Origin of the sequence: Streptomyces sp. NPDC004732, assembly GCF_040609235.1 — a bacterium.
Taxonomy (GTDB): domain Bacteria; phylum Actinomycetota; class Actinomycetes; order Streptomycetales; family Streptomycetaceae; genus Streptomyces.
In genome coordinates this window covers 510,696-615,730 of record NZ_JBEXJR010000006.1, presented here as the reverse complement: position 1 = coordinate 615,730, position 105,035 = coordinate 510,696, and the positions used below count along the sequence as shown (strand labels likewise).

General features: G+C 71.5%; 89 protein-coding genes, 1 pseudogene and 1 riboswitch (1 of these 91 only partly in view). Of the genes and pseudogenes, 44 read left to right on the top strand and 46 right to left on the bottom strand.

The features are described from left to right. Nucleotides 1-404: 404 nt before the first annotated feature. Entirely contained in the window at nt 405-854 is a 450-nt protein-coding gene (locus ABZV77_RS21445) for a PTS glucose transporter subunit IIA (protein ID WP_150182667.1), read from the top strand. A 77-nt stretch (nt 855-931) separates the two neighbouring features. Beyond that, nucleotides 932-2,602, top strand: a complete 1,671-nt coding sequence (ptsP, locus tag ABZV77_RS21440; protein WP_356258958.1) for a phosphoenolpyruvate--protein phosphotransferase — start codon at nt 932-934, stop codon at nt 2,600-2,602. Nucleotides 2,603-2,661: 59 nt separating this feature from the next. Here the strand turns inward: ptsP and ABZV77_RS21435 are convergent, their stop codons facing one another. Together ABZV77_RS21435 and ABZV77_RS21430 are read right to left on the bottom strand one after the other, a co-directional pair. After that, a complete protein-coding gene (locus ABZV77_RS21435) occupies nt 2,662-3,555 on the bottom strand; it encodes a hypothetical protein (protein WP_356258956.1) in 894 nt (297 codons plus the stop codon). An 89-nt stretch (nt 3,556-3,644) separates the two neighbouring features. After that, complete coding sequence (locus ABZV77_RS21430) at nt 3,645-5,630, bottom strand: acetoacetate--CoA ligase (RefSeq protein ID WP_356258953.1); 1,986 nt, start codon at nt 5,628-5,630, stop codon at nt 3,645-3,647. A 215-nt stretch (nt 5,631-5,845) separates the two neighbouring features. Here ABZV77_RS21430 and ABZV77_RS21425 point away from each other — a divergent pair, with 215 nt between their 5' ends. Then, on the top strand, nt 5,846-8,209 hold the full coding sequence (locus ABZV77_RS21425) for a glycoside hydrolase family 31 protein (RefSeq protein WP_356258950.1): 2,364 nt from the start codon (nt 5,846-5,848) through the stop codon (nt 8,207-8,209). A gap of 110 nt (nt 8,210-8,319) precedes the next feature. On the opposite strand, the gene ABZV77_RS21420 is transcribed toward ABZV77_RS21425, so the two are convergent. Continuing rightward, entirely contained in the window at nt 8,320-8,850 is a 531-nt protein-coding gene (locus tag ABZV77_RS21420; RefSeq protein ID WP_356258948.1) for an NUDIX domain-containing protein, read from the bottom strand. A 72-nt stretch (nt 8,851-8,922) separates the two neighbouring features. Between ABZV77_RS21420 and ABZV77_RS21415 the strand changes: the two genes are divergently transcribed. The 5 genes from ABZV77_RS21415 (at nt 8,923) to glpK (ending at nt 14,316) form a co-directional block, all read left to right on the top strand. Continuing rightward, nucleotides 8,923-9,729: a M15 family metallopeptidase gene (locus ABZV77_RS21415; protein ID WP_356258945.1), complete on the top strand. Its 807-nt coding sequence runs from the start codon at nt 8,923-8,925 to the stop codon at nt 9,727-9,729. 258 nt (nt 9,730-9,987) lie between these two features. Continuing rightward, nucleotides 9,988-10,413, top strand: coding sequence for a zinc ribbon domain-containing protein (locus ABZV77_RS21410; protein ID WP_356259041.1), 426 nt, complete (start codon nt 9,988-9,990; stop codon nt 10,411-10,413). After that, nucleotides 10,410-11,600 carry a lipid-transfer protein gene (locus ABZV77_RS21405; protein WP_356258942.1) on the top strand — a complete coding sequence of 397 codons (1,191 nt, stop codon included), beginning with the start codon at nt 10,410-10,412 and terminating at the stop codon, nt 11,598-11,600. Before ABZV77_RS21410 ends, ABZV77_RS21405 begins: the two co-directional genes overlap by 4 nt. A 417-nt stretch (nt 11,601-12,017) precedes the next feature. Then, nucleotides 12,018-12,773, top strand: a complete 756-nt coding sequence (locus ABZV77_RS21400) for an MIP/aquaporin family protein (RefSeq protein WP_356258939.1) — start codon at nt 12,018-12,020, stop codon at nt 12,771-12,773. Nucleotides 12,774-12,795: 22 nt separating this feature from the next. Then, nucleotides 12,796-14,316 (top strand): glycerol kinase GlpK, encoded by a 1,521-nt coding sequence (gene glpK, locus ABZV77_RS21395; protein WP_356258936.1) that lies wholly within the window; start codon nt 12,796-12,798, stop codon nt 14,314-14,316. Between the two features lie 71 nt (nt 14,317-14,387). Here glpK and ABZV77_RS21390 read toward each other — a convergent pair whose 3' ends face one another. The 5 genes from ABZV77_RS21390 to ABZV77_RS21370 are packed head-to-tail and all read right to left on the bottom strand — an operon-like array spanning nt 14,388 to nt 22,548. Next, entirely contained in the window at nt 14,388-14,993 is a 606-nt protein-coding gene (locus tag ABZV77_RS21390; RefSeq protein ID WP_356258933.1) for an ATP/GTP-binding protein, read from the bottom strand. Then, nucleotides 14,977-18,657: a hydantoinase B/oxoprolinase family protein gene (locus ABZV77_RS21385; RefSeq protein ID WP_356258931.1), complete on the bottom strand. Its 3,681-nt coding sequence runs from the start codon at nt 18,655-18,657 to the stop codon at nt 14,977-14,979. Before ABZV77_RS21385 ends, ABZV77_RS21390 begins: the two co-directional genes overlap by 17 nt. Before the next feature lie 25 nt (nt 18,658-18,682). Continuing rightward, entirely contained in the window at nt 18,683-19,135 is a 453-nt protein-coding gene (locus ABZV77_RS21380) for a DUF742 domain-containing protein (protein ID WP_356258928.1), read from the bottom strand. Between the two features lie 9 nt (nt 19,136-19,144). Further along, nucleotides 19,145-19,585 carry a roadblock/LC7 domain-containing protein gene (locus tag ABZV77_RS21375; RefSeq protein ID WP_150165449.1) on the bottom strand — a complete coding sequence of 147 codons (441 nt, stop codon included), beginning with the start codon at nt 19,583-19,585 and terminating at the stop codon, nt 19,145-19,147. Beyond that, on the bottom strand, nt 19,582-22,548 hold the full coding sequence (locus ABZV77_RS21370) for a nitrate- and nitrite sensing domain-containing protein (RefSeq protein WP_356258925.1): 2,967 nt from the start codon (nt 22,546-22,548) through the stop codon (nt 19,582-19,584). Before ABZV77_RS21370 ends, ABZV77_RS21375 begins: the two co-directional genes overlap by 4 nt. A gap of 426 nt (nt 22,549-22,974) precedes the next feature. Here ABZV77_RS21370 and ABZV77_RS21365 point away from each other — a divergent pair, with 426 nt between their 5' ends. After that, complete coding sequence (locus tag ABZV77_RS21365) at nt 22,975-23,541, top strand: hypothetical protein (protein WP_356259038.1); 567 nt, start codon at nt 22,975-22,977, stop codon at nt 23,539-23,541. A gap of 66 nt (nt 23,542-23,607) precedes the next feature. On the opposite strand, the gene ABZV77_RS21360 is transcribed toward ABZV77_RS21365, so the two are convergent. Both ABZV77_RS21360 and ABZV77_RS21355 read right to left on the bottom strand, forming a co-directional pair. Then, nucleotides 23,608-24,822: an FAD-dependent oxidoreductase gene (locus tag ABZV77_RS21360; protein WP_356258922.1), complete on the bottom strand. Its 1,215-nt coding sequence runs from the start codon at nt 24,820-24,822 to the stop codon at nt 23,608-23,610. Then, nucleotides 24,819-25,139, bottom strand: a complete 321-nt coding sequence (locus ABZV77_RS21355; RefSeq protein ID WP_356258919.1) for a bifunctional 3-phenylpropionate/cinnamic acid dioxygenase ferredoxin subunit — start codon at nt 25,137-25,139, stop codon at nt 24,819-24,821. The genes ABZV77_RS21360 and ABZV77_RS21355 overlap by 4 nt, the downstream gene beginning before the upstream one ends. Nucleotides 25,140-25,329: 190 nt before the next feature. Here ABZV77_RS21355 and ABZV77_RS21350 point away from each other — a divergent pair, with 190 nt between their 5' ends. The 5 genes from ABZV77_RS21350 (at nt 25,330) to ABZV77_RS21330 (ending at nt 32,333) form a co-directional block, all read left to right on the top strand. Further along, a complete protein-coding gene (locus ABZV77_RS21350) occupies nt 25,330-26,160 on the top strand; it encodes an IclR family transcriptional regulator (protein WP_356258916.1) in 831 nt (276 codons plus the stop codon). Nucleotides 26,161-26,478: 318 nt separating this feature from the next. Next, entirely contained in the window at nt 26,479-27,564 is a 1,086-nt protein-coding gene (locus ABZV77_RS21345) for an S-(hydroxymethyl)mycothiol dehydrogenase (protein WP_356258914.1), read from the top strand. Further along, nucleotides 27,561-30,005, top strand: a complete 2,445-nt coding sequence (locus ABZV77_RS21340) for an FAD-dependent oxidoreductase (RefSeq protein WP_356258911.1) — start codon at nt 27,561-27,563, stop codon at nt 30,003-30,005. The genes ABZV77_RS21345 and ABZV77_RS21340 overlap by 4 nt, the downstream gene beginning before the upstream one ends. Before the next feature lie 31 nt (nt 30,006-30,036). After that, nucleotides 30,037-31,191 carry an N-methyl-L-tryptophan oxidase gene (gene solA, locus ABZV77_RS21335; protein WP_356258910.1) on the top strand — a complete coding sequence of 385 codons (1,155 nt, stop codon included), beginning with the start codon at nt 30,037-30,039 and terminating at the stop codon, nt 31,189-31,191. Between the two features lie 14 nt (nt 31,192-31,205). After that, nucleotides 31,206-32,333: an aromatic ring-hydroxylating dioxygenase subunit alpha gene (locus tag ABZV77_RS21330; protein WP_356258907.1), complete on the top strand. Its 1,128-nt coding sequence runs from the start codon at nt 31,206-31,208 to the stop codon at nt 32,331-32,333. On the opposite strand, the gene ABZV77_RS21325 is transcribed toward ABZV77_RS21330, so the two are convergent. From ABZV77_RS21325 to ABZV77_RS21310, 4 genes are all read right to left on the bottom strand, one after another. After that, nucleotides 32,326-37,032 carry a hypothetical protein gene (locus ABZV77_RS21325; RefSeq protein ID WP_356258905.1) on the bottom strand — a complete coding sequence of 1,569 codons (4,707 nt, stop codon included), beginning with the start codon at nt 37,030-37,032 and terminating at the stop codon, nt 32,326-32,328. The two genes, ABZV77_RS21330 and ABZV77_RS21325, sit on opposite strands and share 8 nt — an antisense overlap. A gap of 60 nt (nt 37,033-37,092) precedes the next feature. Then, nucleotides 37,093-37,986, bottom strand: coding sequence for a hypothetical protein (locus ABZV77_RS21320; protein ID WP_356258903.1), 894 nt, complete (start codon nt 37,984-37,986; stop codon nt 37,093-37,095). Between the two features lie 67 nt (nt 37,987-38,053). Then, complete coding sequence (locus tag ABZV77_RS21315) at nt 38,054-39,580, bottom strand: hypothetical protein (protein ID WP_356258900.1); 1,527 nt, start codon at nt 39,578-39,580, stop codon at nt 38,054-38,056. A 93-nt stretch (nt 39,581-39,673) separates the two neighbouring features. Next, nucleotides 39,674-40,423 carry a GntR family transcriptional regulator gene (locus ABZV77_RS21310; RefSeq protein ID WP_356258897.1) on the bottom strand — a complete coding sequence of 250 codons (750 nt, stop codon included), beginning with the start codon at nt 40,421-40,423 and terminating at the stop codon, nt 39,674-39,676. Between the two features lie 146 nt (nt 40,424-40,569). On the opposite strand from ABZV77_RS21310, the gene ABZV77_RS21305 reads away from it, so the two are divergent. The 5 genes and pseudogenes from ABZV77_RS21305 (at nt 40,570) to ABZV77_RS21285 (ending at nt 44,998) form a co-directional block, all read left to right on the top strand. Further along, entirely contained in the window at nt 40,570-41,874 is a 1,305-nt protein-coding gene (locus ABZV77_RS21305; protein WP_356258895.1) for an MFS transporter, read from the top strand. Nucleotides 41,875-41,912: 38 nt separating this feature from the next. Further along, nucleotides 41,913-42,671, top strand: a pseudogene (locus ABZV77_RS21300) (putative hydro-lyase); the annotation flags it as partial. A 28-nt stretch (nt 42,672-42,699) separates the two neighbouring features. After that, nucleotides 42,700-43,464: a 5-oxoprolinase subunit PxpA gene (locus ABZV77_RS21295; RefSeq protein ID WP_356258893.1), complete on the top strand. Its 765-nt coding sequence runs from the start codon at nt 42,700-42,702 to the stop codon at nt 43,462-43,464. Next, a complete protein-coding gene (locus ABZV77_RS21290; protein WP_356258891.1) occupies nt 43,461-44,132 on the top strand; it encodes an allophanate hydrolase subunit 1 in 672 nt (223 codons plus the stop codon). The genes ABZV77_RS21295 and ABZV77_RS21290 overlap by 4 nt, the downstream gene beginning before the upstream one ends. Continuing rightward, the gene (locus ABZV77_RS21285) at nt 44,129-44,998 is read left to right on the top strand and encodes a biotin-dependent carboxyltransferase family protein (RefSeq protein WP_356258889.1); all 870 of its coding nucleotides are present in this window, start codon (nt 44,129-44,131) and stop codon (nt 44,996-44,998) included. The genes ABZV77_RS21290 and ABZV77_RS21285 overlap by 4 nt, the downstream gene beginning before the upstream one ends. A gap of 29 nt (nt 44,999-45,027) precedes the next feature. Here ABZV77_RS21285 and ABZV77_RS21280 read toward each other — a convergent pair whose 3' ends face one another. Both ABZV77_RS21280 and ABZV77_RS21275 read right to left on the bottom strand, forming a co-directional pair. Further along, on the bottom strand, nt 45,028-46,443 hold the full coding sequence (locus ABZV77_RS21280; RefSeq protein WP_356258887.1) for a HEAT repeat domain-containing protein: 1,416 nt from the start codon (nt 46,441-46,443) through the stop codon (nt 45,028-45,030). A 301-nt stretch (nt 46,444-46,744) separates the two neighbouring features. Then, a complete protein-coding gene (locus tag ABZV77_RS21275; protein ID WP_356258885.1) occupies nt 46,745-47,137 on the bottom strand; it encodes an ankyrin repeat domain-containing protein in 393 nt (130 codons plus the stop codon). A gap of 275 nt (nt 47,138-47,412) precedes the next feature. Here ABZV77_RS21275 and ABZV77_RS21270 point away from each other — a divergent pair, with 275 nt between their 5' ends. Together ABZV77_RS21270 and ABZV77_RS21265 are read left to right on the top strand one after the other, a co-directional pair. After that, nucleotides 47,413-47,607, top strand: coding sequence for a hypothetical protein (locus tag ABZV77_RS21270; RefSeq protein ID WP_055567030.1), 195 nt, complete (start codon nt 47,413-47,415; stop codon nt 47,605-47,607). 37 nt (nt 47,608-47,644) lie between these two features. Then, a complete protein-coding gene (locus tag ABZV77_RS21265; RefSeq protein WP_356258882.1) occupies nt 47,645-49,222 on the top strand; it encodes a hypothetical protein in 1,578 nt (525 codons plus the stop codon). Between the two features lie 64 nt (nt 49,223-49,286). On the opposite strand, the gene ABZV77_RS21260 is transcribed toward ABZV77_RS21265, so the two are convergent. After that, complete coding sequence (locus ABZV77_RS21260; RefSeq protein ID WP_356258879.1) at nt 49,287-50,786, bottom strand: PLP-dependent aminotransferase family protein; 1,500 nt, start codon at nt 50,784-50,786, stop codon at nt 49,287-49,289. Between the two features lie 64 nt (nt 50,787-50,850). On the opposite strand from ABZV77_RS21260, the gene ABZV77_RS21255 reads away from it, so the two are divergent. The 4 genes from ABZV77_RS21255 (at nt 50,851) to ABZV77_RS21240 (ending at nt 54,364) form a co-directional block, all read left to right on the top strand. Further along, the gene (locus ABZV77_RS21255; protein WP_356258877.1) at nt 50,851-51,561 is read left to right on the top strand and encodes a hypothetical protein; all 711 of its coding nucleotides are present in this window, start codon (nt 50,851-50,853) and stop codon (nt 51,559-51,561) included. After that, a complete protein-coding gene (locus ABZV77_RS21250; RefSeq protein WP_356258874.1) occupies nt 51,558-52,325 on the top strand; it encodes a glycerophosphodiester phosphodiesterase in 768 nt (255 codons plus the stop codon). Before ABZV77_RS21255 ends, ABZV77_RS21250 begins: the two co-directional genes overlap by 4 nt. Before the next feature lie 46 nt (nt 52,326-52,371). Further along, nucleotides 52,372-53,733, top strand: coding sequence for an MFS transporter (locus ABZV77_RS21245; protein ID WP_356258873.1), 1,362 nt, complete (start codon nt 52,372-52,374; stop codon nt 53,731-53,733). Between the two features lie 256 nt (nt 53,734-53,989). Beyond that, a complete protein-coding gene (locus ABZV77_RS21240; RefSeq protein ID WP_249591189.1) occupies nt 53,990-54,364 on the top strand; it encodes an RNA polymerase-binding protein RbpA in 375 nt (124 codons plus the stop codon). Between the two features lie 141 nt (nt 54,365-54,505). Here ABZV77_RS21240 and fxsA read toward each other — a convergent pair whose 3' ends face one another. The 4 genes from fxsA to ABZV77_RS21220 form a co-directional block, all read right to left on the bottom strand. After that, the gene (gene fxsA, locus ABZV77_RS21235; protein ID WP_356258871.1) at nt 54,506-55,084 is read right to left on the bottom strand and encodes an FxsA family membrane protein; all 579 of its coding nucleotides are present in this window, start codon (nt 55,082-55,084) and stop codon (nt 54,506-54,508) included. Between the two features lie 99 nt (nt 55,085-55,183). Beyond that, complete coding sequence (locus tag ABZV77_RS21230; RefSeq protein ID WP_356258867.1) at nt 55,184-55,975, bottom strand: polyprenol monophosphomannose synthase; 792 nt, start codon at nt 55,973-55,975, stop codon at nt 55,184-55,186. A gap of 479 nt (nt 55,976-56,454) precedes the next feature. Continuing rightward, entirely contained in the window at nt 56,455-58,098 is a 1,644-nt protein-coding gene (locus ABZV77_RS21225; protein ID WP_356258864.1) for an amidohydrolase, read from the bottom strand. 42 nt (nt 58,099-58,140) lie between these two features. Further along, the gene (locus tag ABZV77_RS21220; protein WP_030789227.1) at nt 58,141-58,581 is read right to left on the bottom strand and encodes an Lrp/AsnC family transcriptional regulator; all 441 of its coding nucleotides are present in this window, start codon (nt 58,579-58,581) and stop codon (nt 58,141-58,143) included. 206 nt (nt 58,582-58,787) lie between these two features. Here ABZV77_RS21220 and ABZV77_RS21215 point away from each other — a divergent pair, with 206 nt between their 5' ends. Further along, nucleotides 58,788-59,216 (top strand): hypothetical protein, encoded by a 429-nt coding sequence (locus tag ABZV77_RS21215; RefSeq protein ID WP_356258861.1) that lies wholly within the window; start codon nt 58,788-58,790, stop codon nt 59,214-59,216. Nucleotide 59,217: 1 nt separating this feature from the next. Here the strand turns inward: ABZV77_RS21215 and ABZV77_RS21210 are convergent, their stop codons facing one another. Further along, nucleotides 59,218-60,318 (bottom strand): phosphotransferase family protein, encoded by a 1,101-nt coding sequence (locus tag ABZV77_RS21210; RefSeq protein ID WP_356258859.1) that lies wholly within the window; start codon nt 60,316-60,318, stop codon nt 59,218-59,220. 29 nt (nt 60,319-60,347) lie between these two features. Then, complete coding sequence (locus ABZV77_RS21205) at nt 60,348-61,475, bottom strand: hypothetical protein (RefSeq protein WP_356258857.1); 1,128 nt, start codon at nt 61,473-61,475, stop codon at nt 60,348-60,350. A gap of 393 nt (nt 61,476-61,868) precedes the next feature. Between ABZV77_RS21205 and ABZV77_RS21200 the strand changes: the two genes are divergently transcribed. Next, nucleotides 61,869-62,117: a hypothetical protein gene (locus ABZV77_RS21200; RefSeq protein ID WP_356259047.1), complete on the top strand. Its 249-nt coding sequence runs from the start codon at nt 61,869-61,871 to the stop codon at nt 62,115-62,117. On the opposite strand, the gene ABZV77_RS21195 is transcribed toward ABZV77_RS21200, so the two are convergent. Next, entirely contained in the window at nt 62,080-63,252 is a 1,173-nt protein-coding gene (locus ABZV77_RS21195; protein WP_356258854.1) for an acyl-CoA dehydrogenase family protein, read from the bottom strand. The two genes, ABZV77_RS21200 and ABZV77_RS21195, sit on opposite strands and share 38 nt — an antisense overlap. Before the next feature lie 348 nt (nt 63,253-63,600). Here ABZV77_RS21195 and ABZV77_RS21190 point away from each other — a divergent pair, with 348 nt between their 5' ends. Next, nucleotides 63,601-64,845, top strand: a complete 1,245-nt coding sequence (locus ABZV77_RS21190) for a glycoside hydrolase family 18 protein (protein WP_356258852.1) — start codon at nt 63,601-63,603, stop codon at nt 64,843-64,845. 63 nt (nt 64,846-64,908) lie between these two features. Here ABZV77_RS21190 and ABZV77_RS21185 read toward each other — a convergent pair whose 3' ends face one another. Next, nucleotides 64,909-65,532: a TetR/AcrR family transcriptional regulator gene (locus tag ABZV77_RS21185; protein WP_356258849.1), complete on the bottom strand. Its 624-nt coding sequence runs from the start codon at nt 65,530-65,532 to the stop codon at nt 64,909-64,911. A gap of 202 nt (nt 65,533-65,734) precedes the next feature. On the opposite strand from ABZV77_RS21185, the gene ABZV77_RS21180 reads away from it, so the two are divergent. From ABZV77_RS21180 to ABZV77_RS21170, 3 genes are all read left to right on the top strand, one after another. Further along, nucleotides 65,735-66,289 (top strand): DUF6230 family protein, encoded by a 555-nt coding sequence (locus ABZV77_RS21180; protein WP_356259035.1) that lies wholly within the window; start codon nt 65,735-65,737, stop codon nt 66,287-66,289. Between the two features lie 65 nt (nt 66,290-66,354). Next, the gene (locus tag ABZV77_RS21175; protein WP_356259032.1) at nt 66,355-67,275 is read left to right on the top strand and encodes a DUF6114 domain-containing protein; all 921 of its coding nucleotides are present in this window, start codon (nt 66,355-66,357) and stop codon (nt 67,273-67,275) included. Continuing rightward, nucleotides 67,272-68,186, top strand: a complete 915-nt coding sequence (locus ABZV77_RS21170) for a hypothetical protein (protein ID WP_356258844.1) — start codon at nt 67,272-67,274, stop codon at nt 68,184-68,186. The genes ABZV77_RS21175 and ABZV77_RS21170 overlap by 4 nt, the downstream gene beginning before the upstream one ends. Here ABZV77_RS21170 and ABZV77_RS21165 read toward each other — a convergent pair. Continuing rightward, nucleotides 68,164-68,310 carry an SCO1431 family membrane protein gene (locus tag ABZV77_RS21165; protein ID WP_356258842.1) on the bottom strand — a complete coding sequence of 49 codons (147 nt, stop codon included), beginning with the start codon at nt 68,308-68,310 and terminating at the stop codon, nt 68,164-68,166. The two genes, ABZV77_RS21170 and ABZV77_RS21165, sit on opposite strands and share 23 nt — an antisense overlap. A 216-nt stretch (nt 68,311-68,526) precedes the next feature. Between ABZV77_RS21165 and ABZV77_RS21160 the strand changes: the two genes are divergently transcribed. After that, complete coding sequence (locus ABZV77_RS21160) at nt 68,527-70,008, top strand: M1 family metallopeptidase (RefSeq protein ID WP_356258839.1); 1,482 nt, start codon at nt 68,527-68,529, stop codon at nt 70,006-70,008. Nucleotides 70,009-70,232: 224 nt separating this feature from the next. Beyond that, complete coding sequence (locus tag ABZV77_RS21155; RefSeq protein WP_356258837.1) at nt 70,233-70,787, top strand: hypothetical protein; 555 nt, start codon at nt 70,233-70,235, stop codon at nt 70,785-70,787. Nucleotides 70,788-70,794: 7 nt separating this feature from the next. On the opposite strand, the gene ABZV77_RS21150 is transcribed toward ABZV77_RS21155, so the two are convergent. Continuing rightward, nucleotides 70,795-72,147, bottom strand: coding sequence for a peptidase C39 family protein (locus ABZV77_RS21150; protein WP_356258834.1), 1,353 nt, complete (start codon nt 72,145-72,147; stop codon nt 70,795-70,797). Nucleotides 72,148-72,459: 312 nt separating this feature from the next. Between ABZV77_RS21150 and ABZV77_RS21145 the strand changes: the two genes are divergently transcribed. After that, a complete protein-coding gene (locus ABZV77_RS21145; protein ID WP_356258832.1) occupies nt 72,460-73,068 on the top strand; it encodes an AAA family ATPase in 609 nt (202 codons plus the stop codon). A 499-nt stretch (nt 73,069-73,567) separates the two neighbouring features. Beyond that, the gene (locus tag ABZV77_RS21140; RefSeq protein ID WP_356258829.1) at nt 73,568-75,511 is read left to right on the top strand and encodes an AAA family ATPase; all 1,944 of its coding nucleotides are present in this window, start codon (nt 73,568-73,570) and stop codon (nt 75,509-75,511) included. Between the two features lie 21 nt (nt 75,512-75,532). Here the strand turns inward: ABZV77_RS21140 and ABZV77_RS21135 are convergent, their stop codons facing one another. From ABZV77_RS21135 to ribD, 10 genes are all read right to left on the bottom strand, one after another. After that, entirely contained in the window at nt 75,533-76,618 is a 1,086-nt protein-coding gene (locus ABZV77_RS21135; protein WP_356258827.1) for a hemolysin family protein, read from the bottom strand. Continuing rightward, nucleotides 76,615-77,958 carry a hemolysin family protein gene (locus ABZV77_RS21130; protein WP_356258824.1) on the bottom strand — a complete coding sequence of 448 codons (1,344 nt, stop codon included), beginning with the start codon at nt 77,956-77,958 and terminating at the stop codon, nt 76,615-76,617. The genes ABZV77_RS21135 and ABZV77_RS21130 overlap by 4 nt, the downstream gene beginning before the upstream one ends. A 231-nt stretch (nt 77,959-78,189) precedes the next feature. Next, complete coding sequence (locus ABZV77_RS21125; protein ID WP_356258822.1) at nt 78,190-78,648, bottom strand: PH domain-containing protein; 459 nt, start codon at nt 78,646-78,648, stop codon at nt 78,190-78,192. A gap of 32 nt (nt 78,649-78,680) precedes the next feature. Then, entirely contained in the window at nt 78,681-79,529 is an 849-nt protein-coding gene (gene hisG / locus ABZV77_RS21120; protein ID WP_356258819.1) for an ATP phosphoribosyltransferase, read from the bottom strand. Nucleotides 79,530-79,585: 56 nt separating this feature from the next. Then, on the bottom strand, nt 79,586-79,858 hold the full coding sequence (locus ABZV77_RS21115; RefSeq protein ID WP_055564821.1) for a phosphoribosyl-ATP diphosphatase: 273 nt from the start codon (nt 79,856-79,858) through the stop codon (nt 79,586-79,588). 35 nt (nt 79,859-79,893) lie between these two features. Next, nucleotides 79,894-80,379 (bottom strand): 6,7-dimethyl-8-ribityllumazine synthase, encoded by a 486-nt coding sequence (gene ribH, locus ABZV77_RS21110; RefSeq protein WP_055564786.1) that lies wholly within the window; start codon nt 80,377-80,379, stop codon nt 79,894-79,896. Between the two features lie 50 nt (nt 80,380-80,429). Next, entirely contained in the window at nt 80,430-81,728 is a 1,299-nt protein-coding gene (locus ABZV77_RS21105) for a bifunctional 3,4-dihydroxy-2-butanone-4-phosphate synthase/GTP cyclohydrolase II (RefSeq protein WP_356258815.1), read from the bottom strand. After that, a complete protein-coding gene (locus ABZV77_RS21100; protein ID WP_356259030.1) occupies nt 81,725-82,312 on the bottom strand; it encodes a nicotinamide mononucleotide transporter family protein in 588 nt (195 codons plus the stop codon). Before ABZV77_RS21100 ends, ABZV77_RS21105 begins: the two co-directional genes overlap by 4 nt. A 56-nt stretch (nt 82,313-82,368) precedes the next feature. Then, nucleotides 82,369-82,989, bottom strand: a complete 621-nt coding sequence (locus ABZV77_RS21095; RefSeq protein WP_356258812.1) for a riboflavin synthase — start codon at nt 82,987-82,989, stop codon at nt 82,369-82,371. Between the two features lies 1 nt (nt 82,990). Continuing rightward, the gene (gene ribD / locus ABZV77_RS21090; RefSeq protein ID WP_356259027.1) at nt 82,991-84,061 is read right to left on the bottom strand and encodes a bifunctional diaminohydroxyphosphoribosylaminopyrimidine deaminase/5-amino-6-(5-phosphoribosylamino)uracil reductase RibD; all 1,071 of its coding nucleotides are present in this window, start codon (nt 84,059-84,061) and stop codon (nt 82,991-82,993) included. A gap of 213 nt (nt 84,062-84,274) precedes the next feature. Continuing rightward, nucleotides 84,275-84,405, bottom strand: a riboswitch (FMN riboswitch). 291 nt (nt 84,406-84,696) lie between these two features. Between ribD and ABZV77_RS21085 the strand changes: the two genes are divergently transcribed. Genes ABZV77_RS21085 through ABZV77_RS21075 form a run of 3 tightly spaced genes read left to right on the top strand, consistent with a single transcriptional unit; the run spans nt 84,697 to nt 88,736 of the window. Then, on the top strand, nt 84,697-87,033 hold the full coding sequence (locus ABZV77_RS21085; protein WP_356258809.1) for a chitinase C-terminal domain-containing protein: 2,337 nt from the start codon (nt 84,697-84,699) through the stop codon (nt 87,031-87,033). Nucleotides 87,034-87,077: 44 nt separating this feature from the next. After that, complete coding sequence (locus ABZV77_RS21080) at nt 87,078-87,968, top strand: RNA polymerase sigma-70 factor (protein ID WP_356258807.1); 891 nt, start codon at nt 87,078-87,080, stop codon at nt 87,966-87,968. A gap of 18 nt (nt 87,969-87,986) precedes the next feature. After that, nucleotides 87,987-88,736 (top strand): NAD(P)H-binding protein, encoded by a 750-nt coding sequence (locus tag ABZV77_RS21075; protein WP_356258804.1) that lies wholly within the window; start codon nt 87,987-87,989, stop codon nt 88,734-88,736. Between the two features lie 16 nt (nt 88,737-88,752). On the opposite strand, the gene ABZV77_RS21070 is transcribed toward ABZV77_RS21075, so the two are convergent. Further along, nucleotides 88,753-89,928, bottom strand: a complete 1,176-nt coding sequence (locus tag ABZV77_RS21070; RefSeq protein ID WP_356258801.1) for an ROK family transcriptional regulator — start codon at nt 89,926-89,928, stop codon at nt 88,753-88,755. A 97-nt stretch (nt 89,929-90,025) separates the two neighbouring features. Between ABZV77_RS21070 and ABZV77_RS21065 the strand changes: the two genes are divergently transcribed. From ABZV77_RS21065 to ABZV77_RS21045, 5 genes are all read left to right on the top strand, one after another. After that, nucleotides 90,026-91,237, top strand: a complete 1,212-nt coding sequence (locus ABZV77_RS21065; RefSeq protein WP_356258798.1) for an MFS transporter — start codon at nt 90,026-90,028, stop codon at nt 91,235-91,237. Nucleotides 91,238-91,356: 119 nt separating this feature from the next. Beyond that, nucleotides 91,357-92,745, top strand: coding sequence for a solute carrier family 23 protein (locus ABZV77_RS21060; RefSeq protein ID WP_356258796.1), 1,389 nt, complete (start codon nt 91,357-91,359; stop codon nt 92,743-92,745). Between the two features lie 269 nt (nt 92,746-93,014). Then, entirely contained in the window at nt 93,015-94,217 is a 1,203-nt protein-coding gene (locus ABZV77_RS21055) for a Cmx/CmrA family chloramphenicol efflux MFS transporter (protein ID WP_356258793.1), read from the top strand. A 76-nt stretch (nt 94,218-94,293) separates the two neighbouring features. After that, a complete protein-coding gene (locus ABZV77_RS21050; RefSeq protein ID WP_356258790.1) occupies nt 94,294-95,007 on the top strand; it encodes a DUF5995 family protein in 714 nt (237 codons plus the stop codon). A gap of 143 nt (nt 95,008-95,150) precedes the next feature. Further along, nucleotides 95,151-96,080: an LLM class F420-dependent oxidoreductase gene (locus ABZV77_RS21045; RefSeq protein ID WP_356258789.1), complete on the top strand. Its 930-nt coding sequence runs from the start codon at nt 95,151-95,153 to the stop codon at nt 96,078-96,080. Nucleotides 96,081-96,129: 49 nt separating this feature from the next. On the opposite strand, the gene ABZV77_RS21040 is transcribed toward ABZV77_RS21045, so the two are convergent. Together ABZV77_RS21040 and ABZV77_RS21035 are read right to left on the bottom strand one after the other, a co-directional pair. Further along, nucleotides 96,130-97,827, bottom strand: a complete 1,698-nt coding sequence (locus ABZV77_RS21040; protein ID WP_356258786.1) for an NAD(P)/FAD-dependent oxidoreductase — start codon at nt 97,825-97,827, stop codon at nt 96,130-96,132. 107 nt (nt 97,828-97,934) lie between these two features. Beyond that, on the bottom strand, nt 97,935-98,723 hold the full coding sequence (locus ABZV77_RS21035; protein WP_356259024.1) for a carbon-nitrogen hydrolase family protein: 789 nt from the start codon (nt 98,721-98,723) through the stop codon (nt 97,935-97,937). Between the two features lie 332 nt (nt 98,724-99,055). Between ABZV77_RS21035 and ABZV77_RS21030 the strand changes: the two genes are divergently transcribed. After that, nucleotides 99,056-99,721, top strand: coding sequence for a Repetin (locus ABZV77_RS21030; protein WP_356258784.1), 666 nt, complete (start codon nt 99,056-99,058; stop codon nt 99,719-99,721). Here ABZV77_RS21030 and ABZV77_RS21025 read toward each other — a convergent pair. From ABZV77_RS21025 to ABZV77_RS21000, 6 genes are all read right to left on the bottom strand, one after another. Continuing rightward, nucleotides 99,718-100,173 (bottom strand): Lrp/AsnC family transcriptional regulator, encoded by a 456-nt coding sequence (locus ABZV77_RS21025; protein ID WP_356258781.1) that lies wholly within the window; start codon nt 100,171-100,173, stop codon nt 99,718-99,720. The two genes, ABZV77_RS21030 and ABZV77_RS21025, sit on opposite strands and share 4 nt — an antisense overlap. Nucleotides 100,174-100,183: 10 nt before the next feature. Next, nucleotides 100,184-101,647 carry an amino acid permease gene (locus ABZV77_RS21020; RefSeq protein ID WP_356258778.1) on the bottom strand — a complete coding sequence of 488 codons (1,464 nt, stop codon included), beginning with the start codon at nt 101,645-101,647 and terminating at the stop codon, nt 100,184-100,186. 302 nt (nt 101,648-101,949) lie between these two features. Next, complete coding sequence (locus tag ABZV77_RS21015; protein ID WP_356258776.1) at nt 101,950-103,392, bottom strand: GuaB1 family IMP dehydrogenase-related protein; 1,443 nt, start codon at nt 103,390-103,392, stop codon at nt 101,950-101,952. 174 nt (nt 103,393-103,566) lie between these two features. After that, a complete protein-coding gene (locus ABZV77_RS21010; protein ID WP_356258773.1) occupies nt 103,567-103,962 on the bottom strand; it encodes a barstar family protein in 396 nt (131 codons plus the stop codon). Then, the gene (locus ABZV77_RS21005; RefSeq protein WP_356258771.1) at nt 103,962-104,354 is read right to left on the bottom strand and encodes a ribonuclease domain-containing protein; all 393 of its coding nucleotides are present in this window, start codon (nt 104,352-104,354) and stop codon (nt 103,962-103,964) included. Before ABZV77_RS21005 ends, ABZV77_RS21010 begins: the two co-directional genes overlap by 1 nt. Before the next feature lie 75 nt (nt 104,355-104,429). Continuing rightward, on the bottom strand, nt 104,430-105,035 hold the 3' portion of the coding sequence (locus ABZV77_RS21000; RefSeq protein ID WP_356258768.1) for a sugar-binding domain-containing protein. 447 nt of this gene lie beyond the right edge of the window; only the last 606 of its 1,053 coding nucleotides appear in the window; its start codon lies beyond the right edge, outside the window; it ends in the stop codon at nt 104,430-104,432.

Sequence of the window (105,035 nt, the reverse complement as noted above, 5' to 3'; positions counted from 1 at the left end):
CTATCAGACTCTTTCGTGTCCGACTTCCTCGGTGCCTTTCCGGTTCCCGCTCCGGCCTTTCGGCTTTCGCGTTTCCCTTTCCGGCGGTTCCGACTTTATCAGGTCTCATTCGACTCTCTGACCACGGTCACCGCAGACATGCGGAACCGGACCCAGGGATAGGATCTGACTAGAAGGATGCCGCTGGGACCGGACGCTTACTGCGTCCCACGGCCCCAGGCAGGAGTACGACTGTACATCGGGCCCCGGGCGGGCGCAAATCGTTCGTGCACTGCCTCTACGTCCGCCAACCGGGACCACTCATGCGGAACCGGGACTTCTTATGACTTACCCTTCTGAACAGTGCGTCGTCCAGGACAGGTAGTGACGGCGGCTATGTATCTCCACCCCCTGGGAGGCTTGCCATGACCAGTGTTTCGTCCCCGCTTGCAGGACGTGCCATTGGGCTCTCTGCTGTACCGGATCCCGTGTTCTCAGGCGCCATGGTCGGGCCCGGCACGGCTATCGATCCCGCGCGCGAGCCCTCCGAGGCCGTCTCTCCCGTGGACGGCATCGTCGTCTCCCTCCACCCTCACGCCTTCGTGGTGGTCGACGACCAGGGTCACGGCGTGCTGACGCACCTCGGCATCGACACCGTCCAGCTCAACGGCGAGGGCTTCGAGCTCCTCGTCAACAAGGGTGACACCGTGCAGCGCGGCCAGGCCGTGGTGCGCTGGGACCCGTCGGCCGTCGAGGCCGCCGGAAAGTCGCCGGTGTGCCCCATCGTGGCGCTCGAGGCCACCGCCGAGTCCCTCTCCGACCTCGTCGAGGACGGCGAAGTGAAGGCCGGCGACGCGCTCTTCAGCTGGAAGTGACCTCATCGCCGTCTCTGACGGCACGCAGGACAACCACCGCGGCGGCTGGGCCCGTCGCACAACCGGAGACGGGTGAAATGGAGACAACGCTGCGAGGCGTCGGTGTCAGCCACGGTGTGGCGGTCGGCGAGGTTCGGCACATGGGTACGGCGGTTCTCGAGCCGCCGGCGAAGCAGATTCCCGCGGAGGAGGCCGAGCGCGAACAGGGGCGCGCCCGCCAGGCCGTGGAAGCTGTGGCGGCCGACCTGAATGCGCGCGGCAATCTGGCCGGTGGCGAGGCCCAGGCGGTGCTCGAGGCGCAGGCCATGATCGCTCAGGACCCGGAGCTCATGTCCGACGTCGACCGGCGCATCACCGTCGGCAGCACGGCCGAGCGCGCTGTCTACGACGCGTTCTCCCACTACCGCGAACTGCTCGCCGGTGCCGGTGAGTACATGGCCGGTCGGGTGGCGGACCTCGACGACGTGCGGAACCGCATCGTCGCGCGCCTGCTGGGCGTGCCGATGCCGGGTGTCCCGGACAGCGACGAGCCGTACGTACTGATCGCGCGTGACCTCGCGCCTGCGGACACCGCGCTGCTCGACCCGGCTCTGGTGCTCGGCTTCGTCACCGAGGAGGGCGGGCCCACGAGTCACAGCGCGATTCTGGCGCGTGCGCTCGGAGTGCCGGCCATCGTCGCGCTGCCGGGCGCCGGTGAGCTCGCCGAAGGCACGGTCGTGGCCGTGGACGGCAGCACCGGTGAGATCTTCGTGAACCCGAGCGCGGAGAAGCGGGCGCAGCTCGAGGCCTCCGCCGCCGAGCGCAAGGCCGCGCTGGCCGCGTCGACCGGTCCGGGCGCGACGTCCGACGGGCACAAGGTGCCGCTGCTCGCCAATGTCGGCGGTCCCGCCGACGTACCGGCCGCCGTCGAGGCGGGGGCCGAGGGTGTCGGCCTGTTCCGCACCGAGTTCCTGTTCCTCGACGACAGCAGTAAGGCGCCGTCCGAGGAGAAGCAGGTCGAGGCGTACCGCAAGGTGCTCGAGGCATTCCCCGAGGGCCGTGTCGTCGTGCGTGTGCTGGACGCCGGTGCCGACAAGCCGCTGGACTTCCTGACGCCCGCCGATGAGCCGAACCCGGCGCTCGGTGTGCGCGGGCTGCGGTCGCTGCTCGACCACCCCGAGGTGCTGCGGACGCAGCTGACCGCGCTGGCCAAGGCCGTCGAGGGGCTGCCCGTCTACCTCGAGGTCATGGCGCCGATGGTGGCAGACCGTACGGACGCCAAGGCTTTCGCGGACGCGTGCCGTGAGGCGGGGCTGCAGGCGAAGTTCGGTGCGATGGTCGAGATTCCCTCGGCCGCGCTGCGGGCGCGCTCGATCCTTCAGGAGGTCGAGTTCCTTTCGCTGGGCACCAACGACCTCGCGCAGTACGCCTTCGCCGCCGACCGGCAGGTGGGTGCGGTGTCCCGGCTGCAGGACCCGTGGCAGCCCGCGCTGCTCGACCTGGTCGCGCTGTCCGCCGAGGCGGCGAGCGCGGAGGGCAAGAGCTGTGGCGTGTGTGGCGAGGCGGCTTCCGACCCGCTGCTCGCGTGTGTGCTGACCGGTCTGGGTGTCACCTCTCTTTCGATGGGTGCGGCGTCCATTCCTTACGTGCGCGCGACGCTCGGCAAGTACACGCTGGCCCAGTGCGAGCGTGCCGCGTCTGCGGCGCGTGCCGCGGACAGTGCGGAAGAGGCTCGCAAGGCCGCGCAGGCGGTGCTGTCGGGCGAGTAGCCGACGAGCTTGCTTTTTCGAGGGCCGCCCCACCGTTCGGTGGGGCGGCCCTCGGGCGTTCAGTGCGTGTGTCCCCCAGCGGGGTCCTCCGCTTCGAGGCGGGGTGCCGCGCAGTAGTCGACGCCGGATTCGGGGGCGACGAGCTCGCCGGAGATGGCGTCGGTGCAGTAGGCGTCGAAGACCTCCGCCGCGGTGAGGGGCTGGAGTCGGCCGCCGTTCATGCGCCAGCCGTGGACGCGGTCGCGGGTGCCTTCGGCGCTGGAGCGCAGCACCATGCCAGCTGCTCGGTGGGTGGCGATGCCGACCGCGAGGACCGTGGCGAATTCCAGGGCCTCGGTTTCGTCGAGCTGGGCGCGGCCGTCGGCGTCCACCTCGACGTGGAGTGCGGCGAGGAGGGTTTCGGGGTCGGAGGGAACGCTGCAGACCAGGTGGCGGGTGCCGGGTCGAGTGGTGTCGAGGGCCTGGGTGATGAGTGCGGAGGCCCGGGCGAAGGCGGCTCGGCCGATGTCCTCGCCGCAGGTCGCGCAGGTTCCTGCGCGGGCGAGCACGACCGTCGCGTACTCCCAGGTGGCCCGGCGGACCGCCTCGTCGACGAGGTCGGGGACGAGGTCGGTGAGGGGCTGGCCCTCGTAAGGAACGGTGGGGCCGCCCGATGCCAGCGCGGCAGTGAAGCGGCTGCGGCTGTCCGGGGCGTCCGGGTTCAGTCCGGTCTCCGCGCAGTACTCCTGGAACTCCTCGGGGTCGAAGAGGGCGACGGTGGTGTGCCGGCCCTGGGCGGCGAGGGTTCTGAGGAGGCCTTCGACCTGCTGGAGGTAGGTCTCGTGGTCGTCGAAGGTGAAGGTGCGGTAGCGGCGCATGGCCGCGAAGTCCTCTTCGTCGGCCAATAGGCCGATGGTGCCGACGACTTCGCGGCGCAGTGCGCGTCGCATCGTTTGGTTCCGGGTGTGCGCCATGACTTCCCCCTGCATTCGGTCGATCAATGCTCACTCACAGTAACGAGAGGCACTGACAACGGCCGCTGAGCTGCGGGAAGGCGCGACGGTCAGGAGCGCTTGCGGGCCAGGTCCGCGTAGAAGTCGAGGAGCTCGAGGCGGTCGACGGAGCCCGGATTGACCGCCTTGTCCAGAGGTGTGCCCTGCAGGAGGCGCTTGACCGGGACCTCGATGCGCTTGCCGGTGAGGGTGTGCGGGATGCCGGGGACCTCGATGACCTCGTCGGGGACGTGGCGCGGGGAGAGCTGCTCGCGGATCGTCAGCTTGATCCGGTCGCGGAGGGTGTCGTCGAGGGTGGCGCCTTCGGCGAGGTGGATGAAGAGCGGCATCCAGTAGCCGCCGTCGGGCTGTTCGACGCCGATGACGAGGGACTCGCGGATCTCCGGGAGCCGTTCGACGGCTTCGTAGATGTCGGCCGAGCCCATGCGGACGCCCTGGCGGTTGAGCGTGGAGTCGGAGCGGCCGTGGATGACCACCGAGCCTCGTGAGGTGAGGGTGATCCAGTCGCCGTGCCGCCAGACGCCGGGGTAGGTGTCGAAGTAGCTGTCGTGGTAGCGGACGCCGTCCGGGTCGTTCCAGAAGTGGATGGGCATCGACGGCATGGGGTTCGTGACGACCAGTTCGCCGACCTCGTCGGTCAGCGGCTTGCCGTGCGGGTCCCAGGCCTGCAGGTCCGTGCCCAGGCAGGGTGCCTGGAGCTCCCCGATGTGCACGGGAAGGGTCGGGACCGCTCCGGCGAAGCAGGAGCAGACGTCCGTGCCACCGCTGACCGAGGCCGTCCACAGGCCGCCGGGCGTGTCGGCGAACTCGTCGTGCAGCCAGCGGAAGCCGTCCGGGGGCAGCGGGGAGCCGGTCGTGGCGACGCAGCTGACGCGGGAGAGGTCGAAGTCGCGGGCGGGGTGGACGTCCGCCTTGCGGCAGGCCATGACGTACGCGGCCGACGTACCGAAGAGGGTGGCTCCGGTGCGCTCGGCGATGCGCCACTGGGCGGCGGTGTCGGGATGACCGGGGCTGCCGTCGTACAGGACGATCGTGGTGCCCGTCAGCAGGCCGGAGACGAGGAAGTTCCACATCATCCAGCCGGTCGAGGTGTACCAGAAGAAGCGGTCGTCGGGGCCGAGGTCGCAGTGCAGGCCGAGCTGCTTGAGGTGTTCGACGAGGATGCCGCCCTGGGACTGGACGATCGCCTTGGGCAGGCCGGTGGTGCCGGAGGAGTAGAGCACCCACAGGGGGTGGTCGAAGGGCACGGCTTCGAAGGTGGGGGCGGTGTCCCCCGAGGTGAGGGCCGACCATTCCAGGGCGCCTTCGGGGGCTTCGGTGCCGAGGAGCGGGATGTGGACGACCGCGCGGAGGCTGGGCAGTTCGGAGCGGAGCTCGGCGACGGTGTCGCGGCGGTCGTGCTCCTTGCCTCCGTAGCGGTAGCCGTCGACGGTGAACAGGACGACCGGTTCGACCTGCTGGAAGCGGTCCAGGACGCTGCGGGCGCCGAAGTCGGGGGCGCAGGAGGTCCAGACGGCGCCGACGGCGGCGGTGGCCAGGAGGGCAACGACGGCCTGCGGGACGTTCGGCAGGTAGCCGCTGACGCGGTCCCCGGGGCGTACGCCGAGGTTGCGCAGTTCCGCCGTCAGGGAGCCGACCTGGTTGCGCAGCTCGGCCCAGGTGACGGGCTGCGGCTCGTGGCTCTCGTCGACGTACAGGAGGGCCGGGGTGTCCGCGCGCGCGGGGTCGTCGGCGGCGCGCAGTGCGTGCTCGGCGTAGTTGAGGGTCGCTCCGGGGAACCACTCGGCACCGGGCATGGTGCGGTCGCCCAGTACGCGCGCGTAGGGGGTGGTGAAGCGGACGTCGAACCAATCGGTGACGGCCTTCCAGAACGTCTCCAGCTCGGTCACCGACCAGCGGTGCAGCGCCTCGTAGCCGCCGTCGGCCGGGGCTCCGTAGTGCTCGGCGGCCCAGGCCTGGAACCGGGTGACCTGCGCTTCGGCGATCCTTTCCGGGCTCGGCTGCCAGAGCGGCGCAGGGTTCGCTGAGGACGTCATGGGGCGGCTCCCGGACTGTACGCGTCGTATGCGTGTGGAGTGCGCACGTGCTGGGTGTGCGCGTGAACACGGCTGCAAGGGACGATGCCACGTGATCGACTTCCGCACCAGGGTGTGCCTCACACAGTCAGCCCCGCCGTTATGTGCCGTCGCCCCAGGTGAACGGCCAATGAACGGGGCACACATACGGCCTCTTCGGTGGCAGGGTGAGCAGCATGAACGGTCGTGACCTGGTGCGTTCGGTGAAGGCGGTCGGCATGGTCGGCACGGCGCAGGGGTTGCGCACGGTGCGCTCCTCGTGGCGCCGGTGGCGGGCGGACGCGGCGGCGCTCGAACCTCCGGGAACGGAGCGCGCCCGGGTGCCCGGGGCGGTGACAGCGATGGAGCCGGAGCCGGGTGGCGGTGTGGTGCGGTTCGCCCGTGCTGAGCTGCGGGTGCAGGTGACCGCGGGCGGGGCGGTCTTCCTGGGGTGGGACGGGGCGGCGCCCGAGCCGTCGTACGCGTTGGCGTGCCGCAGCCCCGATCCGGATCCGCGGGCCGTCCTCGAGCCCGACACGGAGGGCGGCTGGCGGGTCGTCTCGGAGCGGGTGACGGTCGTCGTCTCGCGGTTCGGTGCGGTGGAGCTGCGCACGCCGGGCGGAGTGACGCTGCGGCGGGATCTGCCGCCTCGCTGGTGGGAGCGGGCCGACGGCGGCACGGCCCGCTGGGTGCAGCGGTCGGAGGTGCCTGCGGACGCGCGGTTCTTCGGTCTCGGCGGCCGGTCCTCGGGGCCTCGGCTGCGGAACGGGACGTATCGGCTGTGGAACACGGATCCGGGCGGCTCCTTCGGGCCGGGCGACGACCCGCTGTACATCACCATGCCGGTGCAGCTTGTGGTGGCCGATGCCGCCACGCATCTGGTGTTCCACGACAACACGTGGGAGGGCGCGGTCTCGGTCCACGAGGGCGTGGAAGGCGCCGGGTCCGGTCATGACCGGGGTGGTTCGTGCGAGGTGCGGATGAGTGGCGGTCCGCTGCGGTACTGGGCGATGGTCGGCACTCCCGCGCGCGTGCTGCACACCTGGGCGTCGCTCACCGGTCCGCCCGCGCTGCCGCCCTCCTGGGCGCTCGGGCACCATCACGCGCGGTGGGGCTTCGGCAGTGAGCAGGAGGTGCGGCGGATCGTCGCCGGTTATCAGGAGCGCGGGCTGCCGTTGGATGCGGTGCACCTGGACATCGACCACTACGAAGCGCACCAGGTGTTCACCGTCGACCGGGACCGGTTCCCCAAGCTGCCGCAGTTCGCGGACGAGTTGCGCAAGGGCGGGATCCGGCTCGTCTCGATCGTCGACCCCGCGGTGAAGTCCGAGCGGGGTGTCGAGGCGTACGACAGTGGTGTGGCAGCGGATGCCTTCGTGCGGGATGCGACGGGGCGGCCGGTGCGTGGTGTCGTGTGGCCCGGGGAGGCGGTGTTCCCGGATTTCACCGACCCACACGCGCGGGAGTGGTGGGGCACGCTCTACAAGGAGCGTCTCGATCAGGGGTTCTCGGGTTTCTGGCACGACATGAACGAGCCGGTGTCGTTCGCCGCGTTCGGCGAGGCGACGCTGCCGCGGTCGGCGCAGCACTCCCTGGAGGGGCGCGGTGGTGACCATCGGGAGGCCCACAACGTCTACGGCCTGGGGATGGCTCATGCCGGGTACAGGGCGCTGCGTGAACTGCAGCCCGAGGAGCGGCCCTTCTTGTTCTCGCGTTCCGGGTGGGCGGGAATGCAGCGCTACGGAGGGACCTGGTCCGGGGATGTGTCGACGGGGTGGCCGGGGCTGCGGGCGTCGCTGTCGCTGGTGCTGGGGCTCGGGTTGTGCGGGGTGCCGTACTCGGGTCCTGATGTGGGCGGGTTCGACGGCAGTCCGTCGCCGGAGCTGTATCTGCGGTGGTTCCAACTGGGTTCGTATCTGCCGCTGTTCCGTACGCATGCGGCGATCGGGGCGGGTCGTCGTGAGCCGTGGGAGTTCGGCGACGAGGTGCTCGGGCACGCGCGCGAGGTGCTCGTCGAGCGCAGGCGGCTGCTGCCGTACTTCGTGACCCTCGCCCATCTCGCGCGGCGTACGGGTGCCCCCTATGTGCGGCCGTTGTGGTGGGGGAACCCTGAGGACAGGGCCTTGCGGGACTGTGAGGACGCGTTCCTGCTCGGCGATTCGTTGCTGGTGGCGCCGGTTCTGGAGAGCGGTGCGGTGCGGCGGGCGGTGCGGTTGCCTCAGGGGCGCTGGTACGACACGGCGACCGGCAAGTCGTATGAAGGGCCCGCGAAGGTGGTGGTGGACGCTCCGCTGTCGCGCATTCCGGTGTTTGCGCGCGCGGGCACGGTGTTGCCCGTGCGTGGCTGCGACGGAGGCCTGGAGCTGGAGGCGTGGGCGCCCGCCGAGGGGCGTTCGGGTGGTGGCCTCGTGGTGGCCGACGCGGGCGACGGGTGGGCGGAGGCGGAGCTCGAACGGTTCACGTCGCGGTGGAGCGAGGGGCGGGTGGTCGTCGAGCGGGAGGGTGGCGAGGACGGACCCGCACCGGGGCGTCCGGTGCGGGTCCGGGGTGTGGACGGGTGAGGGTCAGCCGCGACCGGGGCCTTGGGGGCCGGAGGCGGCTGCTGGGTGGCCGGGGACTGCTGGCCGGGGGCTGCTGAGAGGCCGGTGACGGGGTCGGGACCGGCCGCGGGTCAGTAGCGGCCCTCGAACCACGCGTGTGCCGCCAGTGTGTGCAGCGGGAAGGCGAGCTCGTCGGGGCGGCGCAGCAGGCCCCAGCCTTCGGTCTCGTCCGTCGGCGCGGACTCCGGCAGGTCCGTGACGGGCCGCTCGGGCAGGACGCCGAAGAGCAGGAGGTGCCCGTCGGACGCGCTCATGGCGTCGGCCAGGCGGACGTCGCGGCTCTCCGCTCCGATGCCGGTCTCTTCCTTCAGCTCTCGCACGACGGCGTCGCGCCAGTCCTCCCGGTCGTCGATGAACCCGCCGGGCAGCGCGATGCCTCCCCGCGCGGGAGCGATGGTTCGGGTCACGACGACCAGGCCGGTGCCCTGGGTGTCGTACACGGGCTGCAGGGCGATCGCCACGGGCAGCGGATTGCGGTAGGCCACCGCGCCGCAGTGGGCGCAGGTGCGGGGCCAGCTCGTGGGCCGGTCCTCGTAGGACGTTCCACAGCTCGAACAGTGGGAGCCTGGAACGGAGTTGGTGGAGTGTGGGGATGCGGACACGCCGCGGACTGTATCCGATCCCTGTCGCGCCGGTCTTTCGCGGGTGGCGGTGATCCTGATAGACGCAGGGGCATGACAGGACTTGTCCCCGCTCTGCGGAATCTCGCCGTCTGTGCCGCCGCTCTGCTTTCCGTGGCCGCCGCCCCCTCCCCCGCGCACGCGCGGGCCGAGCCGAAGGCTCCGAAGGAGTTCGTCGCGCTGCGCGACGTCGACCCGACGATCATTCAGGAGATGCGCTACTTCACGCCGCACAACTTCGTGGGCGAGCCCGTCGACGGCTACAAGAAGCCGATGTGCATCCTCACCGAGCCCGCGGCGAAGGCCCTGCACAAGGCGCAGCGCCAGCTGTTGCGCAAGGGCTACTCCCTGAAGGTGTACGACTGCTACCGGCCGCAGCGGGCCGTCGACCACTTCGTGCGCTGGGCCGAGGATCTCGCCGATGAGCGCATGAAGGCGGAGTTCTATCCCCATGTCGACAAGTCGCGGCTGTTCGAGGACGGTTACATCGCGGAGAAGTCCGGGCACAGCCGGGGCTCCACCGTGGATCTGACGGTGGTCAGGCTGCCCGCCCTGCCGACCAGGCCCTACGTCCCCGGGGAGCCGCTCAAGCCGTGCTTCGGGCCGCGCGGCGAGCGCTTCCCCGACAACTCGGTGGACATGGGGACGGGCTTCGACTGCTTCGACACGCTGTCGCACACGGACGACCCCCGGATCGGCGGGAAGCAGCGCGCCAACCGCGATCTGCTGCGCAACGCGCTCGGCAAGGAGGGGTTCGTCAACCTCCCCGAAGAGTGGTGGCACTACACGTACAAGCCCGAGTCGTTCCCCGACACCTACTTCGACTTCCCCGTCTCGCGGAGGTCGCTGTACGGGAAGTGAGGACGGATGGCACCAGAGGTGCTGCAGGGGGTGTCCGGGACCACCCCCGTCGGCCCCGGACACCCCCTACCGATACTCGGACGCCAAAGAAGGCAGTCCGGTTCACTGCGTCCCCCCGGATTTCACCCCTCCGGCGAAAGTCGGCCACCTCCTGACGGAATCCGGTACCCCCTGACGAAAGGCGGTTGCCCGTGGCACACTTCTGACGTTCCGTCAGATCCAGCGCCTGGAGGAGCCTTGTCGCGCAAGCGCACACCCGTGGTGGCCAACTGGTTCGCCGGGGAGGACGACGACTTCCGCCTTCTGGGCACGCGCTGCTCGGCGTGCGCCTCCGTCTTCTTCCCCCGCGAGGACGGGTTCTGCCGCAACCCCGGCTGTGAGGGCGGGGAGCTGGCCGAGGTGCCGCTGTCGCGGCGCGGACGCGTCTGGTCGTACACCGACGGCCGCTACCGACCACCGCCTCCCTACGCCTCGGACCCGGAACTCCCCTGGGAGCCCTACACGTTGATCGCTGTGGAGCTGGCGGCGGAGCGGATGGTGGTGCTCGGACAGTCGGTTCCCGGGGTCTCCGTGACCGATCTGGAGGTCGGCATGGAGGTGGAGCTCGTCCCCGGGGTGCTGAACGAGGACAGCGGGACGATCTGGACGACATGGCACTGGCGTCCCGTGGGGGTGAGCGCATGAGCGGCGAGGTGGCGGTGCTCGGCGCGGGCATGCACCCCTGGGGCAAATGGGGGCGCGGATTCGTCGAGTACGGAGTGGCGGCGGCGCGCACAGCGCTGGCGGACGCCGGTGTCGAGTGGCGGGACGTGGGGTCCATCGTCGGGGCGGACACGGTGCGCGGCGGCTATCCGGGGTATGTGGCCGGGGCGACGTTCGCCAAGGCCCTCGGCTGGCAGGGCGCGCGCGTGGCGAGCGTGTACGCGGCCTGCGCGTCCGGCGCCCAGGCGATCAACACGGCGCGCACGCAGATCCTCGCGGGCATGGCCGACGTGGTCCTGGTGGTCGGTGCCGACGCGGCGCCCAAAGGGTTCTTCCGACCGGCAGGCGGGGACCGGCCCGACGACCCCGACTGGCTGCGGTTCCGCGCCCTCGGCGCGACCAACCCCGCCTACTTCGGGCTGTACGCGCGCCGCCGGATGGCCGTGCACGGCGACACCCTGGAGGACTTCGCCCAGGTCAAGGTGAAGAACGCCGCGGTGGGCGCGCTCAACGCCAACGCGCGCTACCGCAAGGCCGTCACCGCCGAGGAGGTCGCCGCGTCCGCCGTCGTGGCCGATCCGCTGCGGCTGCTCGACATCTGCGCCACCTCGGACGGGGCCGCGGCCCTGGTGCTCTCCAGCATGGAGTTCGCACGCCGTCGCGGCGCACCGGACCCGGTGCGCATCCGCGCGGTGTCCACGGTCACCCCGACGTATCCGACGACGGTGCTCGACCTGCCGGACATCGCCACGGACTCGGCGGCGGGCGTGGACCCCGCCGACGGGACGTTCCGCGCGTCCATCGCGCGGGCTGCGTACGAAGAAGCGGGCATAGGCCCCGAGGACATATCGCTGGCCGAGGTCTACGACCTGTCGACCGCCCTGGAACTGCAGTGGTACGAGGATCTGGGCCTGTGCGGCGAGGGCGAGGGCGCCAAGCTGCTGCGCGACGGGGTGACGGCGCCGGGCGGACGCGTGCCCGTGAACACCAGTGGGGGCCTCGCTTCCTTCGGGGAGGCCGTGCCCGCTCAGGCAATCGCCCAAGTCTGCGAGGTGACGTGGCAGTTGAGGGGGGCGGCAGGGGCGCGTCAGGTCGATGGGGCGCGTGTGGGGGTCACCGCGAACCAGGGGCTGTTCGGTCACGGCTCCTCGGTCGTCGCGGTGCGCTGAGGCCTCTCGGCGGGCCCATGGGCGGCTCGGCGGGCCCGCGGGGGATCCACGGCCCGGGGGCCCGCCACGGGCGCTGTGGAGGAAGCCCACACGCCGGTTAACCGTTGCCGTCCGCGACCTTGACGCTCCATCACCATCGGTGAACACTTCCGGGTGTCAGTCGGCGTCGCCGCACCTCGGCTCCCCGCGCTCAGAGCGTCCGCGCGCGCTAAGGGTCGGCCCAAATGGCCTGCTCAACGGGTCATCCCCCATCGGCGATCCGACTGTGACGGCACGCTCGCCATGGGCGCCGGGAGAGGCTCGGGAGACCTCTGCCTCCGGCTGCGTCAGCCGGGCGTATCCAGGCGGTAGTCGTGGGAACGCACCCTGCACGGAGGACCGGGGCGGACCGCCCCGGGCGAGGTCCTAGGAGCCGCCATGTACTCGAACGGGGACATCTTCGTCGGTGAGGTCATCGGCACCGCGATTCTGATTCTGCTCGGCGCCGGTGTGTGCGCCGCCGTCACACTCAGCCATTCGAAGGCGAAGGCCTCCGGATGGGTCGTCATCGCCTTCGGATGGGGCTTCGGCGTGCTCGCCGGCGCGTACACCGCGGGCCCGCTCTCCGGTGGCCATCTCAACCCGGCCGTCACGCTCGGCATCGCGATCGACACCGGGAAGTGGGACAAGGTCTGGATCTACGTCCTCGGGCAGATGGTCGGCGCGATGCTGGGCGCCGTCCTCGCCTACCTGGTGTACCTGGCGCAGTTCAACGCCAACGTCACGCGGGGCGCGAAGGGCGACTCGGAGGGCGTGCACGTGCCGACGCCGACGCTCGGCATCTTCTCCACCATCCCGGAGATCCGTAACCCGGTCGCCAACATCATCACCGAGGTCATCGCGACCGTTGCCCTGGTGCTGCCCATCCTGGCCTTCGGGCTCACCAAGGGGCTCGGCGAATCCGGCACGCAGACGCTGATCGTGGCCTTCCTGGTCGTCGGTATCGGCCTCTCCCTCGGTGGCCCCACGGGCTACGCCATCAACCCGGCGCGCGACCTCGGTCCGCGCATCGTGCACACGTTCCTGCCGATCCCCAACAAGGGCACGTCCGACTGGAGCTACGCCTGGGTTCCGGTGGCCGGGCCGCTGATCGGCGGAGCTCTCGCGGGCCTCATCTACAACGCAGCCTTCTGAGTCTTCTCATCAAGGGGTAGCCATGCCGGACAGCTCCGAGAAATTCGTCGCCGCCATCGACCAGGGCACCACGTCGAGCCGCTGCATCATCTTCAACCAGGACGGCGCGATCGTCGCCGTGGACCAGCGCGAGCACCGCCAGATCTTCCCCAAGCCCGGCTGGGTGGAGCACGACGCCACCGAGATCTGGTCCAAAGTGCAGGCGGTGGTCGCGGGGGCGATCGCCAAGGCCGGGCTCCGCGCCGACCAGCTGAGCGCGCTGGGCATCACCAACCAGCGGGAGACCACGGTCCTGTGGGACCGCGCGACCGGCAAGCCCGTGCACAACGCGATCGTCTGGCAGGACACCCGCACCGCGGCGCTCTGCAACGAACTGGGCGGCGCGGACGGCCAGGACCGCTTCCGCGAGCAGACAGGACTGCCCCTGGCGAGCTACTTCTCCGGGCCCAAGGCCGCCTGGCTGCTCGACAACGTGCCGGGGCTCAGGGCCCGCGCCGAGCGGGGCGAAATAGCCTTCGGCACCATCGACTCCTGGCTGATCTGGAACCTCACGGGCGGCACCGACGGCGGCAAGCACGTCACCGACGTCACCAACGCGGGCCGCACCATGCTGATGAACCTGGAGACGCTCCAGTGGGACGCGTCGATCCTGTCGGCGATGAACGTCCCCGAAGCGGTCCTTCCGGAGATCAGGTCGTCGTCCGAGGTGTACGGCACCGCGGTGGGCCAGCTCTCCGGAGTGCCCGTCGCCTCCGCCCTCGGCGACCAGCAGGCGGCCGTCTTCGGACAGGCCTGCTACGACACGGGGACGGCCAAGAACACGTACGGCACGGGCAGCTTCCTGCTGCTCAACACCGGCAACCGGCCCGTCCCCTCGAAGAGCGGACTGCTCACGACGATGGGCTACAAGATCGGCTCCGAGGCGCCCGTGTACTGCCTGGAGGGGTCCATCGCGATCACCGGCGCCCTGGTGCAGTGGTTCCGGGACCAGCTCGGCATCATCCGCAACGCGGATGAGATCGAGACGCTGGCGGCGAGCGTGGACGACAACGGCGGGGCGTACATCGTGCCTGCGTTCTCCGGCCTCTACGCCCCCTACTGGCGTTCCGACGCGCGCGGTGTCGTCACCGGGCTCACCCGGTACGTCACCAAGGCGCACCTCGCACGCGCCGTCCTGGAGGCGACGAGCTGGCAGACACGCGAGGTCGTGGACGCGATGTACCAGGACTCCGGGGTGCGGATCACCACCCTCAAGGTGGACGGCGGCATGACCAAGAACAACCTCCTGATGCAGCATCAGGCGGACGTCCTGGGGGTGCCGGTGATCCGTCCCAAGGTCTCCGAGACCACGTGTCTGGGGGCGGCGTACGCGGCAGGGCTCGCGACCGGCGTGTGGAACGACCTCGACGAGCTCAAGGCGCACTGGCAGCAGGACGTCGAGTGGACGCCGCGCATGGACGCCGACTCCCGGGACCGCGAGTTCCACAACTGGCGCAAGGCTGTGGAGCGGAGCTTCGGCTGGCTCGACGAGGACGGGGGCTGAGCCGAGCGGGACTGCGGTCCGTACCCCAGTCGGCGGGGGTACGGGCCGCGGCTGTGGCCGCGGGGCCCGCGCTACGTAGTGGCGGGTTCCCGTGCCGCCGCAGCCGTTGCCATCGCGTGTTCGACGACGTCGATGAGGACGTCCTTGACCGTCTCGCGGTCACGCGCGTCGCAGAGCACGACGGGCACGTCGTCGTCGAGGTCGAGGGCCTGGCGCACGACGTCGGCAGGGTAACGGGAGGCTCCGTCGAAGCAGTTGACGCCGACGACGAAGGGTATGGAGCGCCGCTCGAAGTAGTCCACGGCGGCGAAGCAGTCCTCCAGGCGCCGGGTGTCGGCGAGGACCACCGCGCCCAGGGCCCCGGTCGCCAGCTCGTCCCAGAGGAACCAGAAGCGGTCCTGTCCCGGCGTGCCGAAGAGGTACAGGACCAGGTCCTCGCGGAGCGTGATCCGGCCGAAGTCCATGGCCACCGTGGTGGTGTTCTTGCCCGCGACGCCGCTCGTGTCGTCGACGGGCCTGCCGACCTCGCTGAGGGTCTCCTCGGTGCGCAGCGGCTTGATCTCGCTGACCGCGCCGACCAGCGTCGTCTTGCCGACACCGAAACCGCCCGCCACGAGGATCTTCAGCGTGACCGGCTCGACGGGGGCCTTGCCGCGCTCACTACGCTTGAAGATCATCGCTCACTTCTCCTGGATCAGTGGTGTCGCGCGGGGCCGGTCCGTATCCGCCGCCGCCGGGGGTTTCGATCACGAGTACGTCGCCGGGGGCCAGGTCGGCCGAGTCACTGCCGCCGAGCTCCACGACGGAACCGTCCGCGCGTTCCACGCGGTTGGCGCCGAGCGTGCCGGGGGCGCCGCCCGCCATGCCGTACGGCGCGACCTTGCGGTGCTGCGACAGGGTGGAGACGGTCATCGGCTCTCGGAACCGGATGCGGCGCACGGCGCCGTCGCCGCCCCGCCACGTCCCGGCCCCGCCACTGCCCTTGCGCACGGCGAACTCCTCCAGGAGGACGGGCAGCCGCCACTCCAGGACCTCGGGGTCGGTGAGCCGGGAGTTGGTCATGTGGGTCTGTACGACGGGCGCCCCGTCGAAGCCGTCGCCCGCTCCGGAGCCCGAGGCCACCGTCTCGTAGTACTGGTGGCGGTCGTTGCCGAACGTGACGTTGTTCATCGTGCCCGAGCCCTCCGCCTGTACGCCCAGGGCTGCGTAGAGCGCACCCGTGATGGCCTGTGAGGTCTCCACGTTCCCTGCGACGACGGCCGCGGGCGGCTCGGGCGCGAGCAGCGAGCCCGGGGGCACGATGATGCGCAGGGGGCGCAGGCAGCCGTCGTTGAGGGGGATGTCGTCGGCGACGAGGGTGCGGAAGACATACAGGACGGCGGCGTTGACCACCGCGAAGGGCGCGTTGAAGTTCGTGGCGAGCTGTGGTGACGTACCGCTGAAGTCGATGGTCGCCGTGCGTTCCGCGCGGTCCACGGTGACACGGACGTGGATCAAGGCGCCCGAGTCCGTTCGATAGGCGAACTCGCCCTCTTCGAGGACGTCGATGACGCGGCGCACGGAGTCTTCGGCGTTGTCCTGGACGTGCTGCATGTACGCCTGGACGACGTCGAGGCCGAAGTCGTCGATCATGCGGTTGACCTCGTCGACGCCCTTCTGGTTGGCGGCGATCTGGGCGCGCAGGTCGGCGAGGTTGGTGTCCGGGTTGCGCGAGGGATACGGAGCGTCGGTGAGCAGGCTCCGGGTCTCGGTCTCGCGGAAACGGCCCTCTTCTACAAGAAGCCAGTTGTCGAAGAGGATGCCCTCCTCGTCGATGGTGCGGCTGTCGGCCGGCATGGATCCGGGGGCGATGCCGCCGATCTCGGCGTGGTGGCCGCGCGAGGCCACGTAGAAGAGGATCCGCTCCCCCGAAGTGCCGTGCTCCCCCGGCCTGTCGAAGACCGGGGTGATGACCGTGACGTCGGGGAGGTGCGTCCCGCCGTGGTACGGGTCGTTGACGGCGTAGGTGTCCCCGGGGCGCATGCCGCTGCCGCGGCGCTCGATGACTTCCTTGACGCTGGTGCCCATCGAGCCCAGGTGCACGGGGATGTGCGGGGCGTTGGCGACGAGGTTGCCTTCGGGGTCGAAGAGCGCGCAGGAGAAGTCGAGTCGCTCCTTGATGTTCACCGACTGGGACGTGGACTCCAGGCGGGCGCCCATCTGTTCGGCGATGGACATGAAGAGGTTGTTGAAGACTTCGAGGAGGACGGGGTCGGCCGCGGTGCCCGCGGTGGAACTCTCCGGTGCCTGGACGCGTTCCATGACCAGGTGCCCTGTGGTCGTCGTCGAAGCCTGCCAGCCGTCGTCCACGACCGTCGTGGCTCCGGCCTCGGTGATGATCGCAGGCCCGGTGACGGCCTTGCCGGGCGGGAGCTGCTCGCGGCGGTGCAGGAGGACGTCACGTCGGCTGCCGCCGGTGTGCAGGCGGACCTGCTGCGGGGTGCCCGGTGTCACCTCGTCCGCCGATGTCGAGAGGTCGGGCGGTTCGGTGACTCCGGTGGCCTCGACGGAGAGGGCCTCCACGACGACGGGCCGGTCCAGGGTGAAGGAGTACGTGGCGCGGTGCCGGTCCTCGAAGTCCCCGGTCATGGTGTCGGGGTCCGTGAGCTCCACGGTCAGGGCGGTGTCCGTGCCGTCGTATCGGAGTTGGGCGCGGCGCGTGACGTGGATGCGGTCGGTCGGCACGTCCTCGGCGAGGAGTTCGTCGCGGGCCGCGCTCTCCAGGTCGTCGGCGGTCTTCAGGACGTGGGGCATCGACGACGCCGACAGGGGCGTCTCCACGGACTGCTCGCGCATCGCAGTGGTGTCGGCGAGTCCGATGCCCAGGGCGGAGAGGACACCGGCCATCGGCGGGACGAGGACGGTGCGGATGCCCAGCGAGTCGGCGACCATGCACGCGTGCTGGCCGCCCGCGCCGCCGAACGTGGTCAGGGCGTACCGCGTGACGTCGTGGCCCTTCTGGACCGAGATGCGCTTGACGGCGCCCGCGATGTTGGCGACCGCGATCCGCAGATAGCCCTCCGCCACCTGTTCGGGCGTGCGGTCGTCGCCCGTCGCCGCCCGGATCTCCTCGGCGAGGGCCGCGAAGCGGTCGCGGACGAGGTCGCCGTCGAGGGGCTGGTCCCCGCCCGGGCCGAACACCGCGGGGAAGTGGTCGGGCTGGATGCGGCCGAGGGCGATGTTGGCGTCGGTGACGGTGAGCGGCCCACCGTTCCGGTAGCTCGCCGGGCCGGGGTCGGCGCCCGCCGAGTCGGGGCCCACGCGGTAGCGGCTGCCGTCGAAGTGGAGCACGGAGCCGCCGCCCGCGGCGACGGTGTGGATGTCGAGCATGGGGGCGCGCAGGCGGACCCCGGCGATCTGGGTGGTGAAGACCCTCTCGTACTCGCCCGCGTAGTGCGACACGTCCGTCGAGGTGCCGCCCATGTCGAAGCCGATGACGCGGTCGAATCCGGCGAGGCCCGACATGCGGGCCATGCCCACGATGCCGCCCGCGGGCCCGGAGAGGATCGCGTCCTTGCCGCGGAACGTTCCCGCCTCCGTGAGGCCGCCGTTCGACTGCATGAACATCAGCCGTACGCCCTGGAGTTCGTCGGCGACGTGCTGCACGTAGCGGCGCAGGACGGGTGACAGATACGCGTCGACGACCGCGGTGTCGCCGCGCGGGACGAGTTTCATGAGGGGGCTGACCTCGCTGGAGAGCGAGACCTGCGGGAAGCCGGTGCGACCGGCGAGTGCACCGATGGCCTGCTCGTGTGCGGGGTACAGGTGGCTGTGCATGCAGACCACCGCCACCGAGCGGATCCCGTCGGCGTACGCCTGCCGCAGCGGCCCCTCAAGCCGGTCCAGGTCGGGTGCGCGCAGGACCTCGCCGTCGGCGGCGACGCGCTCGTCGACCTCGATGACGCGGTCGTAGAGGAGTTCGGGCAGGACGATCTCGCGGGCGAAGATCTGCGGGCGGTTCTGGTAGGCGATGCGGAGGGCGTCGCGGAAGCCGCGGGTGATGACCAGGGCGGTGGGTTCGCCCTTGCGCTCCAGGAGGGCGTTGGTGGCGACGGTGGTACCCATGCGGACGGCCTCCACCTGCGCGGTGGCGGCGCCGTCTCCGGTCGCCGGTCCGGCTGTCGCGGCCCCGTCCGTCGCCGCTCCGTCCAGCAGTTCACGGATCCCCGCGACCGCCGCGTCGCGGTAGCGCGCGGGGTTGTCGGAGAGGAGTTTGTGCGTGCGGAGACTGCCGTCCGGGTGCCTCGCGACGATGTCGGTGAAGGTACCGCCCCTGTCGACCCAGAACTGCCAGCCAGTCACGTTCTCACTCCCGCTTCCGCGCTGTTCAGAGCGCCCGGAGGCCGCTGATCACGTCGCGCAGAATACTCTCGTCCGGCAGCTCGGCGGGGGGCACGGGGCGGGTCACGTGCACCAGTTCGCCGTCCACGAGGTCCCCTATGAGCACGCGGACCACGCCGATGGGCAGGTCGAGCTCGGCCGCCAGCTCGGCGACCGACTGGGGCGTGTCACGGCACAGCTCGACTATGTCCACGTGCTCCGGAGACAGCGTCTGGTCCGCCTCCGGGATGCCGATGGCGTGGGCCTCGGTGAGGACGACCGCGATCAGGTCGAGCCGGTGCTGCCCGTTGCTCGTGGTGCGGCCGCGCGTCATGGCGTACGGACGCACGACCGGGCCTGCGTCGTCGTCGAACCAGCGGGGCGTCTCCTGTGCCCCCGGTAACTTCCGCGTCGTCGTTGCTCTCTGCGTTCTCTGCGTCCCTCGACCGTCGTCGCTCATGACCTCCCACTACCCCCCGGCGGGCAGATCCGTGCGCGGTGCCGTACCCAGATGCACACCCACGCGCTTGACCAGCAGCGTCATTTCGTACGCCACCAGGCCGACGTCGGAGTCCGCGTCCGCGAGGACGGCGAGGCAGCTGCCGTCGCCCGCGGCCGTGACGAAGAGGAAGGCGTCGTCGAGCTCGACCACGGTCTGGCGGACCCGGCCCGCCTCGAAGTGCCGGCCGACCCCCTTGGCGAGGCTGTGGAACCCGGAGGCGACGGCAGCGAGGTGCTCGCTGTCCTCCCTGGTCAGGTTCTTCGACACACCGGTCGGCAGGCCGTCTCCGGAGAGCACCAGTGCCTTGCGGATGCTGGCGACGCGCTGCACCAGGTCGTCGAGGAGCCAGTTCAGCTCACCCCGTCCCCCGGTCGTGGTGGTGCGTGCGTCGGCATTCGGTGCGGTCATCGACCGTCCCCCTCGGATGTCGTTCCTGGTGCTGTGCCGTTCGTGGCGTCGTCGCCCGCGGCGTTTTCGTCGCGGCCGCGCTGCCAGCCCCGCTGGAGCGATGCCATGCGGCTGCGTACCTCTTCGGCGTCGCGCTCCTCCGGCCGGGTCTCGGCGCGCGGGGAGCGGCGTTCGGGTCCGTCCTTCAACTGCGGGGCCAGGTTGGCCTGCCGGACGCGGCGGGGCAGTCCGCCCGCGGTGGTCGTGGTGGTCCGGTCCCTGGGTGCTCGGTCTTCGGTGGTGCGGTCCTGCGCGCCGCGGCGGCCGCGACGCGGGAGGTCGGACGGCGCGTCGTCGACGGCCGTGACGTCGTGGTGCGGAGGCAGCAGGCCGGGCCAGGAGGGCTGCTGCTGCGGGCGCTGCGGGGACGGGAAGTCGTCCTCGGCCGCCGGGGCCAGCGGCCTGCTCTCCGAAGGCCTGTCCTCCGGGAAGCGGTCGTCCTCCTGGAAGGGGTTGCCCTCCTGGAAGCGGCCGTCGTCGGTGAAGCGGCTGTCCTGGGTCCTGCCTCCGGGGAAGCGGCTGTCCTGCGACCTGTCGTCGGGGAACCGGCTGTCCTGGGGTTTGGCATGGGTCACCGGGCGGCCGTTGGAGCGGACCAGCTTCGGGGTCCTGCGGCGCGGCAGCGGAACGGGGCCTCCGGAGTGGGCGTCCTCGGCGAGGGCGTCGTCGGCACCGGTGGGCACGGTGTCCCGGCGGGTCGGCTCCGCGCGGCCCGCCTCGCGGTCGTCGCGGGCCTGCTGGTGCTGTTCCGCGGGCGGGCCCGCCACCCGGCGTCGGGGCCGGAAGATGCCGCCGCGCTCGCTGTCCTCGTCATCGAGAGCGCCGGGGAAGCCGTCGAGGTCGGCCATGCCGACGGGCGCCTCCAGCTCGACGGGGCCATCGAGGACCGAAGCGGGCAGGCCCGGCAGCTGCACGGGCACCTGGGCGAGGGCCGCGGTGCGGTCGACTCCCTGGTCGGCGCCCGCCACGGCCTCCTTGGTCTGCGCGCGGTCGATCCGGAAGCCGGTGCCGTCGGTGTCGGGCACGTCGTCGGTGAGCAGGGACTCGGGCACGAAGACGACGGCGGTCGTGCCGCCGTACGGCGAGGGCTGCAGCGAGACGCGGACACGCTGGCGCTGCGCGAGACGGCTGACCACGAAGAGGCCGAGCCGGTCGGTGTCGGACAGTTCGAACTCGGGGGTCTCCGCAAGGCGCAGGTTGGCGTCCAGGAGGGCGTCGGGGGTCATGCCGAGGCCCCGGTCGTGGATCTCCAGGGTGAAGCCGTTGGCGACGTGCTCACCGAGGACCTGCACGGCGGTGTGCGGCGGCGAGAACACCGTGGCGTTCTCCAGGAGCTCCGCCATGAGGTGCGTGAGGTCGGCGACAGCGGGTCCGGTGACCGCGATGCGGGGCAGGCGGCGCACCTCGATGCGTTCGTAGTCCTCGACCTCGGCGACGGCCGCGCGGACGACGTCCATGAGCTGGACGGGCTTGCGCCACTGTCGCGACGGGGCGGCGCCGGACAGGATCACGAGACCCTCGGCGTGCCGCCGCATGCGGGTGGTCAGGTGGTCGAGGCGGAACAGGTCGGCGAGCTCGTCGGTGTCCTCGGTCCTGCGCTCCATGGTGTCCAGGAGCGTGAGCTGCTTGTGCAGCAGGACCTGGCTGCGGCGGGCGAGGTTGACGAAGACTTCAGAGACGCCGTGGCGCAGGTCGGCCTGTTTGACGGTGGCCTCGACGGCGGCGCGCTGCAGGGTGTTGAGGGCCTGGCCGACCTGGCCGATCTCGTCCTTGCCGTACGTCAGCCGGGGCGCCTCGGTCTCCACGTCGACCTGCTCACCGGCGGCGAGGCGGCGCAGCACGCCGGGCAGCCGGACACCTGACGCCTCGTGGGCGTCGAGGCGCAGGCGGCGCAGGTCCCTGATGAGGCTGCGGCCGATGCGTACGGACATGAAGAGCGACAACAGGAGTGCGAGCAGACCGAGGACACCGGCCGCGATGACCCGGACGATCACACCGACGGCCGCGGGCTCGACGCGGTCCTGGAAGCGGTCGGTCGCCTCGATGTTGCTCTCGGAGAGCTGCTTGAGCACGCGGCCCGCCGCCTCGTCCCAGTGGGCGGAGGTGACCTTGTGCGGGGTGCCTGCCCCGGATTCGATGATGGCCTGCTCGGCCTTGCGCAGCTGGGTGGTCTCGGTGCCGTTCCAGTAGCGCTCGTAGCGGGCGCGGTCGTCCTCGGGGAGCTGCGCGAAGTTCACTTCGAAGAGGAGTCCGCGCTGGGCGCGGAGCTCGGTGGCCTGCCGGATCTCGGCCTTGGTGAGCCGTCCCGCGACGAGCGCCGAACCGATCAGCGCGTCCTCGCGGGAGAGCAGTTCACGCGCGCGGGTGGCGCCGACGAGTGCACGGCCCTGCTGGTCGTACTTCATGTCGTCGAGGCCGGAGAAGCCGTTGAGCGTGGAGAGCAGGTCGAAGTAGGGGTCGATCAGCTTGGTGTACATGTTCAGGGCGCCGATCCGGGTGATCGTGCCCTCTTCGACGCTGCGGCGCAGCGGCTCGATGCTGTCGAAGGCCTCGACGAGCTCGTTGAGCCGCTTGCGCGAATCCCCGCTGAGGCCGTCACGGACGTCCGGGTCCTGGGCGTTGGCACGGATCTTGTCGATCATGTCGTCGGTCGCGGTGCGGCTGCGGCGCAGCGCGCCCGTGGCGTCCGAGGCCCGGGGGTCGGCGAGATAGACGAGGGTCTGGCGGCGCTCCCGTTGGATGACCCGCGCCGTGTCCTCGACCGGATAGGCGAGCTTGTCCACCACGTTGACCGAGTCGACCAGGCTCAGTGCCTGTCGGCCCGTGACCACGGTGGCAAAGGCCCAGATCGCCGTAAGAGAGAGCAGCGGCACGAGCAGCAGCGCCACGATCTTCCGGCGGATGGACTTCCCGCGAAAGCGCATGGCGTCCCCCAGATCGGCCCCCTGCGGCCGTTGCACGGGCCAGGGGCACACATGTGCGTCAACAAACGGCGCGAGCCTACTACTGACTCACGGGCAACTCGAAGGCGCATCCGAACGCTTTTCAGCCGTGACGCGAAAGGGACATCCCTAGTTGTCCCTCCATTACGGGAGATTGCGTCCCAGCATGTGGCGCATGCAAGCAGGAGCCATCCGCCGTTGTACGCACGCCAGTTGGCCTGATCTATTCGCTCCACGGAAGCGGAACGGGAATCTTTCGGATCTCTCGTTCGTCTTTGAATGAGAGAGCCGCGGATCGAGGGATCGAGGGCAGTTCACCGGCCCGCCTCGGGTACGTCACGGGGCAGGCGACATGAAGTGCGGCAAAACGGGCAGCCACTCGTGAGCGGCGGGGGGAGTGACGAGATGATGGGTACGGCAGAGCGCCACAGGGAGTCGGGCAGTGGCGCGGTGGACGGGGGCGCGGCGGCGCGGGAGATCGCTCCGCAGAGGGCTGCCGCACAGAGGCCTGTTCCGCGGAGGCCTGCCCCTCAGGGGCGCGTATCCGTGGAGCGCGAGAGCGTGGAGCGCGAAATGGCTGAGCAACGACCGCCGTTGTGGGTCGAGGAGCCCGCCCGCAGAAGGCGGTTGCCCGATCCGGTGCGCACGGCCGCGGTGCGGGCCGTGATCATAGTGGCGCTGACGCTCGTGCAGGCCATGGTCGCCTTCCTGGCGGCGCTCGCCGGGTCGTGGCTCTCCTTCCCCATGGTGCTCAGCAGCGTGGCCAGCACGGTCGTGGCCACGTGGGGCGTGCTCGACGTGTGGGTGACCCGCCAGGTGTGGAACCAGCGGAACGGCGTGGTGTCGATGCCGAGCAGCACGGCGCGGCGGCTGCGGCGCGAGCGGCGCCGGGCCCGCCGTCAGGCGCGGGCCGCGGCGCGCGGGAAGGACCGCATACAAGGGCGCAGCGGGCCGGGGCAGTTGTCGCACCCCTGAGCGGAACCGACCGTACGGTGCCGATGGGACGGGACGGACGCACCCTCGGGTGGCGCCCTTGGGGTCTCAGACCCCGGCGAGTTCCGCCGCCCGGTCGGCCGCCAGCCCTCTGCGCAGCTTCATGAAGGGACGGGCGCGGTCGACGGCGAGGACCGCCGTGGTCCGTCCGGCGCGCTCATAGACGGCAAGGAGCCCCTCGCCGCGCCCGCCTCCCGCCGGGCTGCCCAGGCCGTCCGGCGAGCCGTCGACGATGCGCACGGTGTCCCCGTCGCCCCGCCGTCCGGCGAACTGGATGCGGGAGCCGTACTGATCGGACCAGAAGTAGGGCAGCGGTCGCAGGGTCTCGATCGTGTGGCCCGCCAGCAAGTTCCGTACGGCTACGCGCGGTTGCTCCGTGGCACTCGTCCAGTGCTCGGCGCGGACCCCGCCCGCTCTGGCGACGTCCCCCACCGCGACGACTTGGGGCAGCGCGGTGACGCAGCCGTCGCCGCACAGCACACCGTCGTCCACGGGTAGGGAGGAGCCCGCGAGCCAGCCCGCGTTGGGTGTCGCCCCGATGCCGACGACGACCACGTCGGCGGGGAGCAGCCGCCCGTCGGACAGTTCGACGGCGGTGACGGAGCCACGGGCCCGAGCGGTCGGTGCGCCACGAAGCCCCGCCACGCCGACGCCCGTCAGGAGCCTGGCCCCGCCGTGTGTGTGCAGTCCCGCGCACACCTCTGCCATCTCGGGGCCGAGTTGGGCCGTGAGCGGCAGCGGTGCCGCCTCGACGACGGTGACGTCATGACCGAGCGCTACGCACGAGGACGCGGTCTCGGCGCCGATGAAGCCGCCGCCGATCACCACGACGCGCCGGGGACCGCGCGTCAGTTCCGCCCGCAGTGCGCGGGCGTCGTCCAGGGTGCGCAGGGTGTGGACTCCGGTGAGCGGGGGCCCGGGGAGCCGTCGGGCCGATGCCCCGGTGGCGATGACGACACCGTCGCCCGCCACGGTGCGGCCGTCGTCGAGGACGACCGTGCGGCCGCGCGCGTCGAGGGACCTGACACGTGTGCCGAGCCTCCACTCGGCGGCGAGTTCCGCCGTCTCCTCCTCGTCGGTGAGGGCGAGTTGACTCTCGTCCGCGGTGCCGTCGAGGAAGCCCTTGGACAAGGGCGGCCGGTCGTAGGGCCGGTGCGGTTCGGCCCCGATGACGACCAGGCGGCCGTCGAATCCCTGGGCGCGCAGCTCCCTGGCCGCGTACAGACCGGCGAGGGAGGCGCCCACCACGATGGCGGTCCTCATGCCGCGGATCCCTTCTCGGTGGCGACGAGCACATGGATGACGCCGTCCTCGACGTACACCTGGTGGGTGCGCACGGGGCGGCGCGCGGGCAGGCACGTGGGACTGCCGGTGCGAAGATCGAATGACGCGGCGTGCAGTGGGCATTCGACCAGACAGCCCTCCAGCCATCCCTCCGACAGGGAAGCATCCTGGTGGCTGCACGTGTCGTCGATGGCGTAGAGCTCGCCGTCGGCGTTGAACACCGCGACGGGCGGTGTGGTGTCAAGGCGGACGGATTCGCCCGCGGGGAGGTCTTCAAGGCGGCATACGGGGATCATGGGCCCCCCTCTTGGAGTCATTCGGCGCGGTCCTGGGCCCTTGGTGGACCAAGACCCTTCGGTAACATGATGTTTCGCATGGCGCACGAGGGAGCGCTATGCGCAACAGAATCCGGGTGGGGCGCCCATCACGTCAAGGGCTTCCCGAAGACGCGGCTTCAACAAGCCGCCAGGTGGTGAGAGTTCAGATATGACGGGCGACCGGAAACAGGCTGATCAGGACAGGGCGCCCAGCGCCGAACCGCGGGAGAGGCCGTCGAAGGGGGCGGCCGGATCCGTCCAGTCCGTGGACCGCGCGGTGAGCGTGCTGGAGATCCTCGCGCGGCACGGCGAGGCCGGGGTCACCGAGATCGCCGATGAGCTGGGCGTCCACAAATCGACGGCCTTCCGGCTGCTCGGCGTGCTCGAGAACCGGGGCCTGGTCGGCCAGGCGAAGGACCGCGGGAAGTACTTCCTGGGCGCGGGCGTACTCCGCCTCGCGGGGGCGGCGGCAGTGCGCATGGACATCTCGCAGGAGGGCGGCCCCGTCTGCCGCGAGCTCGCGGACGAGCTGGGCGAGACGGTCAACATAGCGGTCCTGGACGACGACGCCGCGGTCAACATCATGCAGGCCCGCGGCCCGGCCTCGGTGACGGCGCAGAACTGGCTGGGCCGACGCACCCCGCTGCACGCCACGTCCAGCGGAAAGGTGCTCCTCGCCCATCTGCCGACGACCCTGCGCGAGGGCCTGATGGCCCGCACCCTGCCGCGCCTGACCGAGCACACGGTGACCGGCACGGTGGCGCTGCGCGGGGATCTTGACGCCGTGGTCGATCAGGGATTCGCCGTCGCCGTCGAGGAGTTGGAGGTCGGCCTCGCCGCCGTCGCCGCGCCGGTGCGCGCGCACGACGGCAAGGTGATCGGCGCCCTCAGCGCCTCCGGTCCCGTCTACCGGCTGACCGAGGACCGTCTCACCGAGCTCGCCAAGCGCACCGTCGCCGCCGCCGTCGAGCTCTCCCGGCGGATGGGGTACGGCTTCTGATTCTCGCGCCGGGACACGGCCGCTGAATTTTCCGCGCCCGGCCCGCGCCGCCCCGGTGCGGGCCGGGCGCGGGGCCCCGCGGATTTCCGCGGACGAAGCGTCGCAGCGTACGAACACATGAGGGCGGGGCCGTGAGTTCACGGCTCCGCCCTCCCGCATGTGTGCGCGCCCCCGCGCGCTCCCAGGAACGGCGAAGGCTTGGCTCCGCCCCCTTGACGGCCCCTTGATGGCGTTCTCACTATGTCTCTCATAGCGCAACCGAACGTGCACTACGCAACAACGCAGCCACGCCGTGCGCAACAGCAGAGGAGTCTGGCCGTGCCCCACGAGGTCCGTGCCGTCGTCGCCCAGAAGAAGGGCGCACCCGTAGAGGTGCAGACGATCGTCGTGCCAGATCCCGGCCCCGGAGAGGTTCTCGTCTCCGTACAGGCCTGCGGGGTCTGCCACACGGATCTGCACTACCGGGAGGGCGCGATCAATGACGACTTCCCGTTCCTGCTCGGCCACGAGGCGGCCGGCACCGTGGAGGCGGTCGGCGCCGACGTCGACGGCCTCGTCCCCGGCGACTGCGTCGTGATCGCCTGGCGCGCCCCCTGCGGGGCCTGTCGTTCCTGTCTCCGCGGCCGCCCCTGGTACTGCTTCGACTCGCGCAACGCCGCCCGGCCCATGACCCTCCTGGACGGCACACCGCTGAGCCCCGCCCTCGGCATCGGCGCCTTCGCCGAGAAGACGCTGGTCGCCGCCGGACAGGCCGTGAAGGTCGACCCGGCGGCCCGGCCCGAGGCCGTGGCCCTCATCGGCTGCGGCGTGATGGCGGGGTACGGGGCCGCGGTGAACACCGGCGGGGTGGGCCGCGGCGACACCGTCGCCGTCATCGGCTGCGGCGGCGTCGGGAACGCCGCGGTCGCCGGGGCATCCCTGGCCGGGGCCCGCCGCGTCATCGCCGTCGACATCGACGAGGCCAAGCTGGACGGGGCGACCCGGTTCGGCGCCACGCACACCGTCAACTCCCGCGGCACCGACCCGGTTGCGGCGGTCCGGGAGCTGACCGGCGGCCACGGCGTCGACGTCGCCATCGACGCGGTCGGCACCCCGTCGACGTACAAACAGGCCTTCTACATGCGTGATCACGCGGGCGTGCTGGTCCAGGTCGGGGTGCCCGACCCGGAGATGACGGTCGATCTGCCGCTGATCGACCTCTTCTCCCGCGGCGGCGCCCTCAAGTCGTCCTGGTACGGCGACTGCCTGCCCACCAGGGACTTCCCGATCCTCGTCGACCAGTACCTGACCCGCCGCCTCGACCTGGGCGGGTTCGTCTCCGAGACGATCACGCTCCACCAGGTGGAGGAGGCGTTCACGAGGATGCAGCGCGGCGAGGTGCTGCGATCGGTGGTGGTCCTGTGAGCCCCGACCGGCCCGAAGGGCCCCGCGTGGTCGTGATCGGCGCCGGGATCGTCGGCTGCTCCCTCGCCGACGAGCTGACCGCCCGCGGCTGGACCGACGTCACCGTCCTCGACCAGGGGCCGCTGCCCGCACCCGGCGGCTCCACCTCGCACGCACCAGGCCTGGTCTTCCGGACCGGCCCCTCCAAGACGCTCACCGCGTTCGCCACGTACACCGTGGAGAAGTTCAACGCCCTTGAAGTGGACGGACTCCCCTGCTTCAACCCCGTCGGCGGCCTGGAGCTCGCCACCACGCCCGAGCGCTGGGCCGACCTGCACCGCAAGGCGGGTTTCGCCGCGTCCTGGGGCGTGCGCGCCGAGCTGGTCGGCCCCGCGCGCTGCAAGGAGCTGTGGCCGCTCATCGACGAGACCCAGGTGTACGGAGGGCTGTACACGCCCGAGGACGGCCTGGCCCGCGCCGTGCCCGCCTGCCGCGCGCAGATGGAACGGGCACGCGCGCGTGGAGCACGTTTTCTCGAACGGCACACCGTGACGGGCATCGAGCGGGATGGTGGCCGCGTCACCGCCGTCGTCACCGACCGCGGCACCTTCCCCGCCGACCACGTCGTCTCGGCGGCGGGCTTCTGGGGGCCGGTGATCGGGCGGATGGCGGGTGTCGACATCCCCCTGCTGCCGCTCGCCCACCAGTACGTAAAGACGGCGCCCCTGCCCGAGCTCGCGGGTCTCAACGACCCGCGCACGGAGGCCTCTCGGCCGATCCTGCGCCATCAGGACCGCGACCTGTACTTCCGTGAGCACACCGACCGCATCGGCATCGGCTCGTACGCCCATCGCCCGCTGCCCGTCGACCCGTTCACGGTCCCCGCGTACGACGACGCCGAGGACATGCCGTCCTCGTACCCCTTCACCGAGGAGGACTTCGCGCCCAGCTGGGAGGAGTGCCGACAGCTCCTCCCCGCGCTGAAGGCGGCGGAGATCGCGGAGGGCTTCAACGGCGTCTTCTCCTTCACGCCCGACGGCATGCCCGTGCTCGGCGAGTCCCGCGCGCTGCGGGGCTTCTGGCTGGCCGAGGCCGTCTGGGTGACGCACTCCGCGGGCGTCGCCAAGGCGGTCGCCGAGTGGATGGTCGACGGGCGGCCCGCACTCGACGTGCACGACTGCGAGCTGACCCGCTTCGAGGACGCTCAGCGCTCCCCCGCGTACGTGGCGGAGCGCGGCGCACAGCAGTTCGTCGAGGTCTACGACGTCATCCACCCGCTCCAGCCGATGGACCGGCCACGCCCCCTACGGGTCAGCCCCTTCCACATCCGCCAGCAGGAGCTGGGAGCGGTCTTCCTGGAGGGCGGCGGGTGGGAGCGCCCGCACTGGTACGAGGCCAACGCCCCACTGGCCGAGGGCTTCGAGGGCCAGGGTCGCGACGACTGGGCGGCCCGCCACTGGTCCCCCGTCGCGGCGGCCGAGGCGCGCGCCACTCGCGAGCGGGTCGCCCTCTACGACATGACGCCGCTGCGCCGCCTGGAGGTCACGGGGTCCGGCGCCCTGGCCTTCCTGCAGCGCATGACCTCCAACAACCTGGCCAAGAAGCCGGGTTCGGTCACCTACACGCTCCTCCTCGACGAGGCCGGAGGCATCCGCTCCGATCTGACCGTGGCACGGCTGGCTCCCGACCGGTTCCAGGTGGGCGCCAACTCCCCCGCCGACCTCGACTGGCTGCTCCGCCACGCGCCCGACGACGTCCACCTCAGGGACATCACCTCGGGGACCTGCTGCGTCGGCGTGTGGGGTCCGCTGGCCCGCGCGCTCGTCCAGCCGCTCACCCGCGATGACTTCTCGCACGAGGCGTTCGGCTACTTCAAGGCCAAGGAGACGTACATCGGGCACGTCCCGGTGACCGCGATGCGCCTGTCGTACGTCGGTGAACTGGGCTGGGAGCTGTACACCACCGCCGATCTGGGGCTCCGGCTCTGGGACACGCTGTGGGATGCGGGGCGCGCGCACGGCGTGATCGCGGCCGGGCGGTCCGCCTTCAACAGCCTGCGCCTGGAGAAGGGGTACCGCGCGTGGGGCCACGACATGACCACCGAACACAACCCCTACGAGGCGGGTGTCGGCTTCGCCGTCCGCATGAACAAGGGCGACTTCGTGGGCCGTTCGGCGCTCGAAGGACTCGGGCAGCCCGCACGGAAACTCACCGCCCTGCTCCTCGACGACCCCGCCGCCGTCGTCCTCGGCAAGGAACCCGTGTACGTGGACGGTGTCCCCGCCGGGTACGTCACCAGCGCCTCGTACGGGTACACCCTGGGCCGCTGCGTCGCCTACGCCTGGTTGCCGCCCCAGGAGACGGGCACGGGCGTCCACATCGAGTACTTCGGCGAAAAGGTTCCCGCGACGGTCGCCGAGGAGCCCCTGTTCGACCCGGAGATGACCCGCATCCGCCGCTAGACCTTCTGCCGCTAGCCCTAAGGAGGCACAGGTGTCCCCCACCTACGACGTGATCGTGATCGGCCTCGGCGGCATGGGCAGCGCCGCCGCGCACCACCTCTCCGCGCGCGGGTCCCGCGTCCTCGGCCTGGAGAAGTTCGGCCCGGTGCACCGCCGCGGCTCCAGCCACGGCGGTTCGCGCATCACCCGGCAGTCGTACTTCGAGGACCCCGCGTACGTACCGCTGCTGCTGCGCTCCTACGAGCTCTACGACCGCCTCGAGCGCGACACCGGCCGCGACATCGCCACCCTGTGCGGCGGCGTGATGCTCGGGCACCCCGACAGCCGCACGGTCTCAGGCTCGCGGCTCTCCGCCGAGCAGTGGGACCTGCCCCACGAGATGCTCGACGCGAAGGAGATCCGCCGCCGCTTCCCGACCCTGACTCCGGGCGACGACGAGGTGGCCCTGTACGAGGCGCGGGCGGGTCTCGTCCGCCCCGAGAACACCGTGGCCGCACACCTCCAGCTGGCCCTGCGGCACGGCGCCGAACTGCACTTCGAGGAGCCGATGACGCGATGGGAGCCGTACCGGGACGGAGTGCGCGTCCACACCGCGGAGGACACCTACACTGCAGGACAGCTGGTGATCTGCCCGGGCGCCTGGGCACCTGAGCTGCTGACCGACCTAGGTGTGCCGTTCACCATCGAACGCCAGGTCATGTACTGGTTCCAGCCCTCCGGCGGCGTTGCCCCCTACCTCCCGGAGAACCATCCGATCTACATCTGGGAGGACGCCGAGGGCGTCCAGGTCTACGGGTTCCCCGCCATCGACGGGCCCGGCCTGGGGGCGAAGGTCGCCTTCTTCCGCAAGGGCACACCGTGCACGCCGGAGACCATCGAACGGTCGGTCCACGACCACGAGATCGTCGCAATGGCCGACCAGGTGGGGCGGCTGATCCCGGGCCTCCCCGGCGGCTTCCTCAAGGCCGCCACCTGCATGTACTCCAACACCCCCGACGAGCACTTCGTCATCGCCCGCCATCCGGCGCACCCCGGGTCGGTGACCGTCGCGGCCGGATTCTCCGGACACGGCTTCAAGTTCGTGCCCGTGGTCGGCGAGATCCTCGCCGACCTGGCGACGGACGGCACCACTGAGCACCCCATCGAGCTCTTCGACCCGAGCCGCCTCGCCGCCACGCCTGCCTGAGGAGTACGAAGACCGTGACGACGACCCCTTTGCCACCGAGTCTCACCGCGACCCTCCCCGGCCGCTACTACACCGACCCGGAGATCTTCCGGCAGGAGCAGGACCGCGTCTTCGAAGCGCTCTGGTTCTGCGCGGTGCGCGCCGCCGACCTCGACAAGCCGGGCGCCTTCCGCACCGTGCAGGTGGGGCGCGAGAACGTCCTGGTCACGCGCTCGCGCACCGGCGAGCTGCGCGCCTTCCTGAACGTCTGCCGCCACCGCGGCGCCCGCCTGTGCACCGAGGAGTCCGGGCAGGTCCGGCGCGCCCTCCAATGCCCGTACCACGCCTGGACGTACGACCTCGAAGGCCGTCTCGTCGCCGCTCCCAACCTGGTGAAGATGCCCGACGTGGAGGCGGCCCGCGCCGCCTACGGCCTGGTCAAGGTGGCCCTGCGGGAGTGGCTCGGCTACGCCTGGGTGTGCCTGGCCGACGAACCGCCCTCCTTCGAAGAGACCGTCATGGGCGCGGCGGTCGAACGTCTCGGCGACGCGGCGTCCATCGACCGCTACGGCACCGAGCGGCTCGCGCTCGGCAGGCGCATCTCCTACGACGTGCGCGCCAACTGGAAGCTGATCGTCGAGAACTTCATGGAGTGCTACCACTGCGCGACCATCCACCCCGAACTGACCGACGTCCTGCCGGAGTTCACGGACGGCTTCGCCGCGCAGTACTACGTGGGCCACGGTGCCGCGTTCGGCGAGGAGGTCGGCGGCTTCACGGTCGACGGCAGCGCGGGCTTCGGCCGCCTCCCCGAGGTGTCGCAGGACCAGGACCGCCGCTACTACGCGATCACCGTGAAACCGACCGTGTTCATCAACCTCGTCCCCGACCACGTGATCCTGCACCGGATGTTCCCGCTGGCGGAGGACCGCACGGTCGTCGAGTGCGACTGGCTGTACGCACCCGACGTCGTCGAGTCCGGCGCCGACCTGACGCACTCCGTGGAGCTCTTCCACCGCGTCAACACGCAGGACTTCGCGGCCTGCGAGCGCACCCAGCCCGCGATGGCGTCACGCGCCTACCGCGAGGGCGGGGTGCTGGTGCCGACCGAGCACCACATCGGGCTCTTCCACGACTGGCTGACCAAACAGCTCGCTACGTAGTGGCCGTCTGGGCCGGGGTCGACTGGGCCGGGACCGTCTGAGCGGCGCCCGGGTCCGCCTGGGCGGCGGGCCGCTTGTACATACGGGTCGCGGTGATCTCCCCGTGCACCGTCTCGCCGTCGGGGTCGTCGGGGTCCCGCTGCGGCAGGCCCGGGCGCAGGTGCTCCTCGACGCTGATGTACTTCAGGCCCGCGCGCAGGTCCGCATCGTTCCGCAACCGGATGACCAGCGGGAACTCCGCGAGCGCGGTCGTGTCGAACAGGCCGGTCGTGTAGAGCAACTGCACGCCGAGCGCGTCCGAGACGGCCCGCTGGAGCTCCAGGAGGTACGTCGCGTTGGCGCGGCCGATGGGGTTGTCCAGGAAGAGCGTGCCCGCGTGCCGGTGCTTGTCGCGGCCCCGGTCGTTGCTGCGCAGCGCGGCCATCGTGCAGTACAGGGCGATGGCGGCGGTGAGCAGCTGCCCACCGGAGAACACGTCGCCCATCTGTCCGACGGGGACGCGCTCGGCGCGCAGCACGGCGTCCGGCTTGAGGATCTCCACGGCGATGCCACGCGGTTCCAGCGCGGCCTGGACTCCGCGCAGCAGCAGGGACATTCCGTCGCGCCGCAGGTCCGAGTTCTTCTTCACGGCGGCGCGGGTCGCCTCGTCGATCACCTCGCCGAGCCGCTCGACGAGCGTGGCCTGGTCGGGCTCGTCGAAGCGGACCCGCAGGAACTCCTGCCCCGACCACTCCCCCAGGCCCTCGGGCAGCCGGGAGAGGCGCTGCGCGGACCTGAGGGTCGCGAGCGCGGACTCGACGAGGCCACGCAGGCGGTCGACGATGCTGTCGCGGTTGCGCTCCAGCTGCTCCAGCTCGTCGGTGAGGACGCGGAGCCGGGGGGCGAAGGCGTCGGCCCACTTCTTGGCGTGCTCGGGCAGCGCGGACGCGGGCAGTTCGCGGATCTGCTGGCGGGCGGGGGTGCGCACCTGCTCGTACCGCGTCGAGTTCGCGTGCCGCACCAGGATGTCGCTGGCCTCCCGGACGGCGGACTCGCCCGTCGACAGGTCGGCGGCGCAGCCGCGCAGGGAACGGCGGGCCTCCGAGGCGGCCTGCCGGGCCTCTTCCAGGGAGCCCGGGTACCCCTCGGGGGCCTCTTCGGCCTCCTCTTCCTGGTGTTCGCGGAGGAGGTCCCTGAGCAGGGCCGCGGTCTCGTCGAAGCCGCCTGCCGCGTCCTCGGTGACGCGGTGGGTGTGCAGCAGGGCGGCGTGTGCCTCCTTGGCCCGGCTCAGCGCATCGGTGTGCGCGGCCAGTTCGCCGGTGGCGGTGCGCAGGAGCGTCTGGGCCTGCTCGGCGTCGGCGGGGACGAGCTCTTCGGGGAGCTCTGTGTGGGCGTCGCCGTCCTCGGGGGCGTGCCGCTCGGCCTCGCCGCGCAGTCGGCCGAGCTGCTCGCTGGCGGTGGACGCGCGGGCCTCGATCAGCTGGACCTGGGCCTCCGCGCGTGCGGCGGCGGCCTGACGGGAGGGGCCGTCGGAGCCGTCGGTGCCTTCGAGGAGGAGGGCGGCCCGGGTGCGGACCTTGTTGCTGAGCCGGTCGAGCTCGGCGAGGGCGGCGCTCTCGTCGCTCTCGGCGCGGGCCTGCTCGGCGCGGAGGTCGGCGCCGACCCCCACCTTCTCGTAGAGCTGGGACGCCGCGCGGTAGGCCTCGCGCAGGGCGGGGAGCGACGACCTGGGGGCCTCGCTCTCCTCCGGCACGTCCTCGGGGGCGCCTGCGATCTCGGCGCGCTCGGCGCGCAGCGCGCGGGCGGTGCGGCGGGCGTCGTCGGCGGCGCGCTGGGCGGCGCGGCGGTCCTCGTCGGCGGCGCGGGCCCGGTCCAGGCAGGTCTGGGCGCGGGCCTCGGACTCCACGGCGTCGTCGGCCAGTTCGCGGAGGTTGGCCTGCCAGCCCGCCCGCTCACGGAGCCGGAAGGCGAGGCCCGCGAGCGCGTCGGCCGCGCGCCGGGCGCGCTGGGCGGCCTCCTGGCGCTCGTCACGCACGCGTGCCGCCTCGCCCGCGGCCTCGTCGGCCTCGGCGCGCGCGGTGCGGGCCTCGGTGAGCTCGGCCTCGGCCTCCTCGGCGAAGGCCCGCGCCTCCTCGGCGGTGGCGGCGAGCTCGACGAGGCGGCCGCCGGGGCAGCCGGTGCGCCAGGAGGCGAGGCGGGCGGCGAGCTCACGGTCCTTGGCGAGGCGGACGGCGAGCGTGCGGATCTCCTCGTCCCGCCGCGCGGCGCGGGCGCGCAGCGCCTGCCGCTCCTCGTCGGCTGCGTGCTCGTCGTGCATGGCGGGGTTCGGCGGTACGAGGAACACGCCGGTGTCCGCCGCCTGCTCGCCCGGGGTGGGCGCGAGGAGGGCGGCGGCGGTGCCGACGGCGACGGCGGAGCGGGGCAGCAGGGCGGCGTCGGCGAGGGCGTCGCGGGCGCGGGCGTGCGTGTCCGGGTCGGTGATGACCACGCCGTCGACGAGCTCGGGGCGGGCGGCGAGCACGCGCGCGTGGTCGGCGGGGTCGACGGCCTGGGCGAGGTAGCGCCAGCCGGGCAGGGCGGGGATGCCGTGCTCGCCGAGGAACTCCACGGTGGCGAGGACGTCGGGTCCCGGCGGCAGCAGTCCGCCGTCGCCGAGGGCGCCGAGGATGCGGGAGTCGTCGGCGGCCGCGGTGCGCAGGTCGAAGAGCTGCCGCTCCGCGGAGGCAACGCCTTCGTCGAGGAGGGCACGCAGGTCGTCCGCGGAGCGGTCCAGCTCCGCCACGGAGAGGGCGCCTGCGGTCAGCGCGCCTTCGGTGACGGCGCCTTCCGCGGCGGCGTCGGCTCCCTGCCGGGGCAGCGGCACCCCGCCGCTCCCGCTCGGCAGGCTGAGCAGTTCGGCGAGCCGCTCGTCCTGGGCGATGGACTCGGCGGTGCGGCGCTCCGCGTCGTGGGCGGCCTCGGCGGCGGTCGCGGCGTCGGCGGCGCGGGCGGCGGTCAGCTCGGCGCGGGCCTCCGTGGCGGCCGTCTCCTTGGCCTGGTCGGTGGCCCGGGCCGCGGCCTCGCGGGCGGTGTCCCACGCGGCGACGGTGGTCTTCTCCGCGTCGCTCGCCGCGAGGGCGGCGCGGGCCGGGTCGGCGTCGGGGGCGGTGTCGTCGAGCCAGCCCGCGCGGACGGCCTCCGCGGTCTCCTGCTCGACCTCGCTGAGGCGCTGCTTCAGGTGTCCCGCCTCGCTGCGGGCGCGCTGGGCCTCGGTGGCGGCGGCGGTGGCGTCGCGGTGCGCGGCCTCGCCCGTCTCCTGGAGGGCGGCGGAGCGCTCCTCCTCTTCGTTGGCGAGGTTCTCCGCGCCTTCGGCGGCGGTGTGCAGGGCGCGGACGAGGTCGGACGCGGCCTTCGCGCGGGCGGCGAGTGCGGGCGCCGCGTCGCGCTCGGCCTCACGGATGGCGACGGCCACGCGCGCGGAGCGGTCGGCGGCGGCGCGGTGCCTCAGGACGGCCTCGGCGGCCTGCCAGGCGGAGTGCAGGGTGCGGGCGTCGGCGAGCTCCCGGCGCTGAGCTGCGGCGGCCTTCTCGGCGACGGTGAGCGCCAGGGAGGCGTGCCGGTAGGCCAGTTCGGCGGAGATCAGGGCGCTCTTGCCGCGGGCCTGCTCGGCCGCGGTCACGGTGTGGGCCGCGGCGGTGACCTGCTCGGCCAGGTCGGCGACGCGCCCCCGCTCCTCGGCGGCGCGCGCGGAGAGCCTGCGCGCCAGGGTCCGGGTGCGGCGCTCGGCGCCCGCGTGCACGTCACGCGTGCGTGCCCGGGTCTCGGCGGCGTCGACGATGCGTCCGAGCAGGTCGACGGAGCCTGCGGTGAAGTCCCGTTCGGCCATCAGCTCGGCGCGGCGGCCGAGCTTGTTGCCGAAGCCGTGGACGAGGTCGGCGAGGCCGTCCGTGTCGCGCGTGTCGGTGACGGCGCGCAGCAGCAGGTCGGTGAAGTCGGAGTCCTTCTTGACGGCGAACAGGCCCGCGGCCTCGCCCTCGTCGGCGTTCATCTCCCGCTGGTAGCGGAAGAGTTCCGGGTCGAGCCCGAGGTCACCGAGGTGTTCGTTCCAGCGGTCGTGGATCTCTTCCCAGTGCACTTCGAGGTGCGGGTACGCCTTGACCGCATCGGTCATGGCGTCGCGGAAGCCCTTCATCGTGCGCCGCCGCCCCTGGGCTCCGGACGCGCCCTCCGCCGACGGCCGCACGGCGGTGGACTCGGCGACCGGCAGCGAGTCCAGACTCAAGCCGGGTCCCGGCCGGAAGGAGTACCAGGCCTCGGCGAACTTCCGCGGGTCGTTGGAGACCTGCCGCCCCCGCCACTCGCTGACCTTGCCGACGACGACGCACTCGCCGGTCAGGGTGTGCTGCCACTCCAGGGCGACGTGCCCGCAGTCGTCGGCGAGCAGGAACTTGCGCAGCACGCCGGAACTGGCGCCGCCGAGCGTGTTCCGGTGGCCGGGCAGCATCACCGAGAAGATCAGCTTGAGCAGGACGGACTTGCCGCCGCCGTTCTCCAGGAAGAGCACGCCTGCGGGCGCGGGGCGGCGCGGCGGGCCGACCGGCTCGTCCTCGAAGAACTCCGCCTGGGTGGGCGCGGGGTCGGGCACTTCCGCGCCGACGCCGCGCAGGTCGAGCACGGTGTCGGCATAGCGCGCACCGGCCGGCCCGATGGAGTAGAGGCGGACCCGGGACAGCTCGTACATGGCGGCGGACTCTCGTCGTAAGTCGTGGGGAACGGCAAGGAAGTGGGGGGTGGCTCGGCGTCAGGAGTGGAACGGCAGCCCCGCGTCGGCGGCCAGCTCCAGGTCGTCGGTCTCTTCGGGCGGCAGCAGCGTCGCGGAGCCGTCCGTGACGGGGACGACGCCGAGCTCCAGGAGCTCCGCCATGGCCGCGGTGCCCGCCATGTCGCGGACCTGGAGCTGGTAGCGGGCCGTGGTGCGGTACGTCCCTCCGGAGTCGTCGCCCGTGCGCTGCAGGAAGCCGGATTCGGTGAGGAAGGCGGCGGCCTTGCCGACGATGCCGGTGGTGGATCCGGCGAGGCGGCGGGCGTCCTTGGTGGCGCCGGTCGAGCTGCGGCGGGCCCAGATCCGCCAGGCGGCCTCGAGGCCCGGGGCGTCGGTGGCGGGGTCGGTGTTCTCGCCCTGTTCGTCGGCGCGCTCCTCCAGGCGGTGGCAGGCCTGGCGCACGAAAGCGTCGACGCCATTGACCGTGACCCGGCCGATGTATCCGTCGTCGGCGAGGTCCTCGGGGCGCGGGAACGCCATGGCGGCGATGGCGAGGTGCGCGAGGCCGTGCAGGAAGCGGTCGGTGGAGTCGGTTGCCGCGCGGCGGGCGTAGTCACCCATGCGGACGGCGAAGACGGAGTCCTCCGCGGCGGTCACGGCCATGCCCGCGCGCGGGGACACCTCAAGGACGACGAGCCCGAGTCCGGTGGCGACTGCGTCGGCGAGCCGGGCGAAGGGCGGGTCCTCGCGGTAGCGGCGGAGCAGTTCCGCGTACTCCTGGTCGCGGGCGGGCTGGAGCTTGGGCTGGAGGCCGAAGGCGACGAGCCGCGCGGCGTCGGCGGCGTCGGCCGGGGTGACGGGCGCGGGGGCGGCGGGCGCCGCCGTGGAGTCCGGCTCGCCCCACGCGGCGTGCTCTGCGGGGTGGTCGGTCACGGCGTGTGCTCCTTGTCGGGGTGGTGCGGGAAGTCTCTGGGTCGGTACGTGGCGGGGGTGGGCCCGGTCATGCCGCCTCCGTCCGGTCGGCCGCCATGCCGACGGCGTCCAGGAGTGCCGTGCCGACGACGAGGTCGGCGCCGCCGAACTCCTCGTCGTCGAGTTGGGTGCCGTCGTCCACCGCGAAGAGGAGCTTCTCCTCGCCCTGGCGGTAGGCGGTGCCGACCGGCGGGCTGGCCGCGTGCACGGCCAGCAGGGCGACCAGGTAGGGCAGTTCGGGGTCGCGGCGCCGGGCGTCGGCAAGGAGGCCGGAGAGCCTGCGCGGCGCGTCGGACGGCAGGTCGAGCAGCTCCATGGCGCTGGCGAGCTGCTCCTCGCTGAAGCGGCTGTCGTCCGGGGTGGCGATGAGGTCGGGCTCGGGCATCTCCGCGCCGAGGTGCTCGCGCTCCATCGGCGGCGTCAGCAGTATGTCGACGAGATCGCCCACGCGGACGGACACGGGCGTGCGCAGTCCGGTGCCGCGCGCGAAATAGGCGTCCGTCACGCGGATCGCCTGCTCGGCGGGGAGCGGCAGCAGGGGGGCGACCAGCTGGCCGTAGAGATCGAGGCCCGAGCGGGCGGTGGGGGTGGCGAAGGCCTGCCGGTCCTGCTCGGCGCGGAACAGCGGTCCCGCCTCCAGGAGACGGGACTGCAGCTGGGTGTGGCGGCGGATGCAGTCCTTGACGATGTCGACCAGCTCGGCGGCGCGGCGCTTCTGCTCGGGGTCCTCGGACTCGTCGCGGGCCTTGCGGATGTTGGTCAGGATGGCGTTCTCGTGGCGATACCGGTCGGCGACGTGGTCGAGCGCTTCGGCGATCATGTCGGGGACGGCCTGGAGCCAGTCCACCGCGCGGACGTTGCGCCGGGTCGCGTCGAGGGCCTTGCGCAGGGTTTCCGAGTACTGCACGGTGCGGTAGCGCGCCTGCTCGGCGGCGAGCTGGGCGTCGGCGAGCCTGCCGCGGCTGATCAGGACCTCCAGCTTCACCTCGGCGGCGATCTGGGCGCTGGTGACGTCGGTGTCCAGGGCGCCGACCAGGACGTTGACCGCTTCGTCGGTCGTGCGCAGGTAGACACTGCCGCCGTAGCCGGGGACCTCTTCGAGGAGTTTGAAGTCGTAGTCCCTGCGGACATACGTCCCGTCGGGGGCGAAAGTGCCGTACACCGCGCGGAAGCCGCGGTCGACGCTGCCGACGTTGATCAGGTTCTCCAGGACCCAGCGGGCCACGCGCTCGTGCTCGGCGGCCGGGCGCGCGGGTGCCTGGGCGGCGACGCGCGGGAGCAGCCGCACGACGATCTGCTCGTGGTCGGCGCCGGTGTCGAAGTCCATGTTCAGTGTGACGAGGTCGATGGCGGACAGGGCCACCTCCGCCATCGCGTACACCGAATACTCGCCCGCGAGGTTGGCCTTGCGCACGTCGAGGTCGTGCAGCGGAGCCGTGCAGGCGAGGGCGCGCAGGCGGCGCGCCAGGCCTTCGTCGGCGGCCGGGCCCAGAGCGGGCCGCGGCCCCGCGCTGAGCTGGGGCGGAGCGGTGTCCGTAACGGCAGGCGAAGTCACGGTGCACAGACTAGATCCTCGGTCTGACAACGGTCGAAACGGCGCAGATCTGACAGCGCCCCGCGAGGGCCCCGCTCGCCCCGTCCGACCCGCTCAGTCGTCGCCCGGCCCGACCGCCCGGCCGCTGCCCCGCTCGCCCGTCCCGCCCTCCGCGCCGCGCCGGCCGTACGCGTCGACGACCCGGCGGCGCGAGTCGTCCAGATACTCGACGAGCAGCGTCTCGGCGTCGTCACGGCGGCCTTCCTGGAGTGCTTCCAGGAGCTGCAGGTTGCGTGCGATGTAGGGCTCGTGGAGCCGCCGGGGGTCGTCCACCACGTGGAAGGCGAGGCGCAGTTCGGCGAAGACGCTGCGCATCAGCTCGTCGGTGCGGTCGCTCCCGGCGAGGGCGACGAGTTCCCGGTGGAAGTCGATGTTGGCGGTGGACACGCCCTTCCAGTCACCGGCGCGCGCGGCCCGGCGCCCGTCCGAGACGGCGTCGGCGAGTCCTTCCACGGCGTACGGCGGTTCACCGAGCCCGCGCACGACCGCGCATTCGACGAGGGAGCGCGTGCGGTAGATGTCCACTACGTCCTCATCGGTGAGCATCCGTACGAAGACCCCCCGGTTGAGCTGGTGCTCGAGGAGCCGCTCGTGCGTGAGCAGCCGGAAGGCCTCCCTCAGCGTGTTGCGGGAGACGCCGAGCGCGCCGCCGATGCTGTCCTCGGAGAGCCGTGTGCCGGGTGGGAAGAAGCCCGCGGCGATGCGGCTCCGCAGGATGTCGGAGACCCGCTCCGCCGTACTGGTGCGCCCCAGGAGCGCGCGGTCGTCGGCCAGTCCGTTCACGTCACCCATCCCCTCCGCCATGCCCGGATTCAATCGCAGATGCAAGAACGAAACAACAGGGGTATTGAGGGATCGTTCAACGATCCTCTACGTTGTCGGGCACGGTTCACCGCTCAACCCCTCCATGACCGCTCCAGCACCCTCCGTCCCTCACCTGCGAGGTGCCCATGAGCACGACCCCACCGCCCCGGACGGCCGCCCCGGCCGACCCACGTCCCGACCAGGGCGAACTCCCCGACGACAGCGGCGCGTTCGGCTGGCTGCGCGCCCTCGGCCCACGCGGCCGCCGCGCCTTCGCGGGCGCCTTCGGGGGCTACGCCCTCGACTCCTACGACTACTTCACGCTGCCGCTGAGCATGGTGGCGCTCGCGGCCTACTTCGACCTCGACAGCGGCCAGACCGGGCTGTTCACCACCGTCACCCTCGTCGTCTCCGCCGTGGGCGGCGCCATCGCGGGGGTGGTCGCCGACCGGATCGGCCGCGTCAAGGCGCTGATGATCACGGTCGTCACGTACGCCGTCTTCACCGTCGCCTGCGGCTTCGCGCCCAACTACGAGACGCTGCTGGTCTTCCGCGCCCTCCAGGGGCTCGGGTTCGGCGGCGAGTGGGCGGTCGGCGCGATCCTCGTCGCCGAGTACGCAACCGCCAAGAACCGCGGCCGCACCCTGGGCGCGATCCAGAGCTCCTGGGCCGTGGGCTGGGGGCTCGCGGTGATCGTCTACACCCTGGTGTTCCAGGTCCTGGACGAGGACGTCGCCTGGCGCGTGATGTTCTGGACCGGCGCGCTGCCCGCACTGCTCGTGATCTACGTACGGCGCAATGTGCACGATGCGCCCGAAGCCGCCGAGGCGCGGCGCAAGAGCGCGGACAAGGGCTCGTTCACGGCCATCTTCAAGCCGGGGCTGCTGCGCATCACGTTCTTCGCGGTGCTCCTGTCCACCGGTGTGCAGGGCGGCTACTACACGCTGGCCACCTGGGTGCCCACGTACCTGAAGAGCGACCGCGGCCTCACCGTCGTCGGCACCGGTGGCTATCTGACCTTCCTGATCTCCGGCGCCTTCCTCGGCTATCTGACCGGCGGCTACCTCACCGACAAGCTCGGCAGGAAGCGGAACATCACGCTCTTCGCGTTCCTCTCCGCGGCCAGCATCCTCGCCTACACGAACATCCCGGACGGCGCCAACGGCCTTCTCCTTGTGCTCGGTTTCCCGCTGGGCTTCTGTATGTCGGCGATCTTCAGCGGCTTCGGCTCGTTCCTCAGCGAGCTGTACCCGGCCGCCGTGCGCGGCACGGGACAGGGCTTCACGTACAACACGGGACGCGCGGTCGGCGCCGTCTTCCCCACCATGGTCGGCTTCCTCGCCGACAGCTGGGGCGTCGGTGGAGCACTCGTCTTCGGAGCCATCGGTTACGGCCTCGCCGTCCTTGCGCTGCTGGGTCTTCCGGAGACCCGTGGCAGGGAGCTCCAGTGAGCCGGGACACGCGCGACGCGCCGGTGGTCCGCGGCGCCAGGAAGGCGCGCGCCGCCTTCCGCGCGGGCGCCACGAGCCCCACCGCAGGGTGGGCCGCGGGTTACACCCAGGCCAACCTCATCTCCGTGCCCGCGGACTGGGCCTACGAGATGCTCCTGTTCTGCCAGCGCAACCCGAAGCCCTGCCCCGTCCTCGACGTCACGGATGCGGGCTCCTGGACCACCCCGCTCGCCCCGGGCGCCGATCTCCGCACCGATCTGCCGCTCTACCGCGTCTGGGAGCACGGCGAGCTGATCGACGAGCCCACGGACGTGGTCGGCCACTGGCGCGACGACCTGGTGACGTTCCTCATCGGCTGCAGCTTCACCTTCGAGTGGGCGCTCGCCGACTCCGGCGTCCCGCTGCGCCACATCGAGCAGGGCCGCAACGTCCCGATGTACGTGACCGCCCGCCCCTGCCGCCCCGCGGGCCGTCTGCACGGCCCCATGGTGGTGTCGATGCGTCCTGTGCCGCCCCGCCACCTGGCAGACGCCATCAGGGAGAGCTCCCTGATGCCTGCGGTGCACGGCAGCCCGGTGCACTGCGGCGACCCCGGCGCGCTCGGCATCGAGCACCTGGACCGCCCCGACTTCGGCGACGCGGTGACCGTCGAACCGGACGACATACCGGTGTTCTGGGCGTGCGGGGTGACGCCGCAGGCCGCGGTGATGGCATCACGGCCGCCCTTCGCGATCACGCACGCGCCGGGCCGGATGTTCATCACCGACGCCCGGGACGAGCAGTACCGCGTGCTGTGACCGTCGAGACCACTGGAGGCCTACGTACATGACCGTCCCTCTGATCGATCTCAACGCCGACCTCGGCGAGGGCTTCGGCCGCTGGCGCCTGACCGACGACGAGGAGCTGCTGTCCGTCGTCACCAGCGCCAACGTGGCCTGCGGGTTCCACGCCGGGGACGCGGTCACCATGCGCCGGGTGTGCGACCGCGCCGCCGAGCGCGGGGTGCGGATCGGCGCCCAGGTGTCCTACCGGGACCTGGCGGGCTTCGGGCGGCGCGCGATGGACGTGCCCGCCGCGGAGCTGGCGGCCGAAGTGGCGTACCAGATCGGCGCCTTGGAGGTGTTCGCCCGCGCGGCGGGCGCGCGTGTGTCGTACGTGAAGCCGCACGGCGCGCTCTACAACCGCGTCGTCCACGACGAGGAACAGGCCCGCGCGGTCGTCGACGGCGTACTGCTCGCCGACGCCGCGCTGCCCCTCCTGGGGCTGCCCGGATCACGCCTCCTGGAGACGGCGGAAAAGGCCGGACTCCCGGTCGTCACGGAGGCGTTCGCGGACCGCGCCTACACCGACGAGGGCACTCTGGTTCCGCGTACCGGTGAAGGAGCGGTCGTCACGGAGGCGGACGCCGTCGTCGCACGGTCCGTCGGGATGGCCCGGTCCGGCGTCGTCACCTCCCACGCGGGCCGCGAGATCGAGGTCCGCGCGCGGTCGCTGTGCCTGCACGGCGACACCCCCGGGGCGGTGGGTCTGGCCCGCCGGGTGCGGGCGGAGCTGGAGTCGGCGGGCGTCCGGGTGGAGGCCTTCGCATGAGGGCCCTGCCGGTCGGCGAGCGGGCCCTGCTCGTCGAACTCTCCGACGGCACCGAGGCCCAGGCCCTCCACGCCGAGCTGCTGCGCCGCCGGGCGACGGGCTCCTTGCGGGTACGGGAGATCGTTCCCGCGGCCCGTACGGTGCTCCTCGACGGCCTGGACGAGCCCGCCCGCGTCGGGGCGGAGCTGCCCGGCTGGGAGATCCCGCCGCTGCCCCCGCGCGCGGCGGCGGTCCTGGAGATCCCGGTGCGGTACGACGGGCCGGACCTCGCGGACGTGGCGGCGCACTGGGGTGTCCCCGTGCCCGAGGTGGCACGGATCCACTCGGCCGCCGAATTCCGCGTCGCCTTCTGCGGGTTCGCGCCCGGCTTCGGCTATCTGACCGGTCTGCCCGAGCGCCACGAAGTGCCGCGCCGGGCCACGCCCCGCACCGGCGTCCCCGAGGGGAGCGTCGCCCTGGCAGGGCCGTACACGGGCGTCTACCCACGTGCGTCGCCCGGCGGCTGGCAGCTGATCGGCTCGACGGACGCCGTGCTGTGGGACCACGCGCGCGTGCCCGCCGCGCTGCTCTCTCCCGGCGTCCGCGTCCGGTTCGTGACCGACACCCCGCCGATGGACTCGCCACCGACGGATCCGGCACCGACGGACCCGACAGCGAGGTCGCGATGACCGACCGCGCCTTCGCCGTCGTGCGGGCCGGGGCCCTCACCACCGTGCAGGACCTCGGGCGCCCCGGGCACGCCCATCTCGGGGTGCCCCGCTCCGGAGCCCTGGACCCGCCCGCCGCACACCTGGTCAACCGTCTGGTGGGCAATCCGCCCGACGCCGCCGTCCTGGAGACCACGCTCGACGGCTGTGCCGTACGTCCACGCAGAACCGTCACCGTCGCCATCGGCGGAGCACCCTGCCCGGTGACCGTGGACGGCAGGCCCGCACCCTGGGGAGCGCCGGTGCGGGTGCCCGCGGGGGCTCTCCTGAACGTCGGATCGGCCGTCTCCGGAGTACGTTGCTACGTCGCGTTCGACGGCGGTGTGGCCGTCGACCCGGTGCTCGGCAGCCGCTCCACGGACCTGCTCTCCGGCCTCGGCCCGCCGCCGCTGACGGACGGCATTGTCCTGCCCCTGGGGCGCCCCGGCGCCGCGCACGCACGCGTGGACATCGTTCCGCAGCCCGCGCCGCCCCGGGAGCTGGTGCTCCGGGTGGCGCTCGGGCCGCGTGCGGACTGGTTCACGGCGGCCGCTCTGGACACGCTCATCACACGCGCGTACTCGGTGTCCTCGGCGAGCAACCGCATCGGGCTGCGCACCGAGGGACCACCCCTTGAGCGGGCGTTCGAGGGTGAACTGCCCAGTGAGGGCATGGTGCTCGGCGCCGTGCAGGTCCCGCCGGACGGCAGGCCCGTCGTCTTCCTGGCCGACCATCCGACCACCGGGGGCTATCCAGTGGTCGCGGTCGTCCGCGAGAGCGACCTCGCGGCGGCGGCCCAGGCCCGGCCGGGCACGCCCGTACGGTTCGTCGGCGCCGGTCGGCGCTGACCACGGGACCGCCCCGTGCACCTGCCCCGCTACACGGCCGCGTCCGGGCCGATCCTGCTGCGCACCGCGGTCTGTACCTCGTCCTCCTCGGCGGGGTCCGAGGCGAGCCTCCGGAGCCGGTTGACGACGCGGGCGTCACCGGTCTCGGCGTGCCGCGCGGCGACTTCGCGGGTGGTCTCCTCGCAGTCCCAGAGGCACTCGACGGCGAACCCGGCGGCGAAGGAGGGGTCGGTGGCGGCCAGCGCACGGGCGGCGCGGCCGCGGAGGTGGGAGGAGGCGGTCTCTCTGTAGACGTGCCGCAGCACGGGGGCGGCGCAGGCGATGCCGAGGCGTCCCGCACCGTCGACGAGGGTCCACAGGGTCGGTGCGTCGGGGCCTTCGCCACGGACGGCCTCGCGCAGTGCGGCCAGGACCAGCTTGCTGTCCTGCGCGCCGCCCCGGCAGGCGAGCATCCGCCCGGCGGCGGCGCCGAGGTCGTCGGGCCGGTAGGCCCAGCGCCGGGCGCGCTCGACGGCGGCGACGCTCCGCATCCGTTCGAAGGCCTCGGTGGCGGCGTCCACCACGATCTGGGAGGGGCCCTCCGCGGCGTACTCGATGAGGTCGAGGACTTCGGGGTCGTGGGTGTCCGCGAGGTAGCGCAGAGCGGTGCCGCGCGCCCCGTCCGAGCCGCTGCGGGCGGCCGCGACGATCTCGGCCCGGTCCTCGGGCCCTGCGACCGCGGTCAGGCAGCGGGCCGCGGGCACGTACAGGACGGAGCCCCGCTCCAGGCCTTCCTGCGCCCAGTCGAAGACGGCCTGGACGCTCCAGCCGGGGCGTGGTCCCGAGGGCCGCATCTGGCGCTGCCATCGGTCGAAGGAACCCTGTTCCCGCGCGGCTCGCACGCGGGCGCCGATATCGGCGCGGGGGTCCTCTTCCCAGAGGCGCCAGGGCCTGGGTTCATAGGCATCGCGGACGGCGGCGGCCAGGTCGGCCTCGCCCTCGGCGTCGGGGGCGAATCTGGCGAGCACGGGGACCGCGAGGGCGCGCAGGCCCGCGTCGTCGTCCCGCAGCGCCAGCTCGTCGAGGGCCCAGGCCCAGTTGGTGCCGAACGCCGCGTACCTCCGCAGCAGCTCCAGGGCGTCCTGCCTGCCGTACGAGGCGAGGTGCCCGAGGACGGCAAGGGCGAGTCCGGTGCGCGAGTCGTCCGTGTCCAGGACGTCCTCGGCATCGAAGAGGTGCCGCTCGATCTCGCCGAGCCCACCGTGCAGGTCGAGGTAGAGCCGGGCGTAGTACAGCGAACGGTTCTCCACCTGCCAGTCGTGGCGTGGATCGTTCAGCACGCACTGGTCGAGGGCGGTGAGCGCCTCGGAGCGTGGTGCGGTGAGCGCGTGCAGGGTGCCGTCGCCGCGGCCCCTCTGCAGGAGGCCGAGCAGCGTACCGCTGGGCGCTATGACCGGATCGAACATGGGAAACAGCCTCACATCAAGCGTCGACGCAACCGGGAATCACGCATTACCTGGCCGTGCGCCAACACGTCGGGCCGCCCGCCGTCTTTTGCTTGTCGAAGACCATCTTCCTCTGCCTCTCGTCGGTGGCCCGGGGGTTCCCGGACGGGAGGTCCGGGGGCGGGCCGCTCACGGTCCGCGCGGTGCGGCATCATCTGCCCCGCCGTCGCGTCCGTGAATCACTTCGTCATGATGACCCGGCGGTCAGGTCCGCCGCGACCACATTTCCAGCGCCCCCGTTGTTGCTGGTCAGGTACCCCGTTCAGGCGGCCCCGAACAGCTGCAGTAGCTCCGCCTTCCCGAACATCCTGGCCGTGTCGACCGCCGAAGGAGTACCGGCCGCAGGATCCGCGCCGCCCTCCAGGAGGACCCGGATCACCGCGTCCTCGCCCTTGAAGACCGCCCCGGCGAGCGGGGTCTGCCCACGGTCGTTGGCACGGTTGGTGTCGGCGCCCCGCTCCACGAGGGCACGGACCGCATCGGCCTGCCCGTGGTAGGCCGCGAGCATCACCAGCGAGTCACCGCTGTCGTTCGTGAGGTTCGCCGGAACACCCGCGTCCACATAAGCGGCGAGTGCCGCGGCATCGCCCTGGCGTGCCAGATCAAAGATCTTGGTCGCCAAGTCCACGACCTCCGGGTCGGGGGCTTCGCTCATGGGGACGTCCGCCTTTCTGGGTGCGCTGCCTGTGCAGCCGTACGAGTGAATCGACAGGGTACTGCCCCCGCGGATACATGGCCCGGCCCGCCCGAGGCAAAGATCACGGAGGGGCGCAAAGGCCACCCGAACCCGCCTCTCATGGTCCAACTGGGCTCCACCATTAGAGGGAAATCCTGAGAAATTAACCCATTTGCACCTTTTGTCGTATGGATACATGCTGTGAACCTGGAAGAACTCATGGTGACTGTCCCCACCAAACCAGGAGAACCGTCATGGTCCTTTCCATCTCGGGCGTCGTACTGCTCGGAATCATCGTCTTCCTCTTCTTCCGCAAGGACGGACTCAAGGCGTCCCACGCGCTGGTCTGCGCCCTCTTCGGCTTCTTCATGGCGGGCACCGCCATCGCCCCGAGCATCAAGGCCGGCAGCGCGAGCCTGGCGAGCCTCCTCGGCGGGATCAAGTTCTGACGTTCCCGTCCTTCGTACGCACCTTCAGGAGACAGACGTGGCCAGGCGACCACTCCCCCGCATTCTGAGCAACGGCACCGCATCCATCGCCCGGAGCAGGGAGCTGGCGCGGTCGGCGGCCGACAGCGCCACGGATGTTCTCCATCCGCTGATCACGATCACGCGCGGACTGCGCCGGCTGGCCGCCGCCGGACGGCGCAGGTGGGCCGACACCCCCAAGGACAAGCGCGGGCCGCTGCTGTTCCTGGTGGCCTCCGTGATCCTGGTCGTGGCGCTCGTGCCCTACGGGCCGCTGCTCGCCCTCATCTCCCTGATGGCGGCGGCGGCATGGACGGGCCGCGAGCGCACCGCCCCGGAGCCGACCGGCCCGGACGAGGCGCAGGTGCAGCGGCTGCAGTCCCTCTACGAAGCACTCGTCCCGTACTTCTCGGTCCCCGAGGACCCCGCCCCGCTCTTCGCGCACGGCGGCGAATGGGACAAGGCCTTCGTAGAGCACGACTTCGACGACACCGGGCGGATCTCCCGGCTCGTGGTGCGCTATCCCGCGTACTTCACGGACGGCGAGGCCGAGTCCCGCGCGCGGATCGAGCAGTTGCTGCACGCCAAGGCGGGCCGCGGCCGCGAGTACCACTTCACCTGGGACGAGGAGGGCAACCAGCTCACCGTCACGGTGCTCGCCCCGCTGCCCACCGACATCGCGGCCCAGCGGTTCGTCACCGCGCCAGGAGAGACCGTCCTCGGCTTCACCGACGAGACCGGCGTCCAGCGCACCCTGCCGCTGGCCGACGGTGCGGAACAGCGCGACGTACCCCCCGTCGTGTGGCGCACCGGCATCCGCTCCACCGAGCCGCACCTGCTGATCGCCGGTCAGCCGGGCAGCGGCACGACGACACTGCTGCGCTCCATCGCCCTCCAGGCGCTGCAGTACGGCGACGTGCTCATCGTCGAGGGCAGCGGCACCGGTGACTACGCCTGCCTGACCGGCCGTGACGGGGTCCTCGCCATCGAGTGCGGGCTCGCCGGTGCGCTCGCGAGCCTCGAATGGGCGGCGCACGAGACCGAGCGCAGGCTCATCGCGGCGAACCGCGCGCGGCAGGCGGGCCACCCGCCGCCGGAGGACACCAAGCGCCCCCTGTGGATCCTCCTCGACCGCCCGAGCGCGCTCGGCCACCTCGCCGCGGCCGACGGACGCAAGGACCCCCAGTCGCTGCTGCAGGTCCCCCTGCGGCACGGCAGGGCGGCCAACGTGACGGTCGTGGTCGCCGATCAACTGGACGGCCTGGACGCGCTGAGCGACGCCGTGCACCAGCACACCCGCGCGCGCGTGGTGCTCGGGTACGCCACGGCCGACCAGTTGGAGGACGTCCTCGGCGCCCCGCCCCACACGACGCCCACGTCGGACGTCCCGCCCGGACGTGGCTACGCCCGGCTGGGCGCGGGCCAGGTGCACCGCCTCCAGGTGCCCGCGACCCCCGATCCGTACGACGACGCGACCAGTGAGGCGCACCGGCAGGCCGTCCTCGAACTGCTGCCGGAGCGGAGCACGCCGCCGGACGAGGCGGAGGGCAACGCCCCGGAGGCCACGGAGGCGGAACCGGTTCCCGCCGAGAGCTGACGCGGTTCTACGGAGTTCCAGGGAGTTCCAGGGAGCTCTGAAGAGAGCTCCAAGGAGACGGGCGTCAGGCGACGAAGGGGTGCGCGGCCTGCGCGCCCGCGCCGACGCCCGTTTCCACGAGCCGGGCCGCCGCGGCCAGCCGCATCGCCGCCTCCTCGGCGACCGCTCCCCCGACGGTGAACGGCAGCCGCACGTACCCCTCGAACGCCCCGTCCACCCCGAAGCGCGGCCCCGAAGGAACCCGCACGCCCACCCGCTCGCCCACTTCGGCGAGCCGCGACCCGGACACGCCTCCGGTGCGCACCCACAGGGTCAGACCACCGCGCGGCACCTCGAACTCCCAGTCGGGCAGCTCGCGGCGGACGGCGGCGACCAGCGCGTCGCGGTTCTCCCTGGCCTGCTCCCTGCGCACGTCCACGGCGGCCTGCCAGCCGTTGGTGTTCAGCAGCCAGTTCACGGCGAGCTGTTCGAGGACCGGGGTGCCCAGATCGGCGTACGCACGCGCCGCGACGAGGCTGCGGATCACGTCGGGGGCGGCCCGCACCCAGCCGATGCGCATACCGGCCCAGAAGGCCTTGCTCGCCGAGCCGACGGTGATGACGGTGGAGCCCGCGGGGTCGAAGCCGCAGACCGGGCGCGGCATGGTGAGGTCCGGGTCGAGGCCGAGCTCGCTCATCGTCTCGTCGACGACGAGGACCGTGCCCGCCGACCGGGCCGCCTCGACGAGTTGCCTGCGCTGGTCCTCTCCCGCGAGGGCGCCCGTCGGGTTGTGGAAGTCCGCGACGACGTACGCGAGCCGGGGCGCGGCGTCGCGCAGCACCTGGCGCCAGCGGTCCATGTCCCAGCCCTGGAGGCCTTCGGCCATGGCGACGGGGACGAGGCGGGCGCCCGCCTCGCGCATCAGCTGGAGGATGTTGGCGTACGACGGCGACTCCACGGCGATGCGTTCGCCGCGGCCCGCGAAGAGATGGCAGATGGCGTCGATGGCGCCCATCGCCCCGGTGGTCACCATGATCTGTTCGGGCATGGTGGGGATCCCGCGCGCGGTGTAGCGCTCGGCGAGCATTTCGCGCAGGGCGGGCAGTCCCGCGGGGTAGTCGCCGTGGGTGTGGGCGTACGGCGGGAGCGCTTCGAGGGCGCCCTGGACGGAGCGGGTGAGCCAGGGCTCGGGCGCGGGCAGCGCGGCGCAGCCGAGGTCGATCATGGAACCGAGCGCCTCGGGCGGCAGCGGTTCGAGACCGCGCGCGGGGAGGGGATTTCCGGCGGGGACGGCGGTCCAGCTGCCCGCTCCCCTGCGGGACTCCAGGAACCCCTCGGAGCGCAGCGCCTCGTAGGCGGCGGCGACGGTGGTGCGGCTGACGGCGAGCGCGACCGCGAGTTCGCGCTCGGCGGGCAGGCGTGCGGCGACCGGTACGCGGCCTTCGAGGACGAGCAGCCGGATGCCGTCGGCGAGGGCGCGGTAGGCGGGCGGGCGGCGCGTGCCCGTGCCGACGGGGCGGTCCTGCTGGGAGGCGAGGAGGCGGGCGAGCTGCGTCGAGCCCATTGCTGAAGTCCACTGAGCCATGATTCCCAGTCCACCTTCCCCGAATTGGCCATGGTTGGCTTCTCAGTACAAGCCACAGAGTGTCATGTGTCAGGCCACACCCACCACCAGCAGGGGGCACCTCTTGTCCGGCACGACACCCGAGGCGACGAAGCGGCGGCTGCCACGGAGACTCACGCAGCTGTACGTGGGCCTCACCCTGTACGGCGTGAGCTCAGCGCTCCTCGTGGTGTCGGGCCTCGGCCTGGAGCCGTGGAACGTGCTGCACCAGGGGCTCGCGGAGCTCACCGGTCTGTCGATCGGTGTCGTGTCCATCGTGGTGGGCGCCGCGGTCCTGCTGCTGTGGATCCCGCTCAGGCAGCGTCCGGGCCTCGGCACGGTCTCCAATGTCTTCGTCGTCGGCCTGGCGATGGACGCCTCGCTCGCCCTGCTCCCCGATGCGCACGGCTGGGCCGTCCGCATCCCCGTGATGGTGTTCGGCATCGTCCTGAACGGCGCGGCGACCGGGCTCTACATCGCGGCCGCGTTCGGCCCCGGCCCCCGGGACGGTCTGATGACGGGCCTGCACCAGCGGACCGGGCGCTCCATCCGGCTGATGCGGACGCTCATCGAGGTGGTGGTGGTCGCCACCGGCTTCGCGCTGGGCGGCACCGTGGGGGTCGGCACCGTCCTGTACGCCCTGTCCATCGGCCCGCTCGCCCAGTTCTTCCTGCGCCGATTCGCCATCCCCACGACCGCTACGGGCGGCGTCGTGGCCTCCGGCGGGCCGTCGGAGCAGGCGATACTGCAGCGGTGACCACGCGCGTACGCCACCCTTACCTCGATCATCCCGGCCCGCTCGCCCTCGCCCACCGCGGCGGTGCGGCGGACGGCCTGGAGAACACCGCGGCGGCCTTCCGGCACGCCGTCGACCTCGGCTACCGCTACATCGAGACCGATGTGCACGCCACCGCCGACGGCCGCCTCGTCGCCTTCCACGACACGACGCTGGACCGGGTGACGGACGCGGCAGGGCGCATCATCGACCTCCCCTGGAGCGAGGTGCGCCACGCGCGCGTGGCGGGCAGCGAGCCGGTGCCCCTCTTCGAGGAGTGCCTCGAATCGTTCCCGGACGTGCGCTGGAACGTGGACGTGAAAGCGGAGCCCGCGCTCCGTCCGCTGCTCGACCTGATCCGCCGCACCGACTCCTGGGACCGCGTCTGTGTCGGCTCGTTCTCCGAGGCGCGCGTGGCCAGGGCCCAGCGTCTGGCGGGCCCGCGCCTGGCCACTTCCCTGGGCACCCGGGGCGTGGCGGCGCTGCGGATGCTGTCCTACGGAGTGCCCGCCGCCCTGCGCCGCTCCGCGGTCTGCGCCCAGGTACCCGAGACGCACGGCAGGATCCGGGTGGTCGACCGCCGTTTCGTGCGCGCCGCCCACGCGCGCGGGCTGCAGGTCCACGTGTGGACGGTCAATGACGCCGAGCGGATGAGCGCCCTCCTGGACCTCGGCGTGGATGGCATAGTTTCCGATCACATCGAGACGCTGCGCGGGGTGCTCAAGGACCGGGGGACCTGGGTCTGACCTGCCCCGGGGCCGCGTCGCACCACGGGGAACAGCGAGGTCACGGGTGAACACCGACACCGTGAAGCCAGTAGCGGCCGACGACGGAGCCATCGCCGAACGACGGCGCGAGCAGCGGGGCTGGTACGTCTACGACTGGGCGTGCTCGGTCTATTCGACGAGCGTCCTGACCGTGTTCCTGGGGCCCTATCTCACGGAGATCGCCAAGGCGGCCGCGGATCCCGACGGGTACGTGCATCCGCTCGGCATCCCGGTCCGCGCGGGCTCCTTCTTCGCCTACACGGTCTCCGTTTCGGTGATCGTGTCGGTGTTCGTCATGCCGCTGGCGGGATCGGCCGCCGACCGTACGGGCCGCAAGAAGCCCCTCCTCGCCGTCTCCGCGTACCTGGGGTCGGCCGCCACGGCGGGCATGTTCTTCCTCGGCGGGGAGCGCTATCTCCTCGGCGGCTTCCTCTTGATCGTCGCCAATGCCTCGCTCGCCGTCTCGATGGTGCTCTACAACTCCTACCTGCCGCAGATCGCGCCTCCGGAGGAACGCGACGCGGTCTCCTCGCGCGGCTGGGCCTTCGGCTACGCGGCGGGCGCCCTCGTCCTGGTGGCGAACCTCGTCCTGTTCCTCGCCCATGACGGCTTCGGTGTCTCCGAGGCGACCGCGGTCCGCATCTGCCTCGCGTCGGCGGGCGTCTGGTGGGGCGCCTTCACTCTCGTACCCCTGAAGCGGCTGCGGGACCGGCGGACGCCCGCACACGAGGCCGGGGCGCCGTCCCGGGGAGGGTGGCAGCAGCTCCGGGCGACAGTGGGGGACATGCGCCGCCACTCCCACACGCTCGCCTTCCTGCTCGCCTACCTCGTCTACAACGACGGGGTGCAGACCGTGATCACCCAGGCGTCCGTATACGGCTCGGAGGAGCTCGGCCTCGGCCAGTCCACGCTGATCGTCGCGGTCCTGCTCGTGCAGCTCCTCGCGGTCGCCGGTGCCCTCGCCATGGGACGACTCGCCCGGACGTACGGCGCCAAGCGGACCATTCTCGGCTCGCTCGTGGCCTGGACGGCGACGATCGGGGCCGGGTACTTCCTGCCCGCCGGAGCACCCGCGTGGTTCTTCGTGCTGGCCGCGGGGATCGGTCTGGTCCTCGGCGGCACGCAGGCGCTGTCCCGCTCGCTCTTCTCGCATCTGGTGCCGCGCGGGAAGGAGGCCGAGTACTTTTCCGCGTACGAGATCAGCGACCGCGGGGTGTCCTGGCTGGGACCGTTGATCTTCGGCCTCACGTACCAGCTCACGGGCAGTTACCGGGACGCCATCGTGTCGCTCGTGGCATTCTTTTTGCTCGGATTCGCCCTGCTCGCACGGGTACCGGTGCGGCGTGCGGTGCGCGACGCGGGCAACCCCGTACCCACCCGGATTTAGCAACTGAAGCCAAAGGGCGGTAGTGTACGCGTTTGGCCTGCCAGGCGGACCGTTACTGCGAGCTGAAGATTCAGAAACGCTGGGTGACATCTGCTGCCAGATGTGACAAACCGGGCACTGGTGGGTACAACAAGGGGCGGCATACGACGGCGACGCATGACCCAGAACGGGAATCTTTACCGCCGACCGGACGTTGACCGGATGACGACGACAGCGACACCTGTCCTGTGGGCGACAAGCCCGGGAGGCACGATTCATGAGTGAGCGAGCTCTTCGCGGTACGCGACTCGTAGTGACGAGCTACGAGACCGACCGCGGCATCGACCTGGCTCCGCGCCAGGCCGTGGAGTACGCATGCCAGAACGGACATCGTTTCGAGATGCCGTTCTCGGTCGAAGCGGAGATCCCGCCGGAGTGGGAGTGCAAGGTCTGCGGGGTCCAGGCACTCCTCGTAGACGGCGACGGACCTGAGGAGAAGAAGGGCAAGCCGGCGCGTACGCACTGGGACATGCTCATGGAGCGCCGCACCCGAGAGGAGCTCGAAGAGGTCCTCGAGGAGCGACTCGCGGTTCTCCGGTCCGGCGCCATGAACATCGCGGTGCACCCGCGTGACAGCCGCAAGTCCGCCTGACGACGGATACTGCGGCACACCGCACAACGCAACAAAAGCACCACGCAACAAAAAGGGCCGGGGCCACTGCTGAGCAGTGGCCCCGGCCCTTTGCGTGTGCGGGTGTGTGTTGTGCGTGTGTGTGGAGCGATTCAGTCCGGATCAGTGCGGCAGCTGCGGGTCGTCCGGGCGCGGGCCGCGCATCGGCGGCTCGTCGTCCCTGATGACCTCGCCCTGCACGACCTTGCCGTCGGGGCGGTGCATCCGTGCCTGCTGGAAGGCGTCCCCGAGGCCGCCGGGCGTCGACTCTCGCACCTTGCGCTCGAAGGTCCGCTCCGCATACTTCCCCAGGGCCTGCTGGACCGGCGGGACCAGCAGGATCAGCCCCAGGGCGTCCGAGATGAGCCCCGGCAGGATGATCAGGAGGCCGCCCAGCATCGTCAGGGCGCCGCCTCCCCCGGTCTCCTCCGGGGCGGGCGTCACACCGCTCTGCTGCTGTTGCACCGCCTCGCTGAGCTTGCGGAACGCCCTGCGCCCCGCGCGCTTGATCACCGCGGAGCCGAGCACGAGGCCGCCCACCAGGAGCAGGAAGACCACGAACCCGCTCGTGGCTCCCGCCACGACGATGAGCAGCCAGATTTCCAGGACCAGCCACGCGGCGATCCCGAGCGGCAGGAACCTCAGGGGCCCGGAGCGCCGGGGCCGGGCGGGTCGGATGGGAGGCGGTGCGCCAGTCGTCATGCTCCCAGTGTGCCTGGGACCGCCTCAGTCCGGCATAAGGGGATGATCAAGAAGGCGGTCGGCCCGTCCGGGCCGACCCGCCGCGACCTGGCCCGACGCTCACGGCTGCTTGCGCCCGATGACCTTGCCGACGCGCTCGCCGACGCCCCAGGCGGTGACCCGCCACAGCGCCTCGACGACGATGTTCTGGCTCATCTTGCTGTCGCCGAGCTCCCGCTCGACGAAGGTGATGGGCACCTCGACGACGTGATAGCCCGCCTTGACCGCGCGGCGCGCCAGGTCGACCTGGAAGCAGTACCCCTGCGACTCGACCTCGCCGAGACCGAGGCCTTCGAGGGTCTCGCGGCGGAAGGCGCGGTAGCCGCCCGTCACATCGCGGATCGGCACGTCGAGCAGGAGCCGGGAGTAGATGCTGCCGCCGCGGGAGATGAACTCGCGGTGCTTGGGCCAGTTGACGACCCGCCCGCCCGGCACCCAGCGCGAGCCGAGCACGAGGTCGGCGCCCTTCAGGGCGGTGAGCAGCCGGGGCAGCTCCTCCGGCTGGTGGGAGCCGTCCGCGTCCATCTCGACGAGCACGCCGTAGTCGTTGTCGAGGCCCCAGCGGAAGCCCGCGAGATAGGCCGCGCCGAGCCCTTCCTTGCCCTTGCGGTGCAGCACGTGGACCTGCTCGTCCTCGGCCGCGAGCTCATCGGCGATCTTGCCGGTGCCGTCGGGGCTGTTGTCGTCGGCGACCAGGATGTGCGCGTCCGGCACGGAGGCACGCACCCGGCCGACGATGGACTGGATGTTCTCCGCCTCGTTGTAGGTCGGAATGATCACCAAGGCCGTGCCGAGCGAGCCGAACTGCCTCCCCTGGTCCCCTGCTTCGGAGACCCCGCCGCCGTCGTTCACTACTGCCCCTTCGTTCGTACGCAGAGGACCACCTTAATGGCCGCTGCCTGCGCCGCTGCGACGGCACGGGACGTACTGCGGATCGGGGCCCGGCGCCCTTCGGGCCGACCTGGGACCCGCTGGCTGCGGATCGACCGAAAGCCGTTGTCTACTGAGCGTCCGGGCCCGACCCGGGTCACACCTGCCGATTCGGCTGATACGTTCCCTCGCCTCCGCGTCGCGGGCGCTGGACCTGGCTCCCAGTGGTGGTGCGCCGGTGCGGCACACCACCCGTGACCCAGCGGCGTTCGCGACTGCGTGGAGGTTCGCCGGTCGGACGTCCTGTGGTGGACCCGGCCGAACCTACCGGCCCACGGCGGCTCTCTGTCAATACCCCGCTGAGCTGCGCCGACTTAACGGACCGCCAGGTCAGTGCCCAGGATTCCCAGGTCGTGCGACGCCGTGACCGGCCATGATCCGCGGCGCGCACCGCCGGGACATCACTCGTCCGGCCCCACGAACACGGGCCGCCCGGCCACCACGGTGCGCAGGCACACGGGGAGTTCGGCGCCCGGCGAGAGGTCCGGCAGGCCGGGCGTGCCGGACCTCGGGTCGGTCGACCAGCGGGCCACCCGGTCGTCCGGGGCCTGTACCACCAGATCGGAGGTGCGCCACACGGCGTAATCGGCGGGCGCGCCCGGCACCAGGACGCCCGCGTCGTCGCGGCCGACGGCCCGCCAGCCGCCGCGGGTGTGCGCGGTGAACGCCGCCCGCACGGAGACCCGGTGCTCGGGCGTGCGGTGGAAGGCGGCGGCGCGGACGGTGCCCCAGGGGCCGAGCGGTGTGACGGGGCTGTCGGAGCCGAAGGCGAGGGGCACACCGGCGCGCAGGAGGGCCGCGTACGGATTGAGGGTGCGGGCCCGCTCGGCGCCGAGGCGCTGGACGTACATGCCGTCCTCGCCGCCCCACAGCGCGTCGAAGGCGGGCTGGACGGACGCGGTGAGCCCGAACTCGGCGAAGGCGGCGATCGTCTCCGGCGTGAGCATCTCGGCGTGCTCGACGCGGTGCCGCGCGGCGCGGACGCGGGCCGCACCGAGCTTCTCCGCGGCTCGGCGCATGCCGTCGACCACGGAGGCCACCGCGGCGTCCCCGATGGCGTGGAAGCCCGCCTGGAGGCCTTCCTCCGTGCATTCCACGACATGGGCGGCGACGGCAGCGGCGTCCAGGTAGGCGGTGCCGGTGTGGGACGCGTCGGTGTACGGCTCGTGCAGGCAGGCGGTGTGCGAGCCGAGGGCGCCGTCGACGAAGAGGTCACCTGCGGCGCCGGCCGCGCCGAGTTCCTTCGCGCGCCGCACGTCACGCTCGGCCCAGTAGCCGACGACGCGCGGGCCCGGCTCCTCGGCGGCGAGCCGCAGCAGCCCGGTGAAGTCGTCCTCGTCGGAGATCTCGGGGCCCGCGCACTCGTGCACGGAGCCGATGCCGAGCGAGGCGGCGTGCCGGAGCGCGGCGCGCTGGGCCTCCGTGCGCTGCTGCGGGGTGATCGCGCCGAGGGCGGCGGCGCGCACGCCGTGGTGGGCGTCGGCGGTCAGCGGGGCGTCCGGGTGGAAGCCCGCGCGCTCGGTGACGCCGGGCACCAGGTCGAGCAGTGCGGTGGTGACCACGGCCGAGTGGACGTCGATGCGCGAGAGGTAGAGGGGCCTGCCGCCGGTCGCCTCGTCGAGCTCCGCGCGCGTGGGCGGGCGGCCGCCGGGCCAGCGGGCCGCGTCCCAGCCGTGGCCGAGGAGGACGGTGTCGTGCGGTCGCGCGGCGGCGTGTTCGCGTACGAGAACGAGCGCGTCGGCCAGCGAGCGGGCTCCGGTGAGGTCCAGTCCTGTCAGCGCGAGGCCGGTGGCCGTGGTGTGCACATGGGCGTCCGTGAACGCCGGGGTGACCAGGGCGCCTTCGAGGTCGACCACATCGTCGACGCCACCGGCGAAGGAGTCGGCGGCACCCTCGGAGCCGACCCAGGCGACATGTCCGCGCTCGACGACCATTGCGGTGGCGAACGGATCGGCGGGGCTGTGGATGTCGCCGCCGCGCAGCAGCACGGTGCGGTGGTTCAGTGGATCCTGGGGGTCGTTCCCGGGGGCGGTGCTCTGGCTCATGGGACCAGTCTCGCCCCTGTCGGCGGTCGGCCGACGCGGGGGTCACACCTGGGGCGGGCGCGCCTCGTACGGAGTGGAGAGGACGACCGTCGTGCGCGTGGAGACACCGGCGAGCGCCCGCAACCGGCTGAGCAGGTGCTCGAGCTCCAGCGGGGTGGCGACACGGACCTTGAGGATGTAGTTCTCGTCTCCGGCGACGCTGTGGCACGCCTCGATCTCCGGGACGCCCGCGAGCCGTTCGGCGATGTCGTCGGGGGCACTGGGGTCGAACGGTTTCACCGAGATGAAAGCCGTCAGCGGCAGCCCGACGGCCTCCGGGTCGACGACCGCGGCATAGCCGCGGATGACACCCCGCTGCTCCAGCCTGCGCACCCGCTGGTGCACGGCAGACGTGGACAGGCCCGTGGCCTTGCCCAGGTCGGTGTAGCTCATCCGCCCGTCCTTGACGAGCAGCTGCACGATCTGTCGGTCCAGCTCCTCCATGCGCCGAACCTACAGGGCTCTTGATCCCCACGGATAGCCGACTCGTCTCCCCGCTTGAGGGCAACTTTATTTGGCATGTGACGAATGCCACACTGCTGTGCCCGTGTCCGACGGGATGCAACGATTACCTCTACGACGGGACGGGAAGTGCTTGCTGTGGTCGAGGCCGCAGTTGCCTTTTCGGCCCACCCGAGGGGGAGATTCCCATGCAGAACTTGAAGCGCCCCGGCCGGTCTGCCCGCGCAAAGCAGCAGCCGGCCGTCGAGCCCGAGCCGGAGGGCGTCGAACCGGCCGACGCCTTTCTCGACTCCTACGACACTTTTGAGATGTACCGGGTGAACTGCCCCGACTGCGGGCAGCCCATCGCGCTTCTCGCGGACGAGGACGTGCTGCCCGAGCACGCGCTGTGCGCCACGCCGTGGAACCCGTTCGGGCTGACGGTCTGCGCGGGCACCGGCCGGGCGGCCGCCGACGCCGCGCCCGCCGACGAGACGATGGAGGCCCAGGAGCAGGACACGGCGCTGCTGTTGACGCTCCCTCAGGGGCTCGACTGGCGGACGCAGCCCTTCTCGCACGTGGGCGGTCCGGGCTCGCGCCCGTTCCGGGTGCCGCAGCAGCACCGGCCCGCCGCCTGATTCACCAGTAGGTGCCCTGCACCATGGCGGCCAGGCTGTCGTGGTGCAGGATCAGCTTGTCCGCGGCCTCTGCGCTCGCGGGCACCGGCGCCTCACCGAAGTGCACCTGCCGGTAGGCGACGCGCAGCATGACGATCGCGTGCCGCAGCGCCGCGTACAGCGTGTAGAAGTCCATGTCCCGCGGTGTGTGCCCGGTGAGCCGGGCGTACGTCGCCTCGACGCGGTCGCGGCGCTGGAACTCCGGCAGCCCCGGCTGGCCGAAGCTCACCGTCAGGTCCTGGAAGAAGCGGTGGAGATAGACCGTCCAGCCGAGGTCCACCTCGCGCGGGGCGAGCGCCGCCATCTCCCAGTCCAGGACGGCCGCGGGTTCGAATCCGTCGTAGATGATGTTCCCGATGCGTGCGTCGCCCCAGTTGAGGACGGCGTCGCCCTCGTCCCGGGGCCACATCTCCGCCAGGCGGTCGAAGGCGCTCTCGATGACGGGTGAGCGGGGCAGTCCGTCCACCACCCATGCGTAGTAGGCGCGTTGGGCCTCGACGTGGCGCCGCAGCGGGCTGCCCTCGCCGGGCAGCGCGAGGAACTCCGCCGCGCCGGGCGGTACCCGGTCGTGCAGTTGGGCGACGACGCGGACCGAGGCCTCTTCGAGGTGTGCGCGCTCGGCGTCGGTCGCTTCGTAGAGCCAATTGCCCTCGTACGTATAGGGCATGACGTCCGGCGGGACACGCCCCTCGATCCGCTCCATGACGAAGAAGGGCGCCCCGAGCGGACCCGGGTCCTCCTCCAGCCACAGCACCCGCGGGACCGGCAGGTCGGTGTGTTCGGCGACGAGCCGCATCGTGCGGTACTGACGCGGCATGTCGTAGACGGGGAAGATCGTGTACGCCGCCGGGTCGGCGGCCACCCGCAACGCGCAGTTCCTGAGCGGCGGTTCGGGGTGTTCGACGGTGAAGAGCAGGGTCTCGCTGGACATGCCGTTGGACTCGGGCACGGTCACGTCGGCCGCCTTGGCGCCGGGCAGCCGGGTGTCGAGCCAGGTGCTGAGACGGCGGGCGAGGTCTTCCGGGTCGCGCGTGGTGGTGCGGGGGCGGGGTGCCGTTGCCATGTCGGTACTCCTTCCTCGGGGCCGTGCCCTCAGGGCGCCACGGAGTCGAATCCGGTGAAACCGCTCGGGTCGTGGCGGCCGAAGCTGCCGTGCTCGAAGATGCCGTAGCCGGTCCGGCCTTCGAGGGTGAAGCGTGCGGCGTGGTCGATGACGCCGTACGCGGCGAGGGGGTGGGCCGCGGGGTCCGACAGGTCGTAGCTCCGGCGGTCGGTCCAGTCGCGGCCGCGCCAGGTGCCGTGCTGCCAGTCGTCGGCGGGCGGATATCCGGCGCCCACGGCCAGCGGCAGTGAGGCGAGCACCTGCACGCCGACCTCCAGGGGCTTGTGGCCTTCGGGGTCGGTGAGGTGGATGACGGCGCGCTCGGGGTGGCGGGTGCCGGAGCGGTAGGTGATGTCGGTGCGGGGCCAGCCGAGCTGGCGGTCGCGCCGGTCGGGGCGGACGAGCGTGGCGTCGTTGAGGGTGCGGTAGCCGTCCGCGTCCTCCTGGGCGATGACCATGAGGAACCGGTCGTCGAAGTGGACCGGGCACCAGATCCAGTGGAAGCCCTCGGTGGCGAACTCCTCCTCCAGACGCCCGCGTTCCTCGCCGGGGATGGGCCGCACGCCCCAGCTGCGGTCGCGGGTCGCGGTCCACTCCCCCGCCGTCACGGTGATCTCCTCGCCGCCCGCACGGATCACTCCGGCGGGGCGGCCCGCCTGCACGAAACGGCGCCCTTCGAGCGAGAGCCGGTCGCCGCGGCGCTGGATGTGGTGCGGCTCCCACAGGGCGGGGAAGTCGGCGGTCCAGGTCAGGTCGTACGAGAGGGACGAGGGGTCGTCCGGGTCGGCGGCGCACGTGAGGCGGATGCGGCGCAGGGGTTCGTCGACGGTGATCCGCAGCGGGCCGACACCCAGGTTCATCCGGTCCTCGCCGAGGGCGTCCGAGGCGCGTACGGCGTGGAGCGTGTCCCCGATGCGCAGGGTGGCGTACGCGTCGATGACACCGGTGTTCGGATAGACGCCGAGCCCGAGGATGAGCAGGGCGCGGCCCTGATGGTCGAAGAGGTGGAAGATGCAGCGGTCGTAGGCGTTGCGGTCGCCCGTCGCGACATGCTTCATCGAGAGGGGGACCTGGTGCACGGGGTACTCGTCGAGCGGGACCGGACGGTCGTCTGCCACGGCAAACCTCCCTGGATGCACGGCAGTTCAGGGTGGCGGAGGCGGGCGGGCCCTCCGGCGCGGAGTTGACGGTACGTCAGTTCGCGGGACGGAGCCAGAGACGCGTCAGGCCGTGTGCGTCGGCGCCCACGCCTGCGGACGGGCCAGGAACAGACGCTCGATTCTTTGAGGCGGTGACTTCCGTGCGGCGGCGGGCGTTGCCCTTGCATGACTCCTACGGACATGGGCGCGGACACGGGCCCGGCACACTTCCCCACCGGGCGCCGGCGACGCACCCTGGTGACGGTGCCCGCCTCCGCAGAATCGGTTCCCCAGAGGCCCCAGGAGCCCCCGCAGCACCAGGCTCCACTCCAGCACGTACAGCCTCACGTACAGCAGCACGTCCATCAACCGGTGCATCAGCAGCCCGCGCACCAACAGCCGCACCAGGCCTATCAACAGGCCTACCAGCCGCCCCACCCGCCGTACCAGCAGCCCCACTTCCAGGACCCGCCGATCTACCGCGCCCTGATCCGCCACTGGGCGGACCGCGGCCGCACGCTGCCGGGGCACCACGACCCGGAGTGGGCCATGCTCGTGGCGCCGCCGGTGCACCACGGCCAGTTCAGCGCGAGTCGGGACCCGCGAGGTGACGTGCGATGACCATGCGCTGGATCTGATTCGTGCCCTCGACGATCTGCAGCACCTTGGCCTCCCGCATGAGGCGCTCCACGGGGAAGTCCGCGGTGTAGCCGTACCCCCCGAGGACCTGCACGGCGTCCGTCGTCACCTTCATCGCGGCGTCCGTGCACAGCAGCTTGGCCATGGCCGCCTGCTTGGCGAACGGCCGACCCGCGTCCCGGAGCCTGGCCGCGGAGAGATAGAGCGCCCGGCCCGCCTCGATCTGCGTCGCCATGTCCGCGAGCATGAAGCGCAGCCCCTGGAAGTCCGCGATGGGCCTGCCGAACTGCCGCCGCTCGGTGGCGTACGCGACGGCCTCGTCCAGGGCCGCCTGGGCCACTCCGACCGCACAGGCCGCTATGCCGAGCCGCCCGGAGTCGAGCGCGGAGAGCGCGATGGCGAAGCCCTGGCCCTCGTCGCCCATGCGCCGGGAGTCAGGGATGCGTACGCCGTCGAAGTTGATCTGGGCGGTGGGCGAGCCCTTCATGCCCATCTTCTTCTCGGGCACCGCGGCGCTCAGCCCCTCCGCGTCGCCCGGCACCAGGAAGGCCGTGACGCCGCGGGGACCCTCGCCGCCCGTGCGGGCGAGCACGGTGTAGAAGTCGGCGACGCCGCCGTGCGTGATCCAGGCCTTGGTGCCGGTGATGACCCAGTCGTCGCCGTCCCTGACGGCCTTCGTGCGCAGCGAGGCGGCATCCGAGCCCGCCGCGGGCTCGGAGAGGCAGTAGGCGCCGAGGAGACCGCCGCCGAGCATGGCGGGCAGGTGGTCGTTCTGCTGCTCCTTGGTGCCGTAACCGGCGAGCGCGTGGCAGGAGAGCGAGTGGACGCTGACGCCGAGGCCGACGGTCAGGCGCGCGGCCGCGAGCTCCTCCAGGACCTGGAGATACACCTCGTACGGCTGGTCGCCGCCGCCGAATTCCGAGTCGTACGGCAGGCCGAGCAGGCCGGATTCGGAGAGCAGTGTGAAGACCTCGCGGGGGAAGCGCCCCGCGTCCTCTTCCTCTGCCGTCTTCGGGGCGATCTCGCGCTGGGCGATGTCCCGGACCAGCGAGAGCAGATCCCTGGCCTCATCCGTGGGCAGCTGACGCTCCACCGACTGCGTGATGTGGTCGGGCATGACGCTCTCCTCCCTGTGGGGCTGCGGCGGACGCCCGCGCTGGGTGGGGCGGCGCCGCCGGGAAACGTGCCGAGCCGGGGTCTCCTCCCGGGTCACGGAAGCAGCTGACCAGCGGCTCTGGCGCGTTGAGTATGCCCGATCAGCGGCGACCCGTCACTAGTTAACGACCGCTTACTCGAAAGATAGCTGAAGATCGCTCGTGGCTGGCGGATTGGTACGAACCATTGACCGCACTGGTCTAGTCCTCCTACTGTTCCCCCGAGCGTCTGAACGCGTTCATGCCAAGTCACACCCGCAGGTCCACAGCACCACTTCCCCCCTCCCGGTTTCCCCCCACGAGGAGTCAAGATGCTCAGACCGCACACTTCCCGCGCCTCCTTCCGGGCGCTCCTCGCCACCACCTGTTGCGCCGTCCTCGGAGCCGGTCTGCTGGCCGGCGCGGGCACCGCCGCCGCCGGACAGGACAAGGGCACCGCGACGAAGGCCGCCGCCGGATCCAAGGTCGTCGGCTACTTCACCGAATGGGGTGTCTACGACCGGAACTACCACGTCAAGAACGTCGACACCTCCGGCTCCGCCGACAAGCTGACGCACATCAACTACGCCTTCGGCAACGTGCAGGGCGGCAAGTGCACGATGGGCGACGCCTACGCGGCGACCGACAAGGCCTACACCGCCGACCAGTCCGTGGACGGCGTCGCCGACACCTGGGACCAGGAGCTGCGCGGCAACTTCAACCAGCTGCGCAAGCTGAAGAAGAAGCACCCGGACCTCAAGGTCCTCTGGTCCTTCGGCGGCTGGACCTGGTCGGGCGGGTTCACCGAGGCGGCGAAGAACCCCGCGGCCTTCGCCCAGTCCTGCTACGACCTGGTCGAGAACTCCAAGTGGGCCGATGTCTTCGACGGCATCGACATCGACTGGGAGTACCCGAACGCCTGCGGTCTGACCTGCGACACCAGCGGGCGCGAGGCGTACAAGAGCCTGATGTCCGCGGTCCGTTCGAAGTTCGGCGACAAGAACCTCGTCACCGCGGCGATCCCGGCGGACGGCGCGGACGGCGGCAAGATCGACGCCGCCGACTACGCGGGCGCGGCCCAGTACGTCGACTGGTACAACCCCATGACGTACGACTTCTTCGGCGCCTGGGACGCGAAGGGCCCGACCGCCCCGCACTCGCCGCTCACCTCCTACAACGGCATCCCGAAGGAGTCCTGGAACTCCGACGCCACCATCAAGAAGCTGAAGGGGCTCGGGGTTCCGTCCGAGAAGCTGCTGCTCGGCATCGGCTTCTACGGACGCGGCTGGACGGGCGTCACGCAGAAGGAGCCCGGCGGCACCGCGACCGGACCGGCCGCGGGCAAGTACGAGCAGGGCATCGACGACTACAAGGAACTGAAGACCAAGTGCCCGGCCAACGGCACCGTCGGCGGGACCGCGTACGCGCACTGCGGGAACAACTGGTGGAGCTACGACACCCCGGCGACCATCGCGGGGAAGATGGACTACAAGAACCAGCAGAACCTCGGCGGCACGTTCTTCTGGGAGCTCAGCGGGGACACGTCCAACGGTGAGCTGATCAAGGCCATCAACTGACGTCGTCCGCACGGTGATCGGGGCGGGGGCCCGGCGGCCCCCGCCCCTTTTCCGTGCGCCGGGTCAGGGCCGCGCAGGCGCCGGATACGACGGCTCGAAGTCCTCGATCACCCGCAGCGTGTCCCCGAGCGTCCGCACCAGGAGCGAGCCGACCGTCTCGCGCGACAGCTCCTGGCTGCCGATCCAGTCCAGCGTGACGCCCTCCACGCTGGACAGCCAGCCGATCAGCGCCGTGCGCGCCAGCTGCGGGATGTCCTTGCGGCCGTACGCCCCCTCGGCGATCGCACCGATCAGCGCCTCGCGCACCCCGTCCCGTATCGCGTGCACCTCGGCGTCGAATCCGACGCCACCGCTGATGATCGTGCGGTACGCCGCCTGGTGGTGCTCGGCGTAGCGCAGATAGCCGTCGACGGTGCGCTGCACCCGCTCCACCGGCGGCAGGTCGTCGTGGCTCCCGGCCCGGGCCACCAGGTCGGCCACGGAGTCCTCGATGATCGCCAGGTAGTAGCCGCGCTTCGACTTGAAGTAGTAGTAGATCAGCCCTTTGGCGACGCCCGCGTGCTTGGCGATGTCGTCCATGGACAGTGCGTCGTAGGACGTGTCGGCGAACAACTTCCGGCCGATGGCGATGAGTTCGGCGCGGCGCGCCGCCGAGCGGTCGGTGCCGCGCTGTTGACTATTATTCAATTCCGGCCCTAGTCTCCAACTGCCTCGGGATCGTCCGCAGTATGGCAGAACGGCGCCACCTGCCGGTCCGGCTCCCGGCGGCTCTTCACGCACTCCCCTTACGCACGCTTGGCGACGCGGAACGACGTACGGGAGGAAGACAGTGAACGCAGCACGCACCGCGTTACGCGAGGGCAGAACCTCCTGGAAGAAGACGGCCGTGATGGCCCTGCCGGCCGTCCTGGCCGTCGGCGTGATGGCCTCCGTGATGGCCGAGGGCGCGCTCGCCGCGTCCTTCGCGGTCTCCGGCACCAGCTTCCAGGTGTCCTCCGGGAAACTCACCAGCCAGGGCCTCTCCTCGTACGTACAGACGGACCGGGACATCGACGGCAAGGGGCACCCGGTGGCGCTCCTCGGGATCGGTGACGCGACCCTCTCCGACATCTGCCAGGCCGCCGAGGTGAAGACCCCGGTGGGGACCGTCGTGTTCAAGCTGACCGCGGGCGGCGACGCGGGCAACGTCACCGCGAGCAACCTCATCATCGACGGCGAGGACCTGGTCGGCGACGCCCGCTTCGGCACCGCGCAGATCGGCCGGGACGCCTCGACGCTCGACGAAGTGCCGGGCGTCCAGGGCGAGAAGGGCAAGTTCGGGCTGCAGGCCGGGGACATCACGGTCGCCGGCGTGAAGTCGCACGCCTGGTCCGCGACGGGCGGCAACTTCCGGCTCAAGGGGATGCGGGTCGACGTCAGCCTCGGTGGCAAGAAGTGCTTCTGACCGGCGGCGGCAGAAGCGGGGTACGGCCCTTTCGCCGGGACGGCGGCGGACCGCTCGACCGGCGGCTGCCCTGCCCCGACCAGCGCCGGGTCGTCCGCAGATGGCGGCGCACCCGGCCCTTCTGGGCCGGTCTGCTGCTGATCCTCGGCGGCGCCGAGCTGCTCCTGATCCCGCTCTCGCCGCTGACCGTGCTGGTCAGCCTGGGGCTCGGCGGGATCGCGGCCCTCGGCATCGGGATCGCCCTGGTCGTGGCAGGCCTCTTCCTCTGGCTGCTGCCGCACACCCACCACTATGTGAGCGTCAACGCCCTGATCCTCTCCGTGCTCTCCTTCGCGGCCACGAACCTCGGCGGGTTCCTCGTCGGCATGCTGCTCGGCATCGCGGGCAGCGCCATGGGGTTCGCCTGGACGCCGGTGCCGCAGGACGCCGAGGAGGATCCGGCGCTCCCCAGGGTGCGCGACGGGCAGGGCACCCGGACGCTGGCCGTACTGCTGCCCGTGGTGATCGCCGCCGGGCTCGTCGCACACGCCGCTCCGGCGCGGGCGGCTCCGGCTAAGGCGGCCCCGGCGGACGCGATCGTGGCGCCGCGCGTGCCCCCGACCGTCACCACCACGCTCTTCGCGCCGCAGGGCTTCCTCCTGGCGGGCGTCCAGGAGATCCCGACCGCGGACGGGCCGCTGAAGGTCATGGTGCTGCGGATGAAGGCCGCCTCGCTCACCGACTACCGGCTGACCACGCGCGACGGCAAGGAGGAACTGGCCCTGGGCGCCGACACCTTGGACCTGAGCGGCGAGGTCACCCTCTATCTGACCAAGTTCAAGGGGTGTCTGGAGGGCATCCTCTGTCTGACCTTCACGCCCGACAAGCTGCCGGTGCCGCCCGTCGTGCCGCCCTTCGTCTTCATGACGGACGTGAGCGCGGAGCAGGCCCTGGTCACCTCGGACTCGATCGTGGCGGGCGGACTCACCCTGCGGGCCTCAGCATGATCCAGATCCAGGCCGCACTGTTCTGGGCGTACGCGATCGGCGCCACGTTCGCCCTCTCCGCCGGGCGCCAGCTGCAGGTGTGGGAGCGGATCAACGCGGGCGAGGGCCCGCGCACCCGCAGCAGGGCCGCCAACCCCTATCTGGCGCTCACGGCCCTCTTCGCCGCCGTCCTCATGGTGCCGACGGGCCTCTTCCTGCTCTGGCAGAACCCGTCCTGGGCGACCATGCACGTGGCGGACGGCCATGAGGGCGTGTGGGCGGGGTTCGTGCTGTTCTACGCGGGCGGGATCCCCGTGGCCGCGATCCTCGGGTTCCTGGTGGCGCAGGGTCTCGTGCTCGTGGGAGCGGGCTACTGGGCGTACCTGCAGTGCGTCGGAGGGTACTTCCTGCTGTTCGGGACGCTGATCCACGGCTGGGACGGCAAGGGGTACCAGCGCTTCTTCTCGTCCGGCGCAGGAGACTTCGCGGACTGGCCGCGGGACAGCGTCGTCAACCACGTACTGGACTTCGTGACGTCCGGGACGTTCCTCGCGCTGCTGCTCTTCGGGGCCGCGGTGATCGGCACCATGCTGGTGACCGAGATCGGCTGGCTCATGGAGGGCTGGTCGCTGCCGGGGGCCGACGAGGACCGCAAGGTGCCGCGGCTGCTCGCCGTCGCCATCGCGGCGGCCGGGGTGTACGGCCTGCCCTTCGTGGGCGCGCTCTTCGCGAGCGTGCTGGTGCGCCTGGTCGGCGGGTGGCTCGGGCTGCCGCTGTTCGCGGTCGTGGCGGGCCTCACGCTGCTGCACGGGCGCTCACCGGTGCGATGGCTGTACGGCCTGGTGGGCGTGCCGGGGCGGCACTGGCGCGTCGGCCTCGACGAGGCCGACGGCGGTCAGGAGAGCGGCGTCACAGCAGACCGGTCTGCGTGACGAGCATCGCGAGGACGACGACGAGGGTCCAGCCCGCGAAGTGCTCCAGCAGGTTCGGCCCGTCGTCCTTGGGGCCGCCGGTGCGGGCCTTCGCGTGGACGGCGGTGGCAGAGGTCGCGGTCATGTCGTTCTCACTGACGTTCGGCTGACAGGGCTCCCCCACGAGGTCCCGGTCCTGACTCCACCCCACGGGACCCCTCCACCTTGCCAGCCGCAGGTGCATTTGAGGGAGAGACCTTGGTCACCCACAACTAGGACGTCACGCTGCGCGTCTAAGTACGGACGGCGGGGTATCTCCCCCGTCCGTTCGCCCGTGCACCGTACGACCGAGAGGTTTCCGATGAGCACGAACCGGACGACGACCCGCCGCGGGGCGCGGCTCGCCCTCGCCGCCGCGATCACCGCGACGATCGCCCTCACCGCCCCCGTCTCGCAGGCCGCTCCGGCCGCGGCCGAGAAGCCGTCACCGGGTGCGCCCGGTCTCGGCGACCCGATGTTCCCGCTGGACGGGAACGGCGGCTACCGGGTGGAGCGCTACTACCTGGACTTCGACTGGCAGGCGCCGAAGACCCCCTTCGAGGCGACGACGACGATCAAGGCGCGGTCCACCCAGGCGCTGTCCCGCTTCAATCTGGACTTCGGCGGCAACACCCTGCACAAGGTCACCGTGAACGACTCCGCGGCCGCCGCGTCGCGCGAGGGCGACGAGCTGACGGTGACCCCCAAGTCCCCGATCGCCAAGGACAGTTCCTTCACCGTCAAGGTCACCTACACCGCCGATCCGACCCAGACCAGACACCGCGACGACGCGATCGAGGACTACGGCTGGATCCCCACGCCCGACGGCACGGTGGTCTACCCGCAGCCGAACGGCGCGCGGCTGATCTTCCCCGGCAACGACCATCCGAGCCAGCGCGCGCCGATCACCTTCCGCATCACGACGCCCGCCGACCGCACGGCCGTCGCCAACGGCAGGCTGGTCTCGCGCGCCGAGCGCCCCGACGGCCGGGTGCGCTGGACGTACGACTCCGAACAGCCGCTCTCCACCCAGCTGGTGCAGCTGGCCGTCGGCAAGTTCCAGCTGGTCGACAGCGAGGGTCCGGGCGGCATCCCGCTGCGCGACGTCGTCCCGGACGCGCTGGTCGAGCCGACGGCCGCCTACCGCAAGCTCACCCCGGACCACCTGAAGTGGCTGCAGGAGAAGCTCGGCCCGTACCCCTTCAACCGCTACGGCCTGCTGGTCGGCGACACCGACCTCGGGGTGGCTCTGGAGACGCAGACCCTGTCGCTCGTCCCGAAGGCGGACCTGCTCGGCACGCAGGTGGACGCCGAGCGGAACATGGTGCACGAACTGACCCACCAGTGGTTCGGCGACAGCGTCGCCCTCAAGGGCTGGTCCGACCTGTGGCTGAGTGAGGGGCACGCCCGCTTCTACGAACGGGAGTACTCCGAGCAGCACGGCGGCGACAGCTTCGAGGCCGCCATGAAGACCGCCTACAAGGCCCACGACCAGTGGCGCAGGGACTACGGCGCCCCCGCGGAGCCGACCGAGCCGAACCTGTTCAAGCGGATGCGGTACGACGGTTCGGCCCTGGTCCTGTACGCGCTGCGCGAGCAGGTCGGCGACGCGACGTTCCAGAAGATCGAGCGCGCGTGGGTGAGCGGCTTCAAGGGACGCACGGCGAGCACGCAGCAGTTCGTGGACCTGGCGTCGAAGGTCGCGGGCCAGGACCTGGAGGGCTTCCTGCACCCCTGGCTGTACGGCCCCAAGACCCCGCCCATGCCGGGGCACCCCGACTGGGTGGTGGACCCGGCCGTATGAGCCGGTACATCACCTGAGACACACGCCGTGTGCCCGCTCCCGGACGGGGGCGGGCACACCCATATGTCGCCCCACTGGCTACAGAAGGGCTCCACATGCTCTATAGACACAGTGGAGCGTGTGTCAGGGCCCCGGCCGCCGCGCCGCGAACGCTGACTAGGCTGGCGCCACACGCTGTGATCGCGTTGATGCCGACCTGCGGGCGACACGAAGGGAGCAGGCAAGTGCAGCCGGACGAGCGGGACTTAGAAGGCCGGACGGCGATGGGTGCGGTCTGGCGGACGGTCGTCGAAGGGGTCACGGGCTCGATGGCCTACATCGCCGACCGGCACTGGAACGTCGTGGCCTGCAACGACGAGTTCAGAGCACTCATCCCGGACGGCGAACCGGCCAACATCATGCGGTGGATGCTCCTGGACGACCGGGTCCGGAACAAGATCCTGCTGAACTGGACCGAGGACTGGGCGCGCGGCGCCTGCCCGGCGCTGCGCCGGGCCGTGACGAACCACCCGACCGACCCCACGCTCATCGACCTGGCGAGCGATGTGCGGCGCGACCCCCTGGCGGGACCCATCTATCTGGCGACCGCGGCCTCCCATCCTTTGCATCCCGACGGGGCCGTGCGGCAGGTCAACCACCCCACGAAGGGTCTTGGCTGGGTGGTCGCGTCCGCCGCCAACCCGCTCCCGGAGATCGACTCGATGTTCGTGATGATGCAGTACCGGCCGGGCGAGCTCCGCCCCCACCAGCCGCCGCCGCTGAGCACGAACGCCCGATGAGGGTTGCTCAGCGGATCCCGACCGCGGCCAGTGCGGCGCGCTGACGGGCGGAGAGCTTCGTCGGGAAGTACAGGTAGCAGACGCCTCCCGTGCCCGAGACGACCTTTCCGCTGGCGTTGTAGCGCTTCGTCCGCAGCCAGATGTTCTCCCACTCGCGCCGCTTGTAGACGCGCCGCACCGCCGGGTTGCTCGGCGACGCGGGGTCGTTGGCGATCACGTCGCCGTCCGCCGTGAAGCCGATGACCGTCATCAGGTGGCCCGCCGTGCCGTAGCCCGCGCCCGTCAGCTCGTCCCTGAGGAACGACTGGGACGTTATGGCCGGGAGGCCCGCCGCGATCAGGGACTCCAGCTCCGTGAGCGAGGCGAGCCGGGTCACCACGCCCTGGAGGTCCTTGTAGGTCGAGGCGTAGGCGGCGTTGAAGGGCCAGTTGCCGCAGCCGTTGTACTGGTAGTCGAACGTGTACCGGGCCGCGTGGCACACCTGCGGGTCCGCGTAGGACGGGTCGACCCAGGACAGGTCCTCCGGCGTCGGCTTACGGCCCCAGAACTCGATGATCATCTGCGAGGAGGTGGGGCTGCACCAGGCCTCGCCGCCGTTGTCGTACTCCGGGTACTGGCCCGCGTGGATCTCCTGCGAGTACCGCGGGACCGTCAGCTCCTTGGCGAGCCCCGGCTTCGACGCAGGGACGGTGAAGCGGTCGGGGACCGCCGAGGCCATCGCGCCGAGCCGCCAGACCGTGGGGGTCCCGGTGGCGCCCGGCTTGCGGTAGAGGGTCAGGCGCAGCTGGTACGAGACGACGCGCAGGCCCGTGGTCGCGTCGTCGAGGGAGAGCGTGTCCGTCCACACCGTGGACCTGCCGTCGGTCTGGTCGTCGACCGAGGTCCGCCGGATGTCGGTCTCCTTGTCGTCCCCCGAGGTCCAGCGGCCCATCACGTACCAAGGAGTCCTCGTCCTGTCCGAGTACGTGCCGCGCAGCTCGACCTGGAGCCAGGTCCCGGCGGGGGTGCGTGCGTTCCAGGACGCGATCAGCTCGGTGGCGGGGACGGCGGAGCGGTGGGCCGGGGCGGTCCACCGGGCGTACTCCCAGGTGGCGGTCCTGCCGGTGTGCGGGTCCGCGTAGTCGGTACGGCCCGCGGGCTTCGCGATCCGCAGGCCGGGGCGGGTCCCCGCGACGGCGGCGGTGCCCTCGTGGGTGCCGGAGCTCCAGTCCTTGTGCGAGGTCCAGAAGCGGTTGTCCACGAGGCGGTCCGCACGCGCCGGGCCGGCCGCGGGGCCGCCCGTGGCGGCCAGGGCGGGAGACGCGGTGGCGGCGAGGGCGGCCACCGCCGCGGCGGTGGCGAGCACGGTTCTGCGGGACATGTCATCAGCTCGGTCTGATCGCCGTGGTCGGTCAGTGCGGTCGGGCCGGTCTGTGCGGTCGATGTGGGCGGTGCGGTCGGTGTGGGAGGTGCGGTCAGCTCGGTCCATGGGGGACCCCCAGTCGACGTGGTTTCCGGCGGGATCCGGAAAGGTCGGGTCAGGTGCACGGAAGTGGGCCAACTATGGCCGGTCCCTGCCGACTTCTGCCAGCGCTTCGGGCACTGCCGTACGCATCAATATTGGCCTCAACCAATGGCATGACCTGCGACGGCGCGCGGAACACATCCTTCCGCGGTCGTACCCTTGCCCGTGATGACCGGACACCCGCACACCCCGCTCCCCCGCCTCGCCGACACCCTGCGCCGCCTGCCGCCCTCCTGCGGCCCCGTCCGGCTCGTCGCCGTGGACGGGCACGCGGGCTCGGGCAAGTCCACGTTCGCCCGCCGGCTGGCCGAGGCGCTCGGCGGCGCGCCGGTCCTGCGGCTCGACGACATCGCCAGCCACGACCGGCTCTTCGACTGGACGGAGCGGGTGCGGCGGCAGGTCGTCGACCCCCTCTCCCGCGGCGAGACGGCGCGCTACGCGACGTACGACTGGCACGAGCGGCGCTTCGGCCCGGCCGACGGGACCCTGCCGCCCGCGCCCGTGGTGATCGTCGAAGGGGTCGGCGCGGGCCGCCGGGCGCTGCGCCCGCACCTCGCCGCCCTGCTCTGGATGGATGTGCCGCACGAGGAGGCATGGCAGCGGGGGCGCCTGCGGGACGGAACGGTCCAGCGTGATTTCTGGGACGGCTGGGAACCCGAGGAGCTCAAGCACTTCACCGGGGACCCCTCCAGGCCCTTCGCGCAGCTTTTGGTGCGGCAGTGCCCAGAGGGATACGAGGTACTTCCGGGCCCCCATGTGACGCTTACAGAGGCCTGAATCATCACTCTGAGTGAGGGATCATCGGCGGTCCGCTGAACCCCCGGAAATCCACTTCCACTTGGCCCCAGAAGTTTTGGCGAGTGCTTCAACTCTGCTTGACCCAGGGCCCTTACAGGACTTACGTTCTGAATGTGCGGTCTTGCGAGGCCGCCCGCAGACGCGAAGCCCCCGGTTGTTCCCCCGTGATCGGGGGCTTCGTTCTGCCCTCCGAGCCCGATTTCTGGCCGCCGCGAGGCTCCATTCGCTCACGTTCGGTCACCATCGGGCCGACCCCTCGTCGGCGCTTTCCGGCCGATCGCCCGGTGCGGCACCCTACGGCCGACCGCTCCCCCGCAGGTACGATGCATCTCGGTGCGCCTTTTCGGACGACTGCTCTGCGCATCGAGGCAACTCCCGTCCGCAGCACAGTGGTTCAGCAGCGCAGTGGTTCAGCGCAGTCGCCGGCGGGCACCGGTCCGGCGGTACGCAAACGGGGGCACGGTTTGTGGGGGACCTGATGGACTTCGATGCGGTGGGCGCACCCGCCCCGGCCGACCTCGCCTGGCTGAGGGGCGTCGACGCCTACACGATGGGCGCCTATCCGCAGGCGGAGGACGAGTTCCGGACGGCGGTGCGGATGGACCCCGGGATGGCCGACGGCTGGCTCGGGCTGCACGCGCTGCGCATCGACACGACGACGGCGCTGCTGCGGATGTTCCAGCACCGGGACCGGTTCGGGGAGCAGCGCACCCGGCACGGCCGCGCCCTCAACTCCTGGTACTGGCTCGGCTGGTGGGTGCAGCCCGTCCTGGAGAACACGCGCGACCTGCTGCTCGCGCACGCCTCGCACTGGCTGGACGGCCGCCACGTCCCGGAGCTCGACCGGGCGCTTGCGGGGCTGCCCCCGGTCGACGCGGACCCGCAGGTGCGCTTCCTGCACGCCTGCCGCTCCTATCTGGTCAAGGACTGGGAGCAGTTGGTGCGGCACACGGACCCGCTGATCGACGACGCGATGCTGGGCATCGAGGCGGGGCTCTTCGGAGGCATGGCACGGGTCCGCCTGGAGACGTACGGCCAGGCGGAACCGCTCCTGTCCGCCGCCCTCATGCGCTGCCGCAGCGAACAGCCCCAGCGCAAGGAGCTGCGCTACTGGCTGGCCCGTGCGCACGAGGGCACCGGCCGCTCGGCGGCGGCCCTGCCGCTGTACCGCGCGGTGCACCGGGTCGACGCCTCCTTCATGGACACCTCGGCGCGGCTCGCGGCGATCTCCGAGGGCGACGGGTACGACGAGGCGGCCGACCTCGCCGCCGCCATCAGCCTCACCGGAGCGGGCCAGGACGTGCTGGAGGGACCCGACGGCATCGACGTGCTGTTCGGCCCGGAGGGCCGCGACGTGAAGGTCACCGGCCCCGAACTCCCCTCGAACGGCGGCCCGTCGGCCACGGACGGCACCACGGGGCCCGCAGGCCCCGCCGGATCCCCGGGAGCACCCGGATCCTCGGTGCCCTCCGACGACGGCGTGCGCGAGAAGGCGATCATCCCGATCAAGGCAGGCCCGCCGCAGCTGCCCCCCGGCCCCACCGACCCCGCGCTCCTGGAGGCCGCGCTCTCCGAACTGGAGGGCATGGTCGGCATGGAGCCGGTGAAGCGCCAGGTCAAGGCGCTCTCCGCGCAGCTGAACATGGCGCGTCTGCGGGCCGCGCAGGGCCTTCCCGTGCAGCCGCCGAAACGACACTTCGTCTTCTCCGGCCCCTCGGGCACCGGCAAGACCACCGTGGCCCGCATCCTCGGCCGGGTCTTCTACGCACTCGGCCTCCTTGGCGGCGACCACCTCGTGGAGGCACAGCGCGCCGACCTCGTCGGCGAATACCTGGGCCAGACCGCCGTGAAGGCCAACGAACTGATCGACTCGGCGATCGGCGGGGTCCTCTTCGTCGACGAGGCCTACTCGCTCTCCAACTCCGGCTACGGCAAGGGCGATGCCTACGGGGACGAGGCCCTGCAGGTCCTCCTCAAGCGCGCCGAGGACAACCGCGACCACCTCGTCGTGATCCTCGCGGGCTACCCCGAGGGCATGGACCGGCTCCTCGCCGCCAACCCCGGCCTGTCCTCACGCTTCACGACCCGCGTCGACTTCCCCTCGTACCGCCCGCTCGAACTCACCGCCATCGGCGAGGTCCTCGCGGCGGACAACGGCGACGTCTGGGACGAGGAGGCCCTCGAAGAGCTGCGCTCCATCAGCGGGCACGTCGTCGACCAGTCCTGGATCGACGAGCTCGGCAACGGCCGCTTCCTGCGCACGCTGTACGAGAAGAGCTGTGCCTACCGCGACCTGCGGCTCTCCGGCTACCCCGGCGAACCGGGGCGCGACGATCTGTCGACCCTGCGGCTGCCCGACCTGATGCAGGCGTACGGCGAGGTGCTCTCGGGCCGCGGACCGCAGGACACCCCGGGGGTCTGACGCCCCGGGGGTCCCTGCGGGTCAGCCCACGCGGCTGACCGCGAGCGCGGAGTCCCTGGAGTCCTCCGGCGGCGTCCTCGGCACCGTGACCCGGTGCGCCGGGTCACGGACCTCCCCCACCAGGAGTTCCAGCACGTCCTCCAGGGCCACCAGGCCGAGCACCTTCCCCGACGCGTCGGCGACCTGCGCCAGGTGCGTCGCGGCGCGGCGCATCACGGTCAGGGCGTCGTCGAGCGGGAGCTCGGCCCGCAGCGTGGTCATCGGGCGCCACACCTGCTGCGGCACGGCACGCTCGGTCTCCTCCAGGTCCAGTACGTCCTTGACGTGGAGGTAGCCCATGAAGGCGCCGGTCTCCGCGCGGACCGGGAAGCGGGAGTAGCCGGTGCGCCCGGTCAGCTCCACCACCTCGGCGGGGGTGACCGACGGGCCGACGGTCACCAGCGAGCCCGGATCGAGCAGGACGTCGGTGACCGGGCGCGAACCCAGCTCCAGGGCGTCCTCCAGACGCTCCTGCTCGACGGGGTCGAGCAGTCCCGCCTGGCCGGAGTCCTCGACGAGGCGGCCCAGCTGCACGCTGGTGAACACCGCCTCGACCTCGTCCTTGGGCTCCACCCTGAAGAGCCGCAGGACGACCCTGGCGCAGGCCCCGAGCGCCACGGTGACCGGCCTGCACAGCCGCGCGAAGGCGACCAGGCCCGGGCTGAACCAGAGGGCGGTCTTCTCGGGCGCCGCCATCGCGAGGTTCTTCGGGACCATCTCGCCGATGACGAGATGGAGGAAGACGACGACGGCGAGCGCGATCACATAGCCGAGGGGGTGGATCATGCCCTCGGGCAGGTGGACCGTCTCGAAGACCGGCTCCAGGAGGTGGGCGACGGTCGGCTCCGCCACCGCACCGAGCGTCAACGAGCAGACGGTGATGCCGAACTGGGCGGCCGCCATCATCTGCGGCAGGTGTTCGAGGCCATAGAGGACCTGCCGGGACCGCTTGGTGTCCAGGGGCTCGATCTGGCTGCGGCGCACGGACACGAGCGCGAACTCGGCCCCCACGAAGAAGCCGTTGGCGAGCACCAGCAGGAGGGCGAAGAGGAGTTGCAACAGGCTCATCGGAGTGCCTCCGCGGCTTCCACGACGGCGAGGGCGTCATGGGTGTGCACGAGGCGCACCCGCTCCGCCCGGTAGTGCCCGACCTGGCGCACGGAGAGCCGCCAGCCCGGGAGTTCGGCCCGGTCCCCTGGCGCCGGGATGCGGCCGAGCAGGTCGGCGACGAGCCCCGCCACGGTCTCGTACGGCCCCTCGGGCACGTCGAGACCTATGCGCTGGAGCGTGTCGACGCGGCAACTGCCGTCGGCGTCCCACGCCGCCCTGCCGTCCTCGGCCGGTGCGGGACAGAGCTCGGGCAGGTCGAGGTGGTCGTGCTCGTCGCGGACCTCGCCGACGAGCTCCTCGACGATGTCCTCAAGGGTGACGACGCCCGCCGTGCCGCCGTACTCGTCGACGACGACGGCGATGGGCTGCTCGCTGCGCAGCCGCTCCAGGAGGGGCTGCACGGGCAGCGTCTCGGGAACGAGCAGCGGGGACTGCGCGATGCGTCCCACGGGCGTCCTGAGGCGTGCGTGGGCCGCCACCGCGAGGGCGTCCTTGAGGTGGACCATGCCGACGATCTCGTCGATCCGCTCGTCGTAGACCGGGAAGCGGGACAGACCGGTGGCGCGGGTCAGGTTCACGACGTCCTCCGCGGTCGCCGACGACTGCAACGCGCTGACCTTCACGCGCGGCGTCATGACGTGCTGTGCGGTCAGCTCGCCGAGGGAGAGGGTGCGTACGAACAGGTCGGCGGTGTCCTGTTCCAGGGCACCGGCCTGGGCCGAGTGCCTGGCCAGGGAGACCAGTTCGCCGGGGGTGCGGGCCGAGGCCAGCTCCTCGGCGGGCTCGACACCGAGGGTGCGCACGAGACGGTTGGCCACCGCGTTCAGGAGCGCGATCACCGGCCGGAAGAGCCGCGCGAACACATGCTGCGGGCCCGCGACGAAGCGCGCGACCTGCAGCGGCCTGGACACGGCCCAGTTCTTGGGCACCAGCTCGCCGATCACCATCTGCACGGCGGAGGCGAGCAGCATGCCGACGACCACGGAGACACCGCCGACGGCACCATCGGGGACGCCGACGGCGGTGAACGGGCCCGCGAGCAGCTGCGCGAGGGCCGGTTCGGCGAGCATGCCGACGACGAGCGAGGTGATGGTGATGCCGAGCTGGGTGCCGGAGAGCTGGAAGGACAGCTCCTTGAGGGCGTCGACGACCGTACGGGCCCTTCGGTCGCCGTCCGCCGCGGCCTTCTCCGCGTCCGGCCGCTCGACGGTGACGAGGCCGAACTCGGCCGCCACGAAGAAGCCGTTGGCGAGAATCAGCAGGAATGCCGCCCCGAGAAGCAGCAGGGGCACTGTCATGCCGCCGCCTCTCCGGTCGTGCCGGTCCCGGTATGTCGGGAGGGGGCGGCGCAGGTACTACAGGACGATCCGTCCATCGCCGGAGGGAGTCACTCCTCGGTTAGCAGGAGCCCCTGGGAGCCGGGCGGGCCCGTCAGGGGCGGGGCGGCACTCCATGCACGCCCCGCCACCAGATTAATCAAGACCGGGCACGGAACGTCCAGAGCCTGTTCGGTGGTTCGGCGCAGGGGCCTAGCTCTCGCGGGTCGTGCGGGCGTCCGCGAGGGCACGCAGGGTGCGGGCGTCGCCGACCGCCTGCTGCTTGGCGATGCCCGGCTGGATGCCCAGGGCGGGCAGGCTGGTGCCGTCGCTGAGGTTCAGGAACACCCAGGGGTCGCCGGGCCGGAGGTTGACCTGCACGATCTCGGCCCAGGCGAGGCGGCGGCTGGTCGCGATGTTGACGACGGTGACGCCGGACTCGTCGGCGACGACCTTGGGCCTGCTGAGCAGCACGAGCACACCGCAGAGCAGCGCGCCGGTGAAGACGAAGCTGGCCCGCTCCCCCGGGCTGAGGGTGGGCAGCAGGAAGGCGATCACCGTGATCACCACGAAGATCGTGACGCCCGCGGTGAGCATGACGGCCCGGGTGCGCGTCGGCCGGAAGGTGACGGGCAGGGCGGGAAGGGCGGGAATGGCGGGGCTTTCGGACATGAGGCTGTGCTCCTACCGGTTCAGGGGGCCGGTCAGAGGCGGCAGGCGTGGATGGCCGTGGTCAGGATGGCCCGGGCGCCGATGGCGTACAGGTCGTCCATGATCCGCTGGGCCTCCTTGGCGGGGACCATGGAGCGGACGGCCACCCAGCCCTCGTTGTGCAGGGGCGAGATCGTCGGCGACTCCAGGCCCGGGGTGAGGGCGACGGCCTGCTCCAGGTGCTCGGCACGGCAGTCGTAGTCCATCATCACGTACGACCTGGCGACCAGGACGCCCTGGAGGCGGCGCAGGAACTGCTGCACCTTCGGGTTGTCGGTGTCGGCGCCGGTGCGCCGGATGACGACGGCCTCGGACTTCATGATCGGCTCGCCGAAGACCTCCAGGCCCGCGTTGCGCAGGGAGGTGCCGGTCTCCACGACGTCCGCGATGACCTGGGCGACGCCCAGCTCGATGGCGGTCTCGACGGCGCCGTCCAGGTGCACGACGGAGGCGTCGACGCCCTGTTCGGCGAGGTGCTTGGCGACGATGCCCTCGTAGGAGGTCGCGACGGTCTTGCCCGCGAGGTCCTTGATGTCGTCCGCCGTGCCCGGCTTCGCGGCGAAGCGGAAGGTGGAGCGGGCGAAGCCGAGCGGCAGGATCGCCTCGGCGTCGGCTCCGGAGTCGATCAGCAGGTCCTCACCCGTGATGCCGATGTCGAGCCTGCCGGTCGCGACGTAGATCGCGATGTCCTTGGGCCGCAGGTAGAAGAACTCGACCTCGTTGTCGGGGTCGACGAGGACGAGCTCCTTCGACTCCTTGCGCTGCTGGTAGCCCGCCTCATGGAGCATCGCCGACGCAGGTCCGGACAGTGAACCCTTGTTGGGGACGGCGATGCGCAGCATGAGGCGGGCTTCCTTTGCGTGATGGGTGGGTTGAGCGGACGTGGTGGACGTACGGCTCAGAGGTGGGCGTAGACGTCGTCGAGGGAGATGCCGCGGGCGACCATCATCACCTGTACGTGGTACAGGAGCTGCGAGATCTCCTCGGCGGCGGCTTCCTTGCCCTCGTGCTCGGCGGCCATCCACACCTCGGCGGCCTCTTCGACGACCTTCTTGCCGATGGCATGGACGCCCTTGTCGACCAGCTCGGCGGTGCGGGAGGTCGCGGGGTCGCCGTTGGCGGCCTTGTGCTGGAGCTCGGTGAAGAGCTCCTCGAAAGTCTTCTTGGACATGATGGTCGCCACTCTACGCGGCCGGGCGGTCCCCCTCAGCGCCAGGGTTCGGAGATGGTACGGAGCGTGGTCGCCGTGGCGACGGCCGCGGTGACCGCTTCGTGGCCCTTGTCCTCGCGGGAGCCCTCGATGCCCGCGCGGTCCAGCGCCTGCTCCTCGGTGTCGCAGGTCAGCACGCCGAAACCGATCGGTACGCCGGTGTCCACGGAGACCTGGGTGAGGCCCTGTGTGACGCCCTGGCACACGTACTCGAAGTGCGGGGTGCCGCCGCGGATGACGACGCCGAGCGCGACGATCGCGTCGTATCCGCGTCCGGCGAGGACCTTCGCCACGACGGGCAGCTCGAAGCTGCCGGGGACGCGCAGCACGGTCGGCTCGCTGATGCCGAGCTCGTTCAGGGCGCGCAGGGCGCCGTCGACGAGGCCGTCCATGACCTTGTCGTGCCACTGCGCTGCGATCACCGCGACCCGCAGGTCGCCGCAGTTCTTCACGCTCAGTTCGGGTGCACCCTTGCCGCTCACGCGCTTCTCCTCAAGATCTTCTGACCGTGGTAGCTGCTTGCTTACTGGGCTTACTGGTTTCCGCAGGCGGACACGTCGGTGGTGTCCAGCCAGGGCAGGTCGTGCCCCATCCGGTCCCGCTTGGTGCGCAGGTACCGAAGATTGTGTTCGCCCGCCTCGACGGGCATGGGCTCGCGCCCGGTGACCTTCAGGCCGTGCCGCAGGACCGCGTCGGTCTTGTCGGGGTTGTTGGTCATCAGCCGGACGCCGAGGACACCGAGGTCACGCAGGATCTGCGCGCCCGCGCCGTAGTCACGGGAGTCGGCGGGCAGGCCGAGCTCCAGGTTGGCGTCGAGGGTGTCGCTGCCCTGCTCCTGGAGGGCGTAGGCGCGCAGCTTGGAGAGCAGGCCGATGCCGCGCCCCTCGTGGCCGCGCAGGTAGACGACGACGCCGCGGCCCTCGTCGGTGATGCGCCGCATGGACGCCTCCAGCTGCGGGCCGCAGTCGCAGCGCAGGGAGTGGAAGACGTCGCCGGTCAGGCACTCGGAGTGCAGCCGGACGAGGACGTCCTCGCCGTCGCCGATGTCGCCGTGGACGAGGGCGACGTGCTCGACGCCGTCAACCGTGGAGCGGTAGCCGTACGCCGTGAAGTCGCCGGCGGCGGTGGGCAGGCGGACCTCGGCCTCGCGGCGGACGGTGGGCTCCGCGGAGCGGCGGTAGGCGATCAGGTCCTCAATGGAGATGATCGTCAGGCCGTGCTTGCGGGCGAACGGGACCAGCTCGGGCAGCCGCAGCATCCTGCCGTCCTCGCCCGCGATCTCCACGATGGCCCCGGCGGGACGCAGTCCCGCGAGCCTGGCGAGGTCGACGGCGGCCTCGGTGTGGCCGTTGCGCGCGAGTACGCCGCCGGACTTGGCGCGCAGCGGGAAGATGTGCCCGGGACGCACGAAGTCGTCCGCGGCGGCGTTGCCCGAGGCGAGGAGCTGCAGCGTGGTGGCGCGGTCGTCGGCGGAGATGCCGGTGCTCACGCCGTGCGCGGCGGACGCGTCGACGGAGACGGTGAAGGCCGTGCTCATCGACTCGGTGTTGTGCTCGACCATCTGCGGGAGCCGGAGCCGGTCAAGATCGTCGCCCTCCATGGGCGCGCAGATCAGTCCGCGGCACTCGCTCATCATGAAGGCGACTATTTCGGGCGTCGCCTTCTCTGCGGCGACGACGAGGTCACCCTCGTTCTCGCGGTCCTCGTCGTCGACGACCACGACGGGGCGGCCCGCCGCGATGTCGCGGACGGCCTGCTCCACGGGGTCGAGGGAGAGGTCCATGGTGTCTTCTTCGCTGGCGGCGCTGCGCCAGACCGGTGCCACAGTCATGCCGGGGCTCCTTCCATGACGGGCTGCGAGGCGGCCGCGCGGGAGCGCAGCCACCAGTCGCGCATGCCCCAGAGGACGAGGGCGAGGTAGACGACGTACACGAGTCCGGAGAAGGCGAGGCCGCTGCTGAAGGCGAGCGGCACGCCGACCACGTCGACGAGCAGCCAGGCGAACCAGAACTCGACGAGACCGCGGGCCTGGGCGACCATCGCGGCGAGCGTGCCGACAAAGATGTAGGCGTCGGGCCAGGGGTTCCAGGACAGGTCGGGGACGGCACTGAACAGGGCGCCGACGGCGAGCGTGCCGACCGCGGTCCCCGCGACCAGGACGCCCCGCTCCTTCCAGGTGGCGAACCGGATGGCGATGGAGCCGTCCTGCGCCTGCTGCCTGCCGCGCGTCCACTGCTGCCAGCCCCACAGCGCGACGCCGATGACGAGGAGCTGCTTGCCGACGCCGCCGGACAGCTGCGCGGAGGCGTAGGCGGCGACGAGGATGACGCCGGACAGGAACTGGGCGGGCCAGGTCCAGATCGAGCGCCGCCAGCCGAGCGCGAGGGCGATCAGACCGACGGTGTTGCCGATCATGTCGGACCACAGGATGTGCTGGTCGAAGGCCGTGAAGGCTTCGGAGTTGAGCCAGTTCACTTGGCGGCCTCCTGGGACGGCACTTGAGCACGGTCGCCGAGCAGGCGCTCGACGTACTTGGCGATCACGTCGACTTCAAGGTTGACCGGGTCGCCGGGCTGCTTGATGCCGAGCGTGGTCAGCGCGAGGGTCGTGGGGATGAGGCTGATGGTGAAGTAGTCGGGCCCCGCGTCGACCACGGTGAGGCTGACGCCGTCGACCGTGATGGAGCCCTTCTCCACGACGTAGCGGGAGAGGTCGGCGGGGAGCGAGATCTTGACGATCTCCCAGTTCTCGGAGGGCTTGCGCTCGACGATCTCGCCGGTGCCATCGACGTGGCCCTGCACGATGTGTCCGCCGAGGCGGGCGCCCACCGCGGTGGGGCGCTCCAGGTTGACGCGGGAGCCGACCGCGAGCGCGCCGAGGCTGGAGCGGTTCAGGGTCTCGGCCATCACGTCGGCGGTGAATTCGTCGCCCTCGTGCTCCACGACCGTCAGACAGACGCCGTTGACCGCGATGGAGTCGCCGTGCTTGGCGCCCTCGGTGACGACGGGGCCGCGCAGGCGGAAGCGGGAGGCGTCGGGAAGGTTCTCGACGGCGGTGATCTCGCCCAGCTCTTCGACGATTCCGGTGAACACTTCAGTGCTCCTTCGCTACGAGGGTCGCGGTGATGCGCAGGTCGGGGCCGATGCGGACGGTCTCGCTCACGTCGAGCCGCAACGCTTCGGTGATGGTCGTGATTCCGCCGCCGGTCAGGGCGGCGGGGCCCGCGCCGAGCAGGACGGGGGCGAGGTAGCCGACGACGCGGTCGACGGCGCCTGCGGCGACGAAGGCTCCGGCGAGCGTCGGACCGCCTTCGAGGAGGACCGACCGCACCCCGCGCGCGTGGAGCACGTCGAGGAGGGTCCGGATGTCCAACCCGCCCTCCGCGCGCGGGATTCGGACCGTCTTGTCGGTGTCGTACGCGGGTGAGGCGTCGTCGGCGACGGCGATCAGGGTGGGTGCCGCGTCGTCCAGGACGCGGGCGCCCGGCGTGACGGCGGTGCCGTTGGTGTCGACGACGACGCGCAGCGGCTGCACGGCGGCTGTTTCCGTGTCTGCGACGACGCGCACGGCGAGGTGCGGGTCGTCGGCGCGCTGGGTGCCGGAGCCGACGACGACGGCGTCGCACTCGGCGCGCAGCCGGTGCACGTCGGCGCGGGACTCGGCGGAGGTGATCCAGCGGCTGGTGCCGTCGGCGGCGGCGGTGCGGCCGTCGAGCGTGGCGGCGTACTTCCAGGTGACGTGGGGGCGGCCGAGGCGCACGGAGGTCAGCCAGGCGGCGTTCCCCTCGGCGGCCGCCTCCTCCAGCAGGCCCTGCTCGACCGGGATTCCGGCCGCGCGCAGGGTCTGCGCGCCGCCCGTCGCGGCCGGGTTGGGGTCGCCGACCGCGTAGACGACCCGGGCGATGCCCGCGTCGATGAGGGCCTGCGCGCACGGGCCGGTGCGGCCGGTGTGGTTGCAGGGTTCGAGGGTGACGAAGGCGGTGCCGCCGCGGGCCCGCTCGCCCGCCGCTCGCAGGGCGTGGACCTCGGCGTGGGGTCCGCCCGCGCGCTGGTGCCAGCCCTCGCCGACGCTCTCGCCCGCGGCATCCAGGATGACGCAGCCGACGACGGGGTTGGGGCTGGTGGAGCCGAGGCCGCGGGCGGCCAGCGTGATGGCGCGCCGCATGGCGGCTGCTTCGGCTACGGCGGTGGCCACCGGGTCTCCTGCCTCTTCGGGCACGGACTCCGGGGCACTGTCGATGACGACAGAACGTACGGGCAACGACACCTGGAGCGACGCCTGCGCCGGATGACAGCTGTCCCCGGAAATCCGGAAACCGCTCCCGGCCGAGGCCAGGAACAAGCCATTACGGCGGCGTGCACAAAAGATGCCCGCCCGCCGCGCACTGCCTCCCATCCGGACTTTCACCGTCGGTCCAGGAATTTCACCTGGTCAACCGGCCGCTGGAGGCGGCCGGGTCGCGGACTGTAACCGCCGGTTCGGAATTACACCGACCCCGGAGTGCGCTGCTTCTGGTACGAGGCCAGTGTGCCATGGCCGGTCGTGGGCCATATGGGTGACCGCCTGTGGGCTGGCTCACAGCATCCACCATTCAACATCATGTTCAACCAACTTGGTCCAGACCTATTGACGCACTGGTCTAGTCCTCTTAATCTCACCGTCACCTCCGAGGAGCAGGAGCCGACGGTGTGCGCACGCCGGGGCCCCAGAACGATCCACATCTCTGCCAGTTGTCTCGTCTCTGCCAGTTGTGTTGTTCCGCCCCGCTCGTGTTCCGCACCGTTCCCAGGAGGCTCCCCTTGCCGTCCCCCACCCGCGCGAGACCCACGCTCCTCGCGTCCGGCGCAGCCGTCGCCGGACTGCTGCTCAGCCTGGTCTCCGGCGGCGCCGCCCCGGCCGCCGCCGCCGACGACGCGTCCTGTCGCCCCGACGGCCTCTACCAGACGCCCGGCGTGAACGTCCCCTACTGCTCCGTCTACGACAGCGACGGCCGCGAGAAGATGGGCGCCGACCACCAGCGCCGGACCATCGGCTACTTCACCGGCTGGCGCACCGGCAAGAACGGCGAGCCCGCCTACCTCGCCAAGGACATCCCGTGGGACAAGATCACCCACGTCAACTACGCCTTCGCACACGTCGACAAGGACAACAAGCTCTCCGTCGGCTCCGACAGCGAGAAGAACGCCGCCACCGGGATGACGTGGCCGGGCGTCGAGGGCGCCGAGATGGACCCGTCACTGCCCTACAAGGGGCACTTCAACCTGCTCAACAAGTTCAAGAAGAAGAACCCGAACGTCAAGACGCTGATCTCGGTGGGCGGCTGGGCCGAGACGGGCGGCTACTTCGGTGACGACGGCAAGCGCGTGAACTCCGGCGGCTTCTACTCGATGGCCACCAACGCGGACGGCTCGGTGAACCAGGCGGGCATCGACACGTTCGCCGACTCGGCGGTCGCCTTCATAAAGAAGTACGGCTTCAACGGCGTCGACATCGACTACGAGTACCCGACCTCGATGAAGGACGCGGGCCATCCGCTCGACTACCCGCTCTCCAACGCACGCCGCGGGGGCCTCGTCAAGGGCTACGCGGCGCTGATGAAGTCCCTGCGCCAGAAGCTCGACAAGGCGGGCGCGGCCGACGGCAAGCACTACATGCTGACCGTGGCGGCCCCCTCTTCCGGCTATCTGCTGCGCGGCATGGAGACCTTCCAGGTCCAGAAGTACCTGGACTACGTCAACATCATGTCGTACGACCTGCACGGCGCCTGGAACGAGTACGTCGGCCCCAACGCCTCGCTCTTCGACGACGGCAAGGACGCCGAGCTCGCGGCCGCCAACGTCTACGGCAGCTCCCAGTACGGCGGCATCGGCTATCTGAACACCGACTGGGCCTATCACTACTTCCGCGGCTCGATGCCCGCCGGGCGCATCAACATCGGCCTGCCGTACTACACCCGCGGGTTCAAGAACGTGCAGGGCGGCACCGACGGGCTGTGGGGCAAGGCGGCCGCGACCAGCTGCCCGGCCGGATCCGGCCTGACCAAGTGCGGTGACGGCGCGGTCGGCATCGACAACCTCTGGCACGACAAGGACGACAACGGCAAGGAGTCGCCCGCGGGCTCCAACCCGATGTGGCACGCCAAGAACCTGGAGAAGGGGATCGTCGGCGACTACGTCACCAAGTACGGCTTCCCCGCGGACACCAAGCTGACCGGCACCTACGCCCGCAAGTACGACTCCACGCTGGTCGCGCCCTGGCTGTGGAACGCGGACAAGAAGGTCTTCCTTTCGACGGAGGACGAGGAGTCGGTGGCGAAGAAGGCCGACTACGTGGTCGACCGGGGCATCGGCGGCACGATGATCTGGGAGATGGCGGGCGACTACCGCTGGAACGCCACCAAGAGCCAGTACGAGATGGGCGACACGCTCACCTCGCTGATGTACGACAAGTTCAAGGCCGCGAAGCCGTACGGCGCCAAGGTCTCCAACAAGGAACTGCCCACCAAGGCCGTCGACATCGGCGTGGAGTTCGGCGACTTCAAGCTGGGCGACTCCAACTACCCGATCACGCCCAAGGTGAAGATCACCAACAACACGAAGACGGCGCTGCCCGGTGGCACGGAGTTCCAGTTCGACTACTCCACCGCGGCTCCCGGAAACGCCTCCGACCAGTCAGGATTCGGTACGAAGGTAATCAGCAGCGACCACACGGGGAGCAACGTCGGCGGCCTGAAGGGCGACTTCCACCGGGTCTCGTTGAAGCTGCCCGCCTGGCAGTCGCTGGCGCCCGGCGCCTCCGTGGACCTCTCGTTCAACTACTACCTGCCGGTGTCCACGCCGTGGAACTGGACGGTGAACATCAGCGGCACGACGTACGCGCTCGCCGGTGACCTGGCGCGCGGCACCACGGTCGTCGAGCCCGGCGGCGGGACCGGACCGACCGACCCGCCGGACCCGACCGACCCGCCGACGCCCGGCAAGTGCACGGCACCGGCCTGGGGTTCGACCGCCGAGTACGGCAGCGGGACCAGCGTGTCCCACAAGTCCCACACGTGGAAGGCCAAGTGGTGGACGAAGGGCGATGAGCCCGGCGCGGGTGGCGAATGGGGGGTTTGGCAGGATCTCGGCGCCTGCTGACTGTCCTGAGTGCTCACGCCCGTGGGATTTGGCACCCTATGGGCGTGAGCACTGCAGCGGCACTGGCCGAGGAGTTCGAGTCCCACCGCCCCCGGATGTTCGGCCTGGCCTACCGGATACTCGGATCCGCGCAGGAGGCGGAGGACGCCGTTCAGGACGCGTATCTGCGCTGGAACGGCACCCGGCGCGAGGACATCGCGCAGCCCGCCGCCTGGCTGGCCAAGACCGTCACGAACCTCTGCCTGACCAGGCTGACCACGGCCCGCGCCCGCCGCGAGCAGTACGTGGGGACCTGGCTGCCGGAGCCGGTCATCACCTCGGGCGGCACCCTCGGACCGCTGGAGTCGGCGGAGCAGCGGGACGCGGTCTCGATGGCCCTGCTGGTCCTCCTGGAGCGGCTGACGCCCCGGGAGCGCGCGGTGTACGTGCTGCGGGAGGCCTTCGCGTACAGCCACCGGGAGATCGCGGGCGTCCTGGACGCGAGCGAGGCGGGCTGCCGCCAGCTGTACCGCAGGGCCGCCCGGGCCGTTGCCGATGCGCGGCCCCGTTTCGCGCCGGGGCACGAACTGCGGCAGCGGTTCGTCGAGTCGTTCATCGCCGCGGCCCGCGAGGGCGATGTCGTCGGCCTGGAGAAGATACTGGCCAGGGACGTGACGTGGTGGGGCGACGGCGGCGGCAAGGTCGCCGCGGCGGTCACGCCCATCCTCGGGCGCGACAACGTCCTGCGGTTCCTCGTCCGCATCAAGGCGAACTTCGGGTCCGCGGAGGTCTCGTTCGCCGAGGTCAACGGCGCGCCCGCGCTGGTCATGCGGGTGGCGGGGCACCTGACGGCCGTCGCTTCTTTCGAGGGAGGCGACGGAAGGGTCACCGGGGTACGGTCGGTCGTCAACCCCGACAAGCTCGCGTTCGTGGAACGCCAACTGGCCGCCGTATAAAGACGAAGGAGCCCCGTGATGAGCACGATCCTGGTGACCGGCGGTACCGGAACCCTCGGCCGCCTCGTGACCGAGCGGTTGCGTGCGGACGGTCACGAGGTACGGGTGCTCAGTCGCCACACGCGGCCGTACGCCGTCGATCTGCGCGAGGGCACCGGCCTGGACGCGGCGGTAACCGGCGCGGACGTGATCGTGCACTGCGCGACCACCCTGCGCGGCGGTGACGAGCGCGCCGCCAAGAACCTGATCGCGGCGGCGCAGAAGGCAGGCGTCGCACATCTGGTCTACATCTCGATCGTCGGCATCGACCGGGTGCCGCTCGGCTACTACAAGACGAAGCTCGCGGTCGAGCGGCTGATCGAGGAGTCGGGGCTTGGCTGGACCGTGCTGCGGACCACCCAGTTCCACGACCTGGTCCTGCGGATCATGGAGGCGTCGGCGAAGCTCCCCGTCATGCTGCTGCCCGGCGGGGTCAGCGACCAGCCGATCGAGGTCGGCGAAGTGGCGGACCGCCTCGCGCAGTTGGCCGCGGCGCCGCCGGCGGGCCGGGTCGACGACATGGGAGGCCCCGAGGTCCGCACCTTCCCGGACCTCGCCCGCGCCTATCTGCGGGCGAGCGGCAAGCGGCGCCGGGTGCTGCCGGTGCGGCTCGCGGGCCGGACGTACCGGGCGGCGCGGGCGGGCGGTCATCTGACGCCGGGTCGGGCCGTGGGCAAGGGGACGTTCGAGGAGTACCTGGCGGTGCGGTCCGGGGGCGTACGCCGGTGAGGCGGCGCCGCACCGCTCAGTGACTCGTCCGTGGCCCGAAGAGCTCGTCCTGCGCGGCGTCCCGCGCGGCGAGCAGCGCACCCCTCAGCACCGCGGCCCCGCCGAGCCTGCCCGCCCGCACCTCGGTGCGCAGCGGCGACATGGCGGTGACCCGGTCCGTGACGCGGGCAGCGAGCTCGGCGCCGCCCGCGCGGCCCACCTCGCCGCCCAGGACCACACAGCCGGGGTCGAGGATCGCGGCCATCGCCGCCGCACCGACGGCCACCCGGTCGGCGACGGCGTCGAGAAAGGCGCCCTCGCCGGTCTCGACCGCGCGCCGCACCACGTCGGCGCCGGACATGCCGGGCTCCAGGATGCCGTGCTCCGCACCGAGTTCACGGAGCGCCGCGGCGCAGGCCAGCGAGTGGAAGCCGCCCTCGCAGCTGGTGGCCGACGGCAGGGTGCTCGTGCCCGGCACCGGCAGGAAGCCGATCTCGCCCGCGCCCCCCGACGCACCCCGGCGCAGCACGCCGTCGAGCACGACGGCGGCGCCGACGCCGTCGCCGAGCCAGAGCAGCACGAAGGTGTCACGGTCGTGCGCGGCGCCGTCCCTGCGTTCGGCACGGGCCGCGAGGTTGGTCTCGTTCTCCACGAGGACACGGGCGCCGAGCCGCTCGTGCAGGGCGCCCGCGAGGCGGCGGTGCCAGGCGGGCAGCGCGGACGTGTCGTGCAGGTCGCCGGTGGTGGGGTCGATGAGTCCGGGGGCGCCGATGCCGACGGTGTGCAGGCGCTGCACACCGCCCTCACTGGCCGCGCGCTCGACGAGGGCCACGGCACGCTCGACGGCGGGCCCGGTGCCGGTGCCGCCGCCGATGGGCGCGGAGGCCTCGGCGAGCACCGCGCCGAGCAGATCGGTCACGACGACGGAGACGCTCTCGGTGCGCACGTCGAGGGCGGCGAGATGGGCGCGGTCGGCGACTATGCCGTAGAGCCGCGCGTTCGGGCCGCGCCGCTGGGCGCCCGCCTCCCCGACGACCGTGATGAGCCCGGAGCCCTGGAGCCGCTCGACGAGGTCGGCGACGGAGGGCCTCGACAAGCCCGTGAGCTGCTTCAACTGGTTCGCGGTGAGCGGGCCTTCGCTCTGCAGGAGCCCCAGCGCGAGCCGGTCGTTGATGGCTCGGGCGGTGCTCGGTGAGGCAGGCGAGACAGGCATGGCCGGATCCTCCCATAGAAAGCTTCTATTTATCAGGCAGGCTTCCTGATAGTTTACGTCGCCGTACCGAGGCACCACCTGGGAGGGGCGGAGCGGAATGAGTGAAGTGGTCTACGACAAACAGCGGTTGAAGCGGGCGCGGATCGCCGTGGCGGCCGTCTTCTGCGTGCACGGCTCCGTCGCGGGGTCCTTCGCGACCCGGGTGCCGTGGATCCAGGAGCACGCCGACGTCAGCGCGGGCATGCTCGGCCTCGCCCTGGCCTTCCCCGCGATCGGCGCCTCCGTCGCGATGCCGCTCGCCAGCCGGATCAGCCACCGCTTCGGCGCCCGCACCGCGCTGCGCGGCCTCCTCGTCATGTGGACGCTCGCCCTGGTCCTGCCGTCCCTGGCACCCAACCTGCCCATGCTCTGCCTGGCGCTCTTCGTGTACGGCGCGACGTCCGGCATGTCCGACGTGACGATGAACGCGCTCGGCGTCGAGACCGAGACCCGCATGCGGAAGTCGATCATGTCGGGCCTGCACGGCATGTGGAGCGTCGGCGCCCTGATCGGCTCCGCGGCAGGCACGGTCGCCGCCCACCTCGGCTCGGACGCCCGCCTGCACCACGCGCTCGCCGCCGCCACCCTGACCGCGCTCGGCCTCGTCGCCTGCCAGGGCGTCCTCGACCTGCAGCCCGAGCCCGAGGAGGAGGCACCGCCGCGCTTCTCGCTGCCGCCCAAGTCGGCGCTGCTGATCGGCGCGGTCGGCTTCTGCGCGGTCTTCGCGGAGGGCGCGAGCCTCGACTGGTCGGCGGTCTATCTGCGGGACGTCCTGGACACGTCGGCCGGTGTCGCCGCCGCCTCCACCACCGGCTTCACGCTCACCATGGCCATCGCGCGGCTCGCGGGCGACGCGGTGGTGAACCGGTTCGGCGCGGTGCGCACGGTGCGGGCGGGCGGGGTCCTCGCGGCGCTCGGCGGACTGCTGGTCGTCCTCGCCACCCATCCGGTGATGGCCATGGGCGGCTTCGCCCTGATGGGCCTCGGCATCGCGGTCGTCGTGCCGCTCGCCTTCGCGGCCGCCGGACACAGCGGCCCCAACCCCAGCCAGGCCATCGCGGGCGTCGCCACCATCACGTACACCTCCAGCCTGATCGCCCCTTCGGCGATCGGCGCGCTGGCCCAGGCCACGAGCCTCGTCGCCTCGTTCGGCCTGGTGACGCTGCTCGCCTGCGGCCTCACGGTCTTCGCGGGCGTCCTGCGCACGGGCGGCCGCAAGGCGGCGCAGGGCGCACCCGCGGACGCGGCGGCGCACGGACCGAGGTCCTGACGGGGCGGGGCGGACCCGCACCGGCGAGAAGCCGCACTTACGTCGCATTAACATGGCGTCGATCATTTCCGGCCACCCGGCCGGGCCCGGTTCGGCGGACAGAAAGCGACTGACTCACCATGGATCTCGGCGTGCGCTGGAAGCTGCACGGCGACGGGCGCACCCCCGCGCCCGGAGCCGTCGTCCGTCCCGACGAGCGGCTCTCCTGGCCGCGCACCTTCGGACTCGGCGCCCAGCACGTGGTCGCGATGTTCGGCGCGTCCTTCGTGGCGCCCGTCCTGATGGGCCTCGACCCGAACCTCGCGATCATGATGTCGGGCGTCGCCACCGTCATCTTCCTGCTCGCCACGCGCGGCCGGGTGCCCAGCTATCTGGGCTGTTCGCTCTCCTTCGTGGGCGTCGCCGCGGTCATCCGCGCACAGGGCGGCTCCAGCGCGACGGTGACCGGCGCGGTCTTCGTGGTCGGTGGCGCGCTGTTCCTGGTGGGTCTCGCGGTACGGAAGTTCGGGGCGCGGATCATCCACGCCGCGATGCCGCCGATCGTGACCGGCGCGGTCGTCATGCTCATCGGCTTCAACCTGGCGCCGGTCACGGCATCGACGTACTGGCCGCAGGACCAGTGGACGGCGCTCCTGGTGATGCTCTTCACCGGGCTTGCCGTGGTGTGTCTGCGCGGCTTCTGGTCGCGCGTCGCAATCTTCCTCGGGCTGCTCTTCGGGTACGCCATCTCCTGGGTCCTCGACCAGGTCTTCGGCAAGATCCACTCGGCGGACGCCTCGGGCAAGGTCGTCGACCACTGGCGCCTCGACCTGTCCGCCGTGGGCCATGCCGACTGGATCGGCCTGCCGTCCTTCCACGCGCCGAGCTTCGAGTGGTCGGCGATCCTCGTGGCGCTGCCCGTCGTCATCGCGCTGATCGCCGAGAACGCGGGCCATGTGAAGGCCGTCGGCGAGATGACCGGCGACAATCTCGACGACAAGCTCGGCACGGCGATCTCCGCGGACGGCGCCGCCTCCATGCTCTCCACCGCGGTCGGCGGTCCGCCCAACACCACGTACTCCGAGAACATCGGCGTGATGGCCGCGACCCGCGTCTACTCGACGGCCGCGTACTGGGCGGCGGCCTGCTTCGCCCTGCTCTTCGGGCTCTGCCCCAAGTTCGGCGCGGTCGTGGCCGCGATCCCCGGCGGCGTGCTCGGCGGCATCACCGTCATCCTCTACGGCATGATCGGCCTGCTCGGCGCCCAGATCTGGATCAACGCCAAGGTCGACCTGCGCAATCCGCTGAACCTCGTACCGGCCGCGGCGGGCATCATCATCGGCGTCGGCGGTGTCTCCCTGAAGATCTCGGACAACTTCCAGCTGAGCGGGATCGCACTCGGCACGATCGTCGTCATCACGGGCTATCACGTGCTGCGCGCCTTCGCCCCCGCACACCTCAAGTCCCAGGAACCGCTACTCGATTCGGGCACGTCGACGTACGACGAAGAGGACCGCGAGCGCGGCTAAAACGGTTGGACGTGGTGCGCGACCGCTGCTTAGGGTGCGCACCATGTCCACTCCCGAGTCCGACAGACTCACGCCACCGGTCGTCCGGTGGCTTCTCGCGCCGATGCAGTAGCACATTGATGCAGTAGCACTTTGATGCACTGACCCACTGCTGCACTGCACACTGCTGCACCGACGCGCCCGCGCGCAGGAACTGCGCCCGCCACCACCGGATCACCGCCCCCGTGCCCTGATCCTTTCGATCCACATCGTGGTTGCGGAGTCCTGCTGTGCCCTTTGCCCTCCACCTCCTCGGGCTTGCCGTTTTCGCCCAGGGAACCTCCGAGTTCATGCTGTCCGGGCTGATCCCCGACATCGCACGGGACCTGTCCGTCAGCGTCCCGGCCGCAGGCCATCTGACCTCGGCATTCGCCGTGGGAATGATCGTCGGTGCGCCACTGATGGCCATCCTGAGCCGCCGCTTCTCCCGTCGCAGCGCGCTCCTGGTCTTCCTCGTCGCCTTCCTGCTCGTCCATGTCGTCGGCGCCCTCACCACCAGCTTCACCGTGCTCCTGGTGACCCGCGTCGTCGGCGCCCTCGCCAACGCGGGCTTCCTCGCCGTCGCCCTGGTCACCGCCACGAGCATGGTCGGGCCCGACGCCAAGGGGCGCGCCACGTCGGCGCTGCTCGGCGGCGTGACCGTCGCCTGTGTCGCGGGCGTGCCCGCGGGCGCGCTGCTCGGTGCGGCGTGGGGCTGGCGCTCGGCGTTCTGGGCGGTGGCCCTCCTCTCGCTGCCCGCCGTGCTCGCCATCGCGCGAGCCGTGCCGTCCGGGGCGCCCGACGCCGACGGGCCGAGCGCGCTCGGTGAACTGCGTGCGCTGCGCGGTCCGCGGCTGCTTGTGACGCTGCTGCTTGGCGCGCTGGTCAACGGCGCGACGTTCTGCACGTTCACCTATCTCGCCCCACTGGTCACCCACGTCACCGGTCTCGGCTCCTCCTGGGTGCCCGGGATGCTGGCACTGTTCGGCATCGGCTCCTTCGTCGGCGTCAGCGCGGCCGGTCGCTTCGCCGATGTACGGCCCATGCCGATCCTGGTGTTCGGCTCGCTCGCGCTGGTCACCGGCTGGGTCGTGTTCGCGGTGACCGCGGGGAACCCGGTGGCGGCCGTCGTGCTGGTCCTCGTCCAGGGGGCGCTGTCGTTCGGGGTCGGTTCGACGCTCATCGCGCGGGCGCTGTACGCGGCGACCGACGCGCCCCATCTGGCGGGCGGATTCGCGACGGCGGCGTTCAACGTGGGCGGCGCCCTGGGCCCCTGGCTCGGCGGCCTCGCGATCTCCGCCGGGCTCGGCTTCCGCTCGCCGCTCTGGGTCAGCGCGGCGCTGGTGGCGGCGGCTCTGGTCATCGGGGGTGCGGCGCTCGGTCTGGGCGGAAGGGCCCCCGAAAAGGCCCTGGCACCGTCACCGGACCCGGCCCGGTCGCGCGCCACCTCGTAAGCGTCCGTTCGCTCGTTTCGGGGACGTGCCCGGTGCGCTGACGCCCGGGCCGCCCCGGGACTGGGACCCTGCCCCCATGGCGCAGTTGGAGCGGTTCGCAGAGTTCAGGACCCCGACCCGTGGGGACGACGACGTCGACGGCGTGCTGGCGCGGATGCGGGCGCTCGGCGACGACTGGCCACCGCGCGACGGGGTCGCCGTCTTCAACCGCGTCTACCTCTCGGTGACCGAGGAGGTCGCCCGGCGCCTCGGCCTGGGCGCCTTCCCCGACGCGCATGCCGCGACCACCCTGGCCGTCCGTTTCGCCGAGCGGTATCTGGCGGCCGTCGACGCGGCGGCCGCCGGGCGCCGCCCGCCCGCCTGCTGGCGCCCGCTGTTCCAGTACCGCCGCCATCCCGGCGTACACCCGCTGCAGTTCGCGCTCGCGGGCATCAACGCGCACATCGGGCACGATCTCGCGCTGGCCCTCGTGGACAGCTGCCGTGCGCTCGGCTGCGAACCGGCCGATCTTGAGGACGAGTTCGACCGCGTGGGCGACTCCCTGGTGTCGCTGGAGGAGCGCATCCGGGAGGAGCTGATGCCGGGGCCCGACCTTCTCCAGGTCGGCGACCCCCTCACGCATCTGGCCGGATCCTGGAGCCTGGAGCGCGCCAGGGACGGCGCCTGGGCGTCGGCGCGGGCCTTGTGGGCGCTGCGCGAACTCCCCTGCGTGGCGGAGGAGTTCGCGGAGCGGCTCGACGGGGCGGTGGGTCTGGTGGGCCGGATCCTGCTGACCCCGCTGCCGGACTGACACGGGCCCACCCGACCCCCTGCGACGTCCCGTTCACCGACCGGCCCTGTCCCTTTTCGGCCACGCCCACGGCCGTTCCCGGGGATCACGCCCGCGATCGTTGTACGTTGAACTGACCGACCCCGACGCGAAGGAGCACCGGAATGGCGACCCGACTCGGCCTGAGTCTTCCGCAGGGCAGGCAGTACGCCATCGGACGCGACGTCCCCGTGGTGGCCCAGGCCGCCGAGGACATGGGCTACGAAAGCCTCTGGGTCTACGAGCGCATCCTCTATCCCGAGCCCGCGACCCAGGGCCTGTACGGAATCCCTGGCCGCCCCTGGCCCGACTCCTACCGCTCGGTCGCCGATCCCCTGATCACCCTGACGCTGGCCGCCGCGGCCACGGAACGGGCCCGGCTCGGCACCAGCGTGCTGGTCGCCCCGCTGCACATCCCGTTCCAACTGGCGCGCTCGCTGGCCTCGTTGGACTCGGCGAGCGGCGGCCGGGTCGTCGCGGGCTTCGGCACGGGCTGGTCCCGCGACGAGTACGCGGCCGCGTCGGTCGCGCCCTACGAGCGGCGCGGCAAGGTCCTGGACGAGCTGCTCGACGTCTGCCACGCGGTCTGGGGACCCGACCCGGTGGCGTACGAAGGGGAGCTGACGACCATCGCGCCGTCCGTGGTCGGACCCAAGCCCGCCCGGCCGATCCCGGTCCTGCTCCCCGCCAACAGCCCGCGCGCCCTGCGCAGACTCGTGAACCGCGCGGACGGCTGGATGCCCGTGGCCATGGGCGCCGACGCGCTCGCCGAACAGTGGGAGAAGGTACGCGAGGCGGCCGCCGAGCAGGGCCGCGAGAAGCCGGTGCAGAGCGTGCTGCGGGCCAACACGCGCTACACGGCGAAGCCGTACACCGGCGCGGACCGCGCCCCGTTCCGCGGCAACGTCGAGCAGATCGTCGAGGACCTGGCCGCGCACGCCGCGGTGGGCGTCGACGAGATCCTGGTGGACCTCGCGGGGTCTGCGCGCGACGCCCAGGAACTCAAGGACCTCGCCGCGCAGGTGTACGAGGCGGCGCGGGCGGCCGGAGTCTGACCGACCGCCCCGGGGAGCGAACGCCCCCAGAACCACCGCCCCCGGGCCGTCAGTCCTCGGGCAGCTCGACGGGGGCGATCTCGTCGTAGACGTCGCCGGGGCCGGGGTTCGTGGCGTCCGTGGCACCGCCGAAGTGGTGCATCACGCCCCACACGGCGTTGAGCGCGGTCTGGACCGCGCCCTCGGCCCAGCCCGCCGTCCAGGAGATGTCGTCGCCCGCGAGGAAGATGCCGCGCTTGTCCTCGGGCAGGTGCTCCTGCATGAAGTGGGTGAACAGGCGCCGCTGGTAGCGGTAGTGGCCCGGCAGGTTCGCCTTGAAGGCGCCCATGAAGTAGGGCTCGTTCTCCCAGGACACGGTCACCGGGTTGCCGATGATGTGCTTCCTGATGTCGACCTTCGGGTAGATCTCGCCGAGCGACTTGAGCATGACCTCCATGCGCTCGTTCGCCGACAGCGGCAGCCACTTCAGGCTGTCGTCGCACCAGGTGTAGGAGAGGCAGATGACGGCGGGCTTGTCCGGACCGTCGTCGAGCAGGTACGTGCCGCGCGTCATGCGGTCGGTGAGCGTCATCGACATGACATCACGGCCGGTCTGCTCGTCCTTGTCCAGCCAGAACGGCCGGTCGACCGGGACGAAGAGCTTGCTGGACTCCATGTAGTGGGTCCGCTCCATCGCCGTCCAGTGGTCGATGGGGAAGAGCGAGTCGTCGCAGTCGATCTTCGAGAGCAGCATCCACGACTGGGCGGTGAAGATCGCGGTCCGGTAGGTGCGGATGTCACCGGAGGCGTCGGTGACCGTCACGCGGTTCCCGGCGGTGCGGTTGAGGCGGGTCACGGCGGGCTTGGGCGCGCCGCCCGCGTGCAGCGAGGCGAGGGACGTACCGGGCTCCCAGTGGACGATCTTCTGCGGCTCGCGCTCCCACATGCGCAGCGGCAGCTGCTGGCTGCCGCCGACGATGCCGCGGTGGTGGTCGTCCGCCTCGGTGTAGACGACGCGCAGGATCTCCAGGATGGAGTTCGGGAAGTCGGTGTCCCAGCCGCCCGTGCCGAAGCCGACCTGGCCGAAGATCTCCCGGTGCCGGAAGGACTTGAACGCCTCGGAGTCGCAGAGGAAGCCGTAGAAGGTCTGGTTGTCGAGCTTCTCGACGAGCTTGGACCAGATCTCGCGGATCTTCGGCACGTCGCGCTCGCGCAGGGCGCGGTTCATGTCGGAGAAGTCCGCGCCCTCCTCCAGGCAGGCGTTCCAGGCGTTCATCACGTCGCGGTAGACCTGCGGCAGGTCGTCGACGCTGGTCGCGTAGTGGGACTCGCCCTTGAGGTCCACGACGGTCGAAGGAGTGGACTCGGCGAGCGGGTTGGGGAACGCCTTGGTCTCCAGGCCCACCAGGTCGATGTAGTGCTGGAGCGCCGTCGAGGACGGCGGGAAGCGCATGGCGCCCATCTCGGCGGTCAGCTCGTCCGTGCCGGTGCCCTCGAAGCCGACGGTGCGCAGTCGGCCGCCGATCTGGTCGGCCTCGTAGACGACGGGCTTGAGGCCCATCTTCATCAGCTCGTACGCGGCGATGATGCCGGACAGACCGCCGCCGATGACGGCGACCTCGGTGCCGTGCTCGGTCGCGGGTATCTGGCCGAGGCCCGCGGGGTGGGCCAGGAAGTCGTCGTAGGCGTAGGGGAAGTCCGGACCGAACATGGTGATCGGCGGCTGGGCGTCGGTGTGCTGGACAGCGGTGGGCACAGTGGACGTCATGGGGTACGGACTCCTTGCGGGGAACTGAAGCAGAAAGCTGGGGGGGGCGGCTCAGAGACTCAGCGACTCGAAGACTCAGCGGCTCAAAGACTCAAGGGCTCAAGTACTCAGACGAGGGACGCGTACAGGCCGGGGCGGCGGTCGCGCAGGTACGGGTTGTTCTCGCGGGAGGAGCTCAGGAAGTCGGGGTCGACGTCGCCGAGGACGAGTTCTTCGCCGCGTCCCGCGCGGGCGCGCGCCACGCCGTCGGGGCCGACCAGCGTGGAGAGCCCGACGAACTCGAACTCCCCCTCGGGCCCGACCCGGTTGACGTACGCGACGTACATCTGGTTCTCGAAGGCGCGCACCGGCACGAGGGACTCGGCGACGAACTGGAAGGGGTGCATCTGCGCGGTCGGCACGACCAGCAGGTCGGTGCCCGCGAGGGCGTGCGCGCGGACGTTCTCCGGGAACTCCACGTCGTAGCAGATCATCAGGCCGACCCGGACCCCGCCGAGTTCGGCCTGGACGACGGCCTGTTCACCGGGGGTGAAGGAGTCGCGCTCGAAGCCGCCGAAGAGGTGGGTCTTGCGGTAGTTCGCGAGGCGGGCCCCGTCCGGACCGATCAACTGGACGGAGTTGAAGACGAGATCGCCCTCGCGCTCCGGGTAGCCGTAGGCGATGCCGACCCCGTGGCGTGCGGCGATCCCCGCGACGGCCTTGGCCGACTCCCCGTCGACGGGCTCGGCGAGCCGGGCGATGTCGTCGCCGATCGCGTACCCGGTGAGGAAGAGCTCGGGGGCCACGAGCAGCCCCGCGTCCGCCGCGGCGGCGCGCCCGGCGGCCTCGTCAAGGGCCGCGAGGTTCGCGTCGACGGATCCGGGCTGCCCGGAGCTCTGGAGCAGGGCGGTGCGCAGCGCAGGCATGGCGGATCCTCGGGGCGTACGAAGGGGAAGGCGGGGTCCATACGACGGTACGGTCGGCGGCTGTGCCCGGACAAGGTACGACCGTTGCGGGCAGCTGGGTGATCTGTTGCGCGTAGCGGGGCCCGTACGGCGATTCGTTGCGCACGGCATGGGCCGCGGGTATCGGTGGGGTCCTCCTGCGGGTGCAGGGAGCGGCCGAGGACCCCCGCCGCGCGGCGGAAGAGGAGTGGGGCCCGGGGCCGGACGCGGTGGACCCCCCTCCCGCGAGAACGTGATCACGCCCGGAAGGACCGGGTGCACGGACTCCAAGACGGAGGCTTTCCATGAGCCGCACAGCCACCCCGCACCCCCGCGCCATCGCCGTGGCGGCCGCGCTGCTGCTGACCGTGGGAGCGGCGGGCGCAGCCGTCGCGTCGGCCGACGGAGCGGCGCGCCCCACGACGGCGCACGCCGGTGACCGGGCGAAGACCGGCGAGCGGTCGCACGCCGGTGACCGGGCGGAGAAGCGTGAGGCCGCCGCGCTCACCGGCTCGGCGAAGATGTACCGCAAGACCACCGAGGACGTGACGTTCACGTTCGACGCGCATCTCGCGGCCGAGGACACGGCGGACCCGTCGCGGGCGACCGGCACGTTCCGCTTCGTCCACCTCGACAAGCCGGGCGGCACGGGCGGCTGGGCGGCGGGCCGCATCGACTGCCTGATGACGGGCGGCAAGGTCGCCACCGCCACCGGTGTCATCACCGACACGAATCTCAAGAAGATCAAGGGCAAGCGGGTCGGCTTCACGGTCGACGACCGGGGCCGCAACGACCGGGTCGGCTACAGCTGGGCGGCCTACGGCGGCACGCAGGGCCAGCCCGACACCCTGGCCGCGTGCGCGAGCTCGGCGCCGTACGAGAAGGTCAGGAAGGGCACGGGCGACTTCGACGTCGTCCCGTGGAAGGTCCCGTACCCGGAGCCGCAGCGCGCACTCGGCGCACAGGGCTAAGCCGGGGCCCCCGAGGAGAAGCGGCGCATCAGGGGCGAGAGGACGAGCACGGACTTCGTCCGCTCCACGAACGGCTCCCCCGCGATCCGTTCGAGGACCCGCTCGAAGTGCCGCATGTCCGCGGCGAAGACCTGGACGATCGCGTCCGCGTCACCGGTGACGGTGGACGCGGACGCGATCTCCGGATAGCGCTCCAGACCTCGCTGGATCGCCTCCGGCGAGGTGTTCCGGCGACAGTAGATCTCGATGAACCCCTCGGTCTCCCAGCCGAGGGCCGCCGGGTCCACGCGGACCGTGAAGCCGGTGATGGCTCCGGTGGCCCGCAGCCGGTCCACGCGCCGCTTCACGGCGGGCGCGGAGAGTCCGACCAGCTGGCCGATGTCGGCGTAGGAGCGGCGGGCGTCCTCGGCGAGGGCGTGCACGATGCGTTCGTCGAGATCGTTCAGTCGCACGGGGGGTGGATCACTTCTCTGCTGTGGCCAATCGGGAGCGGCTCATGCCGTACAGGAAGTAGAACACGAGGCCGACGGCCATCCAGACACCGAACACGACCCACGTGATGGAGTCGAGGCTGAACATGTTGTACGCGCAGAAGCCGAAGCCGAGGACCGGGAAGAGCCAGCCCAGCGGCACGCGGAAGGTGCGCGGCATGTCGGGGCGGGTCCTGCGCAGCACGATCACGGCGATGTTGACCAGGCCGAAGGCGAAGAGCGTGCCGATGCTGGTGGCGTCGACGAGCTTGCCGAGCGGGATGACCGAGGCGAGCCCGGCGCAGAACAGCGACACGATGACGGTGTTCACGCGGGGCGTGCCCGTCTTCTTGCTGACCCGGCCGAACACCTTGGGGACCAGGCCGTCGCGGGACATGGCGAACAGGACGCGGGTCTGTCCGTAGAGGACGGTCAGGACGACGGACGCGATGGAGATGACGGCACCGGCGGCGAGGACCGTGCCCCAGACGCTCTGCCCGGTGACGTCGTTCATGATCGCGGCGAGCGTGGCCTCGGAGCCCTCGAAGTCCTTCCAGTTCCAGGCGCCGACGGCGACGGCGGCGACCAGGACGTAGAGCGCCGTGACGATGACGAGCGACAGCATGATCGCGCGCGGCAGGTCCCGCTGCGGGTTCTTGGCCTCCTCGCCCGCGGTGGAGGCCGCGTCGAAGCCGATGTAGGAGAAGAAGAGGCTCGCGGCGGCGGCACTGACACCGGCCGTGCCGAGCGGCATGAAGTCCGAGTAGTTGCCGGACTTGAAGCCCATGAAGCCGATGGTGCAGAAGAGCACGAGCGCGGCGATCTTCACGATGACCATGATCGTGTTGGCCGTCGCCGACTCCTTGGCGCCGCCGAGCAGGAACACCATGGCGAGCAGCACGACGATCAGGCCTGGCAGGTTGATGATGCCGCCCTCGCCGGGTGCCGAGGAGAGCACGTTGGGGATCGTGACGCCGATGGTCCCGTCGAGCAGCTCGTTGAGGTACTCGCCCCAGCCGACCGCGACCGCGGCGACCGAGACGCCGTACTCCAGGACCAGGCACCAGCCGCAGACCCAGGCGACGAGTTCACCCATCGTTGCGTACGCGTACGAGTAGGAGGAGCCAGCGACCGGGATGGAGCCCGCCAGCTCGGCGTACGAGAGGGCCGAGAAGAGCGCGGTGAGTCCGGCGATCACGAAGGAGATGGTGACGGCGGGCCCGGCCTTGGGGACGCTCTCGCCGAGGACGACGAAGATGCCGGTGCCGAGCGTGGCACCGATGCTGATCATGGTCAGCTGCCACATGCCGAGGGAGCGGCGCAGCGAGCCTCCCTCGCCCTGGCCACCCTCCTCGACCAGGCGTTCCACCGGCTTGCGGCGCATGAGACGGCTGCCGAAGCCGGTGCCGCCCGGGGGACTCGGGCGGTTCTGCGGGGGTGCGCCTTGGTCGAGCACGCGCTGGCTCCTTCATCGCTGCCGGTCAGGGCGGCGAGGACCCACGGCACCCGCGCTTGGCGACGGGAACCACCGAGCAGGCAGTCCCCGCCACACCACGTACAGCGCATGACTCTAGAGTCCGCGGCTTCCCGACCGTAATGCAGCAACCTTGCGTACCGGCGGATGATCATTGCGCACTTCCGTCAGATACGTCTCTTCGTTGCGCGGTCCGTTTCGTCCGTTGCGTTCCGGCGGCCCCGGCGCCCATGACAAAGGCCCCCGCGGAGTGTCCGCGGGGGCCTTCGGCAGGTCGGGGGCGACTAGCTCCAGCTGGCGTGCAGCGGCTTGCCCTCCGCGTAACCCGCGGCGCTCTGGACGCCGACCGTGGCCTTCTCGGCGAACTCCGCCAGGGAGCCCGCGCCCGCGTACGTGCAGGACGAGCGGACGCCCGCGATGATCGAGTCGATCAGGTCCTCGACGCCGGGCCTGGCCGGGTCGAGGAACATCCGGGAGGTCGAGATGCCCTCCTCGAAGAGCGCCTTGCGGGCGCGGTCGTACGCCGACTCGTCGGAGGTGCGGTTGCGCACGGCACGGGCGGAGGCCATGCCGAACGACTCCTTGTAGGCACGGCCCTTGGCGTCGTGCTGGAGGTCGCCAGGGGACTCGTAGGTGCCCGCGAACCACGAGCCGACCATGACGTTCGAGGCGCCCGCGGCGAGCGCCATGGCGACGTCGCGCGGGTGACGGACACCGCCGTCGGCCCAGACGTGCTTGCCGAACTTCGCGGCCTCGGCGGCGCATTCGAGCACCGCGGAGAACTGCGGGCGGCCGACACCGGTCATCATGCGCGTGGTGCACATGGCGCCGGGACCGACACCCACCTTGATGATGTCGGCACCGGCCTCGATCAGGTCGCGGACGCCCTCGGCGGCGACGATGTTGCCCGCCACGATCGGGACCTGCGGGTCGAGCGCACGCACGGCCTTGACCGCGGCGATCATCGACTCCTGGTGGCCGTGCGCGGTGTCCACGACGAGCGTGTCGGCGCCCGCGTCGAGGAGCTGCTTGGCCTTGCCCGCCACGTCGCCGTTGATGCCGACGGCCGCGGCGATGCGCAGGCCGCCGTTGGCGTCCACGGCCGGGGTGTAGAGCGTCGCGCGCAGGGCGCCCGTCCGGGTGAGGATGCCCGCGAGGCGGCCGTCCTTGTCCACCGCGGGGGCGTAGCGGCGGTTGGCGCCGTCCAGCTTGTTGAAGGCGTCGCGCGGGTCGATGTCGGCGTCCAGGAGCAGCAGGTCCTTGGACATGACCTCGGAGAGCTGCGTGAAGCGGTCGACGCCGCTGAGGTCGGCGTCCGTGACGACGCCGACGGGCTTCTGGTCGGCGTCGACGACGACCCCGGCGTCGTGCGCGCGCTTGGGCAGCAGGGCGAGCGCGTCCGCGACGGTCTGCGAAGGCGCGAGGACGATCGGGGTGTCCAGGACGTGGTGGCGCGTCTTGACCCAGGAGATGACCTCGGTGACGACCTCGATCGGGATGTCCTGGGGGATGACGACGAGGCCGCCGCGGCGGGCGACGGTCTCGGCCATGCGGCGTCCGGCGATCGCGGTCATGTTGGCGACGACCAGCGGGATCGTGGTGCCGGTGCCGTCGGGCGACGAGAGGTCCACGCCCTGGCGGGATCCGACGGCGGAGCGCCTCGGGACCATGAAGACGTCGTCGTACGTCAGGTCGTACGCAGGCTGGATGTCATTGAGGAAGCGCACGTGCTGCTCATCCCAGTCGATCAGAGGTGGCCCCCGGGCAGTTGGACCGGGGGGAAAGCACGTACTTCATTGTCCCATGCCGCGGGGGTCGTACCGCCTGGGATGATCACCCAGACGGGCCGGGAGGGCGCTGGTCAGATCGTCCAAGAGCGCCCCCGGAGCGGAACAGCCCGTTCAGTCGCCGCCACGCTCCGTGTCGGCAGGGCCGAGCGAGAGGACGACCTCAAGACCCGGCTCCGCCCCACCCCGCCAGTGCTCGACGGCCGACGAGAACACGTCCTGGGCGATCCGCCACTCCCCCGGTGCCGCATCGGCGTACTCCTGCCAGCCGGATACGACGAGCAGCCTCCCGCGCGCGGGAGGCGCCCACGAGAGGTCGGTGAGGCAGTCGGCGAGCGCGTCCCAGTTGCGCCCGAACCAGCCGGGCAGCGCGAGGTCCCGGGCGCAGCGCTCCATGAAGGCGGCCTTGTCCGTCACCCCGGAGAGGGAGAGTGCCGTGGTGGTCCAGCCCGCGCCGCGCACGGCCTCCAGGACGGGCGCGAGCGGCTCCCCGCCGACGTTGTGGGTCATTACCTCAGCACCGCCTTGAAGGACGCGTAGTGGTCGTCGGTGTAGTAGACCTCGTCACCGCTCCCGGTGACGATCCGGCGGGCCCCGCGGTCGCGTTCGCCGGGCGTGCGCACGGTGTACTCGTGGTAGTAGCCGCGCTTCTGCCGCGGCAGCTCACGCTCGAAGTTGCCGAAGACGGTGCCGTCCTTCCGGTACGGGAAGGGGCCCCCGTCGTCGATGCGGCGCAGCGTCTGCCGCGCCTCGGCGGGCAGCCGGTCGGCCTGCACGGTGGCCATGCCGGGGGCCCAGTCGGGGGCGTCCCGGTCTCCGCCCCCGGACGAGCACCCGGCGACGAAGACCGCGAAGCAGACGAGCAGAACCCCCAGGACGCGGGGAACAAACCGGTGCACCATGCGTCAGACCTTGCCATGGCGCCCCTTAAGGGGCGCGGGGAACTGCGCGAACAACCCCCACACCCCCGCAGACGCTCAGCTCCCGTCCGGGTCCGCCCGGTTCAGCGCGGGCCGAGGCGCAGCCCCGGCAACGAGCAGCTGATCGGCCGCAGCCGTATCCGTCACGAGACTGGTGACGAGCCCCGACCGCAGCACCGCGTCGATGGCCGCGGCCTTCCGCTGCCCGCCCGCGATGGCGACGACCTCGGGAATGCGGCGGAGCCGATCCGCTTCGACGGTGATGCACCGCTCCCCGAGGTCCCGCCCCACCCGACGCCCCTCGGCGTCGAACAGGTGCGCCGACATCTCCGCGGCCACTCCCAGCGAGGCGTAGTGCGCCCGCTCCTCGTCACTGAGCATGTCGTGGACCGTGGAGATGCCCGGCTCCCAGGAGCCGATGGAGACACAGGCGACCGTGACCTTGTCGAAGTACTCGAAGGCGCGGGCGATGCCGGTCTGGTTGCGCAGCGCCGACGCGGTGGCGGGGTCGGGCAGCAGCATCGGCGCGTAGATGGGGTGGGCCTCGCCGCCGGACACCTGGGCGGCGCGGCGGACGGCCTCGACGGAGCCGCGCTCCGCGGTCCCCGCGTCGTACACCCCCGTCAGCTGCACGACCGTGCACGGCGGCAGCTGGTCGAGCGC

Excerpts from the sequence above, each read along its gene's own strand:
- ABZV77_RS21445 (WP_150182667.1), top strand. The coding sequence starts at position 405 with ATGACCAGTGTTTCGTCCCCGCTTGCAGGACGTGCCATTGGGCTCTCT.
- ptsP (WP_356258958.1), top strand. The coding sequence starts at position 932 with ATGGAGACAACGCTGCGAGGCGTCGGTGTCAGCCACGGTGTGGCGGTC.
- ABZV77_RS21435 (WP_356258956.1), bottom strand. The coding sequence starts at position 3,555 with ATGGCGCACACCCGGAACCAAACGATGCGACGCGCACTGCGCCGCGAA.
- ABZV77_RS21430 (WP_356258953.1), bottom strand. The coding sequence starts at position 5,630 with ATGACGTCCTCAGCGAACCCTGCGCCGCTCTGGCAGCCGAGCCCGGAA.
- ABZV77_RS21425 (WP_356258950.1), top strand. The coding sequence starts at position 5,846 with ATGAACGGTCGTGACCTGGTGCGTTCGGTGAAGGCGGTCGGCATGGTC.
- ABZV77_RS21415 (WP_356258945.1), top strand. The coding sequence starts at position 8,923 with ATGACAGGACTTGTCCCCGCTCTGCGGAATCTCGCCGTCTGTGCCGCC.
- ABZV77_RS21405 (WP_356258942.1), top strand. The coding sequence starts at position 10,410 with ATGAGCGGCGAGGTGGCGGTGCTCGGCGCGGGCATGCACCCCTGGGGC.
- ABZV77_RS21400 (WP_356258939.1), top strand. The coding sequence starts at position 12,018 with ATGTACTCGAACGGGGACATCTTCGTCGGTGAGGTCATCGGCACCGCG.
- glpK (WP_356258936.1), top strand. The coding sequence starts at position 12,796 with ATGCCGGACAGCTCCGAGAAATTCGTCGCCGCCATCGACCAGGGCACC.
- ABZV77_RS21390 (WP_356258933.1), bottom strand. The coding sequence starts at position 14,993 with ATGATCTTCAAGCGTAGTGAGCGCGGCAAGGCCCCCGTCGAGCCGGTC.
- ABZV77_RS21380 (WP_356258928.1), bottom strand. The coding sequence starts at position 19,135 with ATGAGCGACGACGGTCGAGGGACGCAGAGAACGCAGAGAGCAACGACG.
- ABZV77_RS21375 (WP_150165449.1), bottom strand. The coding sequence starts at position 19,585 with ATGACCGCACCGAATGCCGACGCACGCACCACCACGACCGGGGGACGG.
- ABZV77_RS21370 (WP_356258925.1), bottom strand. The coding sequence starts at position 22,548 with ATGCGCTTTCGCGGGAAGTCCATCCGCCGGAAGATCGTGGCGCTGCTG.
- ABZV77_RS21365 (WP_356259038.1), top strand. The coding sequence starts at position 22,975 with ATGGGTACGGCAGAGCGCCACAGGGAGTCGGGCAGTGGCGCGGTGGAC.
- ABZV77_RS21360 (WP_356258922.1), bottom strand. The coding sequence starts at position 24,822 with ATGAGGACCGCCATCGTGGTGGGCGCCTCCCTCGCCGGTCTGTACGCG.
- ABZV77_RS21355 (WP_356258919.1), bottom strand. The coding sequence starts at position 25,139 with ATGATCCCCGTATGCCGCCTTGAAGACCTCCCCGCGGGCGAATCCGTC.
- ABZV77_RS21350 (WP_356258916.1), top strand. The coding sequence starts at position 25,330 with ATGACGGGCGACCGGAAACAGGCTGATCAGGACAGGGCGCCCAGCGCC.
- ABZV77_RS21325 (WP_356258905.1), bottom strand. The coding sequence starts at position 37,032 with ATGTACGAGCTGTCCCGGGTCCGCCTCTACTCCATCGGGCCGGCCGGT.
- ABZV77_RS21310 (WP_356258897.1), bottom strand. The coding sequence starts at position 40,423 with ATGGCGGAGGGGATGGGTGACGTGAACGGACTGGCCGACGACCGCGCG.
- ABZV77_RS21305 (WP_356258895.1), top strand. The coding sequence starts at position 40,570 with ATGAGCACGACCCCACCGCCCCGGACGGCCGCCCCGGCCGACCCACGT.
- ABZV77_RS21295 (WP_356258893.1), top strand. The coding sequence starts at position 42,700 with ATGACCGTCCCTCTGATCGATCTCAACGCCGACCTCGGCGAGGGCTTC.
- ABZV77_RS21290 (WP_356258891.1), top strand. The coding sequence starts at position 43,461 with ATGAGGGCCCTGCCGGTCGGCGAGCGGGCCCTGCTCGTCGAACTCTCC.
- ABZV77_RS21285 (WP_356258889.1), top strand. The coding sequence starts at position 44,129 with ATGACCGACCGCGCCTTCGCCGTCGTGCGGGCCGGGGCCCTCACCACC.
- ABZV77_RS21280 (WP_356258887.1), bottom strand. The coding sequence starts at position 46,443 with ATGTTCGATCCGGTCATAGCGCCCAGCGGTACGCTGCTCGGCCTCCTG.
- ABZV77_RS21275 (WP_356258885.1), bottom strand. The coding sequence starts at position 47,137 with ATGAGCGAAGCCCCCGACCCGGAGGTCGTGGACTTGGCGACCAAGATC.
- ABZV77_RS21270 (WP_055567030.1), top strand. The coding sequence starts at position 47,413 with ATGGTCCTTTCCATCTCGGGCGTCGTACTGCTCGGAATCATCGTCTTC.
- ABZV77_RS21260 (WP_356258879.1), bottom strand. The coding sequence starts at position 50,786 with ATGGCTCAGTGGACTTCAGCAATGGGCTCGACGCAGCTCGCCCGCCTC.
- ABZV77_RS21255 (WP_356258877.1), top strand. The coding sequence starts at position 50,851 with ATGTGTCAGGCCACACCCACCACCAGCAGGGGGCACCTCTTGTCCGGC.
- ABZV77_RS21240 (WP_249591189.1), top strand. The coding sequence starts at position 53,990 with ATGAGTGAGCGAGCTCTTCGCGGTACGCGACTCGTAGTGACGAGCTAC.
- fxsA (WP_356258871.1), bottom strand. The coding sequence starts at position 55,084 with ATGACGACTGGCGCACCGCCTCCCATCCGACCCGCCCGGCCCCGGCGC.
- ABZV77_RS21225 (WP_356258864.1), bottom strand. The coding sequence starts at position 58,098 with ATGAGCCAGAGCACCGCCCCCGGGAACGACCCCCAGGATCCACTGAAC.
- ABZV77_RS21220 (WP_030789227.1), bottom strand. The coding sequence starts at position 58,581 with ATGGAGGAGCTGGACCGACAGATCGTGCAGCTGCTCGTCAAGGACGGG.
- ABZV77_RS21215 (WP_356258861.1), top strand. The coding sequence starts at position 58,788 with ATGCAGAACTTGAAGCGCCCCGGCCGGTCTGCCCGCGCAAAGCAGCAG.
- ABZV77_RS21210 (WP_356258859.1), bottom strand. The coding sequence starts at position 60,318 with ATGGCAACGGCACCCCGCCCCCGCACCACCACGCGCGACCCGGAAGAC.
- ABZV77_RS21195 (WP_356258854.1), bottom strand. The coding sequence starts at position 63,252 with ATGCCCGACCACATCACGCAGTCGGTGGAGCGTCAGCTGCCCACGGAT.
- ABZV77_RS21190 (WP_356258852.1), top strand. The coding sequence starts at position 63,601 with ATGCTCAGACCGCACACTTCCCGCGCCTCCTTCCGGGCGCTCCTCGCC.
- ABZV77_RS21180 (WP_356259035.1), top strand. The coding sequence starts at position 65,735 with ATGGCCCTGCCGGCCGTCCTGGCCGTCGGCGTGATGGCCTCCGTGATG.
- ABZV77_RS21170 (WP_356258844.1), top strand. The coding sequence starts at position 67,272 with ATGATCCAGATCCAGGCCGCACTGTTCTGGGCGTACGCGATCGGCGCC.
- ABZV77_RS21165 (WP_356258842.1), bottom strand. The coding sequence starts at position 68,310 with ATGACCGCGACCTCTGCCACCGCCGTCCACGCGAAGGCCCGCACCGGC.
- ABZV77_RS21160 (WP_356258839.1), top strand. The coding sequence starts at position 68,527 with ATGAGCACGAACCGGACGACGACCCGCCGCGGGGCGCGGCTCGCCCTC.
- ABZV77_RS21150 (WP_356258834.1), bottom strand. The coding sequence starts at position 72,147 with ATGTCCCGCAGAACCGTGCTCGCCACCGCCGCGGCGGTGGCCGCCCTC.
- ABZV77_RS21145 (WP_356258832.1), top strand. The coding sequence starts at position 72,460 with ATGACCGGACACCCGCACACCCCGCTCCCCCGCCTCGCCGACACCCTG.
- ABZV77_RS21140 (WP_356258829.1), top strand. The coding sequence starts at position 73,568 with ATGGACTTCGATGCGGTGGGCGCACCCGCCCCGGCCGACCTCGCCTGG.
- ABZV77_RS21135 (WP_356258827.1), bottom strand. The coding sequence starts at position 76,618 with ATGAGCCTGTTGCAACTCCTCTTCGCCCTCCTGCTGGTGCTCGCCAAC.
- ABZV77_RS21130 (WP_356258824.1), bottom strand. The coding sequence starts at position 77,958 with ATGACAGTGCCCCTGCTGCTTCTCGGGGCGGCATTCCTGCTGATTCTC.
- ABZV77_RS21125 (WP_356258822.1), bottom strand. The coding sequence starts at position 78,648 with ATGTCCGAAAGCCCCGCCATTCCCGCCCTTCCCGCCCTGCCCGTCACC.
- hisG (WP_356258819.1), bottom strand. The coding sequence starts at position 79,529 with ATGCTGCGCATCGCCGTCCCCAACAAGGGTTCACTGTCCGGACCTGCG.
- ABZV77_RS21115 (WP_055564821.1), bottom strand. The coding sequence starts at position 79,858 with ATGTCCAAGAAGACTTTCGAGGAGCTCTTCACCGAGCTCCAGCACAAG.
- ABZV77_RS21105 (WP_356258815.1), bottom strand. The coding sequence starts at position 81,728 with ATGACTGTGGCACCGGTCTGGCGCAGCGCCGCCAGCGAAGAAGACACC.
- ABZV77_RS21100 (WP_356259030.1), bottom strand. The coding sequence starts at position 82,312 with ATGATCGGCAACACCGTCGGTCTGATCGCCCTCGCGCTCGGCTGGCGG.
- ribD (WP_356259027.1), bottom strand. The coding sequence starts at position 84,061 with ATGCGGCGCGCCATCACGCTGGCCGCCCGCGGCCTCGGCTCCACCAGC.
- ABZV77_RS21075 (WP_356258804.1), top strand. The coding sequence starts at position 87,987 with ATGAGCACGATCCTGGTGACCGGCGGTACCGGAACCCTCGGCCGCCTC.
- ABZV77_RS21070 (WP_356258801.1), bottom strand. The coding sequence starts at position 89,928 with ATGCCTGTCTCGCCTGCCTCACCGAGCACCGCCCGAGCCATCAACGAC.
- ABZV77_RS21065 (WP_356258798.1), top strand. The coding sequence starts at position 90,026 with ATGAGTGAAGTGGTCTACGACAAACAGCGGTTGAAGCGGGCGCGGATC.
- ABZV77_RS21060 (WP_356258796.1), top strand. The coding sequence starts at position 91,357 with ATGGATCTCGGCGTGCGCTGGAAGCTGCACGGCGACGGGCGCACCCCC.
- ABZV77_RS21050 (WP_356258790.1), top strand. The coding sequence starts at position 94,294 with ATGGCGCAGTTGGAGCGGTTCGCAGAGTTCAGGACCCCGACCCGTGGG.
- ABZV77_RS21045 (WP_356258789.1), top strand. The coding sequence starts at position 95,151 with ATGGCGACCCGACTCGGCCTGAGTCTTCCGCAGGGCAGGCAGTACGCC.
- ABZV77_RS21040 (WP_356258786.1), bottom strand. The coding sequence starts at position 97,827 with ATGACGTCCACTGTGCCCACCGCTGTCCAGCACACCGACGCCCAGCCG.
- ABZV77_RS21030 (WP_356258784.1), top strand. The coding sequence starts at position 99,056 with ATGAGCCGCACAGCCACCCCGCACCCCCGCGCCATCGCCGTGGCGGCC.
- ABZV77_RS21010 (WP_356258773.1), bottom strand. The coding sequence starts at position 103,962 with ATGACCCACAACGTCGGCGGGGAGCCGCTCGCGCCCGTCCTGGAGGCC.
- ABZV77_RS21005 (WP_356258771.1), bottom strand. The coding sequence starts at position 104,354 with ATGGTGCACCGGTTTGTTCCCCGCGTCCTGGGGGTTCTGCTCGTCTGC.